We start from the raw sequence: 115343 nt of genomic DNA, 5'->3' as shown, positions 1-115343 counted from the left end.
TCGAGCCTGCCGGGCCTCATCGTCGACGTGGGGCTCATCGCCGCGCTCGTGCTGATCGGCGTGCTCGGCTTCACCGCGGCCGACGGCTACGTGGTGCTGCTGTTCCTGCTCGCCACCGCGACGCTGAGTCCGCTGATGGTCACGTCGTTCGTGCCGATCTCGTACGTGATCTGCTACTGGCCGCGCTTTGCCGAGTGGATCGCCGAGCAGCGCGCGATCGCGGCCGCACCGCCGACGCCGCGCCTGATCGCCCGTCTGCGCCCCGTGCGTACCGCCGTCCAGCGCCGTCCGCAGCCCCGCCGTCCGGCCGCGATGCTCTGATCGTCTTTCCGCCCTGCCTGCCCGTCTGCCACCCGCATGGCTGGGGTTGGCAGGCCGGACAGCGCCCCGACGCCGAGGACACTACCCATGAAGATCCGCTTGACGCTTCCGGCACAGCGCGCCGCGCCGCGCCTTCGCGCGCTGATCTGCGCGCTGCCGCTCGCGCTTGGCGCCTCGCTGTGCCACGCGCAACTGCGCGCCGATAACCCGGCCGGCTCGATGATCGTGCCGCCTGCGACCAGTCACAATGTGAGCTTCAGCCTCAGTCCCGATCTCGATTCCGCCGACGCGACGCTGACGGTACGCGTGTATCCGTACGACGACGACGGACGCGTAATCCGCACCGCGGTGGCCACCTACCGCCACAAGGTGAACGGCAGCGGGCGCGGCGAAACGATCCAGACCACGCTTGCGGGCCTGCGTGCCGGGCTCTACCGGATCGATGCCGAGGTGGACGTGCAGGAAACCGCGCCGCTCGCGCGCGCGCAGGTGAATCTCGCAGTGGTGCCCAAGCGCACCACGCCCACGCCGCACGATTTCGGCGTCGACACCCATTTCGCGCAGACCACGGACTCGCCCGCGCTGATCCTGCCGCTCGTCAAACAGGCCGGCTTCTCATGGATCCGCGACGAGATGTACTGGCAGCAGCTCGAGAAAACACCGGGCACGTTCACGTTCCCGGCGCGCTACAGCGACTATCTGTCGCAGGCGGTCAATCTCGGCATCTCGCCGCTGATCGTGCTCGACTATGGCAACAAGTCCGCCTATCCGGCGCTGTTCGCGAAGTCGCAGTTTCCCGATACCGATCAGAAGCGGCAGCTCTTCGCGCGCTATGTGAGCGAGGCGGTCAAGCACTACGGCAATCTCGTCAAGCATTGGGAAGTGTGGAACGAGCCGAATTTCGGCGAGATCAGCTACGACAATTACCTGGCTCTGCTGAAGGTGACCTATGCGGCGGTCAAGCAGCAGGCGCCGAACGCGACCGTGATTTCATGCGGCGGCGGCGGATCCGGAGGCGGCCCGGGCGCCGACTGCGCAACCGCGATCATCGACCGCGGCGGCCTCAACGACCAGGATGGTTTCAGCGTGCACCCGTACATGCCGCCAAACCCGCCCGAGACCGGCTACAAGGCACAGGGCGCGCCGATCGATGCCGTGAGTATTCCGACCACGTGGCCGTATCTGAAGGACTTCGCGCACGATCGCCCGCGCAAGGACGGACGAACGCTGAGTGTGTGGATTACGGAGCTGGGCTGGCCAGTCAATCCGAAGGTGCCGGGCCAGGACGAAGCGACCCAGGCGGCGAACCTGATCCGCAGCTACCTGCTGTCGAGGCGCTACGACGCCGTGAAGGCGCTTTTCTGGTACGACTTCATCGACGACGGCACGGACCCGAACAACTACGAACACAACTTCGGCATGCTGCATCACGATCTGACGCCGAAGCCCGCGTTCGTCGGCGCCGCCGTGCTCGCGACGACGCTCGGCGAGCGCGCGTGGAACCGCGCGCTCGTCGATCAGCCGGACGTGAAGGCGTTCCAGTACGGCACCGCCAACGATACGATCATCGCCGGCTGGACGGTCGGCGCCGACTCGCGCACGGTGTCGTTGCCGCTGCCGGCCGGGCAGTACATCCAGCGCGACTGGCAGGGCGGCGAATCCACCGTCACCGTGACGAACGGCCAGCCGCTCGCGTGGCGCGTCGGACCGCTGCCACGCTATCTGATTCCCGCACGCGCCGCGCAGTGAACGTCCAGCTCGCTGCGCGCGCTGCGCCGCACATCACACCGCGTTCGCGGCGGTAAAGCTCTTGAAGGCCGCATAGCACGGCTTCTGCGTCGCACCGTCCGCTTCGAGCAGGCCGTACGAGTCGCCGCCCGGCATGTCGATCAGTTCGTACATCATCACCGACTGCAGGTTGTACGTGTCGCGCAGCGAGTAGTACTCGTTGAGCTTGCTCGTCACGTACGACGTCTGCTGCGCGCTGCTGTCCGTCAGCGCGTAGCCCCATTCGGTCAGCCAGATCGGCAGGTTGAACGACTGCTGCAAGATCTGCAGCACGTTCGTGAGACCCTGCGAGCCCGCACGCACAATGTCGCCCGACGTCTCGTACCAGTGGAACATCGTGATGTCCCATTGCAGCGGCGTCGCGCCCGAGTCCGGCGTGGCGGAGCCGTTCGGCGTCTGGCCGTTCCACAGCATCTGCAGCGCCGTGTAGTCGAGCGGAATGCCCACGTTGATGCCGCACTTGATGGTCGAGTCGACCGACTTCACGCCGTCGATCATGCCGCGCAGCACGCCGCGGAACGCCGGCCAGTACGCCGGGTTGTAGTCGGCCGGCGAGTTGCCCGCGCCCGTCGACTCCACGCCGTTCGCATCCAGCTCGTTACCGCACTCGATGTAGCTCACGAGGCCCTTCAGCACCTGCGCGATCGATTGCGCGAGCTGGTAGCCGTACGCATACGACGTGCTTTCCGACGAGGTCTGATCCCAGTTCATCGGGTTGATACACGGCAGGATCGAAATGCCGCTGCCCTTGAACGCGCCATTGAGCGCGTTGGCCACCGTCTGCGCCATGCCCGCATCGGCGACGTCGGCGCGGTAGTTGGTCACGCCGAGGTCCTGCAGGATCGCGACCTGCTGCGCGGCCGTCATCGTCTTGTAGATGCCGGACGTCCACGCCATGTGGCCGTTGATGCCGTAGAACAGCGCGCTCGACGTCTGCGCGGCAGCAGTTGCAGCAGTGCCACGCGGATCCGACGACGAGCTCCACACGTTGTTCTGGTTGATCTGCCAGTTGCCGTTCGCATCCTCGGCGTAGATCGTGTGATTCCAGTACAGCACGAGCGTGGCCGACAGCGGGCAGTTCGTGTTCACGCCGGCGCGCATCACCACGCCGTTCGAGAGCGTCCACTGCACGCCGTTGCCGTCGGTGATCGCGCTGGCCGGCGGAATCGTCGTGCCGGACGACGACTCGTTCGGCTGGCTGCCTTGCGCGCTTTGCGTGGTCGAGCCGGCCGTGCTGCTGCTGGCGTTGGTGGTCGCCGACGGCGAGCTGCCGCCGCCACCGCATGCGGCCAGCGCGAGCGAACCGGCGCCCGCGATCAGGCCCGCGAGGAAGCGTCGGCGGGTAGCCGGCGCGCTCGCGAGAGCGACGGGGTCGAGCTGGTTCTGGTTCAGGAGGGCGGCAATAGCCGGCGAAGAATTTTCAGTGCGTTTATTGAAAGTCACTGTCCGCGTCCACGTGTCGTTTCAAAGCGGCGCAGTATAAGGTCATCCTTTTACCTAATCTTACCGACGAGGTAAGAAAATCGGTAAAAAGCAAGAGTCGCCTTCACAAAAGGCGATGCAGAGGACATCAGCCTTTATGTAGGAATTACCTTTCGGCATTCGATGCATGGCGCCCTGAAGCACGTAAACCACCGAATTGACTGATCAAATGAGGATTTGTAGTCAGTTCGCATTTGCATTCGAAAGAAAAACGAAAGAAGGAAAATTTCCCCCGGCGCGCCCTCTTTTCGAGCGGTAAAATCTAGCCAAAAAAGAATTAAAAACCGTAAAATCTGTGGCTTTTCTATTCGACATATATTAGCTACCCGCCCGCTGTCCGTAAGAATTTCAGCTTGAATTATGCGGATTATGAAAAATCAGGCAATTTGTTCGCCTGCAATTCCGTCGAATACTGTCGCAGTGAGCAATGACAGATGCAATTTAGACCGGTTCAGTTCCCGCTGATTTTTCCACTTATTTTCCTGTTACCTGGACCCGACACCGGAAAAATGACGCGCAATTGTAGAGGATCCAGATCGACGCACGTGTTAACCCGAAGGGAATAAGCGGACTTTTAACCACACGTGCGCCTCGCAAAAGCAAAAAGCGTCGCATGACCCCAAGGTCATACGACGCTTCCTGTGATGCCGGTCAGACGGACGACGAACCGCTCAGTAGGCACCGTCCCGGCGAGCGACGACACCGACCGTCTTGAACAGGATCGCGATGTCGTACCAGAGCGACCAGTTCCGCACGTACCACGCGTCGAGGAACACGCGCCTCGCGTAGTCGGTGTCATTGCGGCCGCTCACCTGCCAGAGACCGGTCATGCCCGGCTTGGCCAGCAGATAGTAAGCGGCGTCTTCCCCGTAGCGATCGATCTCCTTCTCGATGACCGGGCGCGGGCCGACGAGGCTCATGTCGCCGCGCAGCACGTTCCACAGCTGCGGCAGTTCGTCGAGACTCGTCTTGCGCAACAGCGCGCCGATCTTCGTGATGCGGACGTCGTTCTTCAGTTTGAAGTCCTTGTCCCATTCGGCCCGCGCGACCGGGTCGCTTTCGAGCAGTTCCTTCAGCACCTTGTCAGCGTTCGGCACCATCGAGCGGAACTTGTAGCACTTGAACTTGCGGCCGTTCTGGCCGATCCGCGTGTGACCAAAGAACGGCGAGCCGCCATCTTTCGCGACGAGGATCGCGAGCACCGCGAAAATCGGGAACAGCATGAACATCAGGAAGCCGCCGGCGAGCACGTCGAACACCCGCTTCAACACCTTCGCCGAAAAGCGCGCGAGGTTGTTCTGCACGCGCAGCATCATCACTTCGTGGCCGAAGAAGTACGAGATGTCAGTGCCATAGAGCGGCACGCCCTGCATCGGCGCCATCACGGTCACGTCGCGGATACCGCTTTGCGTGAGGCCGCGCACCCACGTGTTGCGCACTTCGCTGTCCTCGTGTTCGAGCGCGATCACCACCTGCACACCCGGCAGCGCCATGAAGGTTTCCGGCGAAAAGCCATGCAGCACCGGCGCATCCGTCATCGCGGACGTATCGCATTCGCCGTCCGGCGCCACATAGGCGATCACGTCCACGCCGAGGAACGACTGGCTCGACAGGGCCTGCTTCGCGTCCACCGCATTCCTGCCGCAACCGACGATCAGCGTCGGCCGCTTCCAGAGACCCGCGGCATCGAGCGCGCGTTTGGTCATCGAGCGGAACACCGGCACCAGCACGAATGCCCCGGTCCACGTCAGCGCCCACCAGCCACGAGCGAACATGCCCTTCGTCAGCGTCGTCAACGCGAGGTGGATCACCGCCAGCACCACCAGCAGGCGGAAAATTTCCTGCAGCTCGCGCCACATCGGCCGGCGGCACGTGTAGTGCCGCATGCGTGCCCAGAACCACGTGGTGCCCGCGAACGCCAGCGCCATGTAGATCAGCACCGGGTGCTTCGCCATCGACGCCCAGAAACCGATCTGCGGCTCCTCGCCGAAGCTGCCGAGGATGTCCGTCGAGATCAGCAGCGCGACCGTGAAGCCGAGCACGTCCGCTGTCGCGAGCGCGACCTTGTTGGTAAGCGCTGGAAATGGCTGGATGCCTAGTCGCGTTCGCGACTGATATCCAACACTGATTGTTGAGTTCACTTGGCATTTCCTCGTGTTGAAGTGCCGGCAGTCTGTTCGTTGACCAGGCGCAACCGCCTGATCGCCGCCGTTTGTGCGTACCCCCGGCCGAGTCCCCATCGGCCCAATTTCGTGCCGCGACGTTCACGCCCTGCCGCGCCATCCTCCCTTCCGCCACTTCGGCAACATCCGCTGCGAGGCCCGACCTGCAACGTCAGACCGACTGCTCTTCCGTTTCCGCCGATTCGCCCGCGGCATGCGGCGCGGGCGCGAACCCGCTGCGATACGGCTCGTTCAGCTGGCCGCGCAGCGACGCGCGGATCCTGCTCCACACCGGCAGGTGCGGACGCGCATCCGCCGCGGCGAGCACGGCGGCCATGAATCCATTGCGAAACGCGGCCTTCGAAAAACGTTCGGCGTTCGCGCGGCAGTTCGCCGGCGTGAAGCGCGCTTCCTGCGACTCGAAGCGTTCGACGGCGCCGCGGATCGACGCAACCGTCTGCTCCTGGAAGAACACGCCCGTCGGCCGCGCCTGCGATTCGTCGAGCACGGTCTCGCACGCGCCGCCCTTTCCGAACGCGATCACCGGCGTACCGCACGCCTGCGCTTCCACCACCGAAATGCCGAAGTCTTCCTCTGCCGCGAACACGAATGCACGCGCGCGCTGCAGGTGATCCTTCAGCACCGAAAATGGCTGATGGCCCATGATCGTCACGTTCGGACCGGCCTTCGCGCGAACCTTGTCCATCTCCGGTCCGTCGCCGATCACGATCAGCCGACGCTCGGGCATCGCCGCGAACGCCTCCACGATCAGGTCCATCTTCTTGTACGGCACCATCCGCGAAACCGTCACGTAGAACGGCTCTTTCTTCGCCGTCAGCTCGAAAGCGTCGACGTCGACGGGCGGATAGACGACCGTCGATTCGCGCCGGTACACGCGGTCCACGCGCCGGCCGATGAAGTTCGAGTTCACGACGAAGGTATCGACGCCGTTCGCCGTGCGCGTGTCCCAGTTACGCAGGTAGTGCAGCACAACGCGTGCAAGCATCGCGCGCGGTCCCTTCACGAGGTTCGCCTCGCGCAGATACTGGTGCTGCAGATCCCACGCGTAGCGGATCGGCGAGTGCACGTAGCTCACGTGCAGTTGGTCCGGTCCGACCAGCACGCCCTTCGCCACCGCGTGCGAACTCGAGATCACGAGGTCGTACCCCGACAGATCGAACTGCTCGACCGCGAGCGGAAAAAGCGGCAGATAACCGCGATAGCGACGTTTCGCGAACGGCAGCTTTTGCACGAACGACGTCGTCACCGGCCGGCCTTTCAGGAACGCGCGATCGGAGATGAAATCGACGAGGCTGAACACGTCGGCTTCGGGGAAGCATTCGAGGATCTCCTCGACCACTTTCTCCGATCCGCCATACGTCACCAGCCATTCGTGAACAATCGCAACCCGCATCGTCCGGTTCTCCGTCGATGGGCTCCGGCGAGCCCAGCGCACGCATGCGCAAAATTTGAAGTCACACCTTGATGCTATGGGCGGCCCTTTGCAGCTTCGGTACGGATTCGCACTTAAGCGTGGCCGCACAACGCCCTGAATGGGTGCACAGCGCGCGGCGCGCAGCGCGCCGCGAATTCGATGGAACGCCTTATGCAGCGGCGATTGAAGGGACCGTCACCTTGTCCATCAGCAGGTTCTGCAGGTACTTGCCGTAGGCGTTCTTCGCGAGCGGTTTTGCAAGCATCTGTAACTGTGCACTGTCGATCCATTGATTGCGGAACGCGATCTCCTCCGGACACGCGATCATCATTCCCTGACGTTTCTGCAGCGTCGCGATGAAGCTAGCCGCGTCGATCAGCGAATCGTGCGTGCCGGTGTCGAACCATGCGTAGCCACGACCCATGATCTCGACTCGCAGCTTCCGGGCCTCCAGATAGCGCATGTTCAGATCGGTGATTTCGAGCTCGCCGCGCGCCGACGGCTTGATGTCCGCCGCGAGATCGCACACGTCGCGGTCGTAGAAGTAGAGGCCCGTGACCGCGTAGTTCGAGCGCGGTTTCGTGGGCTTCTCTTCGATGGACAGCGCGCGGAATGCCTCGTCGAATTCGACGACGCCATAGCGTTCGGGGTCCTGCACGTGATAGGCGAACACCGTCGCGCCATCGTCGCGGGCGTTCGCGGCCTCGAGCTGCTTCAGCTGGTCGTGGCCGTAGAAGATGTTGTCGCCGAGAATCAGCGCGGACGGATCGTTGCCGATGAAGTCCCGGCCGATCACGAACGCCTGAGCGAGTCCGTCCGGCGACGGCTGTACCGCGTACTCCAGGTTCATGCCCCAGCGGCTGCCATCGCCAAGCAGTCCCTGGAAACACGGCAGATCGCGCGGCGTCGAAATCACCAGCACATCGCGAATGCCCGCGAGCATCAGCGTGCACAGCGGGTAGTAGATCATCGGCTTGTCGTACACCGGCAGGATCTGCTTCGAGACGGCATGCGTGATCGGATACAGCCGCGTGCCGGACCCGCCGGCCAGAATGATCCCTTTGCGCTTCATGGGCGCCTCCCGTTGGTTCAGGTATTGACGGTTAGTCACAGCGGGCGTGCGTCGCTCACGCCGTCTGCGGCGTTTGCGGCGTCGCCGACGGCGCGCGCAGCTTCATGCCCGCGGCGATGCCGCGCAGCACGCTCTTGCGGCCGGCCGGCGTAAAGCGCGCGCATTTCGCGAGCATCGCTAGCGCCGAGTAACCCTGCGCGACGATCGACCACGGCAGCGCGAAATTCTTGCGGCTGAAGTACAGACGATTGCGCGTGCAGTAGTAAAGGCTGAACGGGCTCTCGTCGCCGCCCGTGGAAAAGCTCACCTTGTGCCCGACGAGCGAGGTGGGCACGTAGAGCAGATGAATGTCCGCGAGATTCATCCGCCACACGAAATCGGTGTCGTCGTAGTAGACGAAGTAGCTCTCGTCCATCATGCCGACGCGCTCGAACACGCTCCGGTGCAGCGCCATGAAGCAGGTCGGCGCGTATTCGGTGAAGCCCGGGCGGTCGTACTGGCCGTCGTCCTCCGCGCCGTCGCCGATGTGCGCGGTGATCGCTTTCATCCGCGAAATCGTGCCGCCCGCGCACCAGATGCGGTTGGTGCCGTGATAGAGAATCTTCGGGAACGTCGCGAAGGTCGAGCCATCCTCGATCGGCTGGATCAGCTTCGCGATCGTCTGCGGATCGAGGAACTCGGTGTCGTTGTTCGCAAGCAGCACGTAGTCGCAGCCATCGGCGAGCGCCATCTGGATGCCCTGGTTGTTGCCGCGTGCGACGCCGGCGTTCGCGTTGTTGAACACGACTTCGGCATCGATATGCGCTGCCTCGGCGAGGCGGCGCGACATCACGGCGCCGCTGTCGGTCGCGCTGTTGTCGATCACGTAAAGCTTCATGTCGACGCCGCGTTGCAGCGCGAGGCTCGCGAAGAAGTCGTCGAGCACGTCGTCCGAGTTGTACAGCACGGTGACGATGCCGACGCGCGGCGGGCGATTCGCTGTCTGGACCATGATTGCGCGCTCCCGGTGCTTATGCGGCGGCCTTGCCCGCGTTACCCACGCTGCCAGCATTGGCAGCAGCCTGGCTCGCCTGATACAGGCCGCGCGCCTTCATCTCGACGATGCTCTTTTCGTAGCGGTCCTCCTGCACTTCCTGGCCGTCCACCCAGGCCGCGAAACGCGCGATGCCTTCGTTGAACTTCACCTTCGGCTCGAAGCCGAGCAGCTCGCGCGGCAGCGTCAGGTCCGCGTAGTTATGGCGGATGTCGCCGAGGCGGAACGCGCCCGTTACCTTGACCGGCAGCTCGCTGCCATACAGTTCGCGCAGCCGGTTCGCAACGTCGATCACCGGCGTGCGCTCGCCCGAGCCGATGCCGAACACGTGGTCGTTGGCCTTCGGGCTGGTCAGCGCGGCCGCGGTCGCATCGACGACGTCGTCGATATAGACGAAATCGCGGCTTTCCAGACCGTCTTCGAACACGCTGATCTCGTTGCCGTTCTTGATCCGCGTCGAGAAGATCGACAGGATCCCGGTGTACGGATTCGACAGCGACTGACCCGGTCCGTACACGTTCTGGTAGCGCAGTGCCGACGCGCCGATGCCGATCGAGCGGCACACGGTCATCACCATCAGTTCCTGGTCGTACTTGGTGATGCCGTACACGGACGACGGATGGATCTTCGACTCTTCGTCAGTCGGCAGGCATTCCATCGGCACGCCGGACTTCGGGCACAGATGGTCGAACTGGCCGGCGAGCATGTGCTTCTCTTCACGCGCGCCCGGATACACGATGCCGAGTTCGGGCGAGCGGTACTTGCCCTCGCCGTAGATCGCGCGCGACGACGCGACCACGACCTTCTTCACCGTGTTGGCGCTGTTCTTCACGAGAATGTCGAGCATCAGGCCGGTGCCGCTCACGTTCACGTCGACGTAGTGGCTGACCTCGTACATCGACTGGCCGGTGCCGGTTTCGGCGGCGAGGTGGACGATCGCGTCCTGCCCTTCCATCGCGCGTTCGAGCACGCCGCGATCCGCGACCGAGCCTTCGATGAAGCGCACGCGGCGGTCGAGCGACAGGAACAGCGCGGACTTGTTGTATGGATCGTCGCCGTGGATCTGCTTCGACAGGTTGTCGAGCACGGTCACCGTGGCGTTATCCTTCGCCAGCTTGTTCGCGAGGTGCGAGCCGATGAAGCCGGCACCGCCAGTAATCAGTACTTTCATGATTCGGAGCGCTCCCAGGTTTGCGTTTGCCGGTTGTAGCGTTTGACGACGCGCGCCGGATTGCCGGCGACGACGCAGTAGTCCGGCACATCGCGGGTGACGACGGCGTGGCTGCCCACCACTGCATGGCGGCCGATCGTGACGTTCGGCAGGATCATCGCGTTGAAGCCGATGAAGCTGCCCCGGCCGATCACGACGCGGTTGCCGACGGTGCGGATCCGCATGCCGATCCGCACCGGATCGTCGACGTCCTCGTACGGATGCTCGACGTCGACGATCCCGCAACCGCCGGTAATCGTTACGTCGTCCTCGATCGAGATCGACGACCCGCACACGATGTGCACGTTCTGTTCGATATTCACGTTGTTGCCGATCGTCAGACGCGGCGGAAACGCCGGGTTTGTGACGATCAGTTCGATCCGCGCGCCGGGGCGGATCAGCACGCGGTCGCCGAGCGACGCGTGATGCACGTTCGAGAACAGCATCGGCTTGTAGATCGTGCAGCCTTCGCCGATCTGCTCGAACACGTGCGCATACCAGAGCTTCGCTTTCAGCCGGTAATACGCGAGCTGAAGCTTGTTCCACCGGTCGATCCAGCGGAGCTCGCCGAGTTTCGCGAAGGTGGTGTTGATGACGCTCATGCGCGTACCGGCTGCCTGCCGGCCATCTGTTTCGCGAAGCCGTACAGCGAGCGCAGCGTGTGCGGCCAGCGGCGCATCGTATGCAGCAGGCCCTGCTTCGCGCCGACCTTTGCGTAGCTCACGCTCGTGTCGATGTAGCGTTCGAACTGCTCGTATTCGCCCGCTTCCAGAAACATGATCGCGGAGCGCATGTAGAGCCGTGCACGGCCGCGGTCCACCACGGCGCGATCCATACCGAGGTCCTGCGCCATCTGGTAGGTGGCCATCATGTCGTGGATATTCGTTTCGTGACGGGCGGGATTCTTGATGACCGTCGACGTGAAGCCCTTCGGATTGACGCGGTAGAGGCCCATTTCCTCATCCAGATAACGCGCCTTCGTGCCGTAGAACGACTGCATCAGGTTGGCGACGTCAGCGACGACCTTCAGGTCGAGATTGACTGGAAAACGGCGGCGCAGCGAACTGCGGAACATCGACGAGCTCGTGAAAAAGAACGGCCCGTGCTCGATCAGGTACTCGGCGTCGAACACCGCGGGCTTCGCGTCGGCGAGCGGGAACGGCACCGGTTCCTTGGTGGTCCAGTGCACGGTACGCATCCGGTGCACGACCATCCCGAACTCGCGCTGCGTTTCGAGAAACTCGAGCTGACGCGCGAGCTTGCCCGGCAGCATCAGGTCGTCGCCGTCGAGGCAGGCGATGTATTCGCCGGTCGCCTTCGCGATCACATCGGCGAAATTGCGCGAATAGCCGACGTTGCGTTCGTGCGGGACGAGCGTGACCTGGCCCGGATAGCGCGCCTGGAACGACTCGATCACCGCGCGCGACTTGTCCGTCGAGCCATCGTCGCCGACGATCACGTCAAACGGCGCATCGACTTCCTGACTCAGCACGCTTTCGAGACATTCGCCGATGAAATTCTCCTGATTGTAGCAAAGGACTACTACCGATACGACCGGCTGCTTCATTGCACTGGATTCCACTGGTTGCATGCCTAACCCTCTCAGTTCAGGACGAGCCGCCCGGCCAGCGCGCGCGCCTTGCGCTGCGCGATCGGCGAGACGACCACCGTCGCCGCCACCATCAACAGCCACATGGCCGGGACGAGGACGAAGAGTTCGATACGCGGCGCCTGCGACAGGTCCGCGAAGTGATACGCGATCGCCAGCGCACCGGTCACGGCAACACGCGACAGGAACCCGCGATACCACGCGAAGTTGATGCCCGGCAGGAAGCGGCGATGCACGATGCCGACCCACAGCAGCACCTGCAGCAGATTCACGACGAGCCATGCCACCGCCACGCCGGACGCACCGTAATGGAATGCGCCGAAGAACACGGACGGCACGAGAATCACCAGGAACAGCGCATTGCCCTTGATGTGCAGCGACAGGTTGCCCTCCGCGTACTGCACGAGAAACGCGAGGCCCGCGATCGCCGAGCATGCGTTGCCGACCGCATAGCAGCGCAGGATGTTGAGCGCATCGGGCGTAGTCGGCGCGGACATGGACCACAGGTGCAACACCATTTCCGGCACCGCCGCGAAGATCATCGCGACCGGGATGACCGCGATCATCACGATCTCGCTCGCCAGGAAGTAGCTCGGCGTCACGTCGCGCGTCTCGCTCGCGCTCTCCGCGGTGAAGCGCGGAATGAACGCCTGCTGGATCGGATTGGCGAGCAGCAGGATGCCGCTCGCGAGCAGTGTCGCCATGCTGAACACGCCGAATGCGGGCAGCGGCAGCAGCTTCGACAGGATCACCTTGTCGATCTGCGTAGACGTCGCCCAGACCAGCGCCGAGAACGCGATGGACAGCGACAGCCGCGCGCGCGCCATCAGGATGGCTTTCGAGAACCGGCGCGTGAAGATCCGCGCCTGAATGTGGCGGCCGAGCACGATGCGCATCGTCAGCGCCTCGCCGACGATCGCCATCAACTGCCACAGGAAGAACGCCTCGATGCGCGGCCAGGCCATGATCACCGGCACCACGAGCACCGCGCGGATGATCGCGAACACGACGATCACGACATTGAGCTTCGGCTGCTGGTCGATGCCCACCATGCCGCCGCGATACAGCGACGACAGCCAGCGGGCCGACACGGTCAGCGCCATCAGCACGAACGCGACTTCGATCTCGCCTTTCGGCAACGCCTTTGCATTGAGCCAGTCGTACGCGAACCATGGCGCGAGCAGGAGCGAGCCGATGATCAGCACGAAGCAGATCGACGAGACAAATTTCTCGAGCGATTGCAGGAGGACGCGCACTTCCTCGCGCGACGCGTCGTCGCGCACCCGCGCGAGATCGCGCGTAAGCGTCGGCGAAAGGCCGAGATCCAGCACCTGAACCCACGCGAGCAGCACGGCGTTCAGCGCGATCAGACCATAGGCTTCGACACCGAGATGGCGCACATAAACCGGCACCATCACCATCCCGAGCGCTACGGTAACGATCTGACCTGCGTAGTTGGCAATGAGACTGCGCTTCAGCATAAGTAGTGTGTGTTTGAGTTCTGTGCGACGACGCCCGCTCTGTCCATTGCGCGAACCATCTAGCCAGGTGGTTCGCTGCAGTGCGCAAAAAACGGCGCACCGTGCGCGGGTTCTGCTGGCACGGCGAGCTGGACCGATCCTCCTGCCCGCCGGCGCTTTCAGTGGTGACAGCAAGCAACGCTGCGGCTTCTGTGGCAATTGCGTGACCGCGGCGGTGATGCCGCCCGGCCTCGTCTGCCGGGGCTGCGCTGGCATCGAAATCGCATGCTGCGATGCATCCAACAAAATTCACTTTAGCCACCCCACCTGGTCCGCTATGTACGGAGCCGAACACAGGTCCGGCCGGCTGTTACAAGCTGTTGTTTCCTCCCACTACGCATCCGGCGGTCCGCGCCGGGTTGCGCAAAGCCTTGACTGGCAAGGCTTTCTGCCTTCAGTCAAACGCTTCGGTAAAATCGTCCTGATCCCCGTTCCGGCAGAGTGATCCGGGATTTGGCGGATAGCCGCGTGAAAGCGGCCGGACTTATACTCGTACGCCCCGCAATCGTCCGAATTAGCCCCCTGACGGGCAGCTAATCGGCTGATCGGGAAACGCGATTCGCCGGCAAACTGGGTACTGCCGGAGATGCACCAGATTCGGTTTCAGCTCGCGGCGCAGCGACCCATCGTTCAAAGCCATGAATCTCCTGATCACCTACGCCGTGCTGGAAGTTGTCGCGATCGTCATCGTCGTGTCGCTGTGCGTGGCCGCCCGCCGCGCCGACCGCAAGACCGACCGCATGCTGTCGCCCGAGGAAGTCGCGGCACGCCACGAAATCGTCGACGTCGCGCCTTTCCCCAACGTCTCCGCAGCTGCCGCGAAGCAGACTGCGGGGCGCTGGCTCAGCGGCCTCTTCTCCAGCACCAGCAGCCGCGGACCGACCGATCGGTCCCTGTTCTGACACCTGGCTGCTGCACGCGCTGATCGCCAGCGCGTGGTTACAGTGTTTTCAGCGCTTACGTCAGTTACGTCCGTTACATTCGCTTGCGCCCAGCCTGCGCTCAATTCAGCGCGCCGGCGGGACCATGGCCGCGTCCGCCGCGATGCGTCGGCGCGCCGCTTTTGGGAAAGCCGACCAGCTTCTCGATGCGCATCCGCGCCGCGACGTGATACATCGCGAGCGGCACCAGCAATCCGCACAGCACACCCGCAGCAAGCTGCAGATACAGGTTGTCGAGATGGAAGTGCATCAGCACGATCCGCGCACCTGAACCCGCGAGGATGTGCGCGAGATAGATCGGCATCGATGCGACGCCCAGCGCCCTGAGCGGGCCGAATCCGCTGTAGCGCTCCATCACGTACGACAGTTCGCAGACGAGCAGCACGCCAAGTGCCGTCGCCGGCAGCGCGGCGATGCCGTTGTAGTCGCCGAGCGGCCGCGCAACATGAATCGCGACGACCAGCAGCACGAACGTTCCCGCGACACGCGGCCACGTAGAGAACCGCGCCGCGAGATTGCGCAGCTCGGTGCTGCCCAGCAGGATCCCGGTCGCGAAGAACAGGAAGAACTTCAGCCCGAGCGTCAGCATGCCGAGGTCGAGAATGCTGCCCGCGATATACGCGATCACGGCCGCGCCGATCAGCACCGTGCGCCGCGTCGACGTCACGCACACGAACACCTGGCAGAGGAACAGCGCGTACAGAAACCAGAACTGCCCCCACGGGTCCCAGAAGATCCGCAGGAAGTCCGCCGGCGCGAACGGGTGGTTCGTGTCGGCGGACGCCATCCATTGCACGGCACCCTGCAGCAGCGACCACAGCACGTACGGGTAGACGATCGATTCGACCTTCTTGCGCAGGAAACCCACGCGGCCGCGCCGCAGGCTACGCTCCACATGCAGCCCGGACAGCACGAAGAAGAGCGGCATGTGGAACGTGTAGATCGCGTAGTCGGTGCTGAGGATCCAGTGGCCGGCGGGCACGATGCCCGCAGTCGCCAGGCCGCGCAGCACATGCCCGTACACCACGAGAATGATGCCGATTGCGCGGGCGTAATCCTCGAAGTCGTCTCTCAAGGATTTCTCCTTATCAAGCCGCCACGTGGTTGTGGTTCGAATACGCCGACATATAGCTGTAGTTGCGCTTCTCGCTACGGCGCAGCGGCACGGCGTTGAACACCGCACCCACCACCCACGCGCCCGCGCGTTCCAGCTTCGTCACGGTTTCCTCGATTTCCTCTTCGGTCTGCATGCCGGAACGCAGCACGAGCACCGTCTTGCCGACGTCGTGCGCGACGATCGCCGCATCGCTCACCGCGAGGAGCGGCGGCGTGTCGATGATCACCAGATCGAAGCGGCGGTTGAACTCCGCGAGCAGGCTACGGAAATGCGGCATCATCAGCAGCTCGGACGGATTGTCCGGATAGGTGCCGCACGATACGAACGACAGACCCGGCACGCCAACCGGACGGATCGCGCGGTCAATGTCGATGCGGCCCGCGAGCAGCTCGGCAAGCCCTTCCGCGTTCGGCTGGTTGAACATCGACGCGAGCCGGCCGCAGCGCATGTCCGCGTCGACGAGCAGTACGCGCTTCGCCGTTTCCGCTTCGAGCACCGCGAGGTTCGCGGCGACGAAGCTCTTGCCGCTGCCGGGCGTCGGGCCCGTCATCACCACGACGTTGTCCGACGCGTCGCGCACGTTGAAGTGCAGCGCGGTCCGCACGCCGCGCAGCGCTTCCACCGACGAATCGTGCGGGAAGCTGCGCGCGAGCAGGAAGTGCGAGGCCGGCGGCAGCGGCGCGCGTGTCATCTGGATCGCGGTTTCGTCGCTGACCGGACCGTTCGCGGTGCCCGGCTCGGCACGCTCCGCCGTCAATAGCGGGCCGTTATCGCTCTTGTCGAAGTACTGCGGATGACCCCACGGCATCTGCCGCGGCATCGCGCGATCGAGGCGAGCCTGCTGCGCGCTGTACAGGATCGAACCGAACACCGGCACGCTCATGCCGCGTTCCACGAAGTGCGGATCGGTCACGCCCGTCAGCAGACGGCTGCGCGCGAACACATACAGCGAGCCCAGCATCAGGCCCACCGCGGCGCTCGCCGCCATCACCATGGGCACGTTCGGCGAAACCGGATCGGCCGGACGGATCGCGCTGTCGATGATGTTCACGTCACCCGTCGTACCGGCACGGCGCACCGTCAGCTCTTCGGCCTTGTTCACCATCGCCACGTAGATCGATTCCGCGACCTTCGCGTTACGCGTCAGGTCGGCGCTGGCCCGTTCCGACGCCGGCATGCTGTTGAAGCGCGAGTCGAACTTCCCCTTCGCGTCGTTCAACTGTGCCAGCTGCGCGTCGATGTTCTGCACCGGCGGGCTGTTCGGCGTGAAGTGCTGCAGCATCTGCGTGCGTTGCAGCTGCAGCGCGGCGATCTGACGCTGGAAGTCAATGCCGCCTTGCAGGTACGACTGCGCTTCAGAAGTCGGTTGCAGCGAGCCAGCCTGGTTCTGGTAGCTCGTCAGCTTCGATTCCGAATCGCGCAGCTGTTCGCGCAGGCGCGGCAGCTCTTCGTTGATGAAGTCGAGCGTCTTCGTGTCGTTCATCCGGTGCTCGGCGACCGTCGCGGCGAGATAGCCCTGCGCGACCGCATTCGCAACGTTCGCCGCAACCGTCGGGTTGCTGCTTTCGAACGCGATCTGCACGACGCCTGTGTCCTTGCCCTTCTCCTGGATCTTGAGGGCACCGGAGAAACGCTTCAGCGCGTCCACCTCGTTCCACGGCTGGACCTTGAACTCGGTGCCGGCACGTGCGTCGAGCTGCGAGATCACCATCGAGATCCCGTCGCCCTGCGCCGGCATGCCGACCTTGCCGGTCAGGAGCGTGTTGCCGTCGTGATCGATCAGCTCGTAGCCGCCGTTGTCGAGCGCGCGCAGCAGGAGCTTTGCGTTCTCGAGTTGCGGCGGTACGTGCAGCGAATCGATATGGATGCGCTCACCACCCCATGCGAACGAGTCGAGCCCGAACCACGGATGCAGCGGCCTGCCCGGCGTCGCGAATTTCTTCGAGATCAGACCGAGCACCGGCACTTCCCGCGGCGTCACCGACAGGTCGTAGCCGAACTGCTGCATCACCGGTTCGAGAACCGTGCGGCTTTGCATCATCGATATTTCGGCGTCCGTAGGAGGCGTCTGCTGGTCCATCACGACCTGCCCCTGCGGCGCAATACCGAGCTGGTTAGGGTCGGGTGCATGCACCCGGACCAGCACATTCGCCGAATAAACGGGCGTCACGAGGAAGACATAGGCGGCCGCCAGCGCAATCACTGCAATAGCGACACCGATGACTGTCCAGACGTGGTCGGATAGCAGGCGCATCATGTCTCGCGCCTGTAGCGAACCGTCGCGCGAGGCGCCCACGGGTCGTACATCTACATAATTCGGCGTATTCACGTTGGTCGTCCCTCTAAACAATGACCGTGGAGGAATGGCTTCGTCAAAATGCCGCGTCCTAGTTGTGGCCGACTGAATACAGCAGATACAGACTCGTCACAGTCGGCAGCAGCTGATCAAGCAGACGGTTGAGGCGCGCGATATCCGCGGTACCGACATAGACCACATCCAGTGGCTGGAGCTCGAACTGTGTGGACAGCAAAATCGCGTCCACCTGCGTCATGTCGAGACGGAAGATCGTCGGTTTCTGCGGATCGTCCGGCGTGCGGCGGATCACGAGGATCTGGCGCGGTTGCGCGGACAGCGGCGCGATACTGTTGGCGTTCGACAGCGCGTCGGCCAGCGTCATTCGACCCTTGTCCATGAACAGCGTCTGCGGCTTGGCAACTTCGCCGAGCACGAACACGCGGCTCGCGTTGTGGTCCGGCACGTAGACGATGTCTCCGGCCTTCAGCACCACGTTTTGCGATGTATCGCCACGATCGAGCGTGCGCTGCACGTCGAGCGTGTAGACCTTGCCATCGCGTGTCAGTTGTACACGCTGGAGATCGGCGTCGGTCTGCGTACCGCCAGAACGTGTGATCGCATCCACGACCGTGAGTTTCATGTCGGTGATAGGCAGCGCACCAGGATTCTTGACCTGACCCGCCATCTGCACCTGCTGGCTGCGGTACTGGATGACCCGCACGTCGAGCTGAGGTTTCACCGCATAGCCCGCGAGCTTGTTGATCATCATCTGACCGATCTGCTGGGTGGTCATGCCGGCCACGTGGATACGGCCCATCGTCGGGAAATAGATGGTGCCGTCCGCGGCGACACGCTCGCCCGCCGGATCGACCGCCCCGCCCGGAGAGGTCGGCGCGCTTGCGGCAGCGCCGCCCGCATCGAGGCCCGCGCCGCCAGGCAGCGGTGCGGCGCCCGCGCCGTTGACCGTCAGCTCGGGGTGACCCCAGACCGTGATGCCGAGCACGTCGCCCGCGCCCACGTGATAATCCTGGACGCCGGCCGGCACCGGCGCCGGCAGCGGGTTGTTCTGGTTTTCAGTGAGCGAGACCTGCTGTGCGATGGTTTTCGCGGTGATGAGCTGCACCGGGTACACCGGCTGGCTCTTCGTGTCCTGCGTTTCCTGATTCATGCGCGAGGGATCGAGATACGGTCCTGGGGCGAGCGAACAACCGGCCATGACCCAGCACATCAAAAACGCGACGACCTTGACTATTTTTCTCATGATGTTTTCCAGTAGCGATGCGCGTGACGAAAAGCGGGTAGCCACCGCGCGCCCTGCATTGGACGAACGGTGCGACTGCGCTTTCGCAACGCACACCTGCATCAGTTACGGACCTGGTGTCCGCCTCCCACTGAACGCGTTGTTCAGCACTCGACCGCCCGCGAGTACCCCATGAGGTCTCGGCTTCTTCTGTAGGCCGACATCGCCGATGTCTCCTCCCCGTCGTTGCTCCGGTCTCCGGCGCCGCTCGCGAGCAGAAGGCGCTGGAATTCGCGTTTGACGATGCCGTAGCATTCGCATGCATGCTGCTCGAGGCCTTCGCGATCGAGGATCGTGATGTGGCCGCGGCGCTGGCAGATGAGTCCGGCGTCCTGCAGCTTGCCGGCCGCTTCGGTGACGCCCTCCCGGCGCACGCCGAGCATCGTCGCGATCAGTTGCTGCGTGACTGCCAGTTCGTTGGACTTCAGGCGGTCCTGCGTCAGGAGCAGCCAGCAGCTCACCTGCTTCACGACATGGTGGTGCCGGTTGCAGAGCGCGCTTTGCGCGATCTGCGTGAGGAGTGCCTGGATATAGAGCAGCATGAGCTGATGCATGAAGCCATGACGCTCGAATTCGCGCTTGAACAGCTGCGCGTTCATCGCGTACGCGTAGCCGCCGCTGCGCACTTCGATGCGGGTCGGCATCGTGACGCCGCCCATCAGCACCGGTACGCCGATCACGCCTTCGTTGCCGACCGCGGCAACTTCGGCGGTGGCGCCATCGGCCATCAGGAAGATCATCGAGACGATCGCTGTGGTCGGGAAGTAGATCTGCTTGATCGATTCTCCCGAGTCCGACAGGAGTTGCCCCGGACGCAGGCGCTGCAGCTTCAGGTGCGGGGCGATCGCTGCCAGATCGGATGGTGGCAGCGCGGCTAGCAGGTGGTTTTCGAGTTGATTGTTCGTGTCGGGCATGATCGTTTCCGCCAGGTCTTTCGACATACCTAAGGGGTATGCAGAGGGTGAAATTGCCAAGCTCGAGGCGCGAAAATTTTTCCGCAGCGCATCAAACCTCACTTACCCGCCGTGCATTTGCCGGCGAGATGTCCTCCGTGTGACGTCCCTCTATCAGCGAAGACCATGCCAGCCTTTCCAAGTCTTTGTTTCTACAGGCGATCGTTGAAGATGTGTGAAATGATCCTCTGGTTAACCCCGGTCACCTGTCTCACATTTGAACGGTTTCGAGACGCTGCAGGGGGGCATGTGCACCTGTTGCAAATTGTTGCAGTGCGTTTCAGGCCCCTGAAAGCACCACTGGGTGAGGGCTGCGGCACCGATGCCCGCCATCGTTCGCGCTTCGTTTAAGCCGTAAGCACACGAAAGGGCCCATGCGCACACGCGCGAAACTGTCTCATTTGTGAAAAGCGCTTTGGCACCACGCGACATCTCGTCGATCATGCACTTCAAATACGAAGAATTAATTACTACGGATACCTGATCATTACGTCGCACGGTGCGATGCATAGCAAACCTTAACGTTTTGCGCAGACCGAAAAGAACTTAGTTCCCGTCTGTCAAATGCGGTAGATAGTGCGGCAAGCGCGGGAGCCGCGCAGCAAGACTTACCCGTCGCGCAACGCATTGCACCCGTTGCGTGCATGGGCTCTTTCGTCTGCACATCGCGCGAGCAAACGCGAATTCGCGTCATCAGCCGTCCGTCAACGCAGCACAAGCTCGCTGTCAGTTTCAACGCTCGCGGCACTTCGCTTGCGCAGCATGTGCAGCGCAGCGACGCATGCGAATGCGCCCGCGGGCTTTGCGTCGGACTTTGCGTCACACGCGGCTCAAACCCTGCCGCTAAAGGCCACTACGCGGAACGCTTAAGTTCGACTCCGAACAGAGCGGCGTTCATCGGCGCCGTTAAGGTAAGTCCGTGTTTTCGTCTTCCGCCGCATGGATGCGGGCCGGCCGCGCGATGGAACGCGCGCCCCCCAATGCGGACAAACCGGTTTAGCGCCGGCTTGCCGCGCCAACGAGTGGAACCATTGCCCCTTCATCACGGAGCCGATCGATGAGTACGACTCTTGCACCTCATACCCCTGCCAACCCTTCGCAGCACACCGCTGCGCCGCTCACGATCCAGCCTGTGATTCTCGCGGGCGGCTCGGGTACGCGGCTCTGGCCGCTGTCGCGCGAGCAGTATCCGAAGCAGCTGATCGAGCTGCTCGGCGAAGAATCGCTGCTGGCCGCCACGGCGCGACGTCTCGATGGACTCGAGAGCCTGTGCACGATCTCGGACGAACTGCTGCTCGTGTGCGGCGAAAGCCATCGCTTCATCAGCGCGGAGCAACTGCGCAAGTGCGGCAAGCCCGCGCGCATCGTGCTCGAACCGTGCGCGCGCAACACCGCGCCGGCGCTGACCGCGGCGGCACTTGTCGCGGCCGAGAAAAGCGCGGACGCGATTCTCGTCGCGATGCCGGCAGACCACGCGGTGCCCGACACCGAAGCGTTCCATGCAGTCGTGAGCCGCGCGGCGCAGTACGCAGCCGATGGCGCCGTCGTGACGATCGGCATCGTGCCGCGCCGCGCTGAAACGGGTTATGGCTACATTCGCGCGGGTGCGGAACTCGGTGCGAACGGCGGCTTCGAGATCGATCGCTTCGTCGAAAAGCCGCACCGCGAGCTCGCGGAGCAGTACCTGCAATCGGGCGAATACTGGTGGAACAGCGGGATTTTCGTGGTGCGCGCGTCGACGTGGCTCGCCGCGATCGGCAAGGCGCGACCCGACGTGCTGTCGGCCTGCAAGGCGTCGCTAGCCAACGGTTCGCGCGACGACGTGTTCGTGCGCCTGGGCGCCGAAGACTTCGATGCGTGCCCGGACGACTCGATCGACTACGCCGTGATGGAGAAGCTCGGCGAATGCGGGATGCGCGGCATCGTGGTGCCGATGGATGCGGCTTGGTCCGACGTCGGCTCGTGGGACGCGATCTGGGAAATCCTGCCGAAGGATGTCGCGGGCAACGTGGCGCGCGGCCGCGTGATGTTCGAGGACACCGCGAATTCGTTCGCGCATTCGCAGGGACGTCTGATCGCCTGCGTCGGGTTGCGCGACGTGGTGGTCGTGGAAACGCCGGACGCGATTCTCGTCGCGGACCGCCAGAACGCGCAGCAGATCAAGTCGATCGTGTCGCGGCTGCGCGCCGAGAACGGACCCGAAGCGGACAACCACCGCAAGGTGCACCGTCCGTGGGGCTACTACGATTCGATCGACTCGGGCGATCGCTTCCAGGTGAAGCGCATCGTCGTCAAGCCGGGCGAAATGCTGTCATTGCAGATGCACCATCATCGCGCCGAGCACTGGGTGGTCGTGCGCGGCACCGCGCAGGTGACCTGCGGCGACGAGACCTTCCTGCTGACCGAGAACCAGTCGACCTATATTCCGCTCGGTACCGTGCACCGTCTGAAGAATCCGGGCAAGACGCCGCTCGAGATCATCGAGGTGCAGTCCGGCGCGTATCTCGGCGAGGACGACATCGTCCGCTTCGAAGATACGTATGGGCGTACTGCGTGATTGAGTGAAGTGAGGAAGTGAAACGGGCGGCGGCTTCAAGCCGCCTGTCCTGCTGAATGAAACGAAAAGAAGTGAAGCGACGAAGCGGGCGGAATCACTCGCCCGCGCGTCTGCGTGACGGAGACGGATAGACGCTGTCGTCGTTGGTCGCGGCGGCGACGCACTCCTCGACTTCTTCAATCTCGCGCGCCTGCTGCGTAACCGGATGACCCACGGAATGGCCCATCTGAGAGGCGCCCGCACTGCTTGCCACCACGGTCTGGTCGTGATCGCGCCGGCGCGCACCGTGGTTCGCCATCAACCGGTACAGCGTGGCGCGCGAAATGCCGAGTTCGCGCGCAGCCGGATGCGGACGGTCGCCATGGCGCATCAACGCACTTTCGATTGCTTCGAGTTCCGCGGCCGCACGCACCTGGTTCAGCGTCGCGTCGCGCTCGGCCGACCACGTTTCCAGTTCGAGATCCACCGCGGTGATCACCCGGCCCTCGCCCATCACGATCGCTCGACGCACACGGTTCACCAGCTCGCGCACGTTACCGGGCCACTGATGCGTGTACATCGCCTTCACCGCGCAATCGGAAAAGCCGCGAATCAACCGCTGCCCGTCTTCCAGGTAGCAGTCGAGAATGTGATGCGCGAGCAGCTCGATATCGGTGCCGCGCTCGCGCAACGGCGGCTCCACGATGTTCAGCACGCAGAGACGGTGATAGAGGTCAGCACGAAACGTGCCTTCCGCAACGGCTTTTTCGAGGCTGACGTTCGTCGCGGAAATCACCCGCACGTCGACATCCAGCGTCTCGGTGCTGCCAAGCCGCTGGATCTTGCGCTCCTGCAGAAAGCGCAGCAGCACAGCCTGGCTTTCAAGCGGCAGATCGCCGATCTCGTCGAGAAACAACGTGCCGCCATGCGCGGACTCGATGCGACCGATCTTGCGTTGGTAAGCGCCCGTAAACGCGCCGCGCTCGTAACCGAACAGCGCCGACTGCACCAGTTGATGCGGCAAGCCACCGCAGTTGATCGCGATGAACGGGCCGTTGCGGCGAATCGAACGCTTGTGGATCGCGTTGGCAGTCAGTTCCTTGCCGGTACCGGACTCGCCGAGAATCAGCACGGGCGCATCCGTATTGGCGACCTTGCTGATGGAGCGAAACAGCTCCTTCATCGCGGCGCACGCACCGACGATGTCTTCCTTGCTGCTCTCGGCAACGGGCCGGTCGTTGAGCAGGATCATTCCATGCTCGTGGCCGACCGCTTCAACGATGCGCTCCATTTCGCACGGCAGCGTCAGGTAGCGCGAGAAGTAATTGCGGATCACATCGCGCAGCGCTTCGTTGGCGAGTTGCCCGGCACCAAGCAGACCCACCCAGCCGACTTCGCGACTGATGAAGCTTGATTTGAAGCTGGCGACTTCAGCCGCGGAAAATCCGCTGGCGAAGTCGAAGACGCCGACCGTAGCCTGCGCTTTGGACAGATACCGCTTGACCTGCTGGGCAGTTCCCAGCACCGCGACGTTCCAACCGGACTGTCGCAGCGTGTCGTGAAGCTGCTGTTGTCCCGACGTGCGCGAGACAAACACGAGCGTTCGACAAGCTTGACTTTTCATACCGGAGCCTCACACGGTTGATATTCCCCCTCCCCTGTGAATGGCCTGTTCGAGTAGTGACCGCAAACTGCCTGCCTCTTCCGGTCCGATGAAGCAGCTTCGCGATACTGGCGCCGCTTGAGCGGTTGCGTGAGCGGGCGCATGGAAAGCCGGGTGCGCTTTGCCAGAATCGACTGTAGCAGTCACTCGCGTTAGACGTATGACGCAATGGATTATCCCATCGTGCCACTAAAAAAATAAACGCGTGTGACGTAGCAACAGTTGTGTGCGAGCCCGCACATACGGATACCGGCCGCAAAGCGAAAAAGGACATCTACTGAACATTCAGGCCATCCGGACTGGCGCCCATTCTCAAGGAAGAGCGGCACCAGATCAACACCGCGTAAGCCGCTTCGTGTGAATGAATCGGGACCAGCCACCACCCTCTCGCCCCCGAGGCGGCATGCGCGGACCGCGCGTGAGCAATGTCGCGCAAGACCCATTGCGCGCGGGCTCGACGGCATTTCGCCCAGCGCCCGGCGGCGCACGTGAAGCATCGAACGACGCGAATGCGAGCGCTGAGTCACGCCCCCCACACGTTACTTCTTTTACTTCCAGTTACGATGCTAACGCGCGTCGTGGACCCATTTCGCTAAGACGTCGCAACAACCTGATTTACGGTGCGTGCGCGATTGCGCTGATGACGGGAATCGCCGCGAAGTCCGCGTTCGATCATCTGTCGGGACCGAACCTCAATACCGAAGACGTGCAGGACGTTGAGCGCGCAGCCGACGCGCCCACGCCCTCTCCAACCCTCTCGCCAACGAACACGCTGATGGCCGCGGCGCGTCTGTCCGCAACCACGACGCAAGGTGTGATCGGTACAAGCGACACGCACAATCCCACACCGAATGCGCCGCTTTTACCGAATGCATCCGCTCAACCCACCGACATCGCGCCCGTTCTTACCGATCCATCGCAGAGCGAAGCAATGGCTGGCGATGCGAACGCAATCCCGCCGATCAGTCATCGCTGCCTCGCGCACCCGCACTGGACTGGCTGCCGCGCAATGCGGGAAGCCCATCAGCGCGCGATGAACGCCGCAATGCTCGCCGACAACGACGAGACGGTGCTCGATCTGCCCGATACAGATGCTCACACTCTGGCCGGGAACGATACGTGGACGCCGACCCACAAACACTGGAGAGCGACACGGCATGCGAGGCATTGGGTCGTGTCGGACGGTCATCACTGAACTTCAACTGAACTGCGCGGCGTGACGTGCCTGCGTCTCCGCGTTTAGCGGACGCGGGCCACAACAGTCTTCACGCGCGGTTCACGACACTGACGGGGCTCATCATCGGACACCCAATCGGACACCTGCTGTTCTTCCTCACCAATTTCGGCGACCCGTATCTGACAGGGCCGCTGGCCGCGTTCATCTTCCTGTGGCTCGGATTCATCCGCGCGTGGCGCGCGCTGATCACGTGGGCCATCTGCTTCAGCACGGGCGCCGCGATCGTCGCCGCGACGAAGGTCGCGTACGCGGGCTGGGGCATCGAGGTGCAGGCGTTGCACTTCACGGTCGTGAGCGGGCACACGATGCTCGCGAGCGCCGTCTATCCCACAGTGTGCGCAATCTGCGCGACGCACACGCGCCGTCATAGCGTGCTGAACATGTTCCTGGGCGGCCTCGCATTCGCGCTCGTGATCGGGATCTCGCGCAAGCTGTTCGGCTTCCACACCACCGCCGAGGTCGTCACCGGCATGGCGCTCGGCACGCTCGTCGCCACGCTCACCTGCGCGCCGATGTTCAAGCGCCAGGCGGGCTACGTAGTCGAACAGGTGACGGGAAGCGCACGCACGGTCGCGCTAAGGCGCGATCTGACCACCACCTACGCGGCGATCGCGCTCGCGATCGTAGTGGTGTGCCATGGCAGGATCGCGCCGGTGTCGACGTGGATCGACATGAAAGCGCCGCACTGGCAGCAGACCATCACGACGAAGCTCGACGACGCGCGCTGAGCGCGCGCGTGTCGAGTTGTCTGGTCCATCACATGAAACGGCTTGTCGATTCGGCGCTCACCAGGTGAGCGCCGATTGCCTTAGCGGCCGTGCGTCCACACGTTCGACGCGACACCCGAATCGAAGCGGATGGCGTTGGGTCCGTACGGCTCGTTCGCGGCCTCGGCGCCCGGCGTGAAGACGGCTTCTTCCGCCGGCGTCAGCGTCGGCGCGGCAGACTCGCCCATCGACGCGGTGAAGAACGCCTCGTGCAGCAGCGCGTGGCAGATCGCGACCACATGCTCGCGCGAGCCGCGATCCAGCACTTCGTGATCCATCGTGCTGAAGATCAGCGCGCGCACGCGCGACAGCCTGCGCAGGCGCTGACCGTTCACGCCGAAGTGCATGTAGAGCTCGTCGAGACTGTGATCGCGCGGGCTGAACAGCATCCGCACATGCACGCCGTTCGCATCGAGCCGGCGGAACAGGCCGCGCACCTCGTGGCTGAAGTTGCTCGCGCACAGCATGTCGTTCGTGTAGTTCGCGACCGCGCCCTGCAACTGCGCGACGCCATGACGCCACATCGTGCGCACGACCGGCGCGAGCCGCACTTCCCCACGCAGCACCTGCGCCCACTTCCCGGCGCGCCACATCGAGCGCAGATGCGCGCGCGGCGAGCCGCGCGGAATCTGCGTCGAGCCGACCATCGTGCAGCCATCAGGCAGATGAAAACTGGCCGGATTCACGAGCACCAGCGCGCGCACCGCCGGATTGGCGCGCGCCGCGCGCAGCGCCGCGTACGCGCCCGCGCAGATGCCGAACAGCGCGATGTGACGGTAGCCGCACTTCGTCAGCCAGTCGACGGCATCGGACAGATCCGCGCCGATCGTATCGAACGGCGTGAGCCCCATCACGCGGTTATGGATGGCGCCGGCACTGTCGCCGAGCACGCCCGCGTCGATACGCAGCGTCGCGTAACCGAGCTGCCCGAGTTGCCGCGCGAGTTCGACGCTGAAGCGCCCATCGCCGATGTGGTGCGTGGCCGACGTGTTCGCGATCAGCAGCACCGGCGTGCTGGCAGGCGGCGCTTGCCGCGATGGCATCGACAGCACGCCGAACATGCGGCCATCGCCCACGCCGACCGGATACTCGGTCACGCCGGGCATCACGAGCGCGGGCTGCGCGGGCATCTGCGCGGCAGCGACCCGGCGCTGCGCACCCGGCGCGACATCTGCGAGTGTCTGCGCGAACCACTTCGCCGCGCCGTCGATCGCGAGATCGGGCGGTTCGGTGAGCCAGGCCGGCTGCAGCGTCTGCGTGTAGTGATCGAACTCGATCGACTCCACGGCGGCGCCTTGCGACACGTAATGTGAGGCCAGCGCATCGCTGTTGTCGCGCAGACCGCTGTGCGCGATCAGGATGCGCGGCGCGGGCGCGCGCCCGTTCGATATCGTGCGCAGATCGAGCTCGCGCAGTTCGTCGAGACCCGTGTCGCTGAAACGATGACCCAGCACGTCGAACGCGCCGGCGGGCGTCAGGCATTCACCGGCTTCGAGTTGCGCTTTCTGCCGCCACGTCTGATGCAGCACGCTCATCTCGCGCATGTAGAGCCGCATCTGCACGACCGGCGCGAACAGCGCGAGCGCATCCACGTCGACCTGCGTCGCCGCGAGCGCGGCGATCGTCGCGCCGAAGCGGAACCCCGCGAGCGACACGCGTTCGACGCCTGTCACATTCCTGAAGTACTCGATCGCCTGCAGCGTCTCGCCGACCCAGCGCGCGGGATGCAGCAGGTCGGGGCCATCCAGCGAATCGCCGGTGCCCAGATAGTCGAAGCGCAGCACAGGTATGCCGCGCGCCGCGAGTGCGTCCGCAAAACGACGCATCGCCTGATGAAGCCACATGGCTTCGTGGCCGAGCGGATTGCACATCACCACGCCGCTCGCGCCTTCGGCCTCATGCAGCCAGCCGAAATGTCCCCCACTGAAAACGACAGGTTTCATTGCAGTACATCCTTTTGTCTCGATTATTTATGGCGGGCCGTACGCCCCACAGCGTCCTCGGCAACCCGCGCCTCCCATGCCGCGTCGTGCGCGGCTTGCGAACAGTAAGCAACGCCGGCCGAAACATGGTCGGTGCGCTTTCCCACTCAGGGTTCGTGCCCTTTTCAGGTGCACCGCCTGCGCCCGATGGCACCTGGAGCCCCCCATACCGCCTGTGGCGCTTTCGTGACATTGCGGCTGGGCCAAGGGGTCATCGGCAACTTCCGTCGGCGCCAACGGCCGATTAACCCGCTTGCCGCGCCCGTATCGAACGCACGGTCCAGACTCAACTGACAAATCGGCCATATTACGGACAGCGTCTGGCCATGGTCCCCGCTCCATACTGCTTGTGTGTCGAGGCGCCTTGACTGGCGGCCATTGTTCGCACAATGCAGCGATGGGCAGTGCATCACCGATCAACGAAAGTGTTCTTGCAGCAGGAGCCGACCCATGGACCATTTGCAGTCGATGCGCGTGTTCGCCAAGGTGGCGGAGCTGGGCGGATTCGCCCGAGCGGCCACCGCGGTGGGTATTTCGAGCGCGGTCGCGACGCGTCATGTGGCGGACCTCGAAGGCCGGCTCGGCACGCGGCTGCTCAACCGCACGACCCGCAGCCTCTCGCTGACCGAAGCCGGTCAGGTGTATCTGGAACGCGCGCGGCAGATTCTCGATGAACTCGAGGACGTCGAGCAGATGGTGGTGGCGCGCAATCACGAGCCGGTGGGCACGCTGCGCATCGTCGCGCCCGTCGTGTTCGGTCTGCACAATCTCGCGCCGGTGCTGCAGAGCTTCACCGCGCGCTATCCGAAGGTGGTGCCGGACGTCACGCTGGTGAGCCGCCAGGTGGATCTCGTCGAGGAAGGTTACGACGTCGGCATCGTGGCCGTGCGGCAGATGCGCAGCTCGACCATCGTCACCCGCCGCCTGATGTCGAGCCGCATGACCGTATGCGCGACGCCGACGTATCTGCACAAACGCGGCGTGCCGACGCGCCCCGAACGGCTCGCGGAACACGCATGCCTCAGCCTGCCGACCGAATACTTCGGCGATGAGCGCGTGTTCTCCGGTCCCAACGGCGAAGTGCGCGTGCGGCCCGCCAACGCGATCGTCGCGAACAACACCGAAATGCTGCGCCAGTTCGCACTGCTCGACATGGGCGTCGCGGTACTGCCGGATTACCTCGTCGGTCGCGATCTCGAGCGTGGCCGTTTCGTCAAGCTGCTGCCCGAATACGAGTTGCCGCAGATCGAGATCAACATCGCGTATCCAAGCCGCCATCATCTGCCGGCCAAGGTGCGCACGTTCGTCGATCACCTCGTCGAGCACTTCGCGCAGGCCGAGCCCATCAAGCCGGCGCGCGCGCCGGCCGGCGCCGAACGTCTCGCGGAAGCCGTGGCCTGAACCGTCTCCTTGGGTGTCGTTGCGCCGTGTGCAGTCTTGGCGGCGCAACGCCTCTTTTTCTTCGTCCCTCCGCGGCCCTTAGCAGCCTGTCAGCTGCAAATCGCGCAGGCACATCGCTTGCTGCCGACGCGAGATCGTTCTCCGACCCAGGAGGTCCCGCGTGAAAACTGGCTTTGCGCTTGCGCTGTCGTCATGCCTGCTCGGCGCAGCATGCTTCGTCACCGAGCCCGCGCATGCAGCCGACAATGCCGCGCCCGCTGCAAACTCTCCTGCAGATACTGGCACTGGCGATGCGCCATGCGGCAAGCTGGTCGGCCCAGGCTCGTCCGGTAGCGCCGACGCCGGCTTTGCGCTGCGCGACGGTGAAGCAGTCGACTTCGTCTCCGGCGGCCAGACGACGCACGGCAAGCTGCTCGTCTTCAGCGAAGGCGGTTCGCTCTTTCGCGCGTACTGGCAACCGCAAGGCAGCGAGGAAAAATACGCGCTCGCGAATGCGGGACCCCGCGGCGTGCGGCTGATCTCGACGCCACCGCAAGGCACCGAGGCCACCGACGGCAAGCCAGGCATCACGACGCAGCCGCTGCAGGTCATGTCCTGCCCGAAGCTCTAGCGTCTGGCGCTGCGGGCGCCGCTGCTGGGCACGGCGAATGCTGACCTGATCGCCAGTCGGCGCCAGGGCCGCGACACGCTGTGAACGACGTGCGTTCGACCCCGCAAACACGCGCGCAGCACGCCTCGCGCGACGCAGATGGCGCCCGGTCCAACGTCAACCGGAAGGGAACGTCATGTCGTCCGCACACCATGGGCTGTCCGCGCACGCGGCCGGGTCGCACAAGCGCTTTCAGGTCGTCATGACCTGCGCCATCGCCGCGCTCGCGGGCCTGCTGTTCGGCCTCGACATCGGCGTGATCTCCGGCGCGCTGCCATTCATCGCCAAGCAGTTTCACGTCAGCGACAAGGTGCAGGAATGGATCGTCAGCTCGATGATGGTCGGCGCCGCGCTCGGTGCGCTCCTGTCCGGCTGGATGGCCAAGGCGATCGGCCGCAAATATTCGCTGATGATCGGCGCGGCGCTGTTCGCGTGCGCATCCGCGGTCTGCGCGTTTTCGCCGGATCCGCGCTTCCTGATCGGTGGACGTGTGCTGTTGGGTATCGCGGTCGGCATCGCGTCGTTCACCGCGCCGCTCTATCTGTCCGAGATCGCGCCGCGCACGATGCGCGGCGCGATGATTTCGCTGAACCAGCTGATGATCACGGTCGGCATTCTCGCCGCGTTCCTGTCGAACACCGCGTTCAGCGGCACCGGCAACTGGCACTGGATGCTCGGCGTGATCGCGTTCCCCGCGCTTGCGCTGCTCGCTGGACTGCTGCTGTTGCCGCAAAGCCCGCGCTGGCTGATGAGTGTGCGCCGCGAGAAGGAAGCGCAGACGGTGCTCGAACATCTGCGCACCGACAGCAAGGAAATCGACGTCGAAATGCGCGAGATCCGCGACCAGCTGAAGATCACCCAGGAAGGCTGGGGGCTCTTTCGCAGCAATCCTAACTTCCGGCGTTCAGTGTGGCTCGGTGTACTGCTGCAGATCATGCAGCAGCTCACCGGCATCAACGTCGTGATGTATTACGCGCCGCGTATCTTCGGACTGGCTGGCTACGGCTCCGCGCACGACCAGCTGTGGGGCACCGTGATCGTCGGTGCGGTGAACGTCGCGTCGACCTTCATTGCGATCGGGCTCGTGGACCGCTGGGGCCGCAAGCCGATCCTCTACATCGGCTTCACGGTGATGGCGGCATCGCTCGCGACGCTCGGCGCGATGCTGCACATCGGCATCACGTCGGGCACGACGCAGATGGTGGCGGTCGCCGCGCTGCTGCTCTTCATCGTCGGCTTCGCGATGTCGGCGGGTCCTATGATCTGGATCCTGTGCGCGGAGATCCAGCCGATCAAGGGCCGCGATTTCGGCATCGCCGCGTCCACGTTCGTGAACTGGATCGCGAATACGGTGGCGGGCGCCACCTTCCTGACGCTGCTGAACACGTTCGGTCATGCGCAGACCTTCTGGCTCTACGCAGCGTTGAATGCGCTCTTCATCCTCGTCACGCTGCGCTATGTGCCGGAGACCCGTTCGGCTTCGCTCGAGCAGATCGAGCGCAACCTGATGGCGGGCAAGCCGCTGCGGCAACTGGGACAGTGAGCGTCGCATCGCGCTCCGCACAGCCGCGGTCATCGTCGATCATGCGGAGGCAGCGGCGATCGGTGTAAAGTCGTGAGATCGCTTCGGGCAGTGCCGGCCGCAATCGGGTCGCTCCTGCCCACGGCACATGAAGGAAGGAACACGATATGGCCATCGAAACGCGCCACGCCACGACGCCCACGCTCGACATCTCCTTCACCGATTCCGGCGACCCGAACGCGCCCGCCGTCATGCTGCTGCATGGCTGGCCCGACGCGGCACGCGCATGGACACCCGTCGCGAACGCGCTCAATGCCGCCGGCTATCGCACGATCGTGCCCGAGCTGCGCGGCAGCGGCCACACGCGTTTTCTGCGTGCGGATACCGTGCGCGACGGCTCCGCTGTCGCGATCGCTCAGGACGCAATCGATCTCGCCGATACGCTCGGCCTGCAACGCTTCGCGGTAGTCGGACACGACTGGGGCGCCCGCGTCGCCTACACGCTCGCGGCGCTCTTTCCGCAGCGCGTGCCGACTATCGCGGCGATCGCGCTCGCGTTCCAGCCGAACGCGAAATTCGAGCTGCCGGCATCGTTCTCGCAGGCGCGCCGGTTCTGGTACCAGTGGTTCATGTCGCTCGATGGCGGACCGGACGCGGTACGTGCCGATCCGAAAGGCTTCGCAAGGATTCAGTGGGAAACGTGGTCGCCGCCGGGCTGGTTCGACGACACCGAATTCGCCGCAACCGCAGCCGCGTTCGACAATCCCGACTGGGTGCCGGTCACGCTGAACGGCTACCGGCGCCGCTGGCGTGCGGACGAACTGTCGGACCCGGCCTACGCCGCATTGACCGCACGGTTGCACACGATCGACCACATCGGCGTGCCTACGCTGATGCTGCAGGGCGCCGAAGACATGTGCGACGAACCCGCCACGTCCGAAGGGCTCGACGCGCATTTCAGCGCCGGCTATCGCCGCGAACTGGTGGCGGGCGCGGGACATTTCCCGCCGCGCGAACGCCCCGAAGCGGTTGCGCGCGCGGTGCTCGCGCACCTGTCGGCGACGTGGCCCGTCGAACCGTCACGCAACCGCTGAGCGCCTTCTGACATACTTGCACGCGTTCTGCATCGTCAAGCAACGTCATGAAGCGTCACGAAGAGAGCGGTACATGAAATTCAATCTACCCACACCCGAACGGCCGCCGAACCGGGTCTATCCGCCCGGCACGCCCACCATGCACGGCCTCACGTCGATCATCACGGCGGGGGTAGTAGTGAGCGGACTGTACTTCGCGCGCGAGGTGCTGATTCCGATCACACTCGCGGTGCTGCTGAGCTTCCTGCTCGCACCACTTGTATCGTTCCTGCGACGGCTGCATTTTGGCCAGCTGCCGTCGATCTTCGTCGCGGTGCTGACTGCACTGGTCTCGCTGCTCGCGGTCAGCACGCTGATCGGCGCGCAGATCGCGCAGCTCGCGAGTTCGCTGCCGCAATACCAGGAAGCGATCGAAGCGAAGATCGAGACGGTGCAGGAGAAGACCGTCGGACGCGCGGACAATCTGCTGCAACGCGCCGCGGCCGCGCTCCAGCGCGTGACGCCGGAACGGCCGGCCGAACGGCAGCCGCGCGGCCGCTCGTCGAAGCCGACGGCGACGAATCCGATGCCGGTCGAAGTGCACGAGCCGGCGCCATCGCCGCTGCAGGTCGCGCAACGCGTGTTCACGCCGGTCGTCGGGCCGCTCGAGACGAGCTTCATCGTGCTCGTCGTAACGATCTTCATCCTGCTGCAGCGTGAAGACCTGCGCGACCGGCTGATACGTCTGTTCGGTTCACGCGACCTGCATCGCACCACCACCGCGATCAACGACGCCGCGAGCCGCCTGTCGCGCTACTTCGTCGCGCAGCTGGGCGTGAACGTCGGCGCGGGCGCGACGATCTCGATCGGGCTCGCGATCATCGGCGTGCCAGGCGCGCTATTGTTCGGCGTACTGACTGCGTTGCTGCGTTTCGTGCCGTATATCGGCACCTGGATCGCCGCGCTGACGGCGACCATGCTCGCCGCCGCGATCCAGCCGCAATGGACGATGGCCGTGTGGACCTTGATCATGTTCGTGGTGGTGGACGTGATCGCGGGCCAGGTGGTCGAGCCGCTGCTGTATGGACACAGCTCGGGGCTGTCGCCGCTCGCGGTCGTCGTGGCCGCGATCTTCTGGAGCTGGCTGTGGGGGCCGATCGGCCTCGTGCTGTCCACGCCGCTCACGCTGTGCGTCGTCACGCTCGGCCGCTACGCGGAGCGGTTGCGCTTCCTGACCGTGCTGCTCGGCGATCAGCCCGCGCTGACACCCGCGCAGAACTTCTATCAGCGATTGCTCGCCGACGACCCGCACGAAGCGATCGTGCAGGCCGAGCGGATACTGCGCGAGATGTCGCTGATCGATTACTACGACGACGTGGCGCGCGAAGGGCTGCGCCTTGCGCGTAACGATGCGCTGCGCGGCGTGTTCACGACCGATCAGCTCGCGCGCATGAACGAGGCGCTGCTCGACATCGTCGAGAATCTGGAGACGGTGGAAGGCGCGCCCGATCAGCGCCCGCATCCTGAGTTCGCGCCGACGCCGATGCCGGAAGCGAAGGATGACGCGGCCGCGCGCGGCGTAACCGTCGAGCCGTCCGCGCCGCCGCCGGATCGCGCGCAGATTCTGATTATCGCCGGCCGTGGCGCATTCGATGCGCCGACCGCCGCGATCGCGGGACAACTGCTCGCGCGCCGCGGCTTCAAGCCGCTCGTCGCGAACTACGAAGACCTGCGCGCGGGCACTGTCGATACCTCGGCGTTCAAGAACTCGACGCTCGTCTGCATCATCACGCTCGACGCGGCCGAATCGCCGCCGTATCTGCGCAACCTGCTCAGGCGTATCCAGGAGCGCTCGCGCGGTATCACGATGGTGGTGGGTGTGGGCGGTCAGACAGAGCGCGTCGCGGATGCGGCGATCGTTGCAAGTGCGCGCACGGCGACCGCGTTCCGGGATATCGTCGAGCAGTGTCTGTTCGCGGCGAATGCGGCGCCGGTCAAGGCAGAGAGTTCGCCAGTGACGCCATCCGCACAGCCGGCCACGGTGCGTAGCGGCTAGGGTTGTTTTTGCTGGGCACCTCGCGTGGCGTGTCGGACCGACGCGCAACGCGCTTCAATGCCCCAACGACCCCGCCGCCGCCCTCACCTCCGTCGCCCGCTGCGGATGCGCGATCTGCTTGACCAGCAGCGCGACGCACGCCACCAGTCCGGCAACCGCAACGACCGCGAAGATCCCGCCGAACGAAAACTGCCGGCGCGCCAGTTCGGCGACGAGAAACGAGCCGGCAATCCCGCCGAAGCGGCCGATGCCGAGCATCCACGCGACGCCCGTGCCGCGCCCCTGGGTCGGATAGAACGCCGCCGCGAGCGCGGGCAGCGACGACTGCGCGGTGTTCATCAGCACGCCCGCTGCGAACACGGCAAGCATCAGGAGTCCGACATTACCAACGGCCTGGCCGATCAGATACACGCTGACCGCGGTCAGCGCATAGCACGCGGCAATGATCCGGTTCGGGTTGAAGCGGTCCATCAAGATGCCGCACAGCACCGCGCCCACACCGCCAAGCGGGAACAGCGCGGAGATCAGCGCGGCGCGCGGACCGGGCAAGCCGGCTTCCTTCAGCAGCACCGGCATCCAGTTGATCGACGCGTAGAAGATCACGAGGCCCATGAAGTACGCGACCCACAGCATCACCGAACCGACCACGTACGCACGCGACAGCACCACTGCCGCACCACGTTTGCTCGCGTCGACTGCGCTCTCCTCGGTCATCGTGAACGACGCGGCTTCGTCCGCACGTGACGAAATGCGCCGCAGCGCTGCGCGGATCTGTTCGGCCGGGTACTGCTTCGCGACCATGTAGCGCACGGATTCGGGCAGCGTCGCGAGCAGCAGCAACGTGAGCAGCAGCGGCGTCGCGCCGCCGAGCAGCAGCACGCTGCGCCAGCCGAACTGCGGGATCATCCAGGCCGCGAGAAAGCCGCCGCACGCCGCGCCAAGCGGAAAGCCGCAGAACATCAGGTTGATGATCGTCGCGCGGCGCTGGTCGGCGCAGTATTCGCTCATCATCGTCACCGCGTTCGGCATCGCGGCGCCCAGCCCGATGCCGGTGACGAAGCGAAGCGCGGTGAGTTGCGTGAGGTCGCTCGCGAACGCGGACGCGAGACACGCAACGCCGAACAGCAGCACCGATGCGATCAGCAGCTTGCGCCGGCCGAGCCGGTCGGACAGCGGCCCCGACACCAGCGCGCCGCACGCGAGCCCGAACAGCGCCGCGCTCAGCACCGGCGCAAGCGCGGGCTTGCCGATATGCCATTCGCCCAGCAGCGACGGCGCAATGAAACCGATCGACGCGGTATCGAAGCCGTCCAGCAGCACGATCACGAAGCACATCCCGAAGATGAGCCACTGGAACGCGCCGAAACGCTGTTCGTTGATGAACGTCTGCACATTCACGGCTGGTAGTCGGCTCATGTCGGATCCCGGTGCGAGGCCTTCGCGCGCGAGCCACGTCGCGCGTCGAGGCAGATCGTTCGAATCATTCGGTTCAACGGCCGATGTCGAATTCAATGTTCGACATAAGAACGCTGATTCACGATACGAACCAAACCTCCGACTCTAGTCACCCGCCGGGAAGCGGGTCAACGCGGGATAACCCCGATCAGATCGGCATCAGATGAGCCACAGCGCGAGCGCGTAGATGATCAGCGATACGACGAAGGTCACCGCCGTATAGCCCATCACGCGCTGGATGCGAATGCCCGCGATTGCGACCACCGGCACGGCCCAGAACGGCTGCAGCATGTTCGCGACGTTCTCCGCCATCGCGACGCCCATCGCGGTGCGCGGCACCGATGCGTGCAGGCTCAGCGCGGCCGGCAGCACGAACGGACCTTGCACGGCCCAGTGGCCGCCCGCGCTCGGAATCAGCAGCGTGATGATCAGCGAACTGAGATAGCTCCATACCGGCAGCGTCAGCGGCGTGGCCACTGCGACGAAGGTCTTCGCGATCATCGACGCGAGGCCGGTGCCGGTCATGATGCCCATGATCCCGCCGTACACCGGGTACTGCAGCAGCATCGAGCCAGTCTGCCGCGACGCGCGGCGGATCGCGTCGGCATACGCGATCGGCGTGCGCTGCAATGCGAGACCGACGAGCAGGAAGATCAGGATCGTCGTGTTGATGTCGAGCTCGAAGCCCTTCGTCGACCACGTGAGCGCGAGATAGCCGATACCGAGCGCGAGCAGCAGCAGCGTGCCGAGCATCGAGCGCTCCATGCGTGCCGCGAACGACGAAGCCGACGCTTCGCGCGCATGCGGATCGCTCGACGCTTCGGGAGACTCCTCCCCGCGATCGGCGAATACGTGCACGTGCTCGGGCTTCGGATGCATCCAGATGAAGATCGCCGTCATCACCACGACCACCGCGACGGTCGGCACGAACACGAACGGCGCGAATATCGTATCGGCGAGCGGCACGACGTGACCGGTCGCCTTCTCGACGAGGTTCAGCGCATTGCCGTGCGATGCCTGCGACAGCGCGATCGAACTCGACAAGCCGCTGTTGCAGATCGACCAGGCCGAATAGCTGCCGGCGACGAGCCATGCGAAATCCACCTTCACGCGCCGCGCGATTTCACGTGACAGCAGCGCGCCGACGATCAGCCCGAGGCCCCAGTTCAACCACGCCGCGATCGCGACGATCGGGAACACGACGAGCGCGGCGCGCGCCGGCGTCTGCACGCGCGCGGCGAGCGCGCGCAGGCCGCGCTGCACGATCGGTGCATCGGCGATCGCGTAGCCGGTCGCGAGAATCAGGATCATCTGCAGCGCGAAGCCGAGGATGTTGAACGTGCCGCCGTACCACGACGTGAGAAGCGTCGACAGATTGCCCTTCGGCGCAAGGATCAACGCAAGCACGGCGACGACGAGCGTGAGCCCGATCGACAGCACGAACGGATCGGGCATCACCTGCTCGAACACGTACACCAGCCCGGCGATGATGCCGCGCCGGCCCTGGGTTGCTTGAGGCTGGGTGGGTGTGGGAGTACTGCTGTCTCTTGTCGTCATGGTGGTCTCTCTTCGCGTCTGCGCTTCAGCTATCCCGCCGGCGCATTCGATGGTCTCTCCGCAGGCGACGAAACATACAGGATTTACGCACCTGTTGCAGCGAAACCACCCGGTGCAACATTCGGCGCAAGCCGCGCGCAAGCGGCCGCAGCACAGCCTCCTCCGTTTGAATATACGCCGCAAAGTCATGCATCGAGCGGGCGCAACCGGATTGAAAGCACATCAAGTCTTGTCGAATGCGGCGCACTTCGCAAAAGGGGCACATCGATTGCTACCCCGGGCAGTGCGCGCGAATCGGCGCGGCCCGTGTGTCGTGTCGTGCGCGTTCCGTCCCGTCTTTCGAAAGGAGATGTCATGAGCGGCACGCTGTTACCGGACGCCACCTCGTCATGCACGCGCGATTCGTCGCATTCGTTCGCGGCCGGTCGGCCATGCTTCGTGGAGCGGCAATGCTGATGAACGCTGCCGCCCTTCATGTCCCACACATTCCCCGTCACTTCCAGCCATTCACCCGCTTCACCGCACGCCATGCGCGCCGCGCCGCCGTCGTCGCGTCCGCGCTCTGCCTGCTCGGTGCTTCGGGCTGTTCGTTCCTCGGCCCGCATCAGTTGCGCGCCGATCAGGTCGACTACGAGCGCGCACTTGGCGACGCAAAAAAACGCGAGATGCTCGCGACCATCGTGGGTTTGCGCTTCGGCGATTCGCCTTCGTTCGTCGCGGTAAGCCAGATCATCGCGGCGTATTCGTTCGGCGCGCAGGTCGGCCCAACGCTCGAACTGGGTTCCGGCGCCGATCCGAATTTCGCGCAGGCAAGCGGCAACGTGTCGTACTCGAATCACCCAACCTTCACGTTCACCCCGACCACCGGCGAGTCGTATGCGCAGGCCTATATTCGTCCACTGCCCGCAACGTTGATGCTGCCGCTCGCCGACAGCGGCGTGCCGATCGATCTGCTCTTGCGGCTCGGCGTGCAGTCAATCGGCGGGCTGCAGAACGAGGCGCCGCTCGGCGGACCGTTCGCGGACGGCTCGCCTGGCTTCTTCGAACTGCTGCGCGATCTGCGCCGGCTGCAACTCGCGGGCGAACTGACCTTCAAGTACAGCACGACGCCCGATCACGTGGGCCACGTGTCGATGATTCTGGGCGGTAGTTCGAACGGCAACGCGGAAGCGAGCAATGCCGATCTCACGCAGGTGCGCAGTCTCCTGCATCTTGCGCCCAACGCGAACGAGTACGAGATGGTCTATGGCGACGCAGCGCCGGGCGGCAGGCAGGTGACGATGGTGACGCGCTCGGTGCTCGGCATTCTGAGCAACCTGGGCGCGCAGATCGACGTGCCGCCGGAAGACGTGCAGAAAGGCGCGACCACGCCGACCGTGAAGCTGATAGGCGGCGAAACGCGGCCAACGGTGATCGTGCACGTGGGCAAGAAGGCGCCGCCGGACGTGTATGCGGCGGTCGGCTATCACGGCTACGAGTACTGGATCACGACCGAAGACTTCGACTCGAAGTATGCGATGACGGTGCTGCAGAACCTGATCGCGCTCGCGCAGGCCACGCAGGATTCGAAAGCACCGATCGTGACGATTCCGGCGAGCTGAGCGCTCAACCGAAAAAAAGAAGGCCGCGCCAGCCCAGCTGGCGCGGCATCGTGCGCGGGCTTAATGCACCCAGTGGCAGACGCGCACCGGATGATGGTGGTGATACTCGCGATGGCAGACCTGATGCGCGGCGAACGCGGACGGAGCAAGTGCGAACAGGCAGGCGGTCACGGCAGCGATGCGAGCGAAGGCTTTCAGATTCATGTTGGGGCTCCTGATGGCGTTGGGCGTAATACGCGGTAAGCGTGCGCAATGTACCCGATTGTGGCGCGCGCTTGGTTACGTATCTGTAACAGCCAGCGAAAAAGTCCCTGATTGAAGGGATTTTCGTAACGATGGCGATCATGCAGGGTGCAAGCCCCGTTCCCGCCCTCTATGTGTTTCACGCCGCTTCACGCGGCATCGCACCTCGCGAATCGCTCTCCTCAACACACCACCCAACGCACGCTTCAAACGCTCATGATCCGAACTGCACGCCGCTGTCTTCCTGCATCTGCACGCGCGGCAGCGACAGCGTGAACGTCGTGCCGCTCTCCGGCACGGATTTGACATTGATCTGTCCACCATGCATGTGCGCGATCTCGCGCACGATGAAGAGCCCGAGGCCGAGACCGTCACGTTCGGCATCCGCGGCGCGGCCCGAGCGGAACGGCAGGAAGATGTCCGGCAGGATCGCCGGATCGATCACGCCGTCGTTGCGCACCCGCACGAGCGCGTATTCGCGCTCGCTGCCGTCCACCTCGACATCGACCGACGTACCCGCGGCGCCGTGATGCAGCGCATTGCCGAACAGGTTCGACAGCGCCTGCGAAAGCAGATCGCCATCCCAGTTGCCGACCGAATCGCCGACGCTCGTCAGACGAATGCGATCGACGCCCGTGCTCGATGCGAATTCGTCGCCGAGGCTCTTGCACAACGCGGCCAGTTCGACCGAGCGGCGGTTGAGCCTCAGCCGCCCACCCTGCACGCGCGCGAGATTCATCAGCTGGTCGATCATCCGCACCATGCGCGTCGAACTGCGCTTGATGCGGTCCGCGACCATCGCGACCTTCTCGTCGGTCTGAAAGCGCGTCAGGTATTCCGACGACGCGAGCACCGCCGACAGCGGCGTGCGCAGATCGTGGCCGAGCACAGCCATCAGCATCTCGTTCGCCTTCAGCACGTCGCGCGTGGTTTCGAGTTGTTCGGCGAGACGCCGCTTGTGCTCGTACAGCTGCACGAAGATGTCGACCTTCGAGCGCAGGATGCGCGCGTCGAACGGCTTGTGCAGGAAGTCCACCGCGCCCGCTTCGTAGCCGCGAAAGGTGCGCGTGACGTCCTCGGCGGTCGCGGTCAGAAAGATGATCGGCACGTGCGACGTGCGCGGGCTGCCGCGCATCAGTTCGGCCAGCTCGAAACCGTCCATGCCCGGCATGTTGACGTCGAGGATCGCGACCGCGACCTCCTGCTGCAGCAGGATTTCGAGCGCCTCCGTGCCTGACTGCGCCGCGCGCAGTTCGAGCCCTGGGCGCGCGAGCGAAGCCTCAAGCGCGGTGATGTTGTGCGCGATGTCGTCGACGATCAGGACGTTGGTGGGCTGGTTGATCATGGCATCGGTGCGCGCGGCGCGCGGCTGAGTTGGGCGAGGCACGCGGCCATCGCGGGAAGTTCGAGCACATCGTCGACCGCATGCCGCTCGATCGCGGCACGCGGCATTTCAGGGGCCTGCGCGGTGCCGGGGCGCTGCGCCCAGCCCACGCCGCCCGCGGCACGCACGGCTTCGAGGCCGCGCGCGCCGTCGTCGTTCGCGCCGGACAGGAGCACGCCGAGCACGCGTTCGCCGTACACCCACGCGGCGGATTCGAACAGCACGTCGATCGACGGACGCGAGAAGCGCACCGGCGCTTCGGTGGACAGCGACAGCGTGCACGTCGGTTCGACCAGCATGTGATACCCCGACGGCGCGACATAGACGTGACCGGCATCGATCGGCTGCTTGTCGTCGGGTTCGAGCACCGGCAGACGGCAGCGCACCGCGAGCGTCTGCGCGAGCAGGCTCGGAATGTCGCTGCGCAGATGCACGACCAGCAGCACCGCGAGCGCGAAATCCGGCGGCAGTGCGGGCAACAGCGTGCCGAGCGCCTCGATGCCGCCCGCCGACGCGCCGATCACGACGACACCGGGCGCACTACCGAACTCGACCCCGGGCGCATCCGTCACGTCGGCCAGCGGCGGCGGCATCGGCGCATCGACCCCCAGCCTTGCACGTAGAGTGGACAGATTCATCACGACGATGCTCCGCTAGCGCTTCTGGAAAATCCGTTCGACCGGGCGGAACTCGTCGAACGCATCGCGCTGCGACGAGAAGCGCAAGGTCTCCTTGATACCGAGCCCGAGAAAGCCGCGCCGCACGAGCGCACCCGAGAACAGTTGCAGCGCGCGGTCCTGCAGCGAGCGGTCGAAGTAGATCAGCACGTTGCGGCACGACACGAGATGCGCCTCGAGAAACACGCTGTCGGTCGCGAGGCTGTGGTCGGCGAATACGACGCGGTCCTTCAGCGACCCCGCGAAGCGCGCCCGGCCGTAAGCCGCGTGATAGTAGTCCGACAGCGAACGCTTGCCGCCCGCCGCGAGGTAGTTCTGCGAGAAGCCCGCGAGACGATCCGCTGCGTAGATGCCGGCCTCGGCCTTGTGCAGCGCGTCCGGGCTGATGTCGGTCGCGTAGAAGAGCGTGCGCGACGCGAGCTCTTCTTCCTCGAACAGGATCTTCAGCGACCACAGCTCTTCGCCGCTGCTGCAGCCGGCCACCCACACCTTGATCGACGGATAGGTCTTGAGGCGGGGCAGCACGTGCTCGCGCAGCGCGAGAAAGTACGAAGGATCGCGGAACATCTCGCTCACCTGCACGGTGAGGTAGCGAAACAGCTGTGCGAATGCGCTGGGGTCGTGAATGATGCGCTCCTGCAGACGCGACAGCGTCGGGATGTGCATCTCCTCCAGCGCCTGTGCCAGCCGGCGCCGCAGCGACGCCTCCGAGTAATGACGGAAATCGTGCTGGTACTTCAGATGGATCGCCTCGAGCAGCAGCTTGAGCTCGATCTCATGGTCTGACAGCCGCGGATGCGGAAGCTGCGACGGCAGCTGGACGGCGGGCGGAACGACTTGATCGGTCATGGGCAGTGCATCCGTTCAGCGGCGCCGCAACCACACGCGGCACAGCGAAATCAGCTTGTCGACGTCGATGGGCTTCGCGATGTAGTCGTCCGCGCCGGCCTGCAGGCAGCGCTGGCGATCGTCGGCCATCGCTTTCGCGGTCAGCGCGATCACCGGCAGCTGCGCGAGCTTCGCCTCGCGGCGGATCTCGCGGATCGCGGCAAGGCCATCCATCTCGGGCATCATCACATCCATCAGTACGAGGTCGATCCTGGTCTCGCCTTGCAGCTTGTCCAGCGCCTCGCGGCCGTTGCGCGCAATTTCCAGCGTCGCGCCGAGCGGCTCCAGCACATGCGACAGCGCGAAGATGTTGCGCACGTCGTCTTCCGCGAGCAGGATCGTGCGGCCTTCGAATGCATTGTCGCGCTGCCGCGCCACCTGCAGCATGCGCTGCTGCTCGGGCGGCAGCTGCGACTCGACGCTGTGCAGGAACAGCGTCACTTCGTCGAGCAGACGCTCGGGCGACTTCGCGCCTTTGATGATGATCGATTTCGAAAAACGCCGCAGCCGCTGCTCCTCATCGTCCGACAGCATGCGGCCGGTGTAGACGATCACCGGCAGCGCCGCGTGCGAAGGCTCGGCCGCGAGCCGTTCAAGCAGATCGTAGCCGGTGCCGTCGGGCAGCGCGAGATCGGTCACCACGCAATCGATGTCGCTTTGCCCGAGCGCCGTGAGCGCTTCGGCGAGCGTGGCAGCGGTAACGATCTCGGTCGTCGCGCTATGCAGCAGCGCGCGGATGCTCTCGCGCATCGCGGCGTCGTCTTCGACGACGAGTACGCGCCGCACCCGCTGTTCGAGCCGCGCTTCGAGCCGGCCGATCGCGGCGGCGAGCGTTTCGCGCGCGGTGGGTTTCAGCGTGTAGCCGATCGCGCCCAGGTGCAGCGCCTTCTCCGCGTGATCGTCGACCGACACGATATGGATTGGAATGTGGCGCGTGCGGCCATCGCTCTTCAGCCATTCGAGCACCGTGAGCCCCGACTGGTCCGGCAGTCCAACATCGAGTAGCACCGCGGCCGGGTTCAGGTCGCGCGCGAGCGCGAGACCGCTCGCGGCATCGGCGGCATGCACGAAGTCGAATTCCATCTCGTGCGCGAGATCGCGCAGGATGCCGGCGAATGCGGTGTCGTCCTCGATCGCGAGAATCAGGCGCTCGCCGCGGGTGCGGTTGTCGCGGTCGTCGGGAATGCCGGTGCGCGTCGGCAACGCGGGGTTGGCGGCGCGGCTGTGCGGTGCTGACCCGGGTGAGTATCCATCGGCTTCGTCGCTGCCCGCGCGCGCGGACGCGCGGCCATTCGCCGCGTCGGCCGCCATCGCGCGATCGCGCGCCGCGCTGACCGTCGCCGCGAACGAGCGCAGCGGCTGCGTCGCGGGCGTGGCGAGCGTTCGCGCGGCCGGCTGCTTTGCGGCTGCGGCTGCTGCATCGGCGGTGTCGTCGCCGCGCGCAACGCGTTCGAGTCGTTCCGGCAGCGTCAGCGTGAATACGCTGCCCTTGCCCAGTTCGCTGGCGACGGTAATCTCGCCGCCCAGCAGATGCGCGAACTCGCGCGAGATCGACAGGCCGAGACCGCTGCCGCCGTATTTGCGGCTCGTCGTACCGTCGGCCTGCTGGAACGCTTCGAAGATCAGATCGAGCTTGTCGGGCGCGATGCCGATGCCGGAATCGCGCACGTCGATGCGCAGCACACCTTCGTCGCCGCGCGATACCGTGAGCCGCACCTCGCCCTGCGACGTGAACTTGATCGCGTTCGACAGCAGATTGCGCAGTACCTGCACGATCCTCTGGCCGTCGCTTTCCACGCTATCGGGCGCACCCGGCATCCGCTCGACGGCGAGTCCGATGCCCTTCTCGCGTGCGACCGGCGCGAACGTCTGCCGCAACGACTGCAGCATCGCATCGAGCGGCACCGGTGCGATGTCGACGTCCACCTGCCCCGCCTCCACCTTCGACAGATCGAGGATGTCGTTGATCAGCGCGAGCAGGTCGCTGTTCGATGCGTGGATCGTCTCCGCATAGCGCACCTGTTCGGCGGACAGATTGCCGGTGCGGTTCTCCTGCAGCAGCTTCGCGAGAATCAGCGAGCTGTTGAGCGGCGTGCGCAGCTCGTGCGACATGTTCGCGAGGAACTGCGACTTGTAGCGGTTCGCCTGCTCGAGCTCCTCCGCCTTGATGCCGAGTTCGCGTTGCGCGCGCTCCAGGTCCGACTTCTGCCGTTCGAGCCATTGCGAGTGTTCTTCGAGCTGCGCATTGGTCTCTTCGAGCTCCGACTGCTGCGTCTCGAGCCGCGCCTGCGAATCCATCAGCATGCGGCCGCGTTCCTCAAGTTCTTCGTTGGACACGCGCAGTTCTTCCTGCTGCGTCTGCAGTTCGTCGCTCTGGCGCTGGGTCTGCGCGAGCAGCTCTTCGAGACGGCCACGGTAGCGCGCGCTGCGCAGCGCCATGCCGACGTTCTCCGCAACGCGCGCGAGCAGCCGTTCGACCTCATCGAGCGCGCGGCCACGTCCGACGAAGCCGAGTTCGAGCGCGCCGATCGCGTCGCCCTCGGCCGTGAGCGGCACGATCAGCACCTGCGCGGGCGCGCCATCGAGCACCGCGGAACTGATGCGCAGATACGCGTGCGACGTGCCGGCCACCAACAACCGCCGGTTGTCCTTCACCGCCTGGCCGACAAGCCCTTCGCCGAGCGGGATCGTTGCGGGCGCCGTCGATGCATCGGGGAACGCCCACGTCGCGACGCGCTGCAGCGCGCCTTCGTCGATCATGTAGAGCGCGCCGATCTGCGCATCGACGAGCGGCGCGAGCGCATCGAGCACGGCCGCGCCGAGCGCGGGCGGCGTCGGGATGCCGCGGGTGCGCTGCGTGACGCGGGCTTCGTCGCGTTGCAGCCGCACCAGGATGTCCATACCCACCCGCGAGCGGATGTACATCGTGCCGACGCCCGCGACGCACCACAGCGACACCACACCGAACACGCGGTTGAACAGCACCACGTTGTGATTCAGCAGGTGCGCGTTGCCGGACACGAAGAAGCCGGCAATCATGAACACGGTCGCCACCGCGGCCGCGAGCAGCGGCACGAGCGGCCGGCGTGTAAGGAGGCCGATTGCGATCGGCGCGAGATAGAGGATCCACACGGCGAAGCCGAGCGGCGTGAAGCAGTCCAGCACGAACACGAGCGCAGTGAGCGCCGCGATCGCGATCAGGAGCCAGCTTTCCGGGATGCCTTCACGTGCCGGTGTTCCGGTCTGGTCGTTCTCTGTAGCAGCCTTCATGATGTTATGCGGACTGTCTGGTTGAATGCTCCCGGGCCGCGGCGCGCCAGCGTGCCGGCAGGGAGAACCGTAACTTACAGCAAGCGGCGGGTGCGCGGAAGTCTCGCCGGTACCAGGCAGCGGGCGCGCGGCGTGTTCCTGCCATTGCTGCCATGTCTCCTCGCGTTGTTGCCATCGTGTGTGGTTCGTTCGTCCCCATGCCGCGCCGCTGGCGTATTCTTCGCCGATGTAACCCAATGCAACCAACGCGCGCGGCTGACACGATGCCGTCGCCGAACGGTGTCAGCATGGCGGGTTGGTTCGTCGCCGGCTTTCCGGCTCAGCACGCCCGGTGTGCAGCCAGATGCGCCGGCCACCGCCCTCAACCGACTTCGAGCCTGCCCATGCCCTCACGGCTTCGACCGCCCCGCTCCGCCCGACGTCGCCCATGCGCGCGCCCCGCGTGACCGGCAACCGGGTCCGGCACACCGCCGCGATGCTCGCGCTGGCCGGCGTCGGCCTCGCGCTCGGCGTGCCGTTCCTGCTCGGCAGCCACGATGTGCTCGCCGGCCTCAGCAAGGTTCATGCCGCGGTCTTCGCGGTCCTCGCGCTGACCGCGCTCGTCAGCGGACTCGCGAAGGCAGGCAAGCTCCAGCTGCTGCAGGGCGCGCTCGGCCTGCGGCTGCGCTATACCCGCACGGCCGCGATCACCTTCGTCACCGACTTCGCGTTTCTGGTGTCGCCGCTCGGCGCGGCCGGCTATGGCGCGAATATCGGGCTGCTGCAGCGCGAAGGGGCATCGTGGGCGACCGCGACGACGGTCGTCAGTGCAGATCAGGCGCTCGATCTGATGTTCTTCGGCGTGGCGATTCCGGTCGGCATCGTGTTCGCAATCCGCTCGCTGACGCAGGTGATTCCCGCGGTAAATCCCGTCGCGGTGTACTGGACGCTTGGCGGTCTCGTGCTCGCCGCGGCGCTCGCGTGGTCGGTACGGCGCCCGGCGCTCAGGGCGCTGGATGCGCTGAGCCTGCGGGTCGTGTGGCTGAGGTCGCGGCGCGCGCAATGGGCGCGCTTCAGGCAACACGTGGTCGAACAATGGAAGTCGCTGCTTGGCGCGCCGCCGGAACGCGTCGCCGCGCTGCTCGTGCTCACCACCGTGCAGTGGCTGCTGCGCTATGGCGCGCTGTGGTTCGCGCTGCTCGAACTGGGCTACCGGCTCCCGGTCGGCTTCGTGCTCGCGGTACAGGCGGTCGTGCTGCACGCCGCGCTGTGGACGGGCGTGCCGGCGGGCGGCGGTGGCGGCGATCTGGGGCTTGCGGCGGCGTTCGCGCCGTGGGTACCGCGCGCGACGATGGGCACGGCGCTCGTGCTGTGGCGCTTCGCGACGCTCTATGTCCCGCTGCTGCTCGGCGCTATCGGTTTTGCCGCGGTCGCTACCAGGCCGCGCGCGAAGCACGGATCGTCACGCTGAACATCACACCAGGTGATCGCGCGGCTTGCGCATCCGCACGGCGAACGGCGCGCGGCCGGGATGGTCGACGCGCAGCACCATCAGGCGCAGCGTCTGCGAAATCAACGCGAGCGGATAGGTGGCCTTCATCAGGTCCGCGATCATCCGCCACTCGGCGCGCACGCCGCGCCAGTAGCCGAGTTTTTCGGTCTTGCGGGCCTGCGTCACATCGAGCCAGTGGGTCACCGCGATCGGCAGCCGGCGCTCGATGATCCGCCGGTTCATGAACATCTCCACACCGAAGCGCGGCAGCCCATGCATCTCGTCGAGCGCTTCGGCAAGCAGCGCCTTCTTCACGACCCGCTCGCCCGACACGAAGTCGAGACCGATCGCGCGGAACAGCATCAGGCTGTTCTGCCGCAGGCTGATGCTGACGGCCGCGCTACCGTTGAACACCGGCGCCGCGAGCGCGCCGATGTGCTCGGGCAGCAGCCCTTTCAGGTCCGCATCGAGCAGCATCAGCCAGTCGTTCGACGACGCTTCGATGCCCGTCGCCATCGCCGCGCTCTTGCCGCGGTTCGTCTCGCAGACGATCAGGCGCACGCCGGGAAAACGGCGCACCACGTCGGCGGTGCCGTCGGTCGAGCCGTCGTCGACGACGATCACCTCGTCGAGCAGCGGATGCGCGGCCGCGACGGCGAGCACCGCGCCGATGCGCGGCGCCTCGTTGTATGCGCAGATGATGCAGGAAACCCGGGGACGATCGAACTGTGCAGCAGACGATATCGGCATGGCGTGGCGCGCGAAAACGGATGTGGGGCGATCAAAACCGGCGCGCGGGGAGGCGCGCATGGTCCATCGCGCATGCCGCATCCGCCGGGCCCGGCCTTCGAAGCGTGCGGCAACGCTAGCAGAGAAACGTGGCGGTGTCGTGTTCAGGCCGGTGAAGCGCCCGCGCGGAAAATTGCGGCGCGTTACGGAGGGTCGCAACGCGCGACAGGCGAGTAACAGGCGGGCAGCAAGGCCCGCTGATTCAGGCAGGGTTCCGGCCGTGGCTTATGCCGTGGTTCACACCGGATGAGCGGTCGTGAAATTCTTGAAAGCCGTATAGCCGAGCTTCTTCGTCACGCCATCGCTGGCGATGAGTCCGTAGTCAGCGCCCTCGGCTACCAGATCGTACAGCTCGTAGAAACACACGCCCGCGATGTTGTACGTCGTCCGACCCGCGAGGTATTCGGTCAGCACACTCTGGATGTACGCCGCGCCCTGATCGGAATCGGCGGCGTTGAAGCCGACTTCGGTGAGCCACACCGGCACGCCGTACTGCTGCAGGTTCTGCAGCACGTTGAGCGACGTCGACGTGCCGTCGTAAGCCGTCACGATGTCACCGCTCGTCTCGTACCAGTGCCAGCCCGTGTAATCCCACTTCAGCACCGGATGGCCGGACGTGCCGTCCGGCTGCGTGCCGTTCCACAGCATGTTGTTGAAACCGATGTCCGTGGTGATGCAGCCGCCGCGGATGATCTTCGCGTTCGGCTGCACCGACAGGATGCCGGCCGCCGCGCCGCGCAACAGGCCGCGCACGAGCTGGAAGCTGGTGTTGTTGTACGAACTCGCCGTTTCGCCGACGCCCGTCGCGCAATACTGGTCGATCTCGTTGCCGATCTCGTAGATCGGGCAGTAAGCGCTCAGCACCGTCGCGATGTTGACGCCGCACTGGAACGCCCAGTTGTAGTTGTCCTGCTCCGACGTCGTGAACATCGGCTGGTTCATCGCGAAGCACGGCAGGATCGTCACGCCGCTTGCCACACCGGCCAGCGCATACGCGAGCACGGTGTCGGCCTCGGCCGTCGTGCCGTACAGATCCAGGCGGTACACCGTGACGCCCAGGTCCGCGAGCGCCGCGATCTGCTGGGCCGGCGTCTGCGACGAATACGCGCCGCCCTGGAACGGATGGCCGTTCATGCCGTAGAAGAGCGCCGTCGCCGTCGTGCTCGACGATGTACTGCCGGTGCCCGACGATCCCGACGACGTCGTGCCGGTGGAACTCGTCGTCACGCTGGTCGTTGCGGTGGAGGACGTCGTGGGCGTGGCGGTGGAACTGGTCGAGGCCGTCGCCGAGGTGCTGGAGGTGTTGCCGCTCGTGCCGGTGCTGGCAGTCGACTGCGTGGTCGTGCTGGTCGTCGTGCTCGCGCCGCCGCCGCCACCGCCGCATGCCGCGAGCGCGAGGCTGCCCGCGCCCATCAGCAGGCCCGCGAGAAACCTGCGGCGCGGCTGCGACACGTCGTGGTGCTGGCTGTTTCGCGGGTTATTTCGCTGCACAAGGTGAGACGATGTGCCAGACGAAATTCCAGGCGCAGAGTTGGCAGGGTGACGCATGTTCGATTGCAGACGGGAGTCCTGTCCGCATCGGCTCGCTGCATCCAGCAGCGCATGACGGGTCAGGAAAAAATCAGAGGGGCGCGCGGAGCAGCGATGCGAAACCGGCTGTGAGGTCCGGATTTCGATCGGGATTCAGGCGCTGTTTTCGCTGATGGAGCAGGCAAGGTGTTCCGATGTGCGCCTGTACAACGGCACCCCAGGGACTTTCTTTAGGGAAGATTTGCGCGCAAGAATCCACGTGGCGCGCGATGTGCGCTTGAAACGCGCGTTCGAGCGGAAAGCGTTACCGCAACGGTTGCGCGGTCGATCGTTGCGATCCAGACGGGCGCGCCGGCCGGCAACCTTCGTATGATTGCGGGCGCGGCGCTCCCGCAAAACGCCATAATGGCGACCATGCGGCTGATCGCAGGCGCGTGCGCCCCCCGAAGCGTGACTTCGGGCGCCGTCGCGCCATCAATCCAACGCTTCTCACGAGGAGTCCCTGCATGGACCGGCTTCAGGCAATGGAAGTCTTTACGCGTGTGGTGGAGAGCAACAGCTTTTCGAAGGCGGCGGAAGTGCTGGACATGCCGCGCGGCTCGGTCAGCAACCTCGTGCAGGCGCTCGAGCAGCACGTCGGCGTGCGTCTGTTGAACCGCACCACACGCTCGGTCAGCGTGACGGAGGACGGCGCGCTCTACTACGAGCGCTGCCTGAAGATCCTCGCGGAGATCGCCGACGCCGACACGTCGCTGTCGAACAAGCGGCAGAACCCGACCGGCACGGTCCGCGTCGACACCTCCGGCACGCTCGCGAAAGCGCTGCTGCTGCCCGCGCTCGGCGAGTTCTACGAGCAGTATCCGCAGATCGACGTGCGCCTCGGTCTCGCAGACCGCAACATCGACCTGATCTCCGACGGCGTGGACTGCGTGATCCGCATGGGCATGCTCGAGGAATCGAGCCTCGTCGCGCGGCGGATCGGCAACTCGCGCATCGTCACCTGCGCGTCGCCCGCGTATCTCGATCAGTACGGCACGCCGGAAACGCTCGACGACCTGCACGCGCATCGCGCGGTGAACTACGTGTCGTCGCGCACCGGCCGCACGTTCCCGTTCGAATACATCGTGAACGGCGAGACGGTGAAGGTGCAGATGGAAAGCACGCTGGCGGTCAACGACGGCTCGACCTACATCAGCGCCGGCGCGCTCGGCTACGGCATCATCCAGCCGTCGCGCTACATGGTGGCCGACCTGATCGAACAGGGCGCGCTGCGCGAAATCCTGCAGGGCTACGAGATTCCGTCCACGCCGCTGTCCATTCTGTATCCGCACCGGCAGAACATGAGCTCGCGCGTGCGCGCGTTCACGGACTGGGTGGTGTCGCTCGCGGAGCGCAATCCAGACCTGTAGCCTGCCGCGGCGCGCCGCCCGCGCGAGCGAGGCGGCGCGTCCTTTCGTGCGCTACTGCGTGCGCTTATCGCATGCGCTCATTGCATGCGCTCATTGCGTACGCATCCCCGGCGCGATCACTTCCAGCGCGACGCTGCGCGCGCCCGCGATCGCCGCCGCTTCGCTCGCGAACAGCGTGTCGTTGCCGATGCGCTGATACGGCAGGATATCGGCGTCATCCCCCGCGGCGGCCGCGAGCGAGCGCACCGACGCATACGCGGTCCAGCCGCCGTTCTGGATCGACTGCATCGCCGACAGCACGAGTTGATATTGCCCAAGCGTTTCGATGTGCATCTTAGTCTCCGGCCGAATGGTTCGCGGATTCGCGGGTTCGCTGACCAGCGCTAACCGTCAGGCGCTCAGCTGCGCGAGCAGTGCGTCGACGCTGCTCTTCGCGTCGCCGAACAGCATCCGCGTGTTCTCTTTGTAGAAGAGCGGGTTGTCGACGCCCGCATAGCCGCTCGCCATGCTGCGCTTCGACACGATTACGGTGCGCGCCTTCCACACCTCGAGCACCGGCATGCCCGCGATCGGGCTGCCCGGATCTTCGAGGGCGGCCGGATTCACGATGTCGTTCGCGCCGATCACGAGCACCACGTCGGTATCGCTGAAGTCCTCGTTGATCTCGTCCATCTCGAGCACGATGTCGTACGGCACCTTCGCTTCCGCGAGCAGCACGTTCATATGGCCAGGCAGCCGCCCCGCCACCGGGTGAATGCCGAAGCGCACCTTCACGCCCTTATCGCGCAGCTTGCGCGTGATCTCGCTGATCGCCGCCTGCGCCTGCGCGACCGCCATCCCGTAGCCCGGCACGATGATCACCTGCGACGCGTCCTTCAGCAGCGAACCGACTTCATCGACCGACACCGGCAGCACTTCGCCTTCGATCGCCATCGCAGTGGACGCCGCGGTGGTGCCGAAGCCGCCGAGAATCACCGACAGAAAACTGCGGTTCATCGCGCGGCACATGATGTAGCTGAGAATCGCGCCGCTCGATCCGACCAGCGCGCCGGTCACGATCAACAGGTCGTTGCCGAGCATGAAGCCGGTTGCGGCCGCGGCCCAGCCCGAGTAGCTGTTCAGCATCGACACGACCACCGGCATGTCCGCGCCGCCGATCGCCATCACCAGATGCACGCCGAGCAGCGCGGCGATCGCGGTCATCGTGAGCAACGGCCCGATGCCGGCGCCCGGGTCGTTCGCGGTGAGGAACAGATAGCCGAGCGCGATGCACGCGAACACGCCGACGAGATTCAGCGTATGCCGCATCGGCAGCATCAGCGGCTTGCCGCCCACCACGCCCTGCAGCTTCAGGAACGCGACGATCGAGCCGGTGAACGTCACCGCGCCGATGAACACGCCGAGGTAGATCTCGACGTCGTGGATCGATTCCGCCGCGCCGCCCGGCGCCGCGAGCGGCGACAGGTAGCTCGCGATCGCCACCAGCACCGCCGCGAGACCGACGAAGCTGTGCAACGCCGCGACGAGCTGCGGCATCTGCGTCATCTCCACCCGCCGCGCCAGCACCGCGCCCGCGACGACGCCGATCACCATCAGCGCGAGCACGACGGGCAGCGCGGCGCCGCCCGCTACCCACAGCGTCGTGACGATCGCGATCGCCATGCCGGACACGCCGTAGAGGTTGCCGCGCCGCGCGGTGGCGGGATGGCTGAGCCCTCGCAGGCTCAGGATGAAGAGTGCGCTGGCGACGAGATACGCCATGCTGCTGATTCCGCTTTGCATGTCAGTCTCCCTGGCCGCGCTGGAACATATTGAGCATTCGCTGCGTCACGAGGAAGCCGCCGGCGATGTTGACCGTCGCGATCAGCAGCGCAAGCCCCGCGAGCACCGCGACGAGCGTGCCGGGCGCGCCGAGCTGCAGCAGCGCGCCGGTCACGATGATGCCGCTGATCGCGTTGGTCACGCTCATCAGCGGCGTGTGCAGCGCCGGCGTCACGTTCCACACCACCTGGTAGCCGATGAAGATCGCCAGCACGAACACGGTGAAGTGCGCGACGAACGCGGGCGGCGCGACCGCGCCGAGCGCCGCGATCAGCACGGCGGCGATCGCGAGACCGACGAAGCCGAGCGATGCGGCTTTGCGTTTCTGCGCTGCGGCGGCTTCCGCGCTGACGCCGGCGCCGGCGCCGTGCGTTGCCGAAGGCTTCGCTGCTGCCGATGCCGCCGCAACCGGCGGGCTCGGCGCGACGGGCGGCTTCGCCGGTGGCCATCGAAGTTCGCCGTTGCGGATCACGGTCACGCCGTTGATCACCTGGTCGTCGAGATTCACGACAATCTCGCCATCCTTCTGCGGCGTGAGATCGGTCAGCAGATGCCGCACGTTGGTGCCGTAGAGCTGGCTCGACTGCGTGGCCATCCGCGACGCGAGGTCCGTATAGCCGACGATCGTCACGCCCTCCACGTTCGCGGCGACGCCCGGCTGCGTGAGCTCGCAGTTACCGCCCTGCTCCGCAGCCATGTCGACGATCACGCTCCCCTGGCGCATGCTCCGCACCATCTCCGCGGTAATCAGCTTCGGCGCCGGCTTGCCGGGAATCAGCGCGGTCGTCACGATCACGTCGACTTCCTTCGCCTGCGCCAGGAAGAGCGCCATCTCCGCCTCGATGAACGCCGGGCTCATCTCCTTCGCGTAGCCGCCCGCGCCGCTGCCGTCTTCCTCGAAGTCGAGCGCGAGGAATTCCGCGCCCATGCTTTCCACCTGCTGACGCACTTCGGGCCGCGTATCGAACGCGCGCACGATCGCGCCGAGGCTGCGCGCGGCGCCGATCGCGGCAAGCCCCGCCACACCCGCGCCGATCACCATCACCTTCGCCGGCGCGATCTTGCCGGCGGCCGTGATCTGCCCCATGAAGCCGCGGCCGAACTGATGCGCGGCCTCGATCACCGCGCGATAGCCGGCCATGTTCGCCATCGAGCTCAGCGCGTCGAGCTTCTGCGCGCGCGAGATGCGCGGCACGCAGTCCATCGCGAGCACGGTGACGTTGCGCTGCGCAAGCCGCTGCAACAGCGCGGCGTTCTGCGCGGGCCAGATGAAGCTGACGAGCGTCGTGCCTTCGCGCAGCAGCTCGATCTCGTCGAGCGTTTCGTCGGCGGCCGGGGCGCGCACTTTCACGACGAGGTCCGCCGTTGCGTACAGCGCTTTGGTATCCGCGGCGATCTGCGCGCCGGCTGCGCGGTACGCGTCGTCGCTGAACGCGGCGCGTTCGCCCGCGCGCGATTCGACGGTCACGGCAAAGCCGAGCTTCAGCAGATGTGCGGTCGTTTCAGGCGTCAAGGCAACACGACGCTCTCCCGGGTATCGCTCCCGGGGCACTCCAATCATCATGGTCATGGCGAGTCTGGCTCTAGTGTGGTGGATTCTGTGCGGCGTGGCGCATGACCCGGCTCAGCGTGCGTCGTCCGCCGTCGCGAGCGATCCCGCAGGCGTATTGACGAGCGACTGCACGCGCGGCTCGGCCTTCGCGTCGGACAAGCGGTTGGTCAGCGTGCCGATCCCTTCGATCGACACCGCGACCGTCGCGCCATCGCGCATCGAGCCGACGCCGAGCGACGTGCCGCAGGCGATCACGTCGCCGGGCAAAAGCGTCATGTCGCGAGAGATGCGGCTCACCTGCTCGAGCGGCGGGAACGCCATGTCGGCGAGCGGATAGTTCTGCCGTTCGACGCCATCGAGCGTCGTCACGACGTGGGTGTTGCGCCAGTCGAACTCGGTCGCGATCGCGGGTCCGATGCAGCCGAACGTGTCGTAGCCTTTCGCGCGGCACCACTGTGCGAAGTTCGCGTCCTCGAACAGCAGATCGGCGGCGGTCACGTCGTTCACGCACGTGTAGCCGAACACGTAGTTCGCGGCGTCTTCGACGCTCACGTTGCTGCAGCGCTTGCCGATCACGATGCCGAGTTCGCCTTCGTAGACGATCTTGCCTTCGTAGCTCGCGGGGCGCTGGACGATGTCGCCGGGTCCGGCAAGCGACGTCGACGGCTTGATCAGAAACAGCGGGTGCTTCGGCAGCGCCTTGCCGAGCTTCGCGGACAGCGCGTGAAAATTATTCCAGAGCGCGACGATGCGGCTCGGCACGCACGGCGAGAGCGGCGTCACGTCGTCGAACGCGATCACGCGGCCGGTGGCGCGCGGCGCATCGAACATGTCGCCTTCGTATTCGGCGATGCCGCCGTTTTCCAGCACGCCGAAACCGGCGCGATACTGGCCGTCGCGGCCGGTCGTATAGCGGATCCACAAGCTCATGATGATTCCCTCTTCGTCAACCCGATACCTGACACGCGGACGCGCCGCCCCCGCCTCGCTGCATGGCATCGCATCCGATGCGGCAGCGGGCTTGCGGGGCTGCAGGCGCAGCCGCCTCCGCCTTGCGCGCGCAGAGCCGCGCAAGGTCCGGAATCCTGTTTTCTCGTGGTCGGTCAGCGCGGGCGCGGCCGCGAACGCGGTCCTTCAGGTGAGACGCGCCTCCAGCTCCGTGACGCGCTTGCGCAGCGCACGGTCTTCGGCGAAACGGCTCGTCTCGTCGCGGATGATCGCGACGATGCCCGTCACTTCGCCTTGCGGCGAGCGCAAGAGCGCGACGGTAAACGCGATCGACATCGCGCGGCCTGCCTTGTCGACGGCAGGCACTTTGAGGAGATCGTGGCCATAACGGGTCTCGCCCGTCGCCATGGTCTTGTGATAGCCATCCCAATGGCGGCCACGCAGCCGCTCGGGAATGATCAGGTCGAGCGACTGCCCGAGCGCTTCTTCCTGCGTGAAGCCGAACAGGCGCTCCGCGGCCGGGTTCCACAGCGTGATCGCGCCGTTCGCATCCGAAATCACGACGGCATCGCCGATCGCGTTGACGAGTTGTTCGTAGTCGATTGGGGTAGTCATGATGTCGTGTCGTCGTCCGGATGGCTGGCGCCGGGTGGGTACGGGTACTGCGCACGGCGTGGGCTGAAGACGCCAGGTGCGCCGCGCGCAGGCCGAGAAACGCGCCGCCGCCCGGCTGCTGCGAGAGATCGGGCGGCGGTCGCAGCGGCTGCGCGACGGCGGTACTGCGTTGCTGCGTTGCTGCGTTGCTGCTTTGGTGCGTTGCTGCTTTGGTGCGTTGCTACTTTACTGCGGTTGCGCTTTAAACTGCGCGCGCTTCGTGCATGCTGGCAATCTGTTCGCTGCTATAACCCAGCTCCGCCAGCACTTCGTCCGTGTGCTCGCCGAGCAGCGGCGAACCTGTGATTTCCGGCTTCAGTTCCGAGAACTTGATCGGGCTGCCCACCGTCAGATACGTGCCGCGCGCCTTGTGCGGCACTTCGACGATGGTGCCGCTCTTGCGCAGCGATTCGTCTTCGGCAATTTCCTTCATCGTCAGCACCGGCGCGCACGGAATGTCGAACTTGCGCAGGATGTCGACTGCCTCGAACTTCGTCTTGTCGGCAAGCCACGCTTCGATCGTGTTGAAGATATCGAAGATGTGCGGCTGGCGCGCCTGAGCCGTCATGTAGTTCGGATCGGTGACCCACTCCGGCTTGCCGATCGCGTGGCAGATCGGCTCCCATGCATGGCCCTGGATCGTGAAGTAGATGTACGCGTTCGGATCCGTTTCCCAGCCCTTGCACTTGAGCACCCAGCCCGGCTGGCCGCCACCGCCCGCATTGCCGCCGCGCGGCACCACGTCGCTGAACGTGCCGTGCGGATACTGCGGATACTCTTCCAGGTAGCCGACGCGGTCGAGACGCTGCTGGTCGCGCAGCTTCACGCGGCACAGGTTGATCACGCTGTCCTGCATCGAGACGGCGACGCGCTGGCCGCGGCCCGTCTGCTGCCGGCCGATGATCGCGGTCAGGATGCCGATTGCCAGGTGCATGCCGGTGTTGCTGTCGCCGAGCGCGGCCGCGCTGATGGTCGGCGGGCCGTCCCAGAAGCCGGTCGTGGAAGCCGCGCCGCCCGCGCATTGCGCGACGTTCTCGTACACCTTCAGGTCGTCGTAGTGGTGGCCGTCGCTAAAGCCCTTCACCGACGCGACGATCATCTTCGGGTTCAGGTCGCGGATGTAATCCCACGTGAAGCCCATCCGGTCGAGCGCGCCCGGGCCGAAGTTTTCGACCAGCACGTCCGATTCGCGGATCAGCTTCTCGAGCACTTCCTTGCCTTCCGGCTTCTTCGTGTCGAGCGTCAGCGACCGCTTGTTGCTGTTCAGCATCGTGAAGTAGAGCGCGTCGGCATCGGGGATGTCGCGCAGCTGGTTGCGCGTCACGTCGCCGGACCCCGGGCGTTCCACCTTGATCACGTCCGCGCCGAACCATGCAAGCATCTGCGTGCATGCGGGGCCGGCCTGGACGTGCGTGAAGTCGATGATCTTGATGCCTTCGAGTGGTTTGTTGCTCACTTGAGTTCTCCTGATTAGCCTGGTAGCCTGGGTAGCGTTACTTTTTCATGGCCGCGCTTTGCGGATTCAGATTGGTGAGCCGGCCGCTTTCCGTGCCGGCCGATTCGTCGATGACGGCATTGATCAGGGTCGGCTTGCCCGAGCGGATCGCTTCCTGCAGGGCTTCCGTGAGTTCTTCCGGCGTGCTCGCGTTGAAGCCGATGCCGCCGAACGCCTCGATCATCTTGTCGTAGCGCGCGTTCTTCACGAACACGGTCGGCGCGACTTCCTTGCCGCCCGTCGGGTTCACGTCGGTGCCGCGATACACGCCGTTGTTGTTGAACACGATCGTGCAGACCGGCAGGTCGTAGCGGCAGATCGTTTCCAGTTCCATGCCGGAGAAGCCGAACGCGCTATCGCCTTCGATGGCCACGACCTGCGTGCCGCTCGTCACCGCCGCGCCGATCGCGAAGCCCATGCCGATGCCCATGATTCCCCACGTGCCGGAATCGAAACGCTTGCGCGGCTGGTACATGTCGATGATGCTGCGCGCGTAGTCGAGCGTATTCGCGCCTTCGTTGACGACATTGATGTCGGGACGCGTCTTCAGCACGTCGCGGATCGCGCGCAGCGCGCTGTGGAAGTTCATCGGCGACGGGTTCTTCGCGAGCGTCGCGGCCATCTTCTGCTGGTTCGTGTTCTTGCGTTCGTTCACCGCGCCGAGCCATTCCGCCGACGGCGTCGGGAAGCCCGCGCCGATGCCCGCGACGAGCGCCGACACGCACGAACCGATGTCGCCGATCACTGGCGCCTCGATCGCGACGTTGCTGTCGATCTCGGTCGGCGCGATGTCGATCTGCACGAAGCGCTTCGGATCCTTGCCCCACGTCTTGCCCTTGCCGTGCGCGAGCAGCCAGTTCAGGCGCGCGCCGATCAGCACCACGCAGTCCGATTCCTGCAGCACGAACGAACGCGCGGCGGACGCGCACTGCGGATGCGTGTCGGGCAGCAGGCCCTTCGCCATCGACATCGGCAGATACGGAATCCCGCTCTTCTCCACCAGCGCGCGGATCTGCGCGTCGGCCTGCGCGTAGGCGGCGCCCTTGCCGAGCAGGATCAGCGGACGCTTCGCGCCGCGGATCACGTCGAGTGCGCGCTGCACCGAATCCGGCGACGGCAGCTGGCGCGGCGCGGCGTCGACCACCTTGATGAGCGACTCGCGACCCTTCTGCGCGTCGATGGTCTGCGCGAGCAGCTTCGCCGGCAGGTCGAGATACACGCCGCCCGGGCGGCCCGACACGGCAGCGCGAATCGCGCGCGCGATGCCGATACCGATGTCTTCCGCGTGCAGCACGCGGTACGCGGCCTTCGCGTACGGCTTCGCGGCGTTCAGCTGATCCATCTCTTCGTAGTCGCCCTGCTGCAGGTCGACGATCTCGCGCTCGCTCGAGCCGCTGATCAGGATCATCGGGAAGCAGTTGGTGGTCGCGTTCGCGAGCGCCGTCAGGCCGTTCAGGAAGCCCGGTGCGGACACCGTCAGGCAGATGCCCGGTTTCTGCGTCATGTAGCCGTGCACGGCGGCGGCGTTGCCCGCGTTCTGCTCGTGACGGAAGCCGATGAAGCGCATGCCCTCGGCCTGCGCGAGACGCGCGAGATCGGTGATCGGAATCCCGACGAGGCCGAAGATCGTATCGATGTCGTTGAGCTTCAACGCATCGACGACGAGGTGGAAGCCATCGGTCGTGGCGGGGGCCTGCTGGGTTGCGTCGGCCGTGTTCAGGTCAGGGCGCGCGATTTCGGCGGTGGACATGCATCAATCTCCAGATCGTTATCACTGTTGGGGGCGCGTCTTGCGTCGGCTGTCGCCCCGGAACCTGCATCGCGAGTCACTTCAGTTCGACCGCTGATATACCGTATATCACACACGTTACTTTTTCAACGGCTTTTGCGGCCCTGTTTCATGACGCTTTGCAGCACAAACTTCGTCTTGCTACTGCGTTGTTCTTGTCGTTTCGATCGCTAGAAGCTCCGTCTCTTCAGGTATCTAAGGTTCACTAGAGGCTTCGCTGCGTTGCCGCAAACATCCCATTAAAATATTTGGTGTGTGATATATTACATACACACAAACACTGATCCCTATTTCTTTACTCCTGCCGGCAGCGAGCTTCCGCTTCCTTTAGACGTTCAGTTCAGTCGAGAAAATCGCAGCACGCATCGACGTGCGCCGCGAGCTCCAGCGAGTGCTCGCGCGCGAGGCGCTCGGCGCCTTCGGTATCGCGCGCCTCGAGCGCCTCGATGATCCGCATGTGCTCGCCGATCGAGCGCGACGCGCGGTCGCTCTGCGAGATCGTCAGCTTGCGGATTGCGCGCACATGCGCGAACACGTTGCGGATCGTGCGCGCGATCATCTGCGACTTCGACAGCTGCACGAGCGCCTGATGAAACGCGATGTTCGCCTCCGAGTACTCCTCGATATGGCGCGCCGGCGCCTGGTACTCGCCGTGAAAATTGTCGAACAGACGCCGCAGGTCCGCGATCTCGTCGTCTGTCGCGTACTGCGTCGCGAGCCGCGCGGCCATGCTCTCGAGCGCGGCCCACATCTGGATCATCTCGACGATCTCGCGCCGCGTCTTGCGCTGGATGAAGATGCCGCGCCGCGGCACCGCGCGCACGAAGCCCTCCTGCTCCAGCAACGTCATCGCTTCGCGGATCGGCGTGCGGCTCACGCCGAGCGCCTCCGTCAGGTTGCGCTCGTCGAGCCGGATCGCTTCGCGCGAGCCGTAGATGTCCGCCTCCGCGATCGCCTGCCTGAGCCGCGCATACGCCTGGTCGCGCAGCGACGCGCCCGCGTGAATCGGCCGCAACGTCAGTGTCAGCGGCATCGCGCGCGTGAACGGTGAGCTCATCGGCGAAGACATGGCGTTGCTCGTGCCGTCACTCGTTCGACCCGAGCGGCGCCGGTTCGAACGCGCCGCCGAACGCGAGTTGCTCGCTGTCCTTCGCCGATTGCTCGATCCAGCGCTGGCGCATCGGCGCGAGCACGAATTTCGCCGACACGCTGCCCGCTATCGAGATGCACGCCGCCGCGATGAACACCGTGTTCCAGCCGCCATGTTCCGACAGCACCGACGCGATCGGCACCAGCAGCGCCGCCGTGCCCTTCGCCGTGTACAGCGTGCCCGCGTTACCGGCCGCGTATTTCGCGCCGAAGGTGTCCGCGCAGGTGGCCGGGAAGTTCGAGAAGATGTCGCCGTAGAACAGGAAAATCAGCGCCGAGAACGTCATGAACAGGTACGGGTTGTGGCCGAAGTGCATCAGGCCGAGCAGCGCCAGCCCTTCACCCAGGAAGGTGATGAACATCGTGTTCTCGCGGCCGATGCGATCCGAGATCGCACCGCACAGCGGACGCGTGAAGCCGTTGCAGACGTTGTTGATCGACAGCGTGACGGTGAGGAGCGGCAGCGTCGCCGCGAAGAACGATACCGGCATCGACGCGAAGCCGTATTCCTTCGCGATCGGCCCGATCTGCGCGGTCGCGATGATGCCGCCCGCGGCCACGCACACGAACATCGCGTACATCACCCAGAACACCGGCGACTGGATCATCTCGCCCGTCGTGTAGTCCACCTTCGTCGCGACCACGCGCTTCACGCCGCGTGCGAACGCCGGCGGATTCGGACGGATCAGGAGCGTCGCGAGCAGCAGGATCACGCCGCCCTGCAACAGGCCGAAGAAGATCAGCGTGTGCTGGTAGCCCGAACGCTGGATCATCGCGGCGATCGGAATCACGGTGAGCGCGGCGCCGGCGCCGAAGCCGGCGGCCGTCAGGCCGGCCGCGAGACCGCGGCGGTCCGGAAACCACTTGAGCGCGTTGCCGACGCAGGTGCCGTACACGCAGCCGGCGCCGACGCCCGAGATCAACGCCGCGACGTACAGCACCGGAAGGCTGGGCGCGACGGCATCGAGAATCCAGCCGAGCCCCGCGCACATCGCGCCGCCGATCACGACCGGGCGCGGACCGAAGCGGTCGACGAGCCAGCCTTCAACCGGCACGAGCCAGGTTTCGGTGACGATGAAGATCGAAAACGCGGTCTGGATCGCTGCGAGCCCCCAGTGATGCTTCGCGTTCATCGGCTCGACGAAGAGCGTCCACGCGTACTGCAGGTTCGCGACGAGGCCCATGCAGACAATGCCGATCGCGAGCTGGGCCCAGCGGCTGTGATGGCGCGCGGACCGGCCCGATGATGCCGTCTGGCCGGCAGCTACCTTGTGTGACTGTCCCAAGACTCCGTCTCCGATGATGACTGTGCGGCGCGCCGCGGCTGCAGTTCTGTTGTGTGTGCGTCGTAACGCTTGACTGGATGCAATGGCGCTCGTGCATGGTGGAGCCATTTGGCGGGGGAAAAAAATCAAACATTTTTATGGTTTTTATAAGCTCCTCTGAATGGTTCGCCAACGTTGCATTGCGGCGACGCAATACGTTTGCCGCACGTTCGTCGCTTGACAGAAATGAAAGGCGATAGGGGGTTGAATGCGCACTGCATTGCGGGGTGATCGCAGTGCAGCATGCGTTGCTGCAAATGCAGGCAGGCGCACCGGCTGGCGCGCCTGAGACGTGGTCAGACTGGCGGAAACGAAGGAAGAAATTGCGTGCAGCAAGGCACGCGCTGCGGGATTACCCCAACGTCGTCAAGCCAGCGCCGCCGATGCCAGCAGCGCCGCGCAGGCGATCGCCGTGGTGGCCGCGGCATACAGTGTCGCGTGCAGGTCGGAGCGCCGCCGTTCGACCAGATCCAGCCGTTCATGCGCGCGACGCCAGTCGTGACGCGGCGGCTCGGTTCGTCGGAATTGGAAGCTCATCAGGTCCTCCGTTGTGTCGACGTCAATCTGAACACCACGCATACACCGTTCCAACGTGCTCGCGTTCGCGCTGTGCCGCAACACATCGCGACACGATTCTCCGACCCCATGCCGCCTGCATGCGCGGCATAGCGTTTGCATTCTCACTCCATGAAAAATGGGAGGACAGCATGACAACCGTAGTCGAGGTCATGACGCGCGACGCCGTGCCGGTCACGTCGACCGATACCGTGCAGGCGGCCGCGCAATTGATGGAGCGTCTGAATGTGAGCGCGCTACCCGTGTGCGACGGCCTGCGCCTGATCGGCATGGTCACCGATCGCGATATCGCGACCCGCGCTGTCGCACACGGACTCGATGGCACCGCGCCCGTCGGCAACATCGCCACCGAGCCTATCGACTGGTGCTTCGAGAACGACGACCTCGAGGTCGTCCAGTACAAGATGGAAGCGTCGCACATCAGGCAGATGCCCGTCGTCGATCGCAATCGTCATCTGATCGGCATGGTCGCGCTCGCCGATCTCACCGCGCATGACAGCGGCCTCGCGTCGACGCTCGGCGCGATCTCGGCGCCGTCGTTGCCCTCACGCTGAGGCATCGAAGCGTCGAACACCTCAGCAGCACGCAGTATTCAGGCAGAACGAAGCCGCAGCAGCACCCCGCATCGCCACTGTAAAAGCTACGCGTAACCCTGTCGTCGTGCGTGGAAGCACCATGCCGACCGATGCGACGCGAGCGTCATTTCGATCCATACCGAGCTTCGACGCCCGGTTCTTCGTCGCGTCCTGCCGGGCTTCTGATGTAGGCGCTCCGTCCGTGCACGCCGGTTGCTTGGCACGCTAACGTCAGCCAAACGTCTATCGTCCGGGTGTCGACAGCATTCGATCCGGGCGCAAGGAGAACACGATGCTCGTCGGCACGCTCGACGCGATTTCGCTGCTCGCCTCCAGCCATCGCACGCTGGAAACGCTGCTTGCCGAATATGCGACTGCCTCCCCCGCGCAACGCGGCGCGATCGTCACGCAACTGTGCGACGAGCTCGCGGCGCACACCGCCCTCGAAACCGGCGTGCTGTACCCAGCGCTCGACGAAGCCGCCGGCGCACTGATGCCAGCCCGCCAGCTGCTCGCGACGGTGCGCGGCCAGCACGACATGCTCAAGGCGATCGCGGCGACGCTCGCGCGGCCACGGCTCGACGAAGCGACGCGCGCCGCATCGATCGGGCTGTTGCAGATGCAGCTGGCAGGCCATATCGGCCTGGAAGAAGGTCATCTGTATCCGCTCGCGAAGCGCACCATCGGCAATCTCGATGCGCTCGCCGAAGCACTCGAAGCGGCCCAGGCCGAACTTGGCGTCGAGGTCGCGCTGCTATGACGCTCGCGCATCGTCGAAGGCCGCAAAGCGGCGTAAAGTCGTGCGGGTGACCGCACGCCGCGCGCGCGTCGAAGCCGCGCCGGCCGCCTGACGAAGGAGCCATCGTGACCGGACACGACGACCCGCCCGAAGCCGACGACCACGGGGAAGCGCAATACGCACCGCGCGACGACGCGGACCGTGACGGCACAGCAACGGCCGCGGCGCTGCTGATCGCGGCCGGCACGGTGCTGACCGTCGCCGGGTTGCTGGCGCGCCGCCGCTGGCTGCAGCTGAAGGCCACGCCCGCGATGAGCGAAGCCGCGCGGCAGGCGGGTCTGACCAGCCTGCGCGTGCAGGCCGGGCCCTACCAGATGTTTGCCCGCGTGAGCCGCGCGCCCGGCGCACAATCCGCGCAACCCGCGCGGCCGCCGCTCGTGCTGGTGCACGGCTTCGCGGTATCGAGCCGCTACATGGAGCCGCTCGCCACCGTGCTCGCCGCCGATTTCGACGTCTACGCACCCGATCTGCCCGGCTTCGGCGAAAGCACTTCCGACGGCGCGCCGCTCGACGTCCCCGCGCTCGCCGACGCGCTGAACGGCTGGCTGAAGGCGGTCGGGCTCGACGCCGCGGTGTTCGTCGGCCAGTCGTTCGGCTGCCAGGTGGTGGCCGAATTCGCCGCCCGCTTTCCGCGCGCCGTCATCGCGCTCGTGCTGCAAGGCCCGACCGTCGATCCGCGCGCGCGCAGCCTGCCGCGTCTCGTCTGGCGCGACTTCGTCAATGCGCAGCGCGAGCACGGCCGTTCGCCGCGCCATCTGTCCCATATCGACTACGCAAAAGCCGGCCTGTGGCGCATGTTCGCGACGCTGCGTTTTGCGGCGCGCCATCGCATCGAGAACCGGCTGCCGCTGATCCAGGCGGAAACGCTGGTGGTATGCGGGAGCCGCGACCCGGTGTCACCGCCCGGCTGGGGCGCGCAGGTCGCGTACCGGCTGCCACGCGGCGAACTGCTGGTGCTGCGAGGCGGCACCCACACGTTGAACTACGCTTATCCGTACAGTTTCGCGCACGCGATCCGGCCGTTCATTACGGCAGCGATCGCCCCCTCGCTATCGACGGAGACGCCATCGTGAGTCATGCCCCGCGCGGAATCGCCCGTTTCGACTCGGCCGCCGCCATGGTACAGGCGCTCGCGGCGTGTCTGCACGGCAAACCGTTCAGCAACCCCGGGCAGTCGGCGTTCGTCGAACGCGCGGCGCCGATCGTGAATGCGCTGCCGGGCGCGATGCTCGGCATCGCGTACCCGGGCGGCGGCGCGGCCGAGGCGATCGGTCCGCGCAGCGCGACGCGCCTCGACATCGAACGCATCGCGAGCTGGCTCTGCGGGCTCTATCCCGCGCGGCCCTATTCCACCGCGTTCATCGGCGCGTCGAACGGCGCGCTCGTGCATCTCGCCGCCGCGCTCGACGCACCGTGGCTGCCGCAGACCGTGCTGTGTCCGGTGCGCGCGCCGAACAGCGACCCCGATGACGTCGAACGCGCGCTCACCGAAGGACGCGGCGCACTCGATGCGCTCGTCGCCGCCGATGCGCGCATCGCCGTGCATCAGGCGCACGATCCGAACCACGAACGGCACGCGTTGAAGTCGATGCGCTATTTCCGCCTCAAGCATCGCAGGCTGCCGCTCGCGTGGCGCGAGTTCCTGCTCGCGAACCTGAAGCCGGGTGCGACGCTGTACGTGGACGTCTGCACGCTGCAATGGCCGGTCACGCATCTGGGGCCGCGCGCGATGTTCCAGTTCGGCGCGCTCGGCGGCGCGACCCGCAGCGAATACTTCCGCGGCGGACCGCGCGTGCGGCGCCTGTTCGAGCAGCACGGCGTGTCGCTGCATCACTGGGAGCCGCCGCGTCCGAACGGGCATGCGCCGGAGGCCGAATGGGGCTTCGACATGGCGCTGCTCGACGAACTGCGCACGCTCAGCGCGGAAGCGGGCTGGCGGCTCGTCGAACTGCGTTTCGAGGAACCGGAAGCGCTCAGCTTTCTGACCTACGACGTCTATCGCGACTGGTATCGCGCGGCCGGCATCGCGTCGAAGCGGTTGATTATCGACAGCTTCGTGCTGACCGATCCGCACACCACGCTACGGCTGCATGCGCTGCCGTTCTGGCTGCTGCTCGGCACGGAGCCATCCGCGCAAGTGCTGAAGCAGTTGCTAGAACGCGACCGCCCGTACGATGCGATCGACCTGATGCTGTTCGCGCATGGCGCCGACGGGATCGGCGTGCCGCCCGCCGCGCACTGGCAGGCGTTGATCGAGTCGGCGAGCGCGAGCGCGCATCTGTCCAGCGCCGAAGCCGATCGCTTCCCGCGCGACTTCGCGACCTTCGCGCGCTTTCATCGCGCGCTCGAAAAACGCGGGCCGATGTTCGAGCGGCCCACGCCGCTTTCGGTCGATGCGTTCGATCGCGCGCTGCGGCATCACGCGCGAACGCATGGCGTCGATGTGAGCACCCACACGCAGGCCGAGGAAACGACCTGAGCACGCCTGACCACACCTGAGCGCGCGGGCAATCCGCGCATGTCGCTATCCGCCAACTCCGCGTCGCATTGCTGTTGATCCCTGAGCGGCCACGCGCCGACATCCCGGCAGTAGGCCTGCTCATCGCGACGTCCGCCCTCGGATTTACGCCGTGCTTCGACGCGTGACGCAGCCCGTCCACCGGTTCCATCCGTCAAACGGAGGCAACGGGCTCGCGCTGCCGCAACGTCGGCACACGCGCCTGCGATTCATGGCGACACACTTCACGATCCGCGGCGGACTCGCCGCGACCATCGCCGGCTACACGCTGTTGCTGCTTTGCGTGATCGCCGGCAGCGCGGCGGGACTCTCCGCCAGCAACGCCGCGCTCGGCGCGATGTATCGCGACGACACCGCGTCGCTGCTGCATCTGAAAACGAGTTCCGAGCGCCTGCTGCAGATGCGCGGCACGCTCGGCGAGGTCGAGCAGCTGGTGAGCGCGGGGCAGACCGCGGACAGGCAGATCGCGCGGCTGCATGCGCTCCTCGGCGAAAGCAACCGCGAACTCGATGCGTTCAAAGGTCTGCATGCGCCCGGCAGCACGGAGAAGCCGCTCGTCGATGCGATGCTCGCAAGCCGCCAGCAGCTGCTGTCGCAACTGCTCGAGCACGGTCTGCAGGAACTCGACCAGGGCGACCTCGTCGGCTTCGTGACGACCCAGCGCGAAGCGCCCGCGTCGCTCTACGAGAACTACCAGACCGCGATCACCGCGCTCGAAGACTTCCAGGTGCAGCGCCAGAAGGCGCGTTTCGACGACACGCACCGGCACTTCGTCGCGATGCTATGGATGCTCGGCGGCGCGGGCGCAGTTGCGCTGATCGCGGCCTTCGTCGCGCAGCGGGTGCTGTCGCGCGCGATCGTGCAGCCGGTCAAAGTTGCGGTCGACTACTTCGCGAAGATCGCCGCCGGCGACCTGACAAGCACCATCGGCGCGCAACGCAACAACGAGATGGGCGTGCTGCTCGACGCGCTGCGCGACATGCAGAACGGCCTGATCGACACCGTGCGCACCGTGCGCCACGGCACCGAAACGATCGTGCAGGATGCGCGCGCGATCGCGGGCGGCAGCCTCGATCTGTCGAGCCGCACCGAACAGCAGGCGGCCGCACTGCAGCAGGCCGCGGCGAGCATGGAGCAACTCACCGCGACCGTGCGGCAGAACGCGGACAACGCGCTGAGCGCGAATGCGCTCGCATCCGGCGCGTCGAACATCGCGGCGCGCGGCGGCGCGGCCGTGCAGCAGGTGGTCGAGACGATGGACGCGATCTCGGGCAGCTCGCAGCGCATCGTGGGGATCGTGGGCACGATCGAGGGCATCGCGTTCCAGACCAACATCCTCGCGCTGAACGCCGCGGTCGAAGCGGCCCGCGCGGGCGAACAGGGTCGCGGCTTCGCCGTGGTCGCGAGCGAGGTGCGCAATCTCGCGCAGCGCTCGGCATCCGCCGCGAAAGAGATCAAGGAGCTGATTCACGACTCCACCAGCAAGGTGCGCGACGGCAGCGAACTCGTGCTGCGCGCCGGCTCGACGATGACCGAGGTGGTCGAGGCCGTCGGACGCGTGAGCGCGATCATCGCGCAGATCAGTCTCGCGTCAGGCGAACAGTCGAGCGGCATCGAACTCGTCAACCAGACTGTCGCGCAGATGGAAGACACAACGCAGCAGAACGCAGCGCTCGTCGAGGAAGCGTCCGCCGCGGCGATGTCGCTCGAAACGCAGACGAAGCAGCTCAACGAAGCGGTGGCGGTGTTCAGGTTGAGCGCGGCGTGAGCGGGTTTTGCGGCCGGTGCGGCAGTGTGTCATGTGCATGACGTGCCGCTCACGCGTCCGCTTGCGTCAAGCCTCCATGAACACCGCTTCGACGTTGTTGCCGTCGGGGTCGATCAGGAATGCTGCGTAGTAGCCTGGGCCGTAGTCCGCACGCAGGCCGGGCTTGCCGTTGTCGCGACCGCCGGCGCGCAGTCCCTTCGCATGAAAGTCATCCACGGCGGCGCGGCTCGTCGCGCGGAACGCGATGTGCGAGCCGTGAGCTGCCTGATGCGTGTCGCTTGCTGCGTAGAGCCATAGCGCGGGTGCGTCCGCGGGGCCGAGCCCCGCATAACCATCGCCGCTCGATGCCAGCGTGTGGCCCAGCGCGCCGAGCGCCTCGCGATAGAACGCGACGCTCTGGTCGAGGTCACGGGTGTGAATGCCGATGTGATCGAACATCTTCGGTCTCCGGGTGGTGGAGATCTGATGATGGTCGATGGGGGTTGGAAAATCCTGGGAAATCTTGCGGTGGGGGCCACGAGTGGACACGTAAATGAAACGCGCCGCGTCCATCGATCTTCATCGACTGCAACGCGGCGCGCGATCGGTGAAGAACGCTCCTCGGGCGCGCCCTTCACCGTAACGGCATTCAAACCGTCGCGATAGCCGGATCGCTCATGCTGTCGCGGCCCGTTTCGACGCGGCCCGCGAGGCGGCGCACGAACGAGGCGTCAGCGCTATCCGTAATCGAGATGTCGTACCAGCCATAGCTGCCGCGCAGGTCCCAGTAATCCTCGATGCGCTGTTCCGGCAGCAGCAGGAACACGCGCGGATAGCCCGTGCCGTACCTGTTCACGACCGTCACGCGGGTCGACGCCGTGCCGCGATTCGTGATGCGCAGCGCGATGTTGCCGTTCGCGACGTCGTAGCCGCTCACCACTTCGATGTTCGCGTGAGCGCGGCCCGTCGCGAGCGTCGGGTTGCCCGCGAACTCGCGCAGATAGCCGGCCGGACCGTGCACCGAAAACTGGTACTGCGGCGCCGTCGCGCTCAGCGGCGCGATCGTGTCCGACAGCTTCCGGTTCGCTTCGACCGTATACACCCACGGGCCATCGCTGCGATTGTTCGACGTCACATGGAACGCCGCACCCTGATTGCCCGTGTTGTCGAAGTCAAGCACGAAGCTCGTGCCGTCCACCCGACCGTGCACGAACAGCTCATACGGCAGCGCGCGCGACGGACGCAGACCCTGCTCCTGCTTCGGCAGCGATTGCGTAGCCGGCGGCACCGGGATGTAGTCGTTATGGCGCAGCTGGTCGGGCGGCGCGTAGCCGGCCGTGCTCGGCAGCGTCGGGAACGCATCGTTCGGGTTCCTGAAGTTGAATGCGGTCGTGAGATCGCCGCACACCGCGCGACGCCACGGCGTGATGTTCGACTCCGGGATGCTGTACTGACGACCGAAACGCGCTTCGATGAAACGGATGATCGACGTATGGTCGAACGTCTGCGAATTGACCCAGCCGCCGCGGCTCCACGGCGACACGACGATCATCGGCACGCGCGCGCCGAGGCCATACGGGCCAGCCTCGTCGCTCGGGTCGCCGGCGTAGTACTCATTGGTCGTCGCGACCGTCGACGCGCCCTTGCCGCCAGGCAGCGGCGCGTACGGCGGCACCACGTGATCGAAGAAGCCGTCGTTCTCGTCGTACGTGATGAGGAGCGCCGTCTTGCTCCACAGGTCCGGATTCGACGTGAGCACCGACAGCACCTGCTCGACGTACCACGCGCCATAGTTCGCGGGCCAGTTCGGGTGCTCGGTGTACGCCTCCGGCGCGACGATCCACGACACCTGCGGCAGCGTGCCCGCGGCAACGTCCTGCTTGAGCACGTCGAACAGCGTGCCGCCCGCGCTGATGTTGGTGCCCGTGCGGGCGCGGTCGTACAGCGGCGTGCCCGGCAGCGCGTTGCGGTACTGGTTGAAGTACAGCAGCGAGTTGTCGCCGTAGTTGCCGATGTACGCGTTCTCCGTCCAGCCCCACGAGCCCGCTGCGTTCAGGCCCGTGCCGATGTCCTGATAGATCTTCCACGACACGCCCGCGTTCTGCAGCACTTCGGGGAACGTGGTCCAGCCATAGCCGAGTTCCGCGTTCGAGATCACCGGGCCGCCGCCCGCGCCGTCGTTGCCGACCCAGCCGGTCCACATGTAGTAGCGGTTCGGGTCCGTCGGTCCAAGCAGCGAGCAGTGGTAGCCGTCGCAGATCGTGAATGCGTCGGCGAGCGAATAGTGGAACGGAATGTCGTCGCGCGTCAGGTACGCCATCGTCGTCGTGCCTTTGTTCGCGACCCACGCATCCCACTTGCCCTGGTCCCACGCGAGGTGCGTGGTCTGCCAGTCGTGCGGCAGATCCTGGATGAACTGCAGGCCGAGGTTCGCCGCGCCCGGATGAAACGGCAGCAGCGTGCCCGTGCCGTTCGGCTGGTTGAACACGGACTGCCCGTTCGGCAGCGACACTGGCCGCGGGTCGCCATAGCCGCGCACACCGCGCAGCGTGCCGAAGTAATGATCGAATGCGCGGTTCTCCTGCATCAGGATCACGATGTGCTGGATGTCTTCGATCGTGCCCGTCGCGTTGTACGCGGGAATCGCCAGTGCATTGCGGATGGACTGCGGCAGCGCGCCCATCGTGGCAGCAGCGCCGACCGTGTTGACCGCGAGACGCAGAAAGTCGCGTCGGTTCTTTGAAGTCATGTTGAGCCGTCCCCAGATCAGATATCGGTGAAGTTGCGATTGACTGCGTGGTGTGGGACCGCGAGACATCGCGCGCCGGAAGCGGCGGCACGCGCGCACTCGCGGCTTACTGCGGGTAGTGCATGACTGGAGAGGCAAGGCCGTCGCCGGACGGCGCGAGCGCAGCCTGCTGGGTGGGCTGCGGTGTCGAAGACTGCGAGGAATCCTGCTGTGCGTTCGCACTGGTCTGCGCGCCCGAGGTGCCGTCGTCGTTGCCGCATGCGGCGAGCGTCACGACGAGCAGTAACGCCAGCGACCCATACAGACAGCGCGTGGCACGCGCGCTATAGCCTGCATCGATGCTGCTGGTGGGGCGGCAGCCAGAGGAGCGCGGGTGATGAACCTGGCTCATGATCGCCTCGTTGTGATCGTTGGCGATCCGCTGTCGGGAGCGCCTCATCGCGCTTCACGCATCGGACTCATGCGCGCGCATCGATCCTTCGCTGAACGATCGAAACAGTGCAATGCGCGTTGCAATGCGATGCAGATGAAGCACGCGAAGCATAAGGCGCGAACCGTGTCAGCTTAATGACCCGTTCGCGGGCGCTCAGGCGATGCGCGCGATAGCGTTCATGCGGATTCCGTGATGGGTTCGTTGCGGAATCCGCCATCGCGATGCGCCGCCGCGCCGCCCCGGATGCAGCGCGGCGGTGTGTCGTGAAGCTGGACGCGCAGGCAGCGCTGCGACGTCCATCGACGGCAACATTACCTTCGGGAATTGCCCGCGGATGCAGGCATACCTACGACGCCCGACCTGTACTGCAGGAAGGCCGCACGATCGGCCTGACTCGATGGCTTCGTCGTTTGACCGGACTTCTGTCCATTCGCGTCGACGCTCCAGGACATCCAGCCGTCGGCATTCCCCTTGTCCGCTCTTGCTCCCATCGGGGTTGTACGTCACCCAGGTGGCCGTCCCGCCGTTGCCTTCGTTCCGGTCGAACGCGAACGAATCGGTGCGCTTGCCGCTCGCATCGTGGTTGACCCTTTCCGCCACCGCGCCCCGCGCGTTCAGCCCATATTGCACGCGGCTGCCGTCCGCGTTCGTGGCCGTCTGGTTCGTGAGCCGGCCCGAGTCCGGATCGTAGAAGTCCGCCCGGGCCTCGCGGCCGTCGGTGTACCGCGTCATCTGCGTCGTGCGGTTCCGCGCGTTGAACAGCGTCTCCTTGCGTCAGCCGTCGGCATCGTAGCCGCGCTCGCTGCCGGAGCCGTCGGCATTGAACTGGCCTTGCTGGATCGTCCTGCAGGTGCTGCCTGCGACGTTGACGCTGTAGCTGCCGTACTGGTCGTATGCACAGGTCGAGGTGGACAGCAGCTTGCCCCTGGGATCGACCGTGTGCGTCGACTGGATCCTGCCGTCCGGGTGGTGCTGGATGGAGGCGTCGCCGGCCCGATCTGGCGTCGCATTGCTGCGCGCGCCAGGATCGCGTGGATTGACGATATCGCTGTTGCTGAACGCGGCGTCCCGCCAGGCGTCATCGGCATCGCCATGGTACGGGATCGACGAATCGTTCGATGGGTTCAGGTCGGGTTGCGACTGCGTCGGCTGTGTGTCGCTCCAGCAGGTTTCGTGTCCGTCGACGGGTTGCAGCTCAGCGCAGGTTCAGTTCGCCGCCTGATTCACGAGCGCTTCGATCGCGGTAAGCGGTTTCACGAGTTCGTCGCTCGCGCGATGCCGGCGCTGCAGCCAGTCGGTCGCGTTGTACGACACCCACGTCCGTTCGTCGTCGTCCTGCCAGATCAGTGCTTTCAACGGCAGATCGAGCGCCGCGGTCGGCACGGCCTGCATCAACGGCGTGCCCGCGCGCGGGTTGCCGAACACGACGAGCTGCGACGGCTGCATCGCGAGCCCGGCCCGCGCCGCATCCGCATGAAAATCGATGCGCGCGAACAGCAGCAGGTGCCGCTCCTCGATCAGCGCGACGAGCTTGTCCGCAGTGTCGTCCACACTGTGCTGACTCGCGACGGTCACGATGCCGTCGCCCGATCCGTGATCCTGCATGGCTGTTCCCCTTATGCGGTATCGGCGTTCCACTCAGGCCGCATCGCCGGTGCGCTGCATCCGCCAATCAGCATAGGTCAACCGATGCGCGTTTGCGCTCTGTTCCGCGCGAGCGCCGCGGATTCCAGCGGACGCCCGGCAAGCGCGCAGATCCGCCGCACCCGCCACGCCGGAGGGTTACCCCGGCGCAACCGGCCCGCTTTTGCGACAATAGCGGACTTCCGTCGCCGCCAGGCCGCGGCCCTCACCGTTCCTCAACCTACCAACGGCCGTTCGCGGCGTGCTTCATGGCCTTTGCGCACATCCAACCTCTGTACTCGCTGTCGGGCTTTTTCGTCGGCTTCCTCGTCGGTCTGACAGGCGTCGGCGGCGGCTCGCTGATGACGCCGATCCTCGTGCTGCTGTTCCGCGTGCATCCGGCCACCGCCGTCGGCACCGACCTGCTCTACGCAGCGGCGACCAAGGCCACCGGCACGCTCGTACACGGGATGAAGGGCTCGGTTGACTGGCAGGTGACGCTGCGGCTCGCCGCGGGCAGCATTCCCGCCGCGACCATCACGCTGATCCTGCTGCACCGCTATGGAATGGACACGCCGCGCGCCGGGCGGCTGATCTCGGTCGTGCTCGGCGCCGCGCTGCTGGTCACCGCGCTTGCGCTGGTGTTCCGCCCGCAGCTTGCGAAGCTGGCGGGGAACCGCACGCGGGCGCGTGGCCAGGGCAGCACGCTGCTCTGGACGATGCTGACGGGTGCGATCCTGGGCGTACTGGTGTCGCTGACGTCGGTCGGTGCAGGCGCCATCGGCGTGACCGTGCTGCTGCTCCTCTACCCGAAGCTGCCCACCACCCGCATCGTCGGCTCGGACGTCGCGCACGCGGTGCCGCTCACGCTGCTCGCGGGCGCCGGGCACTGGCTGCTCGGCTCGATCGACTGGCCGATGCTGCTGTCGCTCCTGATCGGCTCGCTGCCGGGCATCGTGATCGGCAGCATGCTGGCATCCAGGGCGCCGGACAAGCTGTTGCGCAACCTGCTCGCCGCCACGCTGACGCTCGTCGGCGTCCGGCTCGTCCTCGCCTGAGTCCGCGTCCCGGTTAGCCGCGATCGCGCGGGCTCAGCGAAAGAACCGGCAGTTCAGGTCAGTTTCGAATTCGCGCACCCACCGTCCAGCATGACCCGCGTGATAAGACTGCGCCCAGCCGCCGCGCCGCACGGTGACGAGATACGGCGGGTCCGACGGCGGGTCCGACGGCGCGGCGGCCGGGTCGTCGCCCGAAGGCGGGTCGTCGGAGATCTCGACGTCGAAGTGCGCCGGCGCGAAACCGTGCCGTGCGCAGACCAGTTCGAAAGCGGCGCGGTCGCCGATCGGCAGATCGGTATAACCGTGCCCGCGAAGTGCCGTGCTCATGATGCTCTCCCGCTGATGCGCGCATTTCCGTGATACACCACACTAGCGCGCGTGCCAGGAAAGTTGTGTGTCGCTCCGCACTTGCGGCAACGCAACGTGCGAAATCGTGCGGATTGGATCGCGACCGGACGAATGGCACGGGCGTGCGTTCTGCCGCGCAACCCACGTTTCGCTTTCGCAAGGAGGCAAGGAAAAGGGGCGCCAGTTGGCCCGGCGCCCACTAGAGGAGGGTCACGGAGCAGGCGCGAGCGCGCACTCCGTCCTGAAAGGCGTCATTCACGAGAGCCGGCGGCGGCGATTGCCCAGCCGCGCCGGCCCGCTATTCCGACTAACTGCGCGTGCTGCTTACTGCGCCTGCACATTCAGCTTGTTCGACACCGACGTCACGCCCGCAACGCCCTTGGCGACTTCGCCGGCCTTGTCGATCTGGCTCGCATCGGGCACCGTGCCCGTCAGCGAGACCGCACCGCCGCGCGCGCGCACGGCGATGTTCGACACATCGATACCCTGAGCCTTCGCGAGCGCCTTGCGAACCTGCAGGCCCAGCGTGCGATTCTGCTTCTTGACTGCCTTGGCGCTCGGGGCGGGCGCGCTCGCCGCCATGGTGTCACTCGATTGCGCATACGCGCTGCACGCCACCACGACCGCAACTGCTCCACACAGCGCCTTCAGAAAATCGACCGATTTCATGATTTCTCCTTGTCACTTCGGTTTGGACCGCAAGACAGAAGCGGCCTGGTTACGACTTCTCGCGGCAACACCGCAGCCATGGTGTGGCTACGGCAGGAACCGGCCAAGCGGGTAACGCGATGTGCGAGAGACGAGAGGCGCCGGCCGCCGGCGTGCCAACCCGCGGCAACGACGACCGGTGTGCTGCCGACCTGCGCCGCGCGCCCGGTTCTGTTGGCAGTGCCCGGGTCGCGCCGCGCGGGCGGTGGAGCCCGGCAGCGATGGACAATTTAGTCTACGCGCAACAATAGCGCAAATGGCAGTGGGCGTAGTCCGCCCGCGGCAACCCGTGCGTCGACCCGCGCGATGGCCGCCCGGTGTACGTTCCCGCTCACGTTCTGTTACACACCGGTGACGCCCTGCACCGGCAAGAGGCGCCGCGCGGGCGGCAATCTCATGTACCATCGGCCCGAACGCGGCGGCCCGGTCCGGCGACGCATGCCCGCACCCGCGGGGCCCGGTCCGTCCGCACTGCCCGACCACTCTCTCTGCATCACGCACGCCGCGCACCATGAAGCGTTTCTCCGGCCGCAAACGTCCCCGTCTCGTCGCCCGCTTCGTCGCGATCTCATGGCGCGACCTCGCGGTCTCGTTCGGGCCGATCCTGCTGATCAGCGCCGCCGCGATCTATCTCGCGGTGCGGCTGATCCAGCCCGCGCCGCCCAGCACGATGACCATCAGCGCCGGTCCGCCCGGCAGTTCGTTCTGGAACGCGGCGCAGAAGTACAAGGACATTCTCGCGCGCAACGGCATCACGCTGAAGGTGCTGCCGTCGCAAGGCTCGCTCGATAACCTCACGCGGCTTTCCGATCCGCATTCGGACGTGGACGTGGGCTTCGTGCAGGACGGCGTATCGACGCCGAAGCCGCCCGAGGGGCTCGTCTCGCTCGGCAGCGTGGCCTACGTGCCGCTCGCGATCTTCTATCACGGCCCCACCGCGACGCGGCTGTCGGAGTTCAAGGGCGAACGTCTGTCGATCGGCAGCGAAGGCAGCGGCAGCCGGCAGCTCGCGCTTGCGCTGCTGAAGCAGAACGGCATCGAGCCAGGCGGTACGACGAAGCTGCTGTCGCTGTCCGCGGACGAAGCGGCGGACGAACTCGTCGCGGGCAAGGTCGACGCGGTGTTCCTCGCCGGCGATTCCGCGCAGCCCGCGATGATGGGCCGGCTGCTGCGCACGCCGAACATCCAGTTCTTCGACTTCGTGCAGGCCCAGGCCTACGCGAAGCGCTTTCCCTATCTGACCGCCATCGATCTGCCGATGGGCGCGTTCGACCTCGGCAAGAACCTGCCGCCGCAGACCTTGCACATGGTCGCGCCGACGGTCGAACTGGTGGCGCGCGATTCGCTGCATCCGGCGCTGTCCGATCTGCTGATCGAAGCCGCGAAGGACGTTCACGGCAAGGCCAGCCTGCTGCAGCGCGCGGGCGAATTCCCGTCGCCGCGTGTGCAGGATTTCCCGATCAGCGACGACGCCGCGCGCTACTACAAGTCGGGCAAGAGCTTCCTGTACCGGTCGCTGCCGTTCTGGGTGGCGAGCCTTGCCGACCGGCTCGTCGTGCTGCTCGTGCCGATCATCGTCGTGCTGATTCCGGGCCTGCGGCTCGTGCCGTCGCTGTACGCGTGGCGCGTGAAGTCGCGCATCTATCGCTGGTATGGCTCGCTGATCGCGATCGAGCGCAGCGCGCTCAGCGACACGTCCACGGAAGAGCGGCGCAACCTGCGGCAACGGCTCGATGCGATCGAAGACTCCGTCAACGGCCTGAAGATGCCGCTCGCGTATGCGGACCAGTTCTACGTGCTGCGCGAGCATATCGGTTTCGTGCGCGAGCGGCTGCTGCACGAGCGCGCCGCGCCCGAAGCGGGCGACGATCCGTCCGCCGGCGAGCCTGCCGGCAAGGACGAAGATGACGAAGACAACCGGCGCGGCGGGGAAGCCGAACACGTGCCGCCCGACGAGGCCTGAGGTATCGCCCGATGCACGCGGGCGCGCCTTCCGCGTAAGATCGTAGCCATTCCGACGCACGGGCAGATGCCGATGCCTTCTGTCCGCCATCGGCGGCGGCACGTGCTGCCGACCGCGGACAGATGGCGCGTCGGGCCTGGCCACACGGGCTCACGGGCTTACTGGAGACGTACAACATGACTCAAGGCATCGACGCCACCCAGCCGCGCTTCTTCTACGATTTCGTTTCGCCGTTCTCGTACCTGCTGCTCGAGCAGTACGACAAATGGCCGAACTTCCCGTTCGTGATGACGCCGGTGATGCTGTACGACCTCTACCAGCACTGGGGTCAGCGGCCTGCGTACGAGGTGCCCACCAAGCGCGGCTTCATCTACCGTCACGCGCTGTTTCGCGCGGAGCAGCTGGGCATTCCGTTCCGGATGCCGCCGCTGCATCCGTTCGACTCGACCAACGCGATGCTGCTCGCGATCGCCGGCGGCGGCGAAGTGCCGCTCGTGCGCGAGATCTTCCGCTTCATCTGGCGCGAGGGACACGATCCTTCGGTCGAAGAAAACTTCAAGGCGCTGTGCGAACGCGTCGGTATTTCGGATGGCCACGCGCTGGCCGGCTCGGACGCATTGCGCCACGAGCTCACGAACAACACCGAGCAGGCGATCCGGCTCGGCGTGTTCGGGGTACCAACGTTCCGCCTGAACAATCAGATGTTCTGGGGCGAGGATGCGTTGCCGATGGTGCTGTACTGCGCGCGCACGCCGAACTGGCTCGACTCGAAGGAAGTGAAGCGCATCAGCAAGCTGGCGGCCGGCAGGCCCGGCACCGTGCTCGGCCACGACTGACGTCTTCACGCGAGGGGCCGGCGCATCTCGCGTGATGCCGGCCATAACGCGCGGCTGCGCCGGTGCGATAGAAAGCAGCCTAAGGTTATGCGACTTCAGTAACGGGCTCTGCCCGCCGGTGCAACGCATGGATGACGATCACGCCAATTCGCTCGATATCTGGCTCGTGCGCGTGCTGCGCACGCTGCTGGTCGAACGCAGCGTGACGCAGACGGCGCTGCGGCTGAACCAGACCCAGCCCGCGATCAGCACGGCGCTGCGCAAGCTGCGCGAAGTGCTCGGCGACCCGATCCTCGTGCGCGGCAAGTCCGGCATGGTGCCCACCGAATACGGCGAGTCGCTGCTGGGTTCGGCGCAGCGCGTGCTGCGCGAGGTCGACTTCGTCGCGACGCCGCATGGCGACTTCGAACCGGAGCGCTCGCGCCGCACGTTCCGCGTGGCCGCGCCGGATTATCTGAACGACTTCTTCATGCCGACCGTGATCGCGGCGTTTCGCGAGGCGGCGCCCAATGCGCGGCTCGAGATCGAGTCGCTGACGCCGACGCTCGATCACACCGAAGCGCTCGACGCGGGCGAACTCGATCTCGTGATCGGCAACTGGCCGAAGCCCGATCCGCGCTTCGAACGCAGCGACCTGTTTGCCGACACTGTGGTGTGCATGATGCGCGCGGACCATCCGCTCGCGAAAGACGGCCGGCTCACGCGCGACGCGTACCTCGCCGCGCCGCATCTCGCGCCGACGCATTACAGCGGCGCGCGCGGCAACGCGATCGACATCGGTCTCGCGCGGGCGCGCGCGGAACGCCACATCGTCGCGACGCTGCCGTACTTCGGGCTCGTGCCGCAGGTGCTGCTGCAATCGGATCTGATCTTCACGACGACGCGCCGTTTCGCGACGCACTACGCGCAGCTGCTGCCGCTCGCGGTGGTCGAGGCGCCGATTCCGTTTCCGCGCATCCGCTGTTATCAGATGTGGCATCCGCAGCCGGACCGGCCGGGCGATATCGAATGGTTGCGCGAGCTGATGTCCCGCGTGTCGGAGAAGTTGACGTCGCACGCGCCGCGAAGCGCGCGGCGTGGGGTGCGGAAAGAGGATTGAGTGGGGAGGTGTTGCGCCTTGCAGGTACGGCGTTTCGCTTGAAACCGCGGTTGAAACCGCGTGTGAAACATCAACTAGCGAACTCGCCCGTCGTCATCGCCAGTGCCGTCTGCTGCGCACACCGCACCTGCAGCAGCTCCGCGCACACCGCCAGCGCGATCGACGACGGCGCCTTGTCGACGATGCCGCCCACGCCGATTGGACACGTCATCTCGGCAAGCCGCTCGGCATCCACGCCACGCTCGACCAGACGGCGCTCGAACTTCACGCGCTTCGTCTTCGAGCCGATCATCCCGAAGTAGGTGAAATCGGTGCGGCGCATGATGCGCGCCGCCAGCGAAAAATCGAGCGCGTGGTTGTGCGTCATCACGAGAAAGTACGCGCCCGCGGGCGCTTCGTCGACGATCGCGTCGGGTGTGTCGGTCGCCTCGATCTGCACGTTCGCGGGCACTTCGTCCGGGAACAGTTCGTCGCGCTCGTCGACCCACTGCACGACGCACGGCAGCGTGCCGAGCAGCGCGATCAGCGCATGCCCGACGTGGCCCGCGCCGAACAGCACGATGTGCATCGGCGCGGGCTTCGGTCGCGGCGACGTGCTGCGGCGGCCGATGGTGATCGAGCCCGCCTGGTTCGCGATGAGGCTGAATTGCGTGTTCATCGCGCGGCTCCCGCGGCAGCAGTCGCCGACGTCGCACTCCGCACCGCATTCACGCCCTTCAAAATTTCTTCAGCCGTCGCGGGTGCATTCAGCGGCGGGTTGACCTTGTAGTCGCCCACTGCGGCCACCGCGTCACGGATTGCAAAGAACACGGAGAACGGCAGCAGCAGCGGCGGCTCGCCAACCGCTTTCGAGCGGTGGATGCTGTCCTCCGCGTTGCGGTTTTTGAACAGCCGCACATTGAACTCCGGCGGCGTGTCGTTCACGGTCGGGATCTTGTAGGTGGACGGCGCGTGCGTCATCAGCTTGCCGTCCGGCTTCCACCACAGCTCTTCGGTGGTGAGCCAGCCCATGCCCTGAATGAAGCCGCCTTCCACCTGGCCGACATCGAGCGCCGGGTTCAGCGATGCGCCCACGTCGTGCAGCGCATCGGCGCGCAGCACGCGCATTTCGCCCGTCAGCGTGTCGATCACCACTTCCGACACGGCCGCGCCGTACGAGTAGTAGAAGAACGGCCGGCCCTGCAGCTTCGCCTGGTCCCAGTACAGCTTCGGCGTCGCGTAGAAACCATCGGACCACAGCTGCACGCGCGCAACGTACGCCTTCGCGATGATCTCCTCGAACGGCACGATCGCCTCGCCGACGATCACGCAGTCGCTCGCGAAGCGCACCTCCGCGGCCTTCACCTCGCCCGCGCCGTACTTCTCCGCCGCGAATGCCGCGAGACGTTCGCGCAACTGGCGCGCCGCATCCTGCGCGGCCTTGCCGTTCAGGTCGGAACCGGTGGACGCGGCGGTGGCCGAGGTATTCGCGACCTTCGACGTATCCGTCGCGGTCACCCGCACGCGGCCAAAACCGACGCCGAGTTCGTGCGCGACGACCTGCGCGACCTTCGTGTTGAGCCCCTGCCCCATCTCCGTGCCGCCGTGATTCACGAGCACCGAGCCATCCGTATAGATGTGCACGAGCGCGCCGGCCTGGTTGAAGTGCGTGACGTTGAACGCGATGCCGAACTTCACCGGCGTGATCGCGATGCCCTTCTTCAGGATCGGGCTCGTCGCATTGAACTCGCGGATCGCGGCGCGGCGTGCGCGATAACCGCTCGTCGATTCGAGCTCGGCGATCAGCTCCTGCAGCACGTTGTCTTCGACGGTCTGGCCGTACGGCGTGACGTTGTTCTCCGTCTTGCCGTACAGGTTGCGCAGCCGCACGTCGAGCGGATCCAGCCCGAGCGAACGCGCGACGTCGTCCATGATGTACTCGACCGCGAACGCCCCCTGCGGGCCGCCGAAGCCGCGAAACGCGGTGTTCGACTGCGTGTTGGTCTTGCCGCAGTAACCTTCGATCGCGATGTCGGGGAACCAGTACGCGTTGTCGAAGTGGCAGACGGCGCGCGTCATCACCGGACCGGAGAGATCCGCCGAGAAGCCGCATTGCGACGTCATGTCGACCGACACGCCGTCGATCACGCCGTCGTCGGCGTAGCCCACCGCGTACTTGTAGTGGAAGTTGTGGCGCTTGCCGGTGATCATCATGTCGTCGTCGCGGTCCGGACGCAGCTTCACCGGGCACAGCAGCTTCCATGCGGCGAGCGCCGCGCAGCACGCGAAGATGCCCGACTGCGATTCCTTGCCGCCGAAGCCGCCGCCCATCCGCCGGCATTCCACCAGCACGTTGTGCGACGACACACCGAGCACGTGCGCGACGAGATGCTGCATTTCGCTCGGGTGCTGCGTCGAGCACCACACGTGCATGCCGTCGTCGTCCTTCGGCACCGCGTACGCGATCTGGCCTTCCAGATAGAACTGCTCCTGACCGCCGAGCGTCATCTCGCCGGCCTCATGATGCACGGCACGCGCAATCTTTGCGCCGGCGTCGCCGCGTGCGAGCTTCATCGGCGGCAGCACGTACTGCTCGGCCGCGCGCGCCTGCTGCGGCGTGAGCACCGCGGGCAGTTCCTCGAACACGACTTCCGCGCGGCGCGCGGCGAGCCGCGCCGCGTCGTGCGACGTCGCGACGACGACGAACATCGGCTGGCCGACGTACTGCACGATGCCGTCCGCAAGAATCGGATCGTCATGGATGATCGGGCCGCAATCGTTGACGCCGGGAATATCGTCCGCGGTCAGTACGGCGACGACGCCGGGCGTCGCGCGCACCTTGTCGAGCGTCATCGACGTGATCTTCGCGTGCGCCTTCGTCGACAGACCGAGCGCCGCGTGCAGCGTGCCCGCGAGCGTCGGGATGTCGTCGGTGTAGGTGGCGCGGCCGCTGACGTGCAGATGCGCGGATTCGTGCGGCCGCGAAACGTGCACCTGGGTGAAGTCGGCGAGCTGCTGCGCGTCTTTCAGGAACGGTTCGGCTTGCTGGTTCATGCGTGGTTCTCCGTATCCCTGGTGATCAGACAGCGGCGCTGGTCGCTTCGACCGCGCGCACATCGAGCGCCGCCTTCGGCAGCGGGTTGTTCGGACGCGTTTCGAGCCAGAAGCGGTACAGCGCGTTCTTCGCGGCTTCGAGGCGGTAGTCGTTGGTCGCGCGCATGTCGCTCAAAGGCTGGTAGTCCTTCGCGAGCGCGAGCATCGCGGCCTGCGCGGTGGCTTCGTGCCACACTGCGTCGGCCAGCACGGCTTCCACGTGACTCGCGCGCTTCGACGTGGCGGCCATCCCGCCGAATGCGATGCGCGGCTCGTGCACCGTGTCGCCGTCCGCGATGAACGCGAACGCGGCGCACACCGCGGAGATATCGGAGTCGAAGCGCTTCGACAGCTTGTAGGTGCGGAACTGCAGGTTCTGGCGGCGGCCCGTCCGAGTCGGCACCTTCAGGCCGACGACGAACTCGTGCTCGGCCATGTCCTTCTTCTGGTACGCGAGGTACAGATCTTCGAGCGGCAGTTCGCGTTCGATATCGCCGCCACGCAGCACCACGCGCGCGCCGAGCGCGATCAGGCCGGGCATCGAGTCGCCGATCGGCGAGCCGTTCGCGACGTTGCCGCCGAGCGTGCCGGCATTGCGGATCGGCAGCGACGCGAAGCGTTTCCACATCTCCCACAGTTCCGGGTAGTGCTTCGCGAGTTCGTCGTACGCGTTTTCGACGGTGACGCCCGCGCCGATCGAGATCCATTCGTCGTCAACCGTGATATTTCGCATCTCCGCGATCTGGCCGACGTACACGATATTGCCGAGGTCGCGCATCATCTTCGTCACCCACAGGCCGATGTCGGTGCTGCCCGCGAGAATCCGCACGTCCGGCGCGGCTTCCTTGATGCGCGCGAGTTCGGCGACGGTGCGCGGCGCGTCGAACTGCTGCCCGGCGTGCTCGTAGTGGAAGTTGTCCGGGCGCGCGATCGTCGCGAGCTGCTTCGACAGCGCGGCGACGTCGAGCGGCGCTTTCGGCGCGGGCAGATCGAACATCCGCACCGCCGCATCGACGATCGGACGGTAGCCGGTGCAGCGGCACAGGTTGCCCGTGAGCGCATCGTTGATCTGCTGGCGCGAGGGCACCGTGCGGTTCGCGCACGCATGCTCGTGGCCGTGCTTCTCATAGATCGACCACATCGACATCACGAAACCCGGCGTGCAGAAGCCGCACTGCGAGCCATGGCATTCGACCATCGCCTCCTGCACCGGGTGCAGGCTGCCGTCCGGCTGGCGCAGGTCTTCGACGGTGAAGAGCGCTTTGCCATCGAGCGTCGGCAGGAACTGGATGCACGCGTTCACGGCCTTGAAGCTGACGCCGCCCGCGTCGTCGCGTTCGCCGACGATCACGGTGCACGCGCCGCAGTCGCCTTCCGCGCACCCTTCCTTCGTGCCGGTGCAGCGGACGTCTTCGCGCAGGTACTGAAGCACGGTGCGGGTGACGGGCGCGTCCGTGACTTCGCGGATCGCGTTGCGGTGATAGAAGCGGATGGGCTGGGACATGAATCGACTCGTCTCGGTTGTTCTGGGCCACGCGGGACGTGGCCTGCGGGGACGATTCGAAAACTATCACCATCAATATTTACAACCCATAGGTGGGCTGACATGCGGGTCATATCGTTGGATCGATATGAAAACCCATCCGACACCGTTTTTAGCCCACCCAAATGCCAAGAATTTCCCGCATCGGGACCGGTTCCATGGGAAAATCACGGCTCTCCGCCGAATTCAAGTCTCGTTTTCCCCATGTCCGCCGACCCAGCTTCATCGCGCAGCCAGCTTTCGACGACCTTCCAGATCATTCCGGTCGTCTTCTTCACGTTCATCTGCTACCTGAACATCGGGATTCCGCTTGCGGTGCTGCCCGGCTACGTGCACGACGACCTCGGGTTCAGCACCGTGCTGGCCGGCGCGGCGATCAGCGTGCAGTACCTCGCGACGCTCGCGTCGCGGCCGCTCGCGGGCCGTTCGGCGGACACGCTCGGACCGAAGCGGACGGTGTCGATCGGCCTGATCGGCTCCGGCGTGAGCGGCGCGTTGCTGCTCCTCGCGGTGCTGTGCGGGCGCTGGCCGGCCGCGAGCCTGACGCTGCTGGTGCTGAGCCGGTTCGTGCTCGGCTTCGGCGAAAGCCTGTGCGGCACGGGCGCGATCCTGTGGGGCATCGGGCGCGTGGGCACGAGCAATAACGCGCGCGTGATCTCGTGGAACGGCATCGCGACCTACGGCGCGCTCGCGGTCGGCGCGCCGCTTGGCGTGCTGATCGCGCGCAACCTCGGCTTCTGGGCGCTCGGCTCGGTCGTGATCGCGCTCGCGGCGACCGGCTATGCGCTGGCGCGGCCCGTCGCGCCGGTACCGGTCGTGCACGGGGAACGGATGTCGTACCGCAGCGTGTTCACGCGCGTGCTGCCGCACGGCATTGGCCTTGCGCTCGGCTCGGCAGGCTTCGGTTCGATTGCCACCTTCATCACGCTGTTCTACGCGGCTCGGCATTGGCCGAACGCAGCTTTGTCGCTGACGGTGTTCGGCACGCTTTTCATCGGCTCGCGCCTGCTGTTCGCGAACTCGATCAAGACGTACGGCGGGTTCCGCGTGGCGATCGTGTCGTTCGCGTGCGAATGCGCGGGCCTCCTGATGCTGTGGCTCGCGCCGATTCCGCACGTCGCGCTCGCGGGCGCCGCGCTGACAGGCTTCGGCTTCGCGCTGGTGTTCCCGGCGCTGGGCGTCGAAGCCGTCGCGCTCGTGCCACCGGCCAGCCGCGGCGCGGCACTGTCCGCGTACTCGGTGTTCCTCGACCTGTCGCTCGGCATCACCGGGCCGCTCGCCGGCTATATCGCGGGCGAGTTCGGCTACGGTTCGGTGTTCCTGTTCGCGGCTATCGCGGCGGCCGCGGCGGTTGGACTCTCGACGATGTTGTATATGCGCTATCACCGCGTGCCGAACAGGCCCGCGGTGACGTAACTGCACACGCCGCGAGCAGCGCTCCGGCAATGGCAAAGGGATCGGCGAGCATGACGCGCCGGTCCCTTTTGCGTGGTGTGATCAGCGCCGCGGACTCACGCGCAGTCAAGCCGCTGCGCGAGACATCGCCGCCCGCGCCGCGCCGCCCGACAGCGACTTCTCGAGTGCAGCCACACCTGCGGGCAGATCGACCGCCACGCCCAGATCGACCATCGTGCGGCCGAACGCATGCAGCGTGCGGAACAGGTTGTGTTCCCGACACTGCTCGCCCATCTGGCCGATCCGCACGATCGGCAGACCGAACGAACCCGAGATCTCGACCTGGTGCTGCGCCGAGATATGTCCGCAGATCTCGGCGGGCGTCAAACCATCGGGCACGCGGATCCCGACCACGGAATTGAGACGGCACGTTGCCGGCGTGAACAGTTCGAGGCCCATCGCGTCGATGCCCGCCTGCAACGCCTGCGAACATTTCAGATGGCGCGCGAAGCGCTTCTCCAGCGTCTCCGCGCACACGAGCCGCAGCGCCTCGTGCAGCGCGAGCACGCCCGACACGGGCGCCGTGTAGTGATAGCCGGCGTTGTGCCAGAAGTTTTCCGCGAGCGACGCGTCGAGACACCAGTGCGCATTCGCCTTGTCGCGATGCTTCATGCGCTCCCACGCGGCATCCGAAAACGCGATCAGCGACACGCCCGGAATCGACGACAGGCCCTTCTGGCCGCCCGTGATCACCGCGTCGATGCCCCACGCGTCCATGTCGAGCGGCATCGTGCTCAACGTACACACCGCATCGACGATCACCAGCGCGCCCGCTGCTTTCGCGAGCGCGGCGATCTCCTTCAGGTTGTGATTCCACACGGTGTTGGACGTCTCGCCCTGCACGATCGTTACGACCTCCGGACGTTCGCGGCGGATCGCGGCTTCCACCGCTTCGAGTGCGGCCGCCGAGCGCTCCGGCACCTCGAGCACCGCGACGTCGGCGCCGACACGCCGGCCCATCTCGGCCATCCGCGCGCTGAAAAAACCGTTCTGGATGCCCAGCACGCGCGTGCCCTGCCACGCGAGATTCGAGATCGCCATCTCCATCGCGGCCGAGCCCGGGCCCGCGACCCCCAGCACCCACTTCGTGTTGGTCTGGAACACGTAGCGCGCCATCGTCTTCACCTGGCCGATCACCTTTGACATCGTGCCACCCAGGTGATTGATGACGATCGTGTTGGCCTTCGCGACCGCGGCCGGGATCGGTACCGGGCCAGCGCCCATCATCAGGAGTGGTTCTTCGGGCAGGATCGCGTCGAGCGATTCGACGGAGGGACAGGGAACGGAAAACATGGACATGGTCGATCGAACGGAGTGGGCGGTTGCGCGGACAAACCTCGCGGCGAGGCGCATACCGCACCATACGGGATCGCATGAGCGCCATACGCCGCACCGCCGCGTGGTCGTTCGATCATTCCCTGTTCGCGACGATTGTGCAAGTTTTTTGACAGTGCCTGGCCGGCCCCGCCTGACACGCAGCCAGTCACTTCGACCTGTGCCTGCCGCGCTTTGTGCCGGTGCTGGCGCTCAAGGGCAGCCAGCTCTGCCACCTCGATACCGATGTCTGCAAGAAGACGGCGACCTCATCTTCGGTGACCATCCGGACCAGCCGCTGCGGGACGAGATGACCGGGATCGCGCAGACGGCCCCTGCGACGCCCGCGCATGGACCGGGAAGCTACGCGTCACATCGTGGCGCCGCGACACTGGCGCGCAGCGCGCGGCCCGGAACCACCAGGCGGATCAGGCCGCCGGCAGCACCTGCACGATGGTGCGCGCATCGTCCGGCGCGCCACAGTACTCGCGCAGCAACGCCGCTTCCCGCTCGTGCACTTCGACGGGAAGCCAGCGCGCGCCCGCCTCGGCGAGATAGCGCGCACGATGCTGGCCGTTGCGGAACGAGACCACACCTTCCTTTTCGATACCGAAGAGACCCAGCAGACCCGGCGCACGCCGCGTCGTGACCGTGACGTACGGCATCTCGGGAACGCGCGCGTTCTCCGGATCGAGGAACTCGCGAATGCCGCGCACCTTGCCCGAATGCCAGTCGTTGACAGGCTTCAGTACGTAGTCCGTCTGGTCGCGATCCGCGCAGACGAGGAGCTGCCGTATATCGACGAGCACCACTTCGTGACGCGTGCCGTCCGTGACAAACACGCGCTTCAGGCGCACATGGTCATACGATGGATGCTCTGGCAACGGAACCAGCCAGATGGGCCCGACGCCGGCGGGCACATCGGACGACGCATACGCGGATGCAGGCGACGCTGACACCGCGGAAGCGGTGTCAGGCGTAGCAGGGGTGGAAGCGGGACTGGAAGACGGAGCGCCGGGCGCGTTCGATGGCATGGATGGATCGGAAGACGGCTGCTGGTACGTGATGGTCATCGCCGAACGATGCGGGCAGGTCCGCGCTCGTGTCCACAATGAAAGGCGCTACGCTACGAGTTGCCGATGACGCTCATATGACACCTTTGCCCTCTATTCTGCATGCGTCGATTCCCGATGCGAAATAGATTTTTTGCGGTGTCGGGTTTGCGTCGCGTCACGCGGAAAGTCAGGCCCGTCGCCGCCTGGCGGCCGAAACGGGAGAGTGTCGAAGAGGAGCGATACATATGGACGTCGAGACCTTTGGAGACCACGTGCGGATCGAGGCGCGCGACGCAGTCGCGACGATCGTGCTCGATCGTCCCGCCCGCCGAAATGCCGTCGATCGACCGGTGGCCGACGCGCTATCGGCTGCGTTCCGCCGCTTCGACACGCACGATGCATGGCGCGTCGCCGTGCTGTTCGGCGCGGGCGGCACCTTCTGCGCGGGCGCGGATCTCACCGCGCTTGAAGACGACGCGCGCCGCAACGAGCTGCATGCCGACGGCAGCGGCCCGGGACCGATGGGACCGACGCGCATGCTGCTCGGCAAGCCGTTGATCGCGGCGATCGCGGGTCATGCGGTAGCAGGCGGCCTCGAGCTCGCGGCGATGTGCGACCTGCGCGTCGTCGAGGCCGATGCAGTGCTCGGCGTGTTCTGCCGGCGCGTCGGCATTCCGCTGATCGATGGCGGGACGATCCGGCTGCCGCGCCTGATTGGACTATCGCGCGCGCTGGACCTGATCCTGACCGGACGCGCGATCGACGCAACCGAAGCGCTCGCGTTCGGACTCGCGAACCGCGTCGTGCCGACCGGCACCGCGCGCACCGCCGCCGAAACGCTCGCGCATGAACTCGTTGCACTGCCGCAGGCGGCCATGCTCGCGGATCGCCGCTCGGCCTGCGAGAACAGTCCGCTCGACGATCTCGCCGAAGCGCTGCGCCGCGAAGGCGCGGGCGGTTATCGCGCGGTATTCGACGAAGGCGCGGCGGGCGCGGCACGCTTCGCCGGCGGTGCGGGACGGCATGGCGGCAAGCTCTGAAACAGGCTGCGGCAGTCGCCCAAAAACGTCCGAAAGCGCCCGCCAGACAAGGCTTTCCACAAAAAACAACAGCCCGCGGGCAAGCCTGCAAAAGACTTTCGGCTTAGGTACAATCCCCTACCGACTTACCCTGGGTTGCGCCTGCACGCTTCGTATCGAAGACGCACGCGGCCGGGTCCCCCAGCACGACCATCATGCCTTTGCCCCTGCTTGCCCTTGCCGTTGCCGCGTTTGGAATCGGTACCACGGAGTTCGTCATCATGGGCCTGCTGCCCGACGTCGCGCGCGATCTGTCGGTGACGATTCCCGCGGCCGGCATGCTGGTGTCGGCCTATGCGCTCGGCGTCACCATCGGTGCGCCGATCGTCGCGATCGCGGTTGCGAACATGCCGCGCAAAAAGGCGCTGATGAGCCTGATCGGCGTGTTCATCGTCGGCAATCTGCTGTGCGCGATCGCACCGGGCTATGCGGTGCTGATGGCCGCGCGCATCGTCACGGCGTTCTGCCACGGCGCGTTCTTCGGCATCGGCTCGGTGGTCGCGGCGGGCCTCGTCGCACCGAACCGTCGCGCGCAAGCCATCGCGCTGATGTTCACCGGCCTCACGCTCGCGAACGTGCTGGGCGTGCCGCTCGGCACTGCGCTCGGTCAACTGGCCGGCTGGCGCGCCACCTTCTGGGCCGTGACCGGCATCGGCGTGCTCGCGGCGATCGCGCTCGCGATCTGCCTGCCGGCAAAGATCGACATGCAGAAGGCGAGCCTCGTGCACGAGTTCACCGTGCTGAAGAATCCGCAGGTGCTCGCGGTGCTCGGCATCAGCGCGCTCGGCTCGGCGAGCCTCTTCAGCGTGTTCACCTACATCACGCCGATTCTCGAAGACGTCACCGGCTTCACGCCGCACGCGGTCACCTTCGTGCTGCTGCTGTTCGGCCTCGGCCTGACCGTCGGCAGCACGGCGGGCGGCAAGCTCGCCGACTGGCGCGCGATGCCGTCGCTCGTCGCCATCCTCTGCGCGATCTGCGTGATCCTCACGATCTTCGCGGGCACGATGCACATGGAGTATCCGGCGATGATCACGATCTTCCTGTGGGGCGTGCTCGTGTTCGCGATCGTGCCGCCGCTGCAGATCATGGTTGTCGATCGCGCGAGCGCGGCGCCGAATCTCGCGTCCACGCTGAACCAGGGCGCGTTCAATCTCGGCAACGCGACGGGCGCGTGGCTCGGCGGTGCGGCGATCGGCGCGGGCGTGCCGCTCACGTCGCTGCCGTGGGTCGGCGTGACGATGGCGATCTGCGCGCTCGCGCTCACGCTGTGGTCGATGTCGGCGGGACGGCGCGACGGGATGATCGTCGCGGGCTGATCCCGCGCGAAGCGCGCAGCGTGCGGTCATAACGCTCGCGCGTGCCCTGCCGTTGCAGCGGACCTGCTAGCATCCGTGCCGATGAAAGCGATCCTCACGCGCGATTTCGTCGCGCTCATTCTCAGTGTCGCCGTTGTCGGACTGGGCAGCGGCGCCACCCTTCCGCTCACCGCGCTCGCGCTCACGCAGCGCGGTTTCGGCACCGACGTCGTGGGGTTGCTCACGGCCGCGCAGGCAGGCGGCGGACTCTTCATCGTGCCGCTCGCCGGGCGCATCGCGGCACAGCTCGGCGCGCGCCGCTCGATCGTCGGCGCGGTGGTGACCGTCGCGTTCGCCACGGCCGCGATGCAGTTCACGTCGAACCTGTTGCTGTGGGCCGTGCTGCGCGTGCTGTGCGGCGCCGCGCTGATGCTGCTCTTCACGATCGGCGAGGCATGGGTCAACCAGCTGGCCGACGATGCGACGCGCGGCCGCGTCGTCGCGATCTATGCGACCAACTTCACGCTGTTCCAGATGGCCGGCCCGATCCTCGTGAGCCAGATCGAAGATCTGCCCCATCTGCGCTTCCTGCTGTGCGGCGCGATCTTCCTGCTCGCGTTGCCGGCGCTGCGCGCGATCCGCGTCGCGCCGCCGCTGGCGGACCAGCATGCGGAGCACGACACACATGGCGTGCACGGCGCCTGGAAACAGGTGCTGCCGCAGATGCCCGCGCTCGTGATCGGTACGGGCTTCTTCGCGCTGTTCGACACGATCGCGCTGTCACTGCTGCCGCTCTTCGCGATGTCGCATGGCGTCGCTGCCGAGGTGGCCGTGCTGTTCGCATCGGCACTGCTGCTTGGCGACACCACGATGCAGTTTCCGGTTGGCTGGCTCGCGGATCACATCGGCCGCGAGCGCGTGCATACGGGCTGCGCGGTCGTCGTGATCGCGCTGCTGCCCCTGTTGCCGTGGGCGGTGTCGTCGTGGCTGTGCTGGCCTTTGCTGTTCGTGCTCGGTGCGAGCGCGGGCGCGATCTACACGCTGTCGATCGTCGCGTGCGGCGAGCGGTTTCGCGGCGCAGCGCTGGTGTCGGCCAGCTCGATCGTCGGCGCGGCGTGGAGCGTCGCGAGCTTTGGCGGGCCGCTCGTCGCGGGCGCATTGATGAAGGGCATCGGCAACGATGCGGTGATCGGCGTGCTGCTCGCGAGCGCGATCGTGTTTCTCGTGGCGATCCGGTGGGAACGGTCGCGCAGGCGTGTGCAGGCCGCAGCGTGACATGACCCGTGCGGGCGCGACCGGCGCTCTGCGACGCGATGCGCACGTCTTCCCCGCACCATCAATGAAAACGGGCGACGACGCGCTCACCGCGCATCGTCGCCCGTCGTCCATTCAGCCTGTAGCTGGCGCTCAGCCTTGCGCCGGATGCGCCGGCAAAATCCGGCCCGCGCACGCACCGAATCCGATCCGGTAGCCATTGCCCTGGCACCAGCCTTTGAGCGTGAGCTCGTCGCCGTCTTCGATGAACGAACGCTTGCCGCCGCCATCCAGCGCGACCGGCTTCTGGCCGTTCCACGTGAGTTCGAGCAGGCTGCCGAACGAGCCGTCCGTCGGGCCGCTGATCGTGCCCGATCCCATCAGATCGCCGACCCGCGTATTGCACCCCGACACCGTGTGGTGCGCGAGCTGCTGCGCCATCGTCCAGTACATGTGGCGGAAATTCGTACGCGAAATCGTGGTGGATGCAGCCGCGCCTTCCGCGCGCAGTTCGACTTCGAGCGAGACATCGAACGCGTGCGCGCCCGCATGGCGCAGATACGGCAGCGGCTGCGGATCCTGCGCGGGCTGCGCGACGCGGAACGGTTCGAGCGCATCGAGCGTGACGACCCACGGCGAAATGGTGGTCGCGAAAGTCTTCGCGTTGAACGGTCCGAGCGGTACGTACTCCCACTGCTGGATGTCGCGCGCGCTCCAGTCGTTCAGCAGCACCATGCCGAAGATGTGATCTTCGGCGTCCTCGCAGCCGATCGGCTCGCCAAGCGAATTGCCGCGGCCGATCACAAAGCCCGTTTCGAGTTCGATGTCGAGCTTGCGGCACGCGCCATACACCGGACGGTCGGCATCGGGCAGCTTCAGTTGCCCGTTCGGGCGTCGCACCGGCGTGCCGCTCACCACCACCGACGACGCCCGGCCGTTGTAGCCGATCGGCATCTCCGACCAGTTCGGCAGCAACGCATTCTTCGGATCGCGGAACATCGCGCCGACGTTCGTTGCGTGTTCCTTCGACGAGTAGAAGTCCGTATAGCCGGGAATCTGCAGCGGCAGATGCAGTGTGGCTTCCGCGATCGGCACCAGCATGCTCTCGCGCAGCGCCTCGTTGTCGCGCAGCGTGGCGTTGCCGCTGGACAGCAACGCGCTCAGCTGTTTGCGCACGCCGCGCCAGGTGTCGCGGCCGAGCGCGATGAAATCGTTCAGCGCAGGATTCGCGAACACGCGCGCCGCATTGGTTACGTCGAAATCGACGGCGCTCGGATCGGGCAGGATCAGCAGGCCCGCGTCGCTCAGCGCGGCGAGATCGACGATCTGATCGCCGATGGCCACGCCGACGCGCGGCGTCGTGTTGCCGGGATGACTGAAGATGCCGAACGGCAGGTTCTGGATCGGGAAATCGCAGGCAGGATCGTTCGCGGCGTCGATCCAGCTGCGACGCGACGGATCGCGGGTCGCGGCCAAAGCCGCTGCGGCCTGCTGCTCGCTTGCTGCACTCATCGTTGCTCCGGGTTGAAATGCTTCGTGAGACCTTGCCAGCACTCGAAGTAATGGGCCTGCAACTGCGCGGTTTCGAGCGCGAACCGCGTCGGGCGGATCAGCGTGCGGGTCTCGAACATGAACGCCATCGTGTCGCCGACCTTATTCGGTTTCGACGTATCGTCATGCGACGCCTTCTCGAACGTATCTGCATCGGGACCGTGGCCGGACATGCAATTATGCAGGCTCGCGCCGCCAGGCACGAAACCTTCGGCCTTCGCATCGTACACGCCATGCACGAGGCCCATGAATTCGCTCGCAACGTTGCGGTGAAACCACGGGGGTCGGAAGGTATCCTCGGCCGCGAGCCAGCGCGGCGGAAAGATCACGAAGTCGATCGTATCGACGCCCGGCGTATCGCTCTGCGCCTGCAGCACGAGGAAGATCGACGGATCCGGATGATCGAAGCTGATCGAGCCGATCGTGTTGAAGCGGCGCAGATCGTACTTGTACGGCGCGTAGTTGCCATGCCATGCAACCACATCGAGCGGCGAATGGCCGACGTCCGCGCGCCACAGCTGGCCGTTCAGCTTCGCGACCAGTTCGAACGCGCCCTCGCGCTCTTCGTACGACGCGTGCGGCGTGAGGAAGTCGCGCGGGTTCGCGAGGCCGTTCGAACCGATCGGCCCGAGGTCCGGCAGACGCAGCAGCGCGCCGAAGTTCTCGCAGATATAGCCGCGCGCCTCACCATCGGGCAGCGTTACCGCGAAGCGCACGCCGCGCGGAATCACCGCGATCTCGAACGGCTCGACGTCGAGCTTGCCGAGTTCGGTTGCGATAGCAAGACGACCCGACTGCGGGACGACCAGGAGTTCGCCGTCGGCGCTGTAAAAGAAGCGGTCCTGCATCGACCGGTTCGCCGCGTACAGGTGGATCGCGCAACCGTTCATCGCGTCGGCGGAGCCATTGCCCGCCATCGTCACCCACCCGTCGACGAAGTCGGTCGGCTCGCTGGGCATCGGCAGCGGATCCCAGCGCAGCTGGTTGGGCGGCGTCGGCGGCACGTCGTGGAAATTCGCGACGATCCGGTGCGACGGCAACGGCGTGAACGGCATATGCACGGCCGCCGGGCGGATCCGGTACAGCCACGAGCGGCGGTTATGCCCGCGCGGCGCGGTGAAGGCCGTGCCGGACAACTGCTCCGTGTAGAGCCCGTAGGCCGCGCGCTGCGGCGAGTTGCGGCCTTCGGGCAGCGCGCCGGGCAACGCCTCGGTCGCGAATTCGTTCGCGAAGCCGCTCATGTAGCCGGGCTCGGCGGCATGCGTGCCGGCGCGCGGCTGGGTTTCGGCGGTCAAGAGGTTCATGCAGGTTCTCCTTGAATTCGATGGGCATGCGGCGTCACGGGTCACGCAATGACGAGGCGCGGCGATGCACCCCCGGTCGGACGCAGTCGATTTACGTATGGTAAAACTAATTACGATTAGTAAAATTAACGTAAACCCGTATGACCCTGCGTGTCGTTGCCGGCTTACGCCGCCCTGGTGGACGGGCCAATATGGTTATGAGCAATTTGTCCATGCGTGCCCGACGCGGACTGCTACCATCGTGAAATGCAACCGTCCTGCATGGGAGGCGAGCCGGCGCTGAAGCGCCAGCTCGTGTCGACTGTGCGTCGAAGATGCAGGACCGGTGAGTTTGCATCGATCGCGCCGCCAGCCGCGCCCTACGACCAGAATCCATGATCCCGCTGACCATTCCCGAACTCGTGGCGCACGCCGCCGAACATCCGTTCCTCGGCGAACACGTGATGTTGGGCACCGGTGAGCACAGCGACGTCGCGGTGGCGCGCTTTCACGACATCGAACTCGGCAGCGCGTACGAGCCGATCTTCGACATCACCGTGCATGCGCTCGCGCAGTCGCTCGGCAGCGCGCCGAATCTCGCCGACCGCTTCGGTGACGAGCTGGGCGTGCAGGCCGTCACGCTGCAGTTCGACGGCACGCCGCTCGACATCACGAACCTCTTCGAACTGATCGACGACGACCAGGAACTCGTCGCGATCGACCGGATGGCCCGCGCGCTGCACGCGATCAACTTCTTTGGCGCGCAGCGGCACGGGCTGCTGTTTCTGCGCGTACACGAACGCCTGTTGAAGAGCGTGAAGTACGACCACGGCAAGCACTTTTCGCGGGTGCTGAGTTCGTTTGGACTAAACCCGTCACGGGTGGTGATCGAGCTGCCGTCGGCGGCCGTCGCGCATCGGACCTTCCTCGGCTATCTGACGAAGAGCTACCAGCGCTATGGCTTCAAGGTGGCCGGCAACCTGCAGAATGCCGGGCAGATCCTGTCCGTGTCCGACAAGGAGCGGCTCGATTTCATCAAGATGGACGCACGGCACGCGCTGCGCGATTCAACGGTGAAGCCGCTCGTCGGTTACGCGAACCGCCTGAGCATTCCGCTGATCTTCGATCACGTCGCGGACGAAACGCAGTTCGATCTGCTGCAGCAATACGACGTGCGGTTCGTGCAGGGGCCGCTGTTCGCGTCGCACCGCATGCGCTGACGTTACCTGAGGCGCACTGCCGCGTCGTTCCTACGCACTGTTCCTACGCGCTGTCTCCCAGCCGCCGCGCGAGCGCCCGCAGCTTCGGCGCGACCCGCTCGCGAAACACCGCTTCGCCCATCGACGACGCCGGGCCGCTGCAGCTGAGCACCAGCCAGCGGCCGTCGCGCGCCTCGCGAAACGGCACCGCGACCGCGTTCACGTCGTCGTGCCAGTCGCGGAACGAAAAGCAGCAGCGCGCCTCCGCGAACGCGGCAATCTCGCGCTGCGCATCCGCGGCCAGACGTGCCCCGTCTGCGCCCGCCGCTCTCGTCAACTCTGCGATCAGCGCCGCGCGCGCTTCCTCCGGCTGCACGGCCAGATACGCGCGGCCCATCGAACTCGTCAGCATCGATAGCCGCGAGCCGGACGCGAGCCCGAGCGTCAACGCGGTTTCGCTGCGGATCGTCTCCAGATAGATCATGTCGAGCCCGTCGCGGCAGCCGAGCGACACCGCCGCGCCGACGTCGCGCGCGAACACGCGCATGTGCGGACGCGCGAGTTCGAGCGTGTCCGTACCCGACAGCAGCGCGAAACCGAGCGATAGCACGCCGGCATCGAGCGCGTACTTGCCGAGCACCTCGTCGAAACGCAGATAGCCGAGCACTGTGAGCGTGTAGGCCAGCCGGTTGACGGTGGCCTTCGGCAACCCGGTGCGTTCGACGAAGTCGCGATTGCCGAGCATCGATTCGCCGGGACGAAAAGCGCGCAGCAGATCGAGACCGCGGGCGAGCGCGACGACGAACTTGCGCTCGTCGATGCCCGACGCCGTTTCTTCATACGCGGTGGCCGCCGGTTTGCTTGCGGATGTGGTGGAGGCAGGCTTGGAGATGGGCTTCATTCGGGTGTACACTCGATGCAAATTTGCAAAACATTGTTCCGCATAGCGGAACATTCGTCAAGCCCCGCCGATCCGTACCGGGTCGATATCAGGACAGGAGATTGCATCATGGCCGACGCTGCCCAGTTTCATTGGGAAGACCCGCTGCTGCTCGATCAGCAGCTCAACGAAGACGAGCGCATGGTGCGCGACGCCGCCGCCGCGTATGCGCAGGACAAGCTCGCGCCGCGCGTGCTCGAAGCGTTCCGCCATGAGCGCACGGATGCGTCGATCTTTCGCGAGATGGGCGAAGTTGGCCTGCTCGGCCCGACCATTCCGGAGCAGTACGGCGGCCCCGGCCTCAATTACGTGAGCTATGGTCTGATCGCGCGCGAAGTGGAACGCGTCGATTCGGGCTACCGGTCGATGATGTCGGTGCAATCGTCGCTCGTGATGGTGCCGATCAACGAATTCGGCTCCGACGCGCAGAAGGAAAAGTACCTGCCGAAGCTCGCGACGGGCGAGTGGATCGGCTGCTTCGGGCTCACCGAGCCGAATCACGGCTCCGATCCGGGCAGCATGGTCACGCGTGCGAAGAAGGTGGAAGGCGGCTACTCGCTGTCGGGCGCGAAGATGTGGATCACGAACTCGCCGATCGCGGATGTGTTCGTGGTGTGGGCGAAGCTCGAGGAAGACGGCAAGGACAACATCCGCGGCTTCATTCTCGAGAAAGGCTGGAAGGGTCTGTCCGCGCCGGCGATCCACGGCAAGGTAGGACTGCGTGCATCGATCACCGGCGAGATCGTGATGGACGACGTGTTCGTGCCGCAGGACAACATCATGCCAAACGTGCGCGGTCTCAAGGGGCCGTTCACGTGCCTGAACTCGGCGCGTTACGGCATCGCATGGGGTGCGCTTGGCGCCGCGGAATCGTGCTGGCATACCGCGCGGCAGTATGTGCTCGACCGCAGGCAGTTCGGCCGGCCGCTCGCCGCGAACCAGCTGATCCAGAAAAAGCTCGCCGACATGCAGACCGAAATCACGCTCGGGCTGCAAGGCTGCCTGCGTCTTGGCCGCATGAAGGACGACGGCACCGCGGCAGTCGAGATCACGTCGATCATGAAGCGCAATTCATGCGGCAAGGCGCTAGACATCGCGCGGCTCGCGCGCGACATGCTCGGCGGCAACGGCATCTCCGACGAGTTCGGCATTGCGCGGCACCTGGTGAACCTCGAGGTCGTGAACACCTACGAAGGCACACATGACATTCATGCGCTGATTCTCGGCCGCGCGCAGACGGGGATTCAGGCGTTCTTCTGACGGTCCGCCTTCACGGTCGCCGATTTCGGGACCGCTCGTGAAAAATGGCGACGCCCCGCATATGTGAACTGCGGGGCGTTATGCTTTTGCAGGGCGCGTTCCCGCCAGAACCGTACGCGACTCACTTGTTCGGCTGCGGCGTCAGACGCAGATACGGGCGCAGCGCCTTGTAGCCCTTCGGGAACTTCTGCCTGAGAACTTCTTCGTCCTTTAGCGACGGCACAATCACGACGTCGTCGCCATGCTTCCAGTTGCCCGGCGTCGCGACCTGGTAATTGTCGGTCAGCTGCAGCGAATCGATCACGCGCAGCACTTCGTCGAAGTTGCGGCCGGTACTGGCCGGATACGTGATGATCAGGCGCACCTTCTTCTTCGGGTCGATCACAAACAGCGAGCGCACGGTGAGCGTCTCGTTCGCGTTCGGATGAATCATGTCGTACAGCGTCGAGACCTTGCGGTCGCCGTCGGCAAGGATCGGAAAGCCGACGCTCGTCGCCTGCGTCTCGTTGATGTCCTTGATCCACTCGTTGTGCGACTCGGCGCTGTCCACCGACAGCGCGATCGTTTTCACGTTGCGCTTCGCAAATTCCTCCGCGAGCTTCGCGGTGAGGCCCAGTTCGGTCGTGCAGACCGGCGTGAAATCCGCCGGGTGCGAGAACAGCACGCCCCAGCCATCGCCCAGCCACTCATGAAACCTGATGCGACCCACGCTCGATTCCTGCTCGAAGTCGGGTGCGGTGTCGCCAAGACGTAGACTCATTGCAGCTCCTTGTTGGGATACAGGCAGGATACAGGCGTGCGCTGGTGCAACCATGCCCCGGCGTTCGCCAGAAACCAGAGCATACGGCTGCGGGCGTGCACAACGAACGAACATCCGCTCAGAAGATTATGAGTTTTTGTAATTTTGTTCCGGATCGGCGAAACTTCACGGGACAGACCAACTCCATTGCCAATGTTGTCAGCGCGGGACGTGCGGGTGCGATGCATCGGGCGGAACGCGTGTGCTCGGGAATGGATCATGCGTGGCCGCATGCGCGCAGAATCAGCAGCACGCCGCGCTCGCCACCCAAGGCAGCAATCGTTTACGATTCACGCGTGGCGTGGACATGAAGGGAGTTCTCAATGTCAGAGGTCAACAAGGAGAGACTGATGTCCGATATCAAAACCGTCCTCGCGGACGCCGAAGACCTGCTGAAACAGGCCGCGAGCGCCACTGGCGAACGCGCTTCCGAACTGCGCGAAACGGCACTCACCCGTCTGAAACAGGCGAAGGACAAGGCGGCGGACGTGCAGGTGGTCGTGGTCGAGAAAGGCAAGAAAGCGGCACGCGCCACCGACGACTACGTGCACGAGCACCCGTGGGCATCGATCGGTATCGCGGCGGGCGTAGGCGTCGTGGTCGGTCTGCTGATCAACCGCAAGTAAGCCGTCTCCTCGCGCGGGGCAGCGTGATCCGGATCGGTCCTGGTCCGGCCGCATCGGCGGCTGGCCGGCGGATGCGTCTGGTCCGGCGCGATTGGACCCGCTGCGTTGACTGATGGCTTGCGCTGCTGGTCACCCGGCTGGAAGCGACCGGCAACGCCTCTCGACCATGCACGCCTCGCGCTGTCAGGCCGCTCCCGACCGCTGCGTTCCTGCGGCTCGAGCGGACTTCGAACCTCGCCTAACCTCGCGCTCAAGCATCCGGCGCCCAGTCCATGACGACCGACACCAACTCCCAGCATAGTCCGCTTCGCCGCATGATCGGGTCGGTCTTCTCGATCCTGCAGACACGGCTCGAACTGATCGGCATCGAGCTGGCCGAAGAGAAAGACCGGCTGCTCGCGGTGCTGTTTCTTGGCCTCGCGGCGATGATGCTCGCGACCATGATGCTGATTACGCTGACGGTTCTGGTCGCGATCGCGTTCTGGGACACGTGGCGCTGGCAGGCACTGGCCGTCATCACACTCGTCTATGCGGCGGCGGCCGTGTTCTGCGCGCTACGGGCGCGCAGCATGCTGCGCAGCGCACCGATCGTGTTCGAAGCCACGCTCAACGAGTTCGAGAAAGACCGCGATCTGTTCCGCAAGCCCTGACGCTCAGGGCCCGCTCGCGTCCGGACAACGTCCCCAGCCACCTCATTCCGCCGCCTATCAACCATGAGTTCAATCCGTTCCGACATGTCTCGCAGCAAGCGGACGACGCATGACCTGCGCTCGCCACATCTACGCGCGCTGCGCAAGGAACTGCTGATCGTGCGCGCGGATGTCGAGCGCATCGAGTTCGCCCAGGCCACGCGTGATCTGCGCGAGGCCGTAACGCACTTCAGCTGGCTCAAGTTCATCATCCCGGGCTTTGCCAGCACCGCCGGGCGCTGGCGTGGCCGGCGCGGTGGCGCGGCTGGCACGCTGGGCGCGCTGCTGAAGGAATACCCGCTCATCAGCTCGATCGTATCGATGGTGCTGGCGAAGCCGCTGCGCCAGACCGTCGCCGCCGGCGCCAAGCCGGCGCTCAAGTGGGGCAGCGTTGTGCTCGGGCTCTGGGAAGGCTGGCGGATCTGGCAACAGATCAAGGCCGACAGGAGCGAAGCCGGGCCGGGCCGCAAGTAGCGGCGTCTCATCCCGCTTCGTCTGCGCACTCCTCTCCTGGCGCGTGTTCCAGCAACCGGTTACGGCGGGCGTCCCGCGCCCACTGGCCCGGCTTCGATCACATGGGCGCCACCCGTGTCGCGACGACTGACGGTGTCCCGATCGACATGAAGCCGTGTCTGTACCCGGCCTGGCCGTACCGGATCCGTTCATTCGCAATCCTTCGTTATCCGGAACAATGCGATAGATCCGGCCGCCTGTCGCCCGCGCAACAATCGGCCGGACGGCCAGGGTGCCCTGATGGCCCCGTTCACGCGATGGTCTGCGCATCACGCACGGGCAGATTCTGGAATGGAACGCCGCGGCTGCTGCGCGCGCCGCGCTCAGCGCTTGCGTGAAGACTTGGGCGGCGCGGGAGGCGACGCGTTGCGACGGAATTCTTCAATCACGTCTTCAAAATCGGAGACGTCTTCGAAGCGCCGGTAGACGGATGCGAAGCGCACGAACGCGATCTTGTCGAGCTCGCGCAGCTCGTTCATCACGAGTTCGCCGAGCCGTTCGCTGCGCACTTCGCGCTCGCCGCTGCCGAGCAGCTGGTACTCGATGCGTGCCACTGCGGCATCGACTGCATCCGCTGCAACCGGGCGCTTGCGCAGCGCCAGTTGCATGCTCGCGATCACCTTGCGGCGATCGAATTCGGTACGGCTGCCGTCCTTCTTGACGACCGCCGGCAACGCCAGTTCAACCCGTTCATACGTCGTGAAACGCTTGTCGCAGGCTGGACAACGGCGGCGCCGGCGGATCGCGGCGCCGTCTTCCGACACACGCGAGTCGACAACCTGCGTGTCGTCGTGGCGGCAGAAGGGGCAGCGCATGCTGACGCGAGCCGCTTAACGGTAGACCGGGAAGCGCTTCGTCAGCTCGGCGACCTGGCCGCGCACGCGCTCGATGGTCGCGGCGTCTTCCGGGTTGTCGAGCACGTCGGCGATCAGGTTGCCGACCTGCTCGGCTTCCTTCGTGCCGAAGCCGCGCGTGGTCATGGCGGGCGAACCCAGGCGCACGCCGCTCGTCACGAACGGCTTTTCCGGATCGTTCGGAATCGCGTTCTTGTTGACGGTGATATGCGCGGCGCCGAGTGCGGCTTCGGCTGCCTTGCCGGTGATCTGCTTTGCGCGCAGGTCGACCAGCATCACGTGGCTTTCCGTGCGGCCCGACACGATGCGCAGGCCGCGCTTCACGAGCGTCTCGGCCAGCACGCGCGCGTTCTCGACGACCTGCTGCTGGTACGTCCTGAACTCCGGCGAAAGCGCTTCCTTGAACGCCACCGCCTTCGCCGCGATCACGTGCATCAGCGGTCCGCCCTGGATGCCCGGGAAGATCGCCGAGTTGATCTGCTTTTCAAACTCGGCCTTCATCAGGATCACGCCGCCGCGCGGACCGCGCAGGCTCTTGTGCGTGGTCGTGGTGACGAAATCGGCGTGCGGCACCGGGTTCGGATACACGCCCGCGGCGATCAAGCCGGCGTAGTGTGCCATGTCGACCATCAGGTACGCGCCCACCGACTTCGCGATCTTCGCGAGACGCTCGAAATCGATCTTCAGCGCGAACGCCGACGCGCCCGCGACGATCAGCTTCGGCTTGTGCTCCTGCGCGAGCTTCTCCGCGGCGTCGTAGTCGATGTCTTCGTCTGCGTTCAGGCCGTAGCTCACCACCTTGAACCACTTGCCCGACATGTTGACGGGCGAGCCGTGCGTGAGGTGGCCGCCTTCGGCGAGGCTCATGCCCATGATCGTGTCGCCCGGCTTGAGCATCGCGAAGAACACGCCCTGGTTCGCCTGCGAACCCGAGTTCGGCTGAACGTTCGCGGCTTCGGCGCCGAACAGCTGCTTCACGCGGTCGATCGCGAGCTGCTCGACCAGGTCGACGTACTCGCAGCCGCCGTAGTAGCGCTTGCCCGGGTAGCCTTCGGCGTACTTGTTGGTGAGCTGCGAGCCCTGCGCGGCCATGACGGCCGGGCTCGTATAGTTTTCCGACGCGATCAGCTCGATGTGATCTTCCTGGCGGCGGTTTTCCTGCTCGACCGCCTTCCAGAGTTCGGGGTCGACGTTCGCGATGGTGCTTTGAGCTCTGTCAAACATACGCTTTCCGTTAAGTGGGTACGGGTTGACCGGGTTTCGCGCCGCATTTCACGCGAGGTGCGCGCAGCACGCGTAGCGGATACGCGGCGCGGCAGGCGGCTGGAAGCTCTGACGTGGCGGGAGAAGAAGAGCCGCACACGCGAAGCGGGACAGCCACCGGCAGCGCAAACGACGGCGCGCGGAACTCGGCTGCCCAGGCGAACGGCAAAACGGCACCCTGCGCTTCACGGTGGGTTGCTCCACCTTGAACCAGAACGGTTCTATCGCCAGTCACGCAGGGGTGAGCGCGTTAGTTTATTGGAACGCCCCCGAATAGGCAACCAGCCGCCTGCGCTCCCGAACCGCCGCGAGGCCTTTGTGACGCGCGCTCCGGGCGAGGCGCGATGGCCCCTTCGGACCGTCGCGCACGCGTGCCCGAAAGAGACCCCGGACCTTGCCGCAACATTCTTGCCGCAGCGCATCGATCCAGCTACGCTTCGCGCTTCGATTTCCACCGACCAGGAACCAGTCTCCATGAACGTGTTCGTCACCGGCGCGTCGGCCGGATTCGGCGCGGCGATCGCCCGCGCCTTCGTCAAAGGCGGCCATCAGGTCATCGCGACTGCCCGCCGCAAGGACCGTCTCGACGCGCTTGCCGCCGAACTGGGCGACGCGCTGCTGCCGCTCGAACTCGACGTGCGCGACGCCGAAGCGGTCGCCGCGCTGCCGCAACAGCTGCCGGCCGCGTTCGGCGCGATCGACGTGCTCGTCAACAACGCGGGGCTCGCGCTCGGCGTGGAGCCTGCCCACAAGGCAAGCGTGGACGAGTGGCGCACGATGATCGACACGAACTGCGTCGGCCTCGTGCAGGTCACCCACGCACTCCTGCCCGGGATGGTCGGGCGCAACCGCGGGCACGTGGTGAACCTCGGGTCGACGGCGGGCAGCTACCCGTACGCCGGCGGCAACGTCTACGGCGCCACCAAGGCGTTCGTGCGCCAGTTCAGCCTGAACCTGCGCGCCGACCTGACGGGCACCGCGGTGCGCGTCACTGACGTCGAACCGGGTCTGTGCGGCGGCACCGAATTCTCGGACGTGCGCTTCCGTGGCGACGCCGGCAAGGCAGCCAGCATGTACCGCAACGTGCAGGCGCTCACGCCCGGGGACATCGCCGAGTCGATCTACTGGATCGCGACGCGCCCCGCGCACGTCAACATCAACCGGATCGAGCTGATGCCGGTCGCACAGTCGTTCGCCGGTCTGTCGGTGCATCGCGGGTAAACGAGCAGTGCTCGAGGGACCCACCCGCGAACTGCGGTCGAACCGGCAGAAGCACAGCCGGCAGGCCTTCCAGCCTGGTTGCCTGGCAGATTCCGGGCGTGCGCGCGCATTCCGGTAAAATGCGCGGCTATGAATAAGTCAGCCAGCCAGCCCGGCGTCGCGGACGGCTTTCAATGGCCTGTCCGCGTGTATTACGAAGACACCGACGCAGGCGGAATCGTGTTCTACGCGAACTATCTGAAGTTCTTCGAACGCGCGCGAACCGAATGGCTGCGAGCTTGCGGCATCGATCAGAAGCGGCTTGCGGACGAAACCGGCGCACTGTTCGTCGTGCGCCGCACGGCGCTCGAGTATTGCGCGCCGGCGCGCCTCGACGATCTGGTCATGACGGTGAGCCGCGTGGAACGGCTGGGCCGGGCATCGGTGGATTTCATTCAGGAAGCGTGGCGCGACGGCACGCTGCTGGCGAGCGGGTCGATCCGCGTCGCCTGCGTGGAGCGCACCGGGCTCAAACCCATGGCAACTCCGCCGCCTGTGCTGGCGGCGCTACGAAAAGGCCCTGTCGTGTCAACGCCACAGGCCTGAATGTCGTTGTTATGCGGGGCGGCACGCAAGGCCATTCACTCCGCAGCGGTCATACAGGTCAAGGCAGCACGAAGCAATACCTTGCATGGTTCGGCGAACGGCGCCGGCGCTTCCGGTCCTCTGGATCCGGGAAGCCTCGGTGGAGATCCGTTAGCCGGACACCCTATCGGGAGTTTTTAGCAAACCTCTATGAACACTACCCAGGATCTGTCGATCGTTTCCCTCGTCCTCAACGCGAGTATTCTCGCGCAGGCGGTGATGGCGCTGCTGCTGCTGCTGTCGCTGATGTCGTGGACCTTCATTTTCCGCAAGTGGTTTGCCATCCGCCGCGCCCGCGCGCAGACTGAACGTTTCGAACGCGATTTCTGGTCGGGCGGCGACCTGCAGGCGCTGTACCAGAGCGCCGCGAACAACCGCCACACGATCGGCGCGCTCGAACGGATTTTCGAGTCGGGCATGCGCGAATTCCTCAAGGGCAAGGAAAAGCGCATCAACGATCCGGGCGCGATTCTCGATGGCGCACGCCGCGCGATGCGCGCTGCCTTTCAGCGTGAAATGGACGTGCTGGAAGCCAATCTCGCGTTCCTCGCGTCGGTCGGCTCGGTGAGCCCGTATATCGGTCTCTTCGGCACCGTCTGGGGCATCATGAACGCGTTCCGCGGCCTCGCGAACGTACAGCAGGCCACGCTCGCGAACGTGGCGCCCGGCATCGCCGAAGCGCTGACCGCCACCGCGATCGGCCTGTTCGCCGCGATCCCCGCCGTGGTTGCGTACAACCGCTACGCTCACGACATCGACCGCCTCGCGATCCGCTTCGAGACCTTCATCGAAGAGTTCTCGAACATCCTGCAACGCCAGGCGCACTGAGAGGAGTCCACGATGGCCGGATCTCCCGTCCGTTCCAGCATGCGCGGCGGCCGTGGCCGCCGGGCGATGGCCGACATCAACGTCGTGCCTTACATCGACGTGATGCTGGTGCTGCTCGTCATCTTCATGGTGACGGCGCCCCTCGTTGCGCCTTCAATCGTCAATCTGCCGACGGTCGGCAACGCATCGCCGCAGCAGCAGACACCGCCGGTCGTCGTGAACATTCGCGCCGACGGCAACATGAGCGTCAAATACAAGGACGACAGCGGCAACACGCAGCAGGAAACCATGACGCTGCAGGATCTGGACGGCTTCGTCACGGACCGCGAGCAGTCTCATCCGGACCAGCCCGTCGTGATCGCCGCGGACAAAACGGTGAAGTATGAAGCCGTGATGAACGTGATGTCCGATCTGAAGTCGCGCGGCGTCAAACGTGTCGGGCTGCTAGTCAAATCGCAATGATCGGCAAGTCTTCCGCCCGTCCTTTCCGGCCACCGCGCGAGCGCGGTACCTGGCGCGCATTCGGCCTCGCCGTGCTGATGCACGTGCTGCTGGCGTTTTTCCTCTATCACGGCATTCAATGGCAGAACAGCACGCCGGCGGGTGCGGAAGCCGAGCTGTGGACGGACATCCCCGACACGACTCCGCCGCCGCCGCGCCCCGTCGCGCCGCCGGTGCCGGTCACCCCTGCCCCGCCCGTGCCGACCGAAGACGCCGACATCGCGCTGCAGCAGCAGAAGCGTAGGCAGCAGGAAGAGGCGCAGCGCCAGGCGCAGCTGGAAGAGCAGCAACGCCTGAAGGCACAGCAGGAAGCGGAGGCGAAACGCCAGCAACAGCTCGCGGCCCAGCAGGCTGCGCAGCTTGCGGCACAGAAAGCCGCCCAGCTGAAGCAGCAACAGTTGCAGCAGCAACAGCAGCAGGCAGCCGCGGAAAAGCTCAAGCAGCAGCAACTCGCCGAGCAGAAGAAGCAGGAACAGCTCGAACAGCAGCAGAAGCAGCAAGAGCAGCAGAAGCAACAGGAACAGGCCGCCGCGCAGGCGAAGGCCGATGCCGAGAAGAAGGCCGAAGCGCAGAAGAAGGCGCAGGCTCAGGCAGAAGCTGCGAAGAAGCTCGCGCAGGAACGTCAGGCACGGCTTGCAGCAATGCAAGGTCTGGCCGGAGCGGGTTCGTCGGGCAATGGTCTCGCGAAGAGCGGCACAGGCACGGGCTCGGGTGGCACGGCAACGTCGCCCGGGTACGCTGATCGGGTCCGCAGAGCCGTCTTTCCTCACATCGTGTACACCGGAACGATTGCGGATATGACGACTGTTGTAGCCGTCCGTTGTAGCGACACGGGTACGTTGCTGTCGGCTGAAGTGGTCAAATCGAGCGGCAATCCCGACTGGGACGCGGCAGCGTTGCGCGCCGTCAAGCGCACCGACCCGATGCCCGTGGATACGAACGGCAAAGCCCCGGGCAGCTTCACGATCACACTGAATCCGCAGAATCAATGACACCTCGACAGACCGCCCGATCATGCCCCGGGAACGATTCTCGCTACTGGCGGTCTGTCTCGTGTCACGCTGTGACACACATTACGTTTTAGGGAATCAAAACGCATGAGTTTGACGTCCAAGACCGGCCTGAAGACCATTCTGGCAACCTGTCTCGTGGCAGCCGCTGGCGCCGCCCACGCACAACTCAACGTGCTCGTCACGGGCGTCGGAGCCACGCAGTTTCCGATCGCCACCGCGAACTTCGCGAACGAGACGAGCGCGCCGCAGCAGATCAGCACGATCGTGCGGCAGGATTTGCAGCGTAGCGGCAAATTTACCAACATCGACGCGGGCTCGGCACCGGTGTCCGAGACCGATCAGGTCGATCTCGGCGCATGGAAGTCGAAAGGCGCGGACGCGTTCGTCGCGGGCAGCGTGAACCACCTGCCGAACGGACAGTACGAAGTGCGCTTCAAGCTGTACGACACCGTCAAGGGTCAAAGCCTGGGCGGCCTCGTGCTCGTCAGTCCGGAGAGCGGTCTGCGGATGAGCGCGCACAAGGTTGCGGACTACATCTATCAGCAGCTGATGGGCGCGCGCGGCGTGTTCGCGACGCGTCTGTCGTACGTGATCAAGACCGGCGGGCGCTACCAGCTGCAGATCTCCGATTCCGACGGCCAGGATGCGCACATCGCGCTCTCCAGCCCGGAACCGATCATCTCGCCGGCATGGTCGCCGGATGGCACCAAGGTCGCGTACGTGTCGTTCGAGAAGAAGAAGCCGATCGTGTACGTGCACGATCTGCCAACGGGCCGCCGGGTCATCGTGTCGGACCAGAAGGGCAACAACAGCGCACCGGCGTGGTCGCCTGACGGCCACACGCTCGCGGTCGCACTGTCGCGCACCGGCAACACGCAGATTTTCGCCGTCAACGCCGACGGCACCGGTCTGCGACGCCTGTCGCAAGGCCCGTCGATCGATACCGAGCCCACCTACTCTCCTGACGGACAGTGGATCTATTTCACGAGTGACCGTGGCGGCCAGCCGCAGATCTATAAAATGCCCGCGCAGGGCGAATCGGCCGGCGCCGCTCAACGGGTGACGTTCACGGGCAACTACAACACGAGCCCGCGTGTCAGCCCCGACGGCAAGCTGCTCGCGTACATCTCGCGGGTCGGCGGCGCGTTCAAGCTCTACGTGCAGGATCTGCAATCGGGCACCGCGACGGGCCTGACCGATACGACACATGACGAATCGCCGAGCTTCGCGGCGAACGGTCAGTACATTCTTTACGCCACACAGGTGAACGGCCGTGGCGTGTTGGCTGCGGTATCGACTGATGGTCGAACCCGGCAGGTCCTGTCCGTTCAGGGCGGCAGCGTACGCGAGCCGTCCTGGGGCCCTTTTATGCAATAACACACCAGGAGAGAATCAAATGATGTCCAAGCTTCGTATCGCTTTCGCCGCGCTGCTGGTTGGCGCACTCGCCGCATGTCACTCGGGCGTGAAGCTCGACCAGAACGCCAACAAGGGCGGCGCGATCGGCACCCAGCCGAACCCGAACGCGGTCGCGCAAGTGAACGTCGATCCGCTGAACGATCCGAACAGCCCGCTCGCCAAGCGCAGCATCTACTTCGATTTCGACAGCTACTCGGTCAAGGACGAATACCAGTCGCTGCTGGGCCAGCACGCGCAGTATCTGAAGAGCCATCCGGAACGTCACGTCCTGATCCAGGGCAACACCGACGAACGCGGCACGAGCGAATACAACCTCGCACTCGGCCAGAAGCGTGCTGAAGCCGTGCGCCGTTCGCTGTCGCTGCTGGGCGTGCCGGATTCGCAGATGGAAGCCGTGAGCCTCGGCAAGGAAAAGCCGCTGGCAACGGGTCACGACGAAGCCTCGTGGGCGCAGAATCGCCGCGCGGACCTCGTCTATCAACAGTAACCGTAACGGGTGACAGGTCGTATGACGCTCCGTTTCTCCTGGCTGCGGCTCACCGCAGCGGCCTGCGCGGCTAGCGCTGCATTCGCGGCGCTGCCGGCGCACGCAGGCATCTTCGACGACGATCAGGCTCGCCAGGCGATCCTCGACCTGCGCACGAAGACCGACAGTCTGCAGAACCAGTTGTCCGCCGCTCAACGCACGATCAACGATCAGTCCAACCGTCTCGATCAGCAGTCTCAGCAGATCGCGACGCTGCGTGGGCAGAACGAGGATCTGACGAACCAGCTGGCTACACTGCAGAAGCAGCAGAAGGACTACTACACCGATCTGGACACGCGCCTGAAGAAATTCGAGCCGCAGCAGCAGACGGTGGACGGCGTGACGGGCGAAGTGCAGCCGGGTGAAACGGATGCGTTCAACGCGGCCTCGCAGCAGTTCCGTAACGGCGACTTCAAGAATGCGGCGAGCTCGTTCCGCAGCTTCATCCAGAAGTATCCGGACAGCCCGTATCAGCCGACCGCGCAGTACTGGCTCGGCAACGCGCTGTATGCGCTGAAGGACTACAAGGGTTCGACGGCGACGTGGCAAAACGTCGTGAGTCGCTACCCGCAGAGTCCGCGCGCGCCGGATGCGCTGATGGCGATCGCGAACAACCAGCTCGAGCTTGGCCAGAAGGCCGCGGCACGCAAGACGCTGGAGCAGATCGTCGCGCAGTACAGCGGTACGGATCAGGCGCAGTCGGCACAGAACAAGCTGTCGCAGATCAAATAAGTCGTAGAGGTATCAGCACCGATAGCAGCACCTGCAGTACGCGTCGTGCCGGTAGTGCAAACGACACACGCGCCTCTCGCGGAAAGGCCCGACGCGGTAACGCGCCGGGCCTTTCTTTTTGCGCGGTCCGGAATGAGCGTATGCACCGCCCGGCCTTCGGAGCCCACACAAGGCAATCGCATTAGGACGCCCGCCGCATGCCAGGTACATCGCGACGGAAGTCATCGTCCCACGCGGCCTGCTTGAGTTTGGCACGCAATCTGGGCGTCGGATCGAGCTTGAGCAGGTTCAGCACGAAGCGCCGCAGGATCGCCAGATTCATGGCGGCGTTGTCCTTGCGCACGCGGCATGCGTGCTCTGCTCTGCCAGGGTCACATCCAGTGACCAGTGTAGCTGGGACTCGATCGTCCAGTGACGGCGGATGGCCTGCGCCAGGCGCTCGGGGGCGCTGCATGACGAGCTCAGGTAGTAGCGCAGCTCGGTGCTAGTTTTTGAACCGATGCGATACCAGGGCCATACGGCTCTCCATCTCGATTCCCCAAAAATCGGGAGTAGACGACTGTTCGACCATTGTTTACAGCCACTAACCTGCGAAGCCCCGCCAATAAGCGACCTTCTAATGCGATTGCCTTGGGAGCCCACAGCGTCGCCTTGACACTATCCGGCATAGGCTTTTATAATTCCGCTTCTCTTTCGGGTCGTTAGCTCAGCTGGTAGAGCAGCGGACTTTTAATCCGTTGGTCACAGGTTCGAATCCCGTACGGCCTACCAAGAATTGTCTTTATGCATCAAGGAACTACGCCGCTTCTTCAAGCGGCGTTTTTTCTTTCTGTTCCCCCACGCTTGACCAAAATTTGACCGTGCCCGCGTGGTCGGCTAGGTGACTCGTGGCGAGGTGGGCATACTTCTACACCATCTCGATAGTTTCCCATCCTCCAAGCTCTTTCAGTACCATCAGCGGCGTGCCACGTTGCACGTGCCAGCTCGCTTACGTATGGCGCAGGTCGTGCCAATGGAAATCGTCAATTCCGACGATCGACATGCCCGTTCGCGATCCCGCGCATCGATCTGCGTGATGCGTTTCTCGCCCCCCCTTCCTCCCGGGTGATCACAAAACGGGTGGAAGTCTTCAGACGTCGCACAATAACCCCGAGAGCGTCCTCGTTGAGTGGCACCGGACGTGCACGCTTGGACTTTGCAGCCTCATGCGTCACCAGGCATTGTGCTGCATCAGATCCAACTGGGATGGAGCCAAACCCAAAAGCTCGCTTTCCCGCATACCTGTCGCGACCGCCACGATGGCCGCGTCACGCATCCACGACAACTGCAATGCCCGGATAAGCGCCGTAATAACCTCGGGTGGCTCCCAACGCACCCGAACATCAGGCTCGTGGTAACGAGGCAGTTTCGGCACCCGGTCGATCCACTCCCGTTCTGCGCACAGGTTCAACATGCGCTTGATCGTGGAAATATACCGATTGCGTGTCGCCCAGGTTAAAGGTTTGGCCGGTTTTCCACCAACAATGTTAGATGCGTCGGCAATGCATCGATGATGTCGTCAGCTTGATTGGCACACTCGACGTATTAAACTCGATCGACCTGACCGGCAATCTCGCGCTCAGCAGCAAAAATGTTGTCTCCACACGCCCCCGGTCGATTGCCGCCCTTTGCCTCGAGAATAACAACTCGCAGCTACGCAAGATCATCAAGACCCGGGGTCACTTCCCGAGCGACGAAACGGCCAGGAAACTCATCTGGCTGGCGCTACGCAACATCACCGCCGATTGGGGGCGCGCTGCCCACGACTGGAAGACAGCAATGAACCAATTCGCTATTCTTTACGCGGATCGATTCGTTCGACCATCCGTGCGATTCTCAACCCCGCCTTGAACACGGAAATTCTGACACCCCCCTTGCGGCCCTTGCCGTGGATGCGCAAAGCAAAAATGTCGCGTCATCGCCTCCTGCGTAATTCATTTCAACCCATACCAGGCGCCGCGCCCGCTGCCATGCTGCTCCAAATGTCCACGCTCGATCAGATCACGAAAGTGCTGCTTCAAGGTATTGCGACTGCTGCCGGTCAGCTGGATAGCTGCTGCCATCGTGATACGCCCGTGCTCACGGGCAAACTCGACGATCTGCAAGGACAGTGTGGGCAATGAAGCCAGTACAATCTTCTCGCGCTCGACCTTTTTCTCAAGCCGCCGCACCTGTTCAGCCAACGAGCGCAGAAAAAACAGCAGCCACGGCTGCCAGTCGGGTGCCTGGGTTCGGATCGTGCCCTGCGTCTGACGCAATGCGAGATAGTAGGCTTCCTTGTTGACCTCAATCACGCTTTCCAGCGAGCTGTACGGCACATAGGCATAGCCCGCCTGAAGCAGCAGCAAGGTTGTCAGCACGCGGCTGAGTCGCCCATTGCCATCCTGAAACGGGTGAATCTCGAGGAACACAACCACAAAGATGGCGATAACCAGCAGTGGGTGCAGGTACACCTTTTCACGCTCGTCGCCTACCCACTGCACCAGCTCCACCATCAGACGCGGCGTATCGAACGGCGTTGCGGTCTCGAACACAATGCCGATCTGCACGCCATTTTCGTCGAAAGCCGCGACACTATTGGAGCTGGTCTTGTAGCGCCCCCGGTGCCGTTCGTCTTTATGACTGTATTGCAGCAAAATCTGGTGAAGCTGCTTGATGTAGTTCTCGTTGAACGGGATATCTTCCCATGCCCGGAACATCAAATCCATCAGCTCAGCATAGCCCGCAACCTCCTGCGCATCGCGCGTATCAAACTGCTTGATGGCAAGGTTGGATAGCAAACGCTCAACCTCACGGTCATTCAGCTTGCTGCCCTCGATGCGGGTGGACGATCCGATACTCTCAATGGTAGCCACGCGCCGCAAGGCCGACAGGCGGTCAGGCGCGAGCGTGCCCAAGGCGCGCCATGCGCCCTTGAATTCGTCGATCCGGGCAATCAGGCTCAAGACTTCCGGGGTGATCTGGAGGGTGTCGGTTCGAAGCATGAACCAATAATACACCCATTTACACCCATTTTGCCGAGATGGATTAAATGGGCGTAAACGGGTTTCAAAATGGTCACCTGATCGCGGAAAGCTCTCATCGTGACGAACAGCATCTTGAGCAAAACCCTGCAAAAGCACCCATTCAACACCCAAATCTCAGCAGATTAGCCGAATGGCCACCGCCGCAAGCCGTTGAATTTACTGAGATTTATATTTCAAGATGTGTAGGCAAACAAGACTTCTAATCCGTTGGTCACAGGTTCGAATCCCGTACGGCCCACCAAAGTTTTTTCGCATCAAGCCAGGGGCCTGCAATCGCAGGCCCATTGGTGTTTCTGCATCCGTCGTTTTGCGATCGCTTCCATCAGACAGGAAGGCAACTCGCCACGCACAAAACGCCTTTATTCCAGCGGGTTTATCCGAATTTTTACACCGTGTAAGGCGTGCCACTATCGGTTGCCGTGAGAGTTCAGGCAGGCTACCGGCAGCATCGCGCGCTACCTGCATCTCAATCATGTATCGCAGACGCTTCATCCAGACAATGGCCGGTGCCGCGGGCGCCATGCTCGCCGCGGGCGAGTCTGCGATAACCGCTGCGGCAACCACCGCTACGGCATCGGCAACCGCGCCCGCGCCCGAAAAACACTTCGACATCGTCTACCCGCAGATCCGCCCCGACCGTCGCGTGCACGAAGCATTTGCGCTCGCCACGCTCGAGGTCGCGATGAAAGCGGCTAACGCGACGTACACCGCGCATCCGCTGCACATGTCGATGGAACGCGGCCGCGCGCTTGCGGAACTGGCCACCGGCAAGACGATCAACCTGCATTGGACCAGCATGGAAGCGCAGGCCGAACGGGGCCTGAAAGTCGTGCACATTCCGATCCACCGCGGCCTGATCGGCTACCGCGTGTTCCTGATCCGGCAGGATCGCCAGGCCGATTTCGATCGCGTCGAGACGCTTGACGATCTGCGCAAACTCACCGGCGTCCAGGGGCTTGGCTGGATCGATGCCAACATCATGCGCAACGCCGGCCTGCCCGTTCAGACCACGTCGACGTACGAGACGCTGTTCAAGATGGTCGACGCAGGCAGGGTCGACTATTTTCCGCGCGGCGTGATCGAGGTGTTCCCGGAGTTCGACGAACGCAGGTCGCTGGAACCCGATCTCGCGGTCGAACAGCGCCTGATCCTCGCGTACCGGTCCGATTTCATTTTCTACGTGTCGCCAGCGTACGCGGAACTCGCGGACACAATCGCGCGCGGTTTCGCAGCCGCGTATCAGGACGGTTCGTACATGGCGCTGTTCAACTCGCACCCGTACATCCAGACCGCACTGCAGCGCGCGAACTTCAACCAGCGCAGGATCCTCCACATCGACAACCCGTATCTGTCCGACGAGGACCGCGCGATTCCCGATACGTACTGGGTGAACCTGTAGCGCATTTTTGACCAAGACGCGCGAGCGCGGCCGAGACTAGACTGGCTGGATCGACACCCACGATCCACACACAGCAATGCCCCACTACCTTTGCCACGAACAGCCCGACCTGCTCGACTTCGAAGCGAGCGTGACCGCATCGAGACCCGGCGCCGTGCTGCTGTCGCGTTCGGCGCTGCATCCCGGCGGCGGCGGTCAGGTCTGCGACACGGCAGGCCTGACGCACGCGCACGGTATCGCGCGCATCACCGGCATCGCGCTCGAAGACGGCCAGTACTGGCACATGCTCGATGCGCCGCTCGAGCTCGCAGGTGAAGTACACGTGTCGATCGACGCGCAACGCCGCTCGACGCTCGCCCAGCTCCACACCGCGACGCATATCCTGAATGCGCTGGTCTACCAGGCATTCGACGGTGCACTCGTCACCGGCGCGCAGATCAACGCGGACGGCGTCGGGCGCATGGACTTCGATCTGCCCGATGCCGACAACGACATCCTGCGCAGCCTCGAAGGCCCGATCAACGACGTGATCCGCCAGGGCATCGACGTTCGCACGTACCATGTCGATCTGCGCGACGCACAGGCGACGCCCGGACTGATCCGCAGCCTCTCGGTCGCGCCGCCGCCCACGCCGGACGGCACGGTTCGCATCGTCGAGATCGGCGAGCTCGACCGTCAGGCCTGCGGTGGCACGCATCTGTCGAACACCGCGCAGTCGCGCCCGGTGCGCCTCACGAAGATCGAGAACAAGGGTCGCCGCAACCGGCGCGTGCGCATCGAACTCGTGTGAATCACGCACCACGATCACAACGCACTCGCACACGTACACGCACACAAGTCATGGATCACGCCACGCGCAGCGACGAACTGCTCTACTGGCGCGACGGCGCACTCGAAGGCGCCGCACTCGCGACGGCACGCTATGGCGCGCACGAATTCGGCCGGCATGTCCACGACGAACTCGTGATCGTGATGACCGAGCACGGCGCCGGGCAGTGCCGCACGCGCGCCGGCAGCGACGTGTCCGGCCCCGGCACCGTCTGGGTGTTCGAACCCGGCGAATACCACTGCGGCGCGGTGTGGGAAGACAGGACGTGGCACTATCGCGCGATCTACCTCGACATGGACGGCCTCGCGGCGCTCAGTGCCGTGTTCAGCGACGATTCGCGCAACGACCGTCAGCCGTTCATCCCGCCTGGCCTGTATCACGACGAGCAGCTTTGCGGCCTGCTGCTGAAAGCGCACGCGAGCCTCGACCAGCACGGCCCGACGCCGATGATGGAGCGCCAGGCTAACTGGTGGGCCGCAATGGGCATGCTGTTCGGCCGCTACGGCCAGCCGAAACCGCCCGAGCGCGATGGTGGCGGTGAAACGCAGAAGATGGCGCACGTTCGTGACTACATCGCCGGGCACCATTCGCGCGATATCCCGATCGACGAACTCGCTGCGCTTGTCGAGCTCAGCCGCTATCACCTGATGCGGGCGTTCTGCAAGACCTACGGCCTGCCGCCGCATGCCTATGCGAACCAGCTCCGTCTGATCGCCGCCAAACGGCTGCTCGCGTCGGGCCACAGCGCCGCCGATGCAGCTGTGAGCGCCGGATTCTACGATCAGAGCCATCTGAACCGCGTGTTCAAGCGGGCCTATGGCATCACGCCTGGCACCTACGCGGCGCTGAAACCCGCACGCTAGCCTCGAGCGCATCCCTCCCAGGGCAATCGCATTAGGACGCCCGCCGCATGCCGAGTACATCTCGGCGGAAATCATCGTCCCACGCGGCCTGCTTGAGCTTGGCCCGTACCGA

At 65.3% G+C, this 115343-nt stretch carries 97 protein-coding genes, 1 tRNA gene, 3 pseudogenes and 1 riboswitch (1 of these 102 running past the window's edge); of the genes and pseudogenes, 46 read left to right on the top strand and 55 right to left on the bottom strand.

Annotated elements, in window-relative coordinates; genetic code table 11:
* Positions 1 to 321, top strand: partial view of a hypothetical protein gene (locus DVS29_RS14235; RefSeq protein ID WP_118181111.1) — the final stretch only. The gene continues 903 nt to the left of window position 1, outside the view; only the last 321 of its 1224 coding nucleotides appear in the window; its start codon lies off the left edge, out of view; the stop codon is at positions 319 to 321.
* Positions 322 to 408: 87 nt separating this feature from the next.
* The gene (locus DVS29_RS14230) at positions 409 to 2070 is read left to right on the top strand and encodes a cellulase family glycosylhydrolase (protein WP_118181110.1); all 1662 of its coding nucleotides are present in this window, start codon (positions 409 to 411) and stop codon (positions 2068 to 2070) included.
* Between the two features lie 33 nt (positions 2071 to 2103).
* Here DVS29_RS14230 and DVS29_RS14225 read toward each other — a convergent pair whose 3' ends face one another.
* The 9 genes and pseudogenes from DVS29_RS14225 to DVS29_RS14185 all read right to left on the bottom strand — a co-directional run bounded on the left by DVS29_RS14225 (position 2104) and on the right by DVS29_RS14185 (position 13593).
* On the bottom strand, positions 2104 to 3552 hold the full coding sequence (locus DVS29_RS14225) for a glycosyl hydrolase (protein ID WP_118181109.1): 1449 nt from the start codon (positions 3550 to 3552) through the stop codon (positions 2104 to 2106).
* Between the two features lie 710 nt (positions 3553 to 4262).
* Positions 4263 to 5684, bottom strand: coding sequence for an undecaprenyl-phosphate galactose phosphotransferase WbaP (gene wbaP, locus DVS29_RS14220; RefSeq protein ID WP_338069330.1), 1422 nt, complete (start codon positions 5682 to 5684; stop codon positions 4263 to 4265).
* 385 nt (positions 5685 to 6069) lie between these two features.
* Positions 6070 to 7245 (bottom strand): annotated as a pseudogene (locus tag DVS29_RS14215) (glycosyltransferase family 4 protein); the annotation flags it as partial.
* Between the two features lie 112 nt (positions 7246 to 7357).
* Positions 7358 to 8260: a glucose-1-phosphate thymidylyltransferase RfbA gene (gene rfbA, locus DVS29_RS14210; protein WP_118181106.1), complete on the bottom strand. Its 903-nt coding sequence runs from the start codon at positions 8258 to 8260 to the stop codon at positions 7358 to 7360.
* Positions 8261 to 8315: 55 nt separating this feature from the next.
* A complete protein-coding gene (locus DVS29_RS14205) occupies positions 8316 to 9251 on the bottom strand; it encodes a glycosyltransferase family 2 protein (RefSeq protein WP_118181105.1) in 936 nt (311 codons plus the stop codon).
* Positions 9252 to 9270: 19 nt separating this feature from the next.
* Positions 9271 to 10464 (bottom strand): NAD-dependent epimerase/dehydratase family protein, encoded by a 1194-nt coding sequence (locus DVS29_RS14200; RefSeq protein ID WP_118181104.1) that lies wholly within the window; start codon positions 10462 to 10464, stop codon positions 9271 to 9273.
* Positions 10461 to 11105 carry an acyltransferase gene (locus DVS29_RS14195; RefSeq protein WP_118181103.1) on the bottom strand — a complete coding sequence of 215 codons (645 nt, stop codon included), beginning with the start codon at positions 11103 to 11105 and terminating at the stop codon, positions 10461 to 10463. The genes DVS29_RS14200 and DVS29_RS14195 overlap by 4 nt, the downstream gene beginning before the upstream one ends.
* Positions 11102 to 12070 (bottom strand): glycosyltransferase family 2 protein, encoded by a 969-nt coding sequence (locus tag DVS29_RS14190; RefSeq protein ID WP_240655596.1) that lies wholly within the window; start codon positions 12068 to 12070, stop codon positions 11102 to 11104. The genes DVS29_RS14195 and DVS29_RS14190 overlap by 4 nt, the downstream gene beginning before the upstream one ends.
* A 35-nt stretch (positions 12071 to 12105) precedes the next feature.
* Positions 12106 to 13593, bottom strand: a complete 1488-nt coding sequence (locus DVS29_RS14185; RefSeq protein WP_118181101.1) for a lipopolysaccharide biosynthesis protein — start codon at positions 13591 to 13593, stop codon at positions 12106 to 12108.
* Between the two features lie 677 nt (positions 13594 to 14270).
* Here DVS29_RS14185 and DVS29_RS14180 point away from each other — a divergent pair.
* A complete protein-coding gene (locus tag DVS29_RS14180; protein WP_118181100.1) occupies positions 14271 to 14534 on the top strand; it encodes a hypothetical protein in 264 nt (87 codons plus the stop codon).
* 100 nt (positions 14535 to 14634) lie between these two features.
* Here DVS29_RS14180 and DVS29_RS14175 read toward each other — a convergent pair whose 3' ends face one another.
* The 4 genes from DVS29_RS14175 to DVS29_RS14160 all read right to left on the bottom strand — a co-directional run bounded on the left by DVS29_RS14175 (position 14635) and on the right by DVS29_RS14160 (position 20203).
* Positions 14635 to 15648 carry an acyltransferase family protein gene (locus DVS29_RS14175; protein ID WP_164707909.1) on the bottom strand — a complete coding sequence of 338 codons (1014 nt, stop codon included), beginning with the start codon at positions 15646 to 15648 and terminating at the stop codon, positions 14635 to 14637.
* A gap of 13 nt (positions 15649 to 15661) precedes the next feature.
* The gene (locus tag DVS29_RS14170) at positions 15662 to 17947 is read right to left on the bottom strand and encodes a polysaccharide biosynthesis tyrosine autokinase (RefSeq protein WP_118181098.1); all 2286 of its coding nucleotides are present in this window, start codon (positions 17945 to 17947) and stop codon (positions 15662 to 15664) included.
* A gap of 130 nt (positions 17948 to 18077) precedes the next feature.
* Positions 18078 to 19247: a polysaccharide biosynthesis/export family protein gene (locus DVS29_RS14165; RefSeq protein WP_240655594.1), complete on the bottom strand. Its 1170-nt coding sequence runs from the start codon at positions 19245 to 19247 to the stop codon at positions 18078 to 18080.
* Between the two features lie 143 nt (positions 19248 to 19390).
* On the bottom strand, positions 19391 to 20203 hold the full coding sequence (locus DVS29_RS14160; protein WP_420816107.1) for a Crp/Fnr family transcriptional regulator: 813 nt from the start codon (positions 20201 to 20203) through the stop codon (positions 19391 to 19393).
* 1093 nt (positions 20204 to 21296) lie between these two features.
* Here DVS29_RS14160 and DVS29_RS14155 point away from each other — a divergent pair.
* Positions 21297 to 22796: a mannose-1-phosphate guanylyltransferase/mannose-6-phosphate isomerase gene (locus tag DVS29_RS14155; RefSeq protein WP_118181096.1), complete on the top strand. Its 1500-nt coding sequence runs from the start codon at positions 21297 to 21299 to the stop codon at positions 22794 to 22796.
* Between the two features lie 94 nt (positions 22797 to 22890).
* Here DVS29_RS14155 and DVS29_RS14150 read toward each other — a convergent pair whose 3' ends face one another.
* Complete coding sequence (locus tag DVS29_RS14150; protein WP_118181095.1) at positions 22891 to 24399, bottom strand: sigma-54 dependent transcriptional regulator; 1509 nt, start codon at positions 24397 to 24399, stop codon at positions 22891 to 22893.
* 679 nt (positions 24400 to 25078) lie between these two features.
* Between DVS29_RS14150 and DVS29_RS14145 the strand changes: the two genes are divergently transcribed.
* Positions 25079 to 25633 carry a RodZ family helix-turn-helix domain-containing protein gene (locus tag DVS29_RS14145; protein WP_118181094.1) on the top strand — a complete coding sequence of 185 codons (555 nt, stop codon included), beginning with the start codon at positions 25079 to 25081 and terminating at the stop codon, positions 25631 to 25633.
* 26 nt (positions 25634 to 25659) lie between these two features.
* Positions 25660 to 26403: a phosphatase PAP2 family protein gene (locus DVS29_RS14140; RefSeq protein WP_338069328.1), complete on the top strand. Its 744-nt coding sequence runs from the start codon at positions 25660 to 25662 to the stop codon at positions 26401 to 26403.
* A gap of 80 nt (positions 26404 to 26483) precedes the next feature.
* Here DVS29_RS14140 and DVS29_RS14135 read toward each other — a convergent pair whose 3' ends face one another.
* Complete coding sequence (locus DVS29_RS14135; protein ID WP_118181093.1) at positions 26484 to 28385, bottom strand: alpha/beta hydrolase; 1902 nt, start codon at positions 28383 to 28385, stop codon at positions 26484 to 26486.
* A 489-nt stretch (positions 28386 to 28874) separates the two neighbouring features.
* On the opposite strand from DVS29_RS14135, the gene DVS29_RS14130 reads away from it, so the two are divergent.
* From DVS29_RS14130 to DVS29_RS14110, 5 genes are all read left to right on the top strand, one after another.
* Positions 28875 to 29825, top strand: coding sequence for a LysR family transcriptional regulator (locus DVS29_RS14130; protein WP_118181092.1), 951 nt, complete (start codon positions 28875 to 28877; stop codon positions 29823 to 29825).
* A 160-nt stretch (positions 29826 to 29985) separates the two neighbouring features.
* On the top strand, positions 29986 to 30435 hold the full coding sequence (locus tag DVS29_RS14125; protein ID WP_338069327.1) for a hypothetical protein: 450 nt from the start codon (positions 29986 to 29988) through the stop codon (positions 30433 to 30435).
* 175 nt (positions 30436 to 30610) lie between these two features.
* Positions 30611 to 32017 (top strand): sugar porter family MFS transporter, encoded by a 1407-nt coding sequence (locus tag DVS29_RS14120; RefSeq protein ID WP_118181091.1) that lies wholly within the window; start codon positions 30611 to 30613, stop codon positions 32015 to 32017.
* A 146-nt stretch (positions 32018 to 32163) separates the two neighbouring features.
* Positions 32164 to 33090 (top strand): alpha/beta fold hydrolase, encoded by a 927-nt coding sequence (locus tag DVS29_RS14115; RefSeq protein ID WP_118181090.1) that lies wholly within the window; start codon positions 32164 to 32166, stop codon positions 33088 to 33090.
* Between the two features lie 73 nt (positions 33091 to 33163).
* The gene (locus DVS29_RS14110; protein ID WP_118181089.1) at positions 33164 to 35125 is read left to right on the top strand and encodes an AI-2E family transporter; all 1962 of its coding nucleotides are present in this window, start codon (positions 33164 to 33166) and stop codon (positions 35123 to 35125) included.
* Between the two features lie 54 nt (positions 35126 to 35179).
* Here the strand turns inward: DVS29_RS14110 and DVS29_RS14105 are convergent, their stop codons facing one another.
* Together DVS29_RS14105 and DVS29_RS14100 are read right to left on the bottom strand one after the other, a co-directional pair.
* Positions 35180 to 36541 (bottom strand): MFS transporter, encoded by a 1362-nt coding sequence (locus tag DVS29_RS14105; RefSeq protein ID WP_118181206.1) that lies wholly within the window; start codon positions 36539 to 36541, stop codon positions 35180 to 35182.
* A gap of 198 nt (positions 36542 to 36739) precedes the next feature.
* The gene (locus tag DVS29_RS14100) at positions 36740 to 38137 is read right to left on the bottom strand and encodes a TIGR00366 family protein (protein ID WP_118181088.1); all 1398 of its coding nucleotides are present in this window, start codon (positions 38135 to 38137) and stop codon (positions 36740 to 36742) included.
* A gap of 449 nt (positions 38138 to 38586) precedes the next feature.
* Here DVS29_RS14100 and DVS29_RS14095 point away from each other — a divergent pair, with 449 nt between their 5' ends.
* Complete coding sequence (locus DVS29_RS14095; RefSeq protein WP_240655592.1) at positions 38587 to 39738, top strand: hypothetical protein; 1152 nt, start codon at positions 38587 to 38589, stop codon at positions 39736 to 39738.
* A gap of 60 nt (positions 39739 to 39798) precedes the next feature.
* On the opposite strand, the gene DVS29_RS37300 is transcribed toward DVS29_RS14095, so the two are convergent.
* From DVS29_RS37300 to DVS29_RS14075, 5 genes are all read right to left on the bottom strand, one after another.
* Complete coding sequence (locus tag DVS29_RS37300) at positions 39799 to 39942, bottom strand: hypothetical protein (RefSeq protein WP_164707908.1); 144 nt, start codon at positions 39940 to 39942, stop codon at positions 39799 to 39801.
* A 253-nt stretch (positions 39943 to 40195) separates the two neighbouring features.
* Entirely contained in the window at positions 40196 to 41326 is a 1131-nt protein-coding gene (locus tag DVS29_RS14090; protein ID WP_118181087.1) for a hybrid sensor histidine kinase/response regulator, read from the bottom strand.
* Positions 41323 to 42003: a chemotaxis protein CheB gene (locus DVS29_RS14085; protein WP_240655590.1), complete on the bottom strand. Its 681-nt coding sequence runs from the start codon at positions 42001 to 42003 to the stop codon at positions 41323 to 41325. Before DVS29_RS14085 ends, DVS29_RS14090 begins: the two co-directional genes overlap by 4 nt.
* A 15-nt stretch (positions 42004 to 42018) precedes the next feature.
* Positions 42019 to 42891 (bottom strand): CheR family methyltransferase, encoded by an 873-nt coding sequence (locus DVS29_RS14080; protein WP_118181085.1) that lies wholly within the window; start codon positions 42889 to 42891, stop codon positions 42019 to 42021.
* A gap of 15 nt (positions 42892 to 42906) precedes the next feature.
* Positions 42907 to 46200: a response regulator gene (locus DVS29_RS14075; protein ID WP_118181084.1), complete on the bottom strand. Its 3294-nt coding sequence runs from the start codon at positions 46198 to 46200 to the stop codon at positions 42907 to 42909.
* 427 nt (positions 46201 to 46627) lie between these two features.
* Here DVS29_RS14075 and DVS29_RS14070 point away from each other — a divergent pair, with 427 nt between their 5' ends.
* On the top strand, positions 46628 to 47650 hold the full coding sequence (locus tag DVS29_RS14070; RefSeq protein ID WP_164707907.1) for a lysylphosphatidylglycerol synthase transmembrane domain-containing protein: 1023 nt from the start codon (positions 46628 to 46630) through the stop codon (positions 47648 to 47650).
* Positions 47651 to 47653: 3 nt separating this feature from the next.
* On the opposite strand, the gene DVS29_RS14065 is transcribed toward DVS29_RS14070, so the two are convergent.
* A complete protein-coding gene (locus tag DVS29_RS14065) occupies positions 47654 to 48421 on the bottom strand; it encodes a glycosyltransferase family 2 protein (RefSeq protein WP_118181082.1) in 768 nt (255 codons plus the stop codon).
* 276 nt (positions 48422 to 48697) lie between these two features.
* Positions 48698 to 49687, bottom strand: a complete 990-nt coding sequence (locus DVS29_RS14060) for a glycoside hydrolase 5 family protein (RefSeq protein ID WP_124800636.1) — start codon at positions 49685 to 49687, stop codon at positions 48698 to 48700.
* On the opposite strand from DVS29_RS14060, the gene DVS29_RS14055 reads away from it, so the two are divergent.
* Together DVS29_RS14055 and DVS29_RS14050 are read left to right on the top strand one after the other, a co-directional pair.
* Entirely contained in the window at positions 49641 to 49958 is a 318-nt protein-coding gene (locus tag DVS29_RS14055; protein ID WP_124800635.1) for a hypothetical protein, read from the top strand. The two genes, DVS29_RS14060 and DVS29_RS14055, sit on opposite strands and share 47 nt — an antisense overlap.
* Positions 49959 to 50496: 538 nt before the next feature.
* Positions 50497 to 51399, top strand: a complete 903-nt coding sequence (locus DVS29_RS14050) for a LysR family transcriptional regulator (protein WP_118181079.1) — start codon at positions 50497 to 50499, stop codon at positions 51397 to 51399.
* 90 nt (positions 51400 to 51489) lie between these two features.
* Here DVS29_RS14050 and DVS29_RS14045 read toward each other — a convergent pair whose 3' ends face one another.
* From DVS29_RS14045 to DVS29_RS14000, 10 genes are all read right to left on the bottom strand, one after another.
* Positions 51490 to 51732, bottom strand: a complete 243-nt coding sequence (locus DVS29_RS14045; protein ID WP_118181078.1) for a hypothetical protein — start codon at positions 51730 to 51732, stop codon at positions 51490 to 51492.
* Between the two features lie 57 nt (positions 51733 to 51789).
* Positions 51790 to 53181, bottom strand: coding sequence for a Re/Si-specific NAD(P)(+) transhydrogenase subunit beta (gene pntB, locus DVS29_RS14040; protein ID WP_118181077.1), 1392 nt, complete (start codon positions 53179 to 53181; stop codon positions 51790 to 51792).
* 1 nt (position 53182) lies between these two features.
* Positions 53183 to 54790: a Re/Si-specific NAD(P)(+) transhydrogenase subunit alpha gene (locus DVS29_RS14035; protein ID WP_118181076.1), complete on the bottom strand. Its 1608-nt coding sequence runs from the start codon at positions 54788 to 54790 to the stop codon at positions 53183 to 53185.
* 54 nt (positions 54791 to 54844) lie between these two features.
* Positions 54845 to 55702 carry a fumarylacetoacetate hydrolase family protein gene (locus DVS29_RS14030; RefSeq protein WP_118181075.1) on the bottom strand — a complete coding sequence of 286 codons (858 nt, stop codon included), beginning with the start codon at positions 55700 to 55702 and terminating at the stop codon, positions 54845 to 54847.
* A 204-nt stretch (positions 55703 to 55906) separates the two neighbouring features.
* A complete protein-coding gene (locus DVS29_RS14025) occupies positions 55907 to 56335 on the bottom strand; it encodes a PAS domain S-box protein (RefSeq protein ID WP_118181074.1) in 429 nt (142 codons plus the stop codon).
* Positions 56336 to 56576: 241 nt separating this feature from the next.
* A complete protein-coding gene (frc, locus tag DVS29_RS14020; protein WP_118181073.1) occupies positions 56577 to 57830 on the bottom strand; it encodes a formyl-CoA transferase in 1254 nt (417 codons plus the stop codon).
* Positions 57831 to 57867: 37 nt separating this feature from the next.
* Positions 57868 to 59619 carry an oxalyl-CoA decarboxylase gene (oxc, locus tag DVS29_RS14015; RefSeq protein WP_118181072.1) on the bottom strand — a complete coding sequence of 584 codons (1752 nt, stop codon included), beginning with the start codon at positions 59617 to 59619 and terminating at the stop codon, positions 57868 to 57870.
* A 379-nt stretch (positions 59620 to 59998) separates the two neighbouring features.
* Positions 59999 to 60727, bottom strand: a complete 729-nt coding sequence (locus DVS29_RS14010) for a GntR family transcriptional regulator (RefSeq protein WP_118181071.1) — start codon at positions 60725 to 60727, stop codon at positions 59999 to 60001.
* Positions 60728 to 60743: 16 nt separating this feature from the next.
* A complete protein-coding gene (oxlT, locus tag DVS29_RS14005) occupies positions 60744 to 62093 on the bottom strand; it encodes an oxalate/formate MFS antiporter (RefSeq protein WP_276314300.1) in 1350 nt (449 codons plus the stop codon).
* A gap of 405 nt (positions 62094 to 62498) precedes the next feature.
* Positions 62499 to 62669 (bottom strand): hypothetical protein, encoded by a 171-nt coding sequence (locus DVS29_RS14000; RefSeq protein WP_164707906.1) that lies wholly within the window; start codon positions 62667 to 62669, stop codon positions 62499 to 62501.
* Between the two features lie 170 nt (positions 62670 to 62839).
* Here DVS29_RS14000 and DVS29_RS13995 point away from each other — a divergent pair, with 170 nt between their 5' ends.
* The 5 genes from DVS29_RS13995 (at position 62840) to DVS29_RS13975 (ending at position 68368) form a co-directional block, all read left to right on the top strand.
* Positions 62840 to 63262 carry a CBS domain-containing protein gene (locus DVS29_RS13995; protein ID WP_118181068.1) on the top strand — a complete coding sequence of 141 codons (423 nt, stop codon included), beginning with the start codon at positions 62840 to 62842 and terminating at the stop codon, positions 63260 to 63262.
* A 313-nt stretch (positions 63263 to 63575) separates the two neighbouring features.
* Positions 63576 to 64043 carry a hemerythrin domain-containing protein gene (locus DVS29_RS13990; protein WP_118181067.1) on the top strand — a complete coding sequence of 156 codons (468 nt, stop codon included), beginning with the start codon at positions 63576 to 63578 and terminating at the stop codon, positions 64041 to 64043.
* Positions 64044 to 64147: 104 nt separating this feature from the next.
* Positions 64148 to 65155, top strand: a complete 1008-nt coding sequence (locus DVS29_RS13985) for an alpha/beta fold hydrolase (RefSeq protein WP_205962450.1) — start codon at positions 64148 to 64150, stop codon at positions 65153 to 65155.
* Positions 65152 to 66561, top strand: a complete 1410-nt coding sequence (locus DVS29_RS13980; protein WP_118181066.1) for a hypothetical protein — start codon at positions 65152 to 65154, stop codon at positions 66559 to 66561. Before DVS29_RS13985 ends, DVS29_RS13980 begins: the two co-directional genes overlap by 4 nt.
* A 250-nt stretch (positions 66562 to 66811) precedes the next feature.
* On the top strand, positions 66812 to 68368 hold the full coding sequence (locus tag DVS29_RS13975; RefSeq protein ID WP_118181065.1) for a methyl-accepting chemotaxis protein: 1557 nt from the start codon (positions 66812 to 66814) through the stop codon (positions 68366 to 68368).
* A gap of 66 nt (positions 68369 to 68434) precedes the next feature.
* Here DVS29_RS13975 and DVS29_RS13970 read toward each other — a convergent pair whose 3' ends face one another.
* The 5 genes from DVS29_RS13970 to DVS29_RS13950 form a co-directional block, all read right to left on the bottom strand.
* The gene (locus tag DVS29_RS13970) at positions 68435 to 68806 is read right to left on the bottom strand and encodes a VOC family protein (protein ID WP_118181064.1); all 372 of its coding nucleotides are present in this window, start codon (positions 68804 to 68806) and stop codon (positions 68435 to 68437) included.
* Between the two features lie 190 nt (positions 68807 to 68996).
* Positions 68997 to 71096 carry a phosphocholine-specific phospholipase C gene (locus DVS29_RS13965; RefSeq protein ID WP_118181063.1) on the bottom strand — a complete coding sequence of 700 codons (2100 nt, stop codon included), beginning with the start codon at positions 71094 to 71096 and terminating at the stop codon, positions 68997 to 68999.
* Between the two features lie 106 nt (positions 71097 to 71202).
* On the bottom strand, positions 71203 to 71487 hold the full coding sequence (locus DVS29_RS13960; protein WP_124800634.1) for a hypothetical protein: 285 nt from the start codon (positions 71485 to 71487) through the stop codon (positions 71203 to 71205).
* Positions 71488 to 71682: 195 nt separating this feature from the next.
* On the bottom strand, positions 71683 to 72261 hold the full coding sequence (locus tag DVS29_RS13955) for a hypothetical protein (RefSeq protein WP_118181061.1): 579 nt from the start codon (positions 72259 to 72261) through the stop codon (positions 71683 to 71685).
* Between the two features lie 474 nt (positions 72262 to 72735).
* Positions 72736 to 73134 carry a DUF302 domain-containing protein gene (locus tag DVS29_RS13950; protein WP_118181060.1) on the bottom strand — a complete coding sequence of 133 codons (399 nt, stop codon included), beginning with the start codon at positions 73132 to 73134 and terminating at the stop codon, positions 72736 to 72738.
* A gap of 287 nt (positions 73135 to 73421) precedes the next feature.
* Between DVS29_RS13950 and DVS29_RS13945 the strand changes: the two genes are divergently transcribed.
* On the top strand, positions 73422 to 74210 hold the full coding sequence (locus DVS29_RS13945; RefSeq protein ID WP_118181059.1) for a sulfite exporter TauE/SafE family protein: 789 nt from the start codon (positions 73422 to 73424) through the stop codon (positions 74208 to 74210).
* Positions 74211 to 74243: 33 nt separating this feature from the next.
* Here the strand turns inward: DVS29_RS13945 and DVS29_RS13940 are convergent, their stop codons facing one another.
* Together DVS29_RS13940 and DVS29_RS13935 are read right to left on the bottom strand one after the other, a co-directional pair.
* Positions 74244 to 74537, bottom strand: a complete 294-nt coding sequence (locus DVS29_RS13940) for a hypothetical protein (protein ID WP_118181058.1) — start codon at positions 74535 to 74537, stop codon at positions 74244 to 74246.
* Positions 74538 to 74882: 345 nt separating this feature from the next.
* Positions 74883 to 75227 (bottom strand): BON domain-containing protein, encoded by a 345-nt coding sequence (locus DVS29_RS13935; RefSeq protein ID WP_118181057.1) that lies wholly within the window; start codon positions 75225 to 75227, stop codon positions 74883 to 74885.
* A gap of 550 nt (positions 75228 to 75777) precedes the next feature.
* On the opposite strand from DVS29_RS13935, the gene DVS29_RS13930 reads away from it, so the two are divergent.
* The 3 genes from DVS29_RS13930 (at position 75778) to DVS29_RS13920 (ending at position 79164) form a co-directional block, all read left to right on the top strand.
* Positions 75778 to 77229 carry a TAXI family TRAP transporter solute-binding subunit gene (locus DVS29_RS13930; RefSeq protein WP_118181056.1) on the top strand — a complete coding sequence of 484 codons (1452 nt, stop codon included), beginning with the start codon at positions 75778 to 75780 and terminating at the stop codon, positions 77227 to 77229.
* A 176-nt stretch (positions 77230 to 77405) separates the two neighbouring features.
* Complete coding sequence (locus tag DVS29_RS13925; RefSeq protein ID WP_118181055.1) at positions 77406 to 78065, top strand: 2-hydroxychromene-2-carboxylate isomerase; 660 nt, start codon at positions 77406 to 77408, stop codon at positions 78063 to 78065.
* A 127-nt stretch (positions 78066 to 78192) separates the two neighbouring features.
* Complete coding sequence (locus DVS29_RS13920) at positions 78193 to 79164, top strand: LysR substrate-binding domain-containing protein (protein ID WP_118181054.1); 972 nt, start codon at positions 78193 to 78195, stop codon at positions 79162 to 79164.
* A 70-nt stretch (positions 79165 to 79234) separates the two neighbouring features.
* On the opposite strand, the gene xdhC is transcribed toward DVS29_RS13920, so the two are convergent.
* From xdhC to xdhA, 3 genes are read right to left on the bottom strand one after another with little or no spacing between them, the layout of a single operon-like run.
* Positions 79235 to 79822, bottom strand: coding sequence for a xanthine dehydrogenase accessory protein XdhC (gene xdhC, locus DVS29_RS13915; RefSeq protein ID WP_118181053.1), 588 nt, complete (start codon positions 79820 to 79822; stop codon positions 79235 to 79237).
* A complete protein-coding gene (gene xdhB, locus DVS29_RS13910; RefSeq protein WP_118181052.1) occupies positions 79819 to 82197 on the bottom strand; it encodes a xanthine dehydrogenase molybdopterin binding subunit in 2379 nt (792 codons plus the stop codon). Before xdhB ends, xdhC begins: the two co-directional genes overlap by 4 nt.
* A 25-nt stretch (positions 82198 to 82222) precedes the next feature.
* Positions 82223 to 83740 carry a xanthine dehydrogenase small subunit gene (gene xdhA, locus DVS29_RS13905; RefSeq protein ID WP_118181051.1) on the bottom strand — a complete coding sequence of 506 codons (1518 nt, stop codon included), beginning with the start codon at positions 83738 to 83740 and terminating at the stop codon, positions 82223 to 82225.
* Positions 83741 to 83983: 243 nt separating this feature from the next.
* Between xdhA and DVS29_RS13900 the strand changes: the two genes are divergently transcribed.
* Positions 83984 to 85195: an MFS transporter gene (locus tag DVS29_RS13900; RefSeq protein ID WP_118181050.1), complete on the top strand. Its 1212-nt coding sequence runs from the start codon at positions 83984 to 83986 to the stop codon at positions 85193 to 85195.
* A gap of 105 nt (positions 85196 to 85300) precedes the next feature.
* Here DVS29_RS13900 and DVS29_RS13895 read toward each other — a convergent pair whose 3' ends face one another.
* Positions 85301 to 86533 carry a pyridoxal-phosphate-dependent aminotransferase family protein gene (locus DVS29_RS13895; protein WP_118181049.1) on the bottom strand — a complete coding sequence of 411 codons (1233 nt, stop codon included), beginning with the start codon at positions 86531 to 86533 and terminating at the stop codon, positions 85301 to 85303.
* Between the two features lie 443 nt (positions 86534 to 86976).
* On the bottom strand, positions 86977 to 87507 hold the full coding sequence (locus DVS29_RS13885) for a plasmid fertility inhibition factor family protein (protein WP_338069326.1): 531 nt from the start codon (positions 87505 to 87507) through the stop codon (positions 86977 to 86979).
* Between the two features lie 341 nt (positions 87508 to 87848).
* On the opposite strand from DVS29_RS13885, the gene DVS29_RS13880 reads away from it, so the two are divergent.
* The 3 genes from DVS29_RS13880 (at position 87849) to DVS29_RS13870 (ending at position 91255) form a co-directional block, all read left to right on the top strand.
* Entirely contained in the window at positions 87849 to 88643 is a 795-nt protein-coding gene (locus DVS29_RS13880; RefSeq protein WP_118181047.1) for a crotonase/enoyl-CoA hydratase family protein, read from the top strand.
* A 194-nt stretch (positions 88644 to 88837) separates the two neighbouring features.
* Positions 88838 to 90001: an MFS transporter gene (locus DVS29_RS13875; protein WP_118181046.1), complete on the top strand. Its 1164-nt coding sequence runs from the start codon at positions 88838 to 88840 to the stop codon at positions 89999 to 90001.
* 81 nt (positions 90002 to 90082) lie between these two features.
* Positions 90083 to 91255: an MFS transporter gene (locus tag DVS29_RS13870; RefSeq protein ID WP_118181045.1), complete on the top strand. Its 1173-nt coding sequence runs from the start codon at positions 90083 to 90085 to the stop codon at positions 91253 to 91255.
* 132 nt (positions 91256 to 91387) lie between these two features.
* Here the strand turns inward: DVS29_RS13870 and fahA are convergent, their stop codons facing one another.
* Entirely contained in the window at positions 91388 to 92746 is a 1359-nt protein-coding gene (fahA, locus tag DVS29_RS13865) for a fumarylacetoacetase (RefSeq protein WP_164707905.1), read from the bottom strand.
* A complete protein-coding gene (hmgA, locus tag DVS29_RS13860; protein WP_118181043.1) occupies positions 92743 to 94089 on the bottom strand; it encodes a homogentisate 1,2-dioxygenase in 1347 nt (448 codons plus the stop codon). The genes fahA and hmgA overlap by 4 nt, the downstream gene beginning before the upstream one ends.
* Positions 94090 to 94463: 374 nt before the next feature.
* Between hmgA and DVS29_RS13855 the strand changes: the two genes are divergently transcribed.
* Positions 94464 to 95288 (top strand): EAL domain-containing protein, encoded by an 825-nt coding sequence (locus DVS29_RS13855; protein ID WP_118181042.1) that lies wholly within the window; start codon positions 94464 to 94466, stop codon positions 95286 to 95288.
* A 43-nt stretch (positions 95289 to 95331) separates the two neighbouring features.
* Here the strand turns inward: DVS29_RS13855 and DVS29_RS13850 are convergent, their stop codons facing one another.
* On the bottom strand, positions 95332 to 96159 hold the full coding sequence (locus DVS29_RS13850) for an IclR family transcriptional regulator (RefSeq protein WP_240655613.1): 828 nt from the start codon (positions 96157 to 96159) through the stop codon (positions 95332 to 95334).
* Positions 96160 to 96276: 117 nt separating this feature from the next.
* Here DVS29_RS13850 and DVS29_RS13845 point away from each other — a divergent pair, with 117 nt between their 5' ends.
* On the top strand, positions 96277 to 97467 hold the full coding sequence (locus DVS29_RS13845) for an acyl-CoA dehydrogenase (protein WP_118181040.1): 1191 nt from the start codon (positions 96277 to 96279) through the stop codon (positions 97465 to 97467).
* 121 nt (positions 97468 to 97588) lie between these two features.
* Here the strand turns inward: DVS29_RS13845 and DVS29_RS13840 are convergent, their stop codons facing one another.
* Positions 97589 to 98227, bottom strand: coding sequence for a peroxiredoxin (locus tag DVS29_RS13840; RefSeq protein ID WP_118181039.1), 639 nt, complete (start codon positions 98225 to 98227; stop codon positions 97589 to 97591).
* Positions 98228 to 98589: 362 nt separating this feature from the next.
* Between DVS29_RS13840 and DVS29_RS13835 the strand changes: the two genes are divergently transcribed.
* From DVS29_RS13835 to DVS29_RS13825, 3 genes are all read left to right on the top strand, one after another.
* Positions 98590 to 98892: an ElaB/YgaM/YqjD family protein gene (locus DVS29_RS13835; protein WP_118181038.1), complete on the top strand. Its 303-nt coding sequence runs from the start codon at positions 98590 to 98592 to the stop codon at positions 98890 to 98892.
* 272 nt (positions 98893 to 99164) lie between these two features.
* Complete coding sequence (locus DVS29_RS13830) at positions 99165 to 99542, top strand: phage holin family protein (protein ID WP_118181037.1); 378 nt, start codon at positions 99165 to 99167, stop codon at positions 99540 to 99542.
* 63 nt (positions 99543 to 99605) lie between these two features.
* Positions 99606 to 100055, top strand: coding sequence for a DUF3318 domain-containing protein (locus DVS29_RS13825; RefSeq protein ID WP_118181036.1), 450 nt, complete (start codon positions 99606 to 99608; stop codon positions 100053 to 100055).
* 362 nt (positions 100056 to 100417) lie between these two features.
* Here DVS29_RS13825 and nrdR read toward each other — a convergent pair whose 3' ends face one another.
* Together nrdR and glyA are read right to left on the bottom strand one after the other, a co-directional pair.
* Entirely contained in the window at positions 100418 to 100909 is a 492-nt protein-coding gene (gene nrdR, locus DVS29_RS13820; protein WP_118181035.1) for a transcriptional regulator NrdR, read from the bottom strand.
* A 15-nt stretch (positions 100910 to 100924) separates the two neighbouring features.
* The gene (glyA, locus tag DVS29_RS13815; protein WP_118181034.1) at positions 100925 to 102172 is read right to left on the bottom strand and encodes a serine hydroxymethyltransferase; all 1248 of its coding nucleotides are present in this window, start codon (positions 102170 to 102172) and stop codon (positions 100925 to 100927) included.
* 184 nt (positions 102173 to 102356) lie between these two features.
* Positions 102357 to 102456, bottom strand: a riboswitch (ZMP/ZTP riboswitch).
* A 229-nt stretch (positions 102457 to 102685) separates the two neighbouring features.
* Here glyA and ydfG point away from each other — a divergent pair.
* The 8 genes from ydfG to ybgF all read left to right on the top strand — a co-directional run bounded on the left by ydfG (position 102686) and on the right by ybgF (position 109075).
* The gene (ydfG, locus tag DVS29_RS13805) at positions 102686 to 103432 is read left to right on the top strand and encodes a bifunctional NADP-dependent 3-hydroxy acid dehydrogenase/3-hydroxypropionate dehydrogenase YdfG (protein ID WP_118181033.1); all 747 of its coding nucleotides are present in this window, start codon (positions 102686 to 102688) and stop codon (positions 103430 to 103432) included.
* Between the two features lie 129 nt (positions 103433 to 103561).
* Positions 103562 to 104017: a tol-pal system-associated acyl-CoA thioesterase gene (gene ybgC / locus DVS29_RS13800; protein WP_118181032.1), complete on the top strand. Its 456-nt coding sequence runs from the start codon at positions 103562 to 103564 to the stop codon at positions 104015 to 104017.
* A 189-nt stretch (positions 104018 to 104206) separates the two neighbouring features.
* Positions 104207 to 104884 carry a protein TolQ gene (tolQ, locus tag DVS29_RS13795; RefSeq protein WP_118181031.1) on the top strand — a complete coding sequence of 226 codons (678 nt, stop codon included), beginning with the start codon at positions 104207 to 104209 and terminating at the stop codon, positions 104882 to 104884.
* A gap of 12 nt (positions 104885 to 104896) precedes the next feature.
* Positions 104897 to 105346: a protein TolR gene (gene tolR / locus DVS29_RS13790; protein ID WP_118181030.1), complete on the top strand. Its 450-nt coding sequence runs from the start codon at positions 104897 to 104899 to the stop codon at positions 105344 to 105346.
* A complete protein-coding gene (gene tolA / locus DVS29_RS13785; protein ID WP_118181029.1) occupies positions 105343 to 106377 on the top strand; it encodes a cell envelope integrity protein TolA in 1035 nt (344 codons plus the stop codon). Before tolR ends, tolA begins: the two co-directional genes overlap by 4 nt.
* A 105-nt stretch (positions 106378 to 106482) precedes the next feature.
* Entirely contained in the window at positions 106483 to 107775 is a 1293-nt protein-coding gene (gene tolB / locus DVS29_RS13780; protein ID WP_118181028.1) for a Tol-Pal system beta propeller repeat protein TolB, read from the top strand.
* 19 nt (positions 107776 to 107794) lie between these two features.
* Positions 107795 to 108304: a peptidoglycan-associated lipoprotein Pal gene (gene pal / locus DVS29_RS13775; RefSeq protein WP_118181027.1), complete on the top strand. Its 510-nt coding sequence runs from the start codon at positions 107795 to 107797 to the stop codon at positions 108302 to 108304.
* A gap of 21 nt (positions 108305 to 108325) precedes the next feature.
* A complete protein-coding gene (gene ybgF, locus DVS29_RS13770; protein ID WP_118181026.1) occupies positions 108326 to 109075 on the top strand; it encodes a tol-pal system protein YbgF in 750 nt (249 codons plus the stop codon).
* Positions 109076 to 109256: 181 nt separating this feature from the next.
* Here ybgF and DVS29_RS37295 read toward each other — a convergent pair whose 3' ends face one another.
* A complete protein-coding gene (locus tag DVS29_RS37295) occupies positions 109257 to 109397 on the bottom strand; it encodes a hypothetical protein (protein ID WP_164707904.1) in 141 nt (46 codons plus the stop codon).
* A 373-nt stretch (positions 109398 to 109770) separates the two neighbouring features.
* Between DVS29_RS37295 and DVS29_RS13765 the strand changes: the two genes are divergently transcribed.
* Positions 109771 to 109846: transfer RNA gene (locus DVS29_RS13765), tRNA-Lys, on the top strand.
* Positions 109847 to 109871: 25 nt separating this feature from the next.
* On the opposite strand, the pseudogene DVS29_RS38120 reads toward DVS29_RS13765, so the two are convergent.
* Positions 109872 to 110638, bottom strand: a pseudogene (locus DVS29_RS38120) (tyrosine-type recombinase/integrase); the annotation flags it as partial.
* 108 nt (positions 110639 to 110746) lie between these two features.
* On the opposite strand from DVS29_RS38120, the pseudogene DVS29_RS13750 reads away from it, so the two are divergent.
* Positions 110747 to 110965: pseudogene (locus DVS29_RS13750) on the top strand (IS256 family transposase); the annotation flags it as partial.
* Positions 110966 to 111048: 83 nt separating this feature from the next.
* Here the strand turns inward: DVS29_RS13750 and DVS29_RS13745 are convergent.
* Complete coding sequence (locus tag DVS29_RS13745) at positions 111049 to 112098, bottom strand: Fic family protein (RefSeq protein WP_118181024.1); 1050 nt, start codon at positions 112096 to 112098, stop codon at positions 111049 to 111051.
* A 514-nt stretch (positions 112099 to 112612) separates the two neighbouring features.
* On the opposite strand from DVS29_RS13745, the gene DVS29_RS13740 reads away from it, so the two are divergent.
* The 3 genes from DVS29_RS13740 (at position 112613) to DVS29_RS13730 (ending at position 115231) form a co-directional block, all read left to right on the top strand.
* A complete protein-coding gene (locus tag DVS29_RS13740) occupies positions 112613 to 113539 on the top strand; it encodes a type 2 periplasmic-binding domain-containing protein (protein ID WP_118181023.1) in 927 nt (308 codons plus the stop codon).
* A 76-nt stretch (positions 113540 to 113615) separates the two neighbouring features.
* Positions 113616 to 114329: an alanyl-tRNA editing protein gene (locus DVS29_RS13735; RefSeq protein ID WP_118181022.1), complete on the top strand. Its 714-nt coding sequence runs from the start codon at positions 113616 to 113618 to the stop codon at positions 114327 to 114329.
* Between the two features lie 50 nt (positions 114330 to 114379).
* Positions 114380 to 115231: an AraC family transcriptional regulator gene (locus tag DVS29_RS13730; RefSeq protein ID WP_118181021.1), complete on the top strand. Its 852-nt coding sequence runs from the start codon at positions 114380 to 114382 to the stop codon at positions 115229 to 115231.
* The last annotated feature ends 112 nt before the right edge of the window (positions 115232 to 115343 follow it).

Origin of the sequence: Paraburkholderia phosphatilytica, assembly GCF_003443895.1 — a bacterium.
GTDB lineage: Bacteria > Pseudomonadota > Gammaproteobacteria > Burkholderiales > Burkholderiaceae > Paraburkholderia > Paraburkholderia phosphatilytica.
The sequence above is the reverse complement of the archived record's forward strand: the minus strand, read 5'-3'. Positions and strand labels throughout refer to the sequence as shown.

Coding starts and splice junctions, on each gene's coding strand:
- DVS29_RS14230 (WP_118181110.1), top strand. CDS start 409: ATGAAGATCCGCTTGACGCTTCCGGCACAGCGCGCCGCGCCGCGCCTT.
- rfbA (WP_118181106.1), bottom strand. CDS start 8,260: ATGAAGCGCAAAGGGATCATTCTGGCCGGCGGGTCCGGCACGCGGCTG.
- DVS29_RS14205 (WP_118181105.1), bottom strand. CDS start 9,251: ATGGTCCAGACAGCGAATCGCCCGCCGCGCGTCGGCATCGTCACCGTG.
- DVS29_RS14200 (WP_118181104.1), bottom strand. CDS start 10,464: ATGAAAGTACTGATTACTGGCGGTGCCGGCTTCATCGGCTCGCACCTC.
- DVS29_RS14195 (WP_118181103.1), bottom strand. CDS start 11,105: ATGAGCGTCATCAACACCACCTTCGCGAAACTCGGCGAGCTCCGCTGG.
- DVS29_RS14190 (WP_240655596.1), bottom strand. CDS start 12,070: ATGAAGCAGCCGGTCGTATCGGTAGTAGTCCTTTGCTACAATCAGGAG.
- DVS29_RS14185 (WP_118181101.1), bottom strand. CDS start 13,593: ATGCTGAAGCGCAGTCTCATTGCCAACTACGCAGGTCAGATCGTTACC.
- DVS29_RS14180 (WP_118181100.1), top strand. CDS start 14,271: ATGAATCTCCTGATCACCTACGCCGTGCTGGAAGTTGTCGCGATCGTC.
- DVS29_RS14170 (WP_118181098.1), bottom strand. CDS start 17,947: ATGATGCGCCTGCTATCCGACCACGTCTGGACAGTCATCGGTGTCGCT.
- DVS29_RS14165 (WP_240655594.1), bottom strand. CDS start 19,247: ATGAGAAAAATAGTCAAGGTCGTCGCGTTTTTGATGTGCTGGGTCATG.
- DVS29_RS14155 (WP_118181096.1), top strand. CDS start 21,297: ATGAGTACGACTCTTGCACCTCATACCCCTGCCAACCCTTCGCAGCAC.
- DVS29_RS14150 (WP_118181095.1), bottom strand. CDS start 24,399: ATGAAAAGTCAAGCTTGTCGAACGCTCGTGTTTGTCTCGCGCACGTCG.
- DVS29_RS14145 (WP_118181094.1), top strand. CDS start 25,079: ATGACGGGAATCGCCGCGAAGTCCGCGTTCGATCATCTGTCGGGACCG.
- DVS29_RS14135 (WP_118181093.1), bottom strand. CDS start 28,385: ATGAAACCTGTCGTTTTCAGTGGGGGACATTTCGGCTGGCTGCATGAG.
- DVS29_RS14130 (WP_118181092.1), top strand. CDS start 28,875: ATGGACCATTTGCAGTCGATGCGCGTGTTCGCCAAGGTGGCGGAGCTG.
- DVS29_RS14120 (WP_118181091.1), top strand. CDS start 30,611: ATGTCGTCCGCACACCATGGGCTGTCCGCGCACGCGGCCGGGTCGCAC.
- DVS29_RS14115 (WP_118181090.1), top strand. CDS start 32,164: ATGGCCATCGAAACGCGCCACGCCACGACGCCCACGCTCGACATCTCC.
- DVS29_RS14110 (WP_118181089.1), top strand. CDS start 33,164: ATGAAATTCAATCTACCCACACCCGAACGGCCGCCGAACCGGGTCTAT.
- DVS29_RS14105 (WP_118181206.1), bottom strand. CDS start 36,541: ATGAGCCGACTACCAGCCGTGAATGTGCAGACGTTCATCAACGAACAG.
- DVS29_RS14100 (WP_118181088.1), bottom strand. CDS start 38,137: ATGACGACAAGAGACAGCAGTACTCCCACACCCACCCAGCCTCAAGCA.
- DVS29_RS14095 (WP_240655592.1), top strand. CDS start 38,587: ATGCTGATGAACGCTGCCGCCCTTCATGTCCCACACATTCCCCGTCAC.
- DVS29_RS37300 (WP_164707908.1), bottom strand. CDS start 39,942: ATGAATCTGAAAGCCTTCGCTCGCATCGCTGCCGTGACCGCCTGCCTG.
- DVS29_RS14090 (WP_118181087.1), bottom strand. CDS start 41,326: ATGATCAACCAGCCCACCAACGTCCTGATCGTCGACGACATCGCGCAC.
- DVS29_RS14085 (WP_240655590.1), bottom strand. CDS start 42,003: ATGAATCTGTCCACTCTACGTGCAAGGCTGGGGGTCGATGCGCCGATG.
- DVS29_RS14080 (WP_118181085.1), bottom strand. CDS start 42,891: ATGACCGATCAAGTCGTTCCGCCCGCCGTCCAGCTGCCGTCGCAGCTT.
- DVS29_RS14075 (WP_118181084.1), bottom strand. CDS start 46,200: ATGAAGGCTGCTACAGAGAACGACCAGACCGGAACACCGGCACGTGAA.
- DVS29_RS14070 (WP_164707907.1), top strand. CDS start 46,628: ATGCGCGCGCCCCGCGTGACCGGCAACCGGGTCCGGCACACCGCCGCG.
- DVS29_RS14065 (WP_118181082.1), bottom strand. CDS start 48,421: ATGCCGATATCGTCTGCTGCACAGTTCGATCGTCCCCGGGTTTCCTGC.
- DVS29_RS14050 (WP_118181079.1), top strand. CDS start 50,497: ATGGACCGGCTTCAGGCAATGGAAGTCTTTACGCGTGTGGTGGAGAGC.
- DVS29_RS14045 (WP_118181078.1), bottom strand. CDS start 51,732: ATGCACATCGAAACGCTTGGGCAATATCAACTCGTGCTGTCGGCGATG.
- pntB (WP_118181077.1), bottom strand. CDS start 53,181: ATGCAAAGCGGAATCAGCAGCATGGCGTATCTCGTCGCCAGCGCACTC.
- DVS29_RS14035 (WP_118181076.1), bottom strand. CDS start 54,790: ATGACCATGATGATTGGAGTGCCCCGGGAGCGATACCCGGGAGAGCGT.
- DVS29_RS14030 (WP_118181075.1), bottom strand. CDS start 55,702: ATGAGCTTGTGGATCCGCTATACGACCGGCCGCGACGGCCAGTATCGC.
- DVS29_RS14025 (WP_118181074.1), bottom strand. CDS start 56,335: ATGACTACCCCAATCGACTACGAACAACTCGTCAACGCGATCGGCGAT.
- oxc (WP_118181072.1), bottom strand. CDS start 59,619: ATGTCCACCGCCGAAATCGCGCGCCCTGACCTGAACACGGCCGACGCA.
- DVS29_RS14010 (WP_118181071.1), bottom strand. CDS start 60,727: ATGTCTTCGCCGATGAGCTCACCGTTCACGCGCGCGATGCCGCTGACA.
- DVS29_RS14000 (WP_164707906.1), bottom strand. CDS start 62,669: ATGAGCTTCCAATTCCGACGAACCGAGCCGCCGCGTCACGACTGGCGT.
- DVS29_RS13995 (WP_118181068.1), top strand. CDS start 62,840: ATGACAACCGTAGTCGAGGTCATGACGCGCGACGCCGTGCCGGTCACG.
- DVS29_RS13990 (WP_118181067.1), top strand. CDS start 63,576: ATGCTCGTCGGCACGCTCGACGCGATTTCGCTGCTCGCCTCCAGCCAT.
- DVS29_RS13975 (WP_118181065.1), top strand. CDS start 66,812: ATGGCGACACACTTCACGATCCGCGGCGGACTCGCCGCGACCATCGCC.
- DVS29_RS13970 (WP_118181064.1), bottom strand. CDS start 68,806: ATGTTCGATCACATCGGCATTCACACCCGTGACCTCGACCAGAGCGTC.
- DVS29_RS13965 (WP_118181063.1), bottom strand. CDS start 71,096: ATGACTTCAAAGAACCGACGCGACTTTCTGCGTCTCGCGGTCAACACG.
- DVS29_RS13960 (WP_124800634.1), bottom strand. CDS start 71,487: ATGAGCCAGGTTCATCACCCGCGCTCCTCTGGCTGCCGCCCCACCAGC.
- DVS29_RS13955 (WP_118181061.1), bottom strand. CDS start 72,261: ATGACGCGGTACACCGACGGCCGCGAGGCCCGGGCGGACTTCTACGAT.
- DVS29_RS13950 (WP_118181060.1), bottom strand. CDS start 73,134: ATGCAGGATCACGGATCGGGCGACGGCATCGTGACCGTCGCGAGTCAG.
- DVS29_RS13945 (WP_118181059.1), top strand. CDS start 73,422: ATGGCCTTTGCGCACATCCAACCTCTGTACTCGCTGTCGGGCTTTTTC.
- DVS29_RS13940 (WP_118181058.1), bottom strand. CDS start 74,537: ATGAGCACGGCACTTCGCGGGCACGGTTATACCGATCTGCCGATCGGC.
- DVS29_RS13935 (WP_118181057.1), bottom strand. CDS start 75,227: ATGAAATCGGTCGATTTTCTGAAGGCGCTGTGTGGAGCAGTTGCGGTC.
- DVS29_RS13930 (WP_118181056.1), top strand. CDS start 75,778: ATGAAGCGTTTCTCCGGCCGCAAACGTCCCCGTCTCGTCGCCCGCTTC.
- DVS29_RS13925 (WP_118181055.1), top strand. CDS start 77,406: ATGACTCAAGGCATCGACGCCACCCAGCCGCGCTTCTTCTACGATTTC.
- DVS29_RS13920 (WP_118181054.1), top strand. CDS start 78,193: ATGGATGACGATCACGCCAATTCGCTCGATATCTGGCTCGTGCGCGTG.
- xdhC (WP_118181053.1), bottom strand. CDS start 79,822: ATGAACACGCAATTCAGCCTCATCGCGAACCAGGCGGGCTCGATCACC.
- xdhB (WP_118181052.1), bottom strand. CDS start 82,197: ATGAACCAGCAAGCCGAACCGTTCCTGAAAGACGCGCAGCAGCTCGCC.
- xdhA (WP_118181051.1), bottom strand. CDS start 83,740: ATGTCCCAGCCCATCCGCTTCTATCACCGCAACGCGATCCGCGAAGTC.
- DVS29_RS13900 (WP_118181050.1), top strand. CDS start 83,984: ATGTCCGCCGACCCAGCTTCATCGCGCAGCCAGCTTTCGACGACCTTC.
- DVS29_RS13895 (WP_118181049.1), bottom strand. CDS start 86,533: ATGTCCATGTTTTCCGTTCCCTGTCCCTCCGTCGAATCGCTCGACGCG.
- DVS29_RS13880 (WP_118181047.1), top strand. CDS start 87,849: ATGGACGTCGAGACCTTTGGAGACCACGTGCGGATCGAGGCGCGCGAC.
- DVS29_RS13875 (WP_118181046.1), top strand. CDS start 88,838: ATGCCTTTGCCCCTGCTTGCCCTTGCCGTTGCCGCGTTTGGAATCGGT.
- DVS29_RS13870 (WP_118181045.1), top strand. CDS start 90,083: ATGAAAGCGATCCTCACGCGCGATTTCGTCGCGCTCATTCTCAGTGTC.
- fahA (WP_164707905.1), bottom strand. CDS start 92,746: ATGAGTGCAGCAAGCGAGCAGCAGGCCGCAGCGGCTTTGGCCGCGACC.
- hmgA (WP_118181043.1), bottom strand. CDS start 94,089: ATGAACCTCTTGACCGCCGAAACCCAGCCGCGCGCCGGCACGCATGCC.
- DVS29_RS13855 (WP_118181042.1), top strand. CDS start 94,464: ATGATCCCGCTGACCATTCCCGAACTCGTGGCGCACGCCGCCGAACAT.
- DVS29_RS13845 (WP_118181040.1), top strand. CDS start 96,277: ATGGCCGACGCTGCCCAGTTTCATTGGGAAGACCCGCTGCTGCTCGAT.
- DVS29_RS13840 (WP_118181039.1), bottom strand. CDS start 98,227: ATGAGTCTACGTCTTGGCGACACCGCACCCGACTTCGAGCAGGAATCG.
- DVS29_RS13835 (WP_118181038.1), top strand. CDS start 98,590: ATGTCAGAGGTCAACAAGGAGAGACTGATGTCCGATATCAAAACCGTC.
- DVS29_RS13830 (WP_118181037.1), top strand. CDS start 99,165: ATGACGACCGACACCAACTCCCAGCATAGTCCGCTTCGCCGCATGATC.
- DVS29_RS13825 (WP_118181036.1), top strand. CDS start 99,606: ATGAGTTCAATCCGTTCCGACATGTCTCGCAGCAAGCGGACGACGCAT.
- nrdR (WP_118181035.1), bottom strand. CDS start 100,909: ATGCGCTGCCCCTTCTGCCGCCACGACGACACGCAGGTTGTCGACTCG.
- glyA (WP_118181034.1), bottom strand. CDS start 102,172: ATGTTTGACAGAGCTCAAAGCACCATCGCGAACGTCGACCCCGAACTC.
- ydfG (WP_118181033.1), top strand. CDS start 102,686: ATGAACGTGTTCGTCACCGGCGCGTCGGCCGGATTCGGCGCGGCGATC.
- ybgC (WP_118181032.1), top strand. CDS start 103,562: ATGAATAAGTCAGCCAGCCAGCCCGGCGTCGCGGACGGCTTTCAATGG.
- tolQ (WP_118181031.1), top strand. CDS start 104,207: ATGAACACTACCCAGGATCTGTCGATCGTTTCCCTCGTCCTCAACGCG.
- tolR (WP_118181030.1), top strand. CDS start 104,897: ATGGCCGGATCTCCCGTCCGTTCCAGCATGCGCGGCGGCCGTGGCCGC.
- tolA (WP_118181029.1), top strand. CDS start 105,343: ATGATCGGCAAGTCTTCCGCCCGTCCTTTCCGGCCACCGCGCGAGCGC.
- tolB (WP_118181028.1), top strand. CDS start 106,483: ATGAGTTTGACGTCCAAGACCGGCCTGAAGACCATTCTGGCAACCTGT.
- pal (WP_118181027.1), top strand. CDS start 107,795: ATGATGTCCAAGCTTCGTATCGCTTTCGCCGCGCTGCTGGTTGGCGCA.
- ybgF (WP_118181026.1), top strand. CDS start 108,326: ATGACGCTCCGTTTCTCCTGGCTGCGGCTCACCGCAGCGGCCTGCGCG.
- DVS29_RS37295 (WP_164707904.1), bottom strand. CDS start 109,397: ATGAATCTGGCGATCCTGCGGCGCTTCGTGCTGAACCTGCTCAAGCTC.
- DVS29_RS13745 (WP_118181024.1), bottom strand. CDS start 112,098: ATGCTTCGAACCGACACCCTCCAGATCACCCCGGAAGTCTTGAGCCTG.
- DVS29_RS13740 (WP_118181023.1), top strand. CDS start 112,613: ATGTATCGCAGACGCTTCATCCAGACAATGGCCGGTGCCGCGGGCGCC.
- DVS29_RS13735 (WP_118181022.1), top strand. CDS start 113,616: ATGCCCCACTACCTTTGCCACGAACAGCCCGACCTGCTCGACTTCGAA.
- DVS29_RS13730 (WP_118181021.1), top strand. CDS start 114,380: ATGGATCACGCCACGCGCAGCGACGAACTGCTCTACTGGCGCGACGGC.